Annotated in this window: 87 protein-coding genes and 1 pseudogene (1 of these 88 only partly in view); 46 read left to right on the top strand and 42 right to left on the bottom strand. The window is 70.1% G+C overall.

What is annotated here, in order from left to right; translation table 11 throughout:
• The 5 genes from ACX9TP_RS00670 to ACX9TP_RS00650 form a co-directional block, all read left to right on the top strand.
• A protein-coding gene (locus ACX9TP_RS00670) for a PAS domain S-box protein (RefSeq protein ID WP_482977742.1) crosses the window boundary here: on the top strand, positions 1 to 407 show its end. 1,507 nt of this gene lie to the left of the window's left edge; 407 of the gene's 1,914 nt are visible here — the last part of the coding sequence; its start codon lies beyond the left edge, outside the window; it ends in the stop codon at positions 405 to 407.
• A gap of 37 nt (positions 408 to 444) precedes the next feature.
• Positions 445 to 1,521 (top strand): amidohydrolase family protein, encoded by a 1,077-nt coding sequence (locus tag ACX9TP_RS00665; RefSeq protein ID WP_482977741.1) that lies wholly within the window; start codon positions 445 to 447, stop codon positions 1,519 to 1,521.
• On the top strand, positions 1,514 to 1,891 hold the full coding sequence (locus ACX9TP_RS00660; protein ID WP_482977740.1) for a metal-sulfur cluster assembly factor: 378 nt from the start codon (positions 1,514 to 1,516) through the stop codon (positions 1,889 to 1,891). The genes ACX9TP_RS00665 and ACX9TP_RS00660 overlap by 8 nt, the downstream gene beginning before the upstream one ends.
• Positions 1,892 to 2,012: 121 nt before the next feature.
• A complete protein-coding gene (locus tag ACX9TP_RS00655; protein ID WP_482977739.1) occupies positions 2,013 to 2,978 on the top strand; it encodes an alpha/beta hydrolase family protein in 966 nt (321 codons plus the stop codon).
• 3 nt (positions 2,979 to 2,981) lie between these two features.
• Entirely contained in the window at positions 2,982 to 3,518 is a 537-nt protein-coding gene (locus ACX9TP_RS00650; RefSeq protein WP_482977738.1) for a hypothetical protein, read from the top strand.
• Positions 3,519 to 3,637: 119 nt separating this feature from the next.
• Here the strand turns inward: ACX9TP_RS00650 and ACX9TP_RS00645 are convergent, their stop codons facing one another.
• Positions 3,638 to 4,660, bottom strand: coding sequence for an isopenicillin N synthase family dioxygenase (locus tag ACX9TP_RS00645; RefSeq protein ID WP_482977737.1), 1,023 nt, complete (start codon positions 4,658 to 4,660; stop codon positions 3,638 to 3,640).
• 126 nt (positions 4,661 to 4,786) lie between these two features.
• Between ACX9TP_RS00645 and ACX9TP_RS00640 the strand changes: the two genes are divergently transcribed.
• The gene (locus ACX9TP_RS00640; RefSeq protein WP_482977736.1) at positions 4,787 to 5,935 is read left to right on the top strand and encodes an MFS transporter; all 1,149 of its coding nucleotides are present in this window, start codon (positions 4,787 to 4,789) and stop codon (positions 5,933 to 5,935) included.
• On the opposite strand, the gene ACX9TP_RS00635 is transcribed toward ACX9TP_RS00640, so the two are convergent.
• From ACX9TP_RS00635 to ACX9TP_RS00615, 5 genes are all read right to left on the bottom strand, one after another.
• Positions 5,912 to 6,487, bottom strand: a complete 576-nt coding sequence (locus ACX9TP_RS00635; RefSeq protein WP_482977735.1) for a GNAT family N-acetyltransferase — start codon at positions 6,485 to 6,487, stop codon at positions 5,912 to 5,914. The genes ACX9TP_RS00640 and ACX9TP_RS00635 overlap by 24 nt on opposite strands.
• A gap of 53 nt (positions 6,488 to 6,540) precedes the next feature.
• Positions 6,541 to 7,494 (bottom strand): zinc-dependent alcohol dehydrogenase family protein, encoded by a 954-nt coding sequence (locus ACX9TP_RS00630; protein ID WP_482977734.1) that lies wholly within the window; start codon positions 7,492 to 7,494, stop codon positions 6,541 to 6,543.
• Between the two features lie 271 nt (positions 7,495 to 7,765).
• Positions 7,766 to 9,778 (bottom strand): acetyl/propionyl/methylcrotonyl-CoA carboxylase subunit alpha, encoded by a 2,013-nt coding sequence (locus ACX9TP_RS00625; protein WP_482977733.1) that lies wholly within the window; start codon positions 9,776 to 9,778, stop codon positions 7,766 to 7,768.
• 14 nt (positions 9,779 to 9,792) lie between these two features.
• Entirely contained in the window at positions 9,793 to 11,409 is a 1,617-nt protein-coding gene (locus ACX9TP_RS00620; RefSeq protein WP_482977732.1) for an acyl-CoA carboxylase subunit beta, read from the bottom strand.
• 5 nt (positions 11,410 to 11,414) lie between these two features.
• Positions 11,415 to 13,124: an acyclic terpene utilization AtuA family protein gene (locus tag ACX9TP_RS00615; protein WP_482977731.1), complete on the bottom strand. Its 1,710-nt coding sequence runs from the start codon at positions 13,122 to 13,124 to the stop codon at positions 11,415 to 11,417.
• A gap of 100 nt (positions 13,125 to 13,224) precedes the next feature.
• On the opposite strand from ACX9TP_RS00615, the gene ACX9TP_RS00610 reads away from it, so the two are divergent.
• Positions 13,225 to 13,854, top strand: coding sequence for a TetR/AcrR family transcriptional regulator (locus ACX9TP_RS00610; RefSeq protein ID WP_482977730.1), 630 nt, complete (start codon positions 13,225 to 13,227; stop codon positions 13,852 to 13,854).
• Between the two features lie 92 nt (positions 13,855 to 13,946).
• Positions 13,947 to 14,825, top strand: a complete 879-nt coding sequence (locus ACX9TP_RS00605; RefSeq protein ID WP_482977729.1) for an SDR family oxidoreductase — start codon at positions 13,947 to 13,949, stop codon at positions 14,823 to 14,825.
• Positions 14,826 to 14,831: 6 nt separating this feature from the next.
• Here ACX9TP_RS00605 and ACX9TP_RS00600 read toward each other — a convergent pair whose 3' ends face one another.
• From ACX9TP_RS00600 to ACX9TP_RS00575, 6 genes are all read right to left on the bottom strand, one after another.
• Positions 14,832 to 17,675 (bottom strand): DUF6851 domain-containing protein, encoded by a 2,844-nt coding sequence (locus ACX9TP_RS00600; protein ID WP_482977728.1) that lies wholly within the window; start codon positions 17,673 to 17,675, stop codon positions 14,832 to 14,834.
• A gap of 50 nt (positions 17,676 to 17,725) precedes the next feature.
• Entirely contained in the window at positions 17,726 to 18,259 is a 534-nt protein-coding gene (locus tag ACX9TP_RS00595) for a hypothetical protein (RefSeq protein WP_482977727.1), read from the bottom strand.
• 59 nt (positions 18,260 to 18,318) lie between these two features.
• Positions 18,319 to 18,810, bottom strand: coding sequence for a macro domain-containing protein (locus tag ACX9TP_RS00590; protein ID WP_482977726.1), 492 nt, complete (start codon positions 18,808 to 18,810; stop codon positions 18,319 to 18,321).
• Positions 18,811 to 18,905: 95 nt separating this feature from the next.
• Positions 18,906 to 19,454, bottom strand: coding sequence for a hypothetical protein (locus tag ACX9TP_RS00585; RefSeq protein WP_482977725.1), 549 nt, complete (start codon positions 19,452 to 19,454; stop codon positions 18,906 to 18,908).
• The gene (locus ACX9TP_RS00580) at positions 19,451 to 20,209 is read right to left on the bottom strand and encodes a hypothetical protein (protein ID WP_482977724.1); all 759 of its coding nucleotides are present in this window, start codon (positions 20,207 to 20,209) and stop codon (positions 19,451 to 19,453) included. Before ACX9TP_RS00580 ends, ACX9TP_RS00585 begins: the two co-directional genes overlap by 4 nt.
• Positions 20,210 to 20,284: 75 nt before the next feature.
• Positions 20,285 to 23,701, bottom strand: a complete 3,417-nt coding sequence (locus tag ACX9TP_RS00575) for an amidohydrolase family protein (protein WP_482977723.1) — start codon at positions 23,699 to 23,701, stop codon at positions 20,285 to 20,287.
• Between the two features lie 275 nt (positions 23,702 to 23,976).
• Here ACX9TP_RS00575 and ACX9TP_RS00570 point away from each other — a divergent pair, with 275 nt between their 5' ends.
• From ACX9TP_RS00570 to ACX9TP_RS00545, 6 genes are all read left to right on the top strand, one after another.
• Complete coding sequence (locus ACX9TP_RS00570) at positions 23,977 to 24,972, top strand: hypothetical protein (RefSeq protein ID WP_482977722.1); 996 nt, start codon at positions 23,977 to 23,979, stop codon at positions 24,970 to 24,972.
• 146 nt (positions 24,973 to 25,118) lie between these two features.
• Complete coding sequence (locus ACX9TP_RS00565; RefSeq protein ID WP_482977721.1) at positions 25,119 to 25,568, top strand: PaaI family thioesterase; 450 nt, start codon at positions 25,119 to 25,121, stop codon at positions 25,566 to 25,568.
• A gap of 7 nt (positions 25,569 to 25,575) precedes the next feature.
• On the top strand, positions 25,576 to 26,034 hold the full coding sequence (locus ACX9TP_RS00560) for a PaaI family thioesterase (protein WP_482977720.1): 459 nt from the start codon (positions 25,576 to 25,578) through the stop codon (positions 26,032 to 26,034).
• 8 nt (positions 26,035 to 26,042) lie between these two features.
• A complete protein-coding gene (locus ACX9TP_RS00555; protein WP_482977719.1) occupies positions 26,043 to 26,177 on the top strand; it encodes a hypothetical protein in 135 nt (44 codons plus the stop codon).
• A gap of 115 nt (positions 26,178 to 26,292) precedes the next feature.
• The gene (locus tag ACX9TP_RS00550; protein ID WP_482977718.1) at positions 26,293 to 27,099 is read left to right on the top strand and encodes a DUF4142 domain-containing protein; all 807 of its coding nucleotides are present in this window, start codon (positions 26,293 to 26,295) and stop codon (positions 27,097 to 27,099) included.
• A gap of 577 nt (positions 27,100 to 27,676) precedes the next feature.
• The gene (locus ACX9TP_RS00545) at positions 27,677 to 28,816 is read left to right on the top strand and encodes a tetratricopeptide repeat protein (protein ID WP_482977717.1); all 1,140 of its coding nucleotides are present in this window, start codon (positions 27,677 to 27,679) and stop codon (positions 28,814 to 28,816) included.
• A 153-nt stretch (positions 28,817 to 28,969) separates the two neighbouring features.
• Here ACX9TP_RS00545 and ACX9TP_RS00540 read toward each other — a convergent pair whose 3' ends face one another.
• Positions 28,970 to 30,523, bottom strand: a complete 1,554-nt coding sequence (locus ACX9TP_RS00540; protein ID WP_482977716.1) for a sensor histidine kinase — start codon at positions 30,521 to 30,523, stop codon at positions 28,970 to 28,972.
• Between the two features lie 546 nt (positions 30,524 to 31,069).
• Positions 31,070 to 31,369 (bottom strand): hypothetical protein, encoded by a 300-nt coding sequence (locus tag ACX9TP_RS00535; protein ID WP_482977715.1) that lies wholly within the window; start codon positions 31,367 to 31,369, stop codon positions 31,070 to 31,072.
• A gap of 352 nt (positions 31,370 to 31,721) precedes the next feature.
• Between ACX9TP_RS00535 and ACX9TP_RS00530 the strand changes: the two genes are divergently transcribed.
• The 4 genes from ACX9TP_RS00530 to ACX9TP_RS00515 all read left to right on the top strand — a co-directional run bounded on the left by ACX9TP_RS00530 (position 31,722) and on the right by ACX9TP_RS00515 (position 36,012).
• On the top strand, positions 31,722 to 33,074 hold the full coding sequence (locus ACX9TP_RS00530; RefSeq protein ID WP_482977714.1) for an RtcB family protein: 1,353 nt from the start codon (positions 31,722 to 31,724) through the stop codon (positions 33,072 to 33,074).
• A 251-nt stretch (positions 33,075 to 33,325) separates the two neighbouring features.
• On the top strand, positions 33,326 to 34,270 hold the full coding sequence (locus tag ACX9TP_RS00525; RefSeq protein WP_482977713.1) for a TIGR02266 family protein: 945 nt from the start codon (positions 33,326 to 33,328) through the stop codon (positions 34,268 to 34,270).
• Between the two features lie 188 nt (positions 34,271 to 34,458).
• A complete protein-coding gene (locus tag ACX9TP_RS00520) occupies positions 34,459 to 34,941 on the top strand; it encodes a cupin domain-containing protein (RefSeq protein WP_482977712.1) in 483 nt (160 codons plus the stop codon).
• 165 nt (positions 34,942 to 35,106) lie between these two features.
• Positions 35,107 to 36,012, top strand: coding sequence for an MBL fold metallo-hydrolase (locus ACX9TP_RS00515; RefSeq protein ID WP_482977711.1), 906 nt, complete (start codon positions 35,107 to 35,109; stop codon positions 36,010 to 36,012).
• Between the two features lie 9 nt (positions 36,013 to 36,021).
• On the opposite strand, the gene ACX9TP_RS00510 is transcribed toward ACX9TP_RS00515, so the two are convergent.
• On the bottom strand, positions 36,022 to 38,313 hold the full coding sequence (locus tag ACX9TP_RS00510) for an ATP-binding protein (RefSeq protein WP_482977710.1): 2,292 nt from the start codon (positions 38,311 to 38,313) through the stop codon (positions 36,022 to 36,024).
• A 280-nt stretch (positions 38,314 to 38,593) separates the two neighbouring features.
• Here ACX9TP_RS00510 and ACX9TP_RS00505 point away from each other — a divergent pair, with 280 nt between their 5' ends.
• Positions 38,594 to 40,807 carry a tryptophan synthase alpha chain gene (locus tag ACX9TP_RS00505; protein WP_482977709.1) on the top strand — a complete coding sequence of 738 codons (2,214 nt, stop codon included), beginning with the start codon at positions 38,594 to 38,596 and terminating at the stop codon, positions 40,805 to 40,807.
• A gap of 66 nt (positions 40,808 to 40,873) precedes the next feature.
• Here ACX9TP_RS00505 and ACX9TP_RS00500 read toward each other — a convergent pair whose 3' ends face one another.
• Complete coding sequence (locus ACX9TP_RS00500; protein WP_482977708.1) at positions 40,874 to 41,380, bottom strand: hypothetical protein; 507 nt, start codon at positions 41,378 to 41,380, stop codon at positions 40,874 to 40,876.
• Positions 41,381 to 41,563: 183 nt separating this feature from the next.
• Here ACX9TP_RS00500 and ppk1 point away from each other — a divergent pair, with 183 nt between their 5' ends.
• Positions 41,564 to 43,723: a polyphosphate kinase 1 gene (gene ppk1 / locus ACX9TP_RS00495; protein WP_482977707.1), complete on the top strand. Its 2,160-nt coding sequence runs from the start codon at positions 41,564 to 41,566 to the stop codon at positions 43,721 to 43,723.
• 373 nt (positions 43,724 to 44,096) lie between these two features.
• On the opposite strand, the gene ACX9TP_RS00490 is transcribed toward ppk1, so the two are convergent.
• Complete coding sequence (locus ACX9TP_RS00490) at positions 44,097 to 45,242, bottom strand: App1 family protein (protein WP_482977706.1); 1,146 nt, start codon at positions 45,240 to 45,242, stop codon at positions 44,097 to 44,099.
• Positions 45,243 to 45,396: 154 nt separating this feature from the next.
• On the opposite strand from ACX9TP_RS00490, the gene ACX9TP_RS00485 reads away from it, so the two are divergent.
• Positions 45,397 to 45,831, top strand: a complete 435-nt coding sequence (locus ACX9TP_RS00485) for a DUF6209 family protein (RefSeq protein WP_482977705.1) — start codon at positions 45,397 to 45,399, stop codon at positions 45,829 to 45,831.
• A gap of 48 nt (positions 45,832 to 45,879) precedes the next feature.
• On the opposite strand, the gene ACX9TP_RS00480 is transcribed toward ACX9TP_RS00485, so the two are convergent.
• From ACX9TP_RS00480 to ACX9TP_RS00470, 3 genes are all read right to left on the bottom strand, one after another.
• Positions 45,880 to 46,977, bottom strand: a complete 1,098-nt coding sequence (locus ACX9TP_RS00480) for an SMP-30/gluconolactonase/LRE family protein (protein WP_482982345.1) — start codon at positions 46,975 to 46,977, stop codon at positions 45,880 to 45,882.
• Positions 46,978 to 47,197: 220 nt separating this feature from the next.
• The gene (locus tag ACX9TP_RS00475) at positions 47,198 to 49,063 is read right to left on the bottom strand and encodes a glycoside hydrolase family 15 protein (RefSeq protein WP_482977704.1); all 1,866 of its coding nucleotides are present in this window, start codon (positions 49,061 to 49,063) and stop codon (positions 47,198 to 47,200) included.
• A gap of 27 nt (positions 49,064 to 49,090) precedes the next feature.
• Positions 49,091 to 50,182, bottom strand: coding sequence for a glucose 1-dehydrogenase (locus ACX9TP_RS00470; protein ID WP_482977703.1), 1,092 nt, complete (start codon positions 50,180 to 50,182; stop codon positions 49,091 to 49,093).
• Positions 50,183 to 50,367: 185 nt separating this feature from the next.
• Here ACX9TP_RS00470 and ACX9TP_RS00465 point away from each other — a divergent pair, with 185 nt between their 5' ends.
• Together ACX9TP_RS00465 and ACX9TP_RS00460 are read left to right on the top strand one after the other, a co-directional pair.
• Entirely contained in the window at positions 50,368 to 50,940 is a 573-nt protein-coding gene (locus tag ACX9TP_RS00465; RefSeq protein ID WP_482977702.1) for a hypothetical protein, read from the top strand.
• Between the two features lie 87 nt (positions 50,941 to 51,027).
• Positions 51,028 to 51,762 (top strand): hypothetical protein, encoded by a 735-nt coding sequence (locus ACX9TP_RS00460; protein WP_482977701.1) that lies wholly within the window; start codon positions 51,028 to 51,030, stop codon positions 51,760 to 51,762.
• 10 nt (positions 51,763 to 51,772) lie between these two features.
• Here the strand turns inward: ACX9TP_RS00460 and ACX9TP_RS00455 are convergent, their stop codons facing one another.
• Both ACX9TP_RS00455 and ACX9TP_RS00450 read right to left on the bottom strand, forming a co-directional pair.
• Positions 51,773 to 53,542: a protein kinase domain-containing protein gene (locus ACX9TP_RS00455; RefSeq protein WP_482977700.1), complete on the bottom strand. Its 1,770-nt coding sequence runs from the start codon at positions 53,540 to 53,542 to the stop codon at positions 51,773 to 51,775.
• 67 nt (positions 53,543 to 53,609) lie between these two features.
• The gene (locus ACX9TP_RS00450) at positions 53,610 to 53,969 is read right to left on the bottom strand and encodes a hypothetical protein (RefSeq protein ID WP_482977699.1); all 360 of its coding nucleotides are present in this window, start codon (positions 53,967 to 53,969) and stop codon (positions 53,610 to 53,612) included.
• Positions 53,970 to 54,191: 222 nt separating this feature from the next.
• On the opposite strand from ACX9TP_RS00450, the gene ACX9TP_RS00445 reads away from it, so the two are divergent.
• From ACX9TP_RS00445 to ACX9TP_RS00430, 4 genes are all read left to right on the top strand, one after another.
• Positions 54,192 to 55,100: an ABC transporter ATP-binding protein gene (locus tag ACX9TP_RS00445; protein WP_482977698.1), complete on the top strand. Its 909-nt coding sequence runs from the start codon at positions 54,192 to 54,194 to the stop codon at positions 55,098 to 55,100.
• Between the two features lie 7 nt (positions 55,101 to 55,107).
• Entirely contained in the window at positions 55,108 to 55,869 is a 762-nt protein-coding gene (locus tag ACX9TP_RS00440; RefSeq protein ID WP_482977697.1) for an ABC transporter permease, read from the top strand.
• Between the two features lie 79 nt (positions 55,870 to 55,948).
• Entirely contained in the window at positions 55,949 to 56,959 is a 1,011-nt protein-coding gene (locus ACX9TP_RS00435; protein WP_482977696.1) for an ABC transporter substrate-binding protein, read from the top strand.
• 50 nt (positions 56,960 to 57,009) lie between these two features.
• Entirely contained in the window at positions 57,010 to 57,780 is a 771-nt protein-coding gene (locus ACX9TP_RS00430) for an HAD family hydrolase (RefSeq protein ID WP_482977695.1), read from the top strand.
• Positions 57,781 to 57,788: 8 nt separating this feature from the next.
• Here the strand turns inward: ACX9TP_RS00430 and ACX9TP_RS00425 are convergent, their stop codons facing one another.
• Positions 57,789 to 58,268: a hypothetical protein gene (locus tag ACX9TP_RS00425; protein WP_482977694.1), complete on the bottom strand. Its 480-nt coding sequence runs from the start codon at positions 58,266 to 58,268 to the stop codon at positions 57,789 to 57,791.
• Positions 58,269 to 58,693: 425 nt separating this feature from the next.
• Between ACX9TP_RS00425 and ACX9TP_RS00420 the strand changes: the two genes are divergently transcribed.
• Positions 58,694 to 59,674 (top strand): NYN domain-containing protein, encoded by a 981-nt coding sequence (locus ACX9TP_RS00420; protein WP_482977693.1) that lies wholly within the window; start codon positions 58,694 to 58,696, stop codon positions 59,672 to 59,674.
• A gap of 76 nt (positions 59,675 to 59,750) precedes the next feature.
• Here the strand turns inward: ACX9TP_RS00420 and ACX9TP_RS00415 are convergent, their stop codons facing one another.
• Positions 59,751 to 62,459, bottom strand: a complete 2,709-nt coding sequence (locus ACX9TP_RS00415) for an ADOP family duplicated permease (RefSeq protein WP_482977692.1) — start codon at positions 62,457 to 62,459, stop codon at positions 59,751 to 59,753.
• Positions 62,460 to 62,474: 15 nt separating this feature from the next.
• Entirely contained in the window at positions 62,475 to 62,816 is a 342-nt protein-coding gene (locus tag ACX9TP_RS00410; protein ID WP_482977691.1) for a PadR family transcriptional regulator, read from the bottom strand.
• A 263-nt stretch (positions 62,817 to 63,079) separates the two neighbouring features.
• On the opposite strand from ACX9TP_RS00410, the gene ACX9TP_RS00405 reads away from it, so the two are divergent.
• Positions 63,080 to 66,052 (top strand): M36 family metallopeptidase, encoded by a 2,973-nt coding sequence (locus ACX9TP_RS00405; RefSeq protein WP_482977690.1) that lies wholly within the window; start codon positions 63,080 to 63,082, stop codon positions 66,050 to 66,052.
• Positions 66,053 to 66,126: 74 nt separating this feature from the next.
• Here ACX9TP_RS00405 and ACX9TP_RS00400 read toward each other — a convergent pair whose 3' ends face one another.
• The gene (locus ACX9TP_RS00400) at positions 66,127 to 68,163 is read right to left on the bottom strand and encodes a PilZ domain-containing protein (protein WP_482977689.1); all 2,037 of its coding nucleotides are present in this window, start codon (positions 68,161 to 68,163) and stop codon (positions 66,127 to 66,129) included.
• 215 nt (positions 68,164 to 68,378) lie between these two features.
• Entirely contained in the window at positions 68,379 to 69,947 is a 1,569-nt protein-coding gene (locus ACX9TP_RS00395; protein ID WP_482977688.1) for a Kelch repeat-containing protein, read from the bottom strand.
• A 126-nt stretch (positions 69,948 to 70,073) separates the two neighbouring features.
• Between ACX9TP_RS00395 and ACX9TP_RS00390 the strand changes: the two genes are divergently transcribed.
• Both ACX9TP_RS00390 and ACX9TP_RS00385 read left to right on the top strand, forming a co-directional pair.
• Positions 70,074 to 70,571 carry a YkgJ family cysteine cluster protein gene (locus tag ACX9TP_RS00390; RefSeq protein ID WP_482977687.1) on the top strand — a complete coding sequence of 166 codons (498 nt, stop codon included), beginning with the start codon at positions 70,074 to 70,076 and terminating at the stop codon, positions 70,569 to 70,571.
• A gap of 178 nt (positions 70,572 to 70,749) precedes the next feature.
• Positions 70,750 to 71,475 (top strand): hypothetical protein, encoded by a 726-nt coding sequence (locus tag ACX9TP_RS00385; protein ID WP_482977686.1) that lies wholly within the window; start codon positions 70,750 to 70,752, stop codon positions 71,473 to 71,475.
• Positions 71,476 to 71,529: 54 nt separating this feature from the next.
• On the opposite strand, the gene ACX9TP_RS00380 is transcribed toward ACX9TP_RS00385, so the two are convergent.
• Positions 71,530 to 73,422 (bottom strand): ribonuclease R family protein, encoded by a 1,893-nt coding sequence (locus ACX9TP_RS00380; RefSeq protein WP_482977685.1) that lies wholly within the window; start codon positions 73,420 to 73,422, stop codon positions 71,530 to 71,532.
• 1,621 nt (positions 73,423 to 75,043) lie between these two features.
• Between ACX9TP_RS00380 and ACX9TP_RS00375 the strand changes: the two genes are divergently transcribed.
• Together ACX9TP_RS00375 and ACX9TP_RS00370 are read left to right on the top strand one after the other, a co-directional pair.
• The gene (locus tag ACX9TP_RS00375; RefSeq protein WP_482977684.1) at positions 75,044 to 78,283 is read left to right on the top strand and encodes a serine/threonine-protein kinase; all 3,240 of its coding nucleotides are present in this window, start codon (positions 75,044 to 75,046) and stop codon (positions 78,281 to 78,283) included.
• An 86-nt stretch (positions 78,284 to 78,369) separates the two neighbouring features.
• Entirely contained in the window at positions 78,370 to 79,098 is a 729-nt protein-coding gene (locus tag ACX9TP_RS00370; protein ID WP_482977683.1) for a head GIN domain-containing protein, read from the top strand.
• A gap of 7 nt (positions 79,099 to 79,105) precedes the next feature.
• Here the strand turns inward: ACX9TP_RS00370 and ACX9TP_RS00365 are convergent, their stop codons facing one another.
• Entirely contained in the window at positions 79,106 to 80,551 is a 1,446-nt protein-coding gene (locus ACX9TP_RS00365) for an alkaline phosphatase D family protein (protein ID WP_482977682.1), read from the bottom strand.
• A 180-nt stretch (positions 80,552 to 80,731) separates the two neighbouring features.
• Between ACX9TP_RS00365 and ACX9TP_RS00360 the strand changes: the two genes are divergently transcribed.
• From ACX9TP_RS00360 to ACX9TP_RS00335, 6 genes and pseudogenes are all read left to right on the top strand, one after another.
• Positions 80,732 to 82,174 (top strand): hypothetical protein, encoded by a 1,443-nt coding sequence (locus tag ACX9TP_RS00360; RefSeq protein ID WP_482977681.1) that lies wholly within the window; start codon positions 80,732 to 80,734, stop codon positions 82,172 to 82,174.
• Positions 82,175 to 82,775: 601 nt separating this feature from the next.
• Positions 82,776 to 83,900: a hypothetical protein gene (locus ACX9TP_RS00355; protein WP_482977680.1), complete on the top strand. Its 1,125-nt coding sequence runs from the start codon at positions 82,776 to 82,778 to the stop codon at positions 83,898 to 83,900.
• Between the two features lie 80 nt (positions 83,901 to 83,980).
• Positions 83,981 to 84,265: a hypothetical protein gene (locus tag ACX9TP_RS00350; protein ID WP_482977679.1), complete on the top strand. Its 285-nt coding sequence runs from the start codon at positions 83,981 to 83,983 to the stop codon at positions 84,263 to 84,265.
• Between the two features lie 140 nt (positions 84,266 to 84,405).
• A pseudogene (locus ACX9TP_RS00345) lies at positions 84,406 to 85,014 on the top strand (FAD-dependent monooxygenase); the annotation flags it as partial.
• Positions 85,015 to 85,093: 79 nt separating this feature from the next.
• Positions 85,094 to 85,297 (top strand): aromatic-ring hydroxylase C-terminal domain-containing protein, encoded by a 204-nt coding sequence (locus ACX9TP_RS00340; RefSeq protein WP_482982344.1) that lies wholly within the window; start codon positions 85,094 to 85,096, stop codon positions 85,295 to 85,297.
• A 53-nt stretch (positions 85,298 to 85,350) separates the two neighbouring features.
• A complete protein-coding gene (locus ACX9TP_RS00335; RefSeq protein ID WP_482982372.1) occupies positions 85,351 to 86,652 on the top strand; it encodes a hypothetical protein in 1,302 nt (433 codons plus the stop codon).
• A gap of 80 nt (positions 86,653 to 86,732) precedes the next feature.
• On the opposite strand, the gene yjjJ is transcribed toward ACX9TP_RS00335, so the two are convergent.
• Entirely contained in the window at positions 86,733 to 88,049 is a 1,317-nt protein-coding gene (gene yjjJ, locus ACX9TP_RS00330) for a type II toxin-antitoxin system HipA family toxin YjjJ (RefSeq protein WP_482977678.1), read from the bottom strand.
• A 392-nt stretch (positions 88,050 to 88,441) separates the two neighbouring features.
• On the opposite strand from yjjJ, the gene ACX9TP_RS00325 reads away from it, so the two are divergent.
• Together ACX9TP_RS00325 and ACX9TP_RS00320 are read left to right on the top strand one after the other, a co-directional pair.
• Complete coding sequence (locus ACX9TP_RS00325; protein ID WP_482977677.1) at positions 88,442 to 89,215, top strand: NADase-type glycan-binding domain-containing protein; 774 nt, start codon at positions 88,442 to 88,444, stop codon at positions 89,213 to 89,215.
• A gap of 666 nt (positions 89,216 to 89,881) precedes the next feature.
• Positions 89,882 to 91,309, top strand: a complete 1,428-nt coding sequence (locus tag ACX9TP_RS00320; protein WP_482977676.1) for a hypothetical protein — start codon at positions 89,882 to 89,884, stop codon at positions 91,307 to 91,309.
• Positions 91,310 to 91,389: 80 nt separating this feature from the next.
• Here ACX9TP_RS00320 and ACX9TP_RS00315 read toward each other — a convergent pair whose 3' ends face one another.
• The 4 genes from ACX9TP_RS00315 to ACX9TP_RS00300 form a co-directional block, all read right to left on the bottom strand.
• Positions 91,390 to 92,574 carry an NAD(P)/FAD-dependent oxidoreductase gene (locus tag ACX9TP_RS00315; protein WP_482982343.1) on the bottom strand — a complete coding sequence of 395 codons (1,185 nt, stop codon included), beginning with the start codon at positions 92,572 to 92,574 and terminating at the stop codon, positions 91,390 to 91,392.
• Complete coding sequence (locus ACX9TP_RS00310) at positions 92,574 to 94,442, bottom strand: LodA/GoxA family CTQ-dependent oxidase (RefSeq protein ID WP_482977675.1); 1,869 nt, start codon at positions 94,440 to 94,442, stop codon at positions 92,574 to 92,576. The genes ACX9TP_RS00315 and ACX9TP_RS00310 overlap by 1 nt, the downstream gene beginning before the upstream one ends.
• 18 nt (positions 94,443 to 94,460) lie before the next feature.
• Positions 94,461 to 96,230: a fascin domain-containing protein gene (locus ACX9TP_RS00305; RefSeq protein WP_482977674.1), complete on the bottom strand. Its 1,770-nt coding sequence runs from the start codon at positions 96,228 to 96,230 to the stop codon at positions 94,461 to 94,463.
• A gap of 1,263 nt (positions 96,231 to 97,493) precedes the next feature.
• Positions 97,494 to 98,276: a hypothetical protein gene (locus tag ACX9TP_RS00300; protein WP_482977673.1), complete on the bottom strand. Its 783-nt coding sequence runs from the start codon at positions 98,274 to 98,276 to the stop codon at positions 97,494 to 97,496.
• A gap of 871 nt (positions 98,277 to 99,147) precedes the next feature.
• Between ACX9TP_RS00300 and ACX9TP_RS00295 the strand changes: the two genes are divergently transcribed.
• Genes ACX9TP_RS00295 through ACX9TP_RS00285 form a run of 3 tightly spaced genes read left to right on the top strand, consistent with a single transcriptional unit; the run spans position 99,148 to position 104,292 of the window.
• The gene (locus tag ACX9TP_RS00295; RefSeq protein ID WP_482977672.1) at positions 99,148 to 102,780 is read left to right on the top strand and encodes a metallophosphoesterase; all 3,633 of its coding nucleotides are present in this window, start codon (positions 99,148 to 99,150) and stop codon (positions 102,778 to 102,780) included.
• Positions 102,781 to 102,835: 55 nt separating this feature from the next.
• Complete coding sequence (locus ACX9TP_RS00290; protein WP_482977671.1) at positions 102,836 to 102,976, top strand: imm11 family protein; 141 nt, start codon at positions 102,836 to 102,838, stop codon at positions 102,974 to 102,976.
• Positions 102,977 to 103,014: 38 nt separating this feature from the next.
• Complete coding sequence (locus tag ACX9TP_RS00285; protein WP_482977670.1) at positions 103,015 to 104,292, top strand: dienelactone hydrolase family protein; 1,278 nt, start codon at positions 103,015 to 103,017, stop codon at positions 104,290 to 104,292.
• A gap of 128 nt (positions 104,293 to 104,420) precedes the next feature.
• On the opposite strand, the gene ACX9TP_RS00280 is transcribed toward ACX9TP_RS00285, so the two are convergent.
• The 4 genes from ACX9TP_RS00280 to ACX9TP_RS00265 form a co-directional block, all read right to left on the bottom strand.
• Complete coding sequence (locus ACX9TP_RS00280; protein WP_482977669.1) at positions 104,421 to 105,299, bottom strand: M23 family metallopeptidase; 879 nt, start codon at positions 105,297 to 105,299, stop codon at positions 104,421 to 104,423.
• 114 nt (positions 105,300 to 105,413) lie between these two features.
• On the bottom strand, positions 105,414 to 105,542 hold the full coding sequence (locus ACX9TP_RS00275) for a hypothetical protein (RefSeq protein ID WP_482977668.1): 129 nt from the start codon (positions 105,540 to 105,542) through the stop codon (positions 105,414 to 105,416).
• Positions 105,543 to 105,588: 46 nt separating this feature from the next.
• On the bottom strand, positions 105,589 to 107,766 hold the full coding sequence (locus tag ACX9TP_RS00270; RefSeq protein ID WP_482977667.1) for a 3-hydroxyacyl-CoA dehydrogenase NAD-binding domain-containing protein: 2,178 nt from the start codon (positions 107,764 to 107,766) through the stop codon (positions 105,589 to 105,591).
• A gap of 38 nt (positions 107,767 to 107,804) precedes the next feature.
• On the bottom strand, positions 107,805 to 109,016 hold the full coding sequence (locus ACX9TP_RS00265; RefSeq protein WP_482977666.1) for an acetyl-CoA C-acetyltransferase: 1,212 nt from the start codon (positions 109,014 to 109,016) through the stop codon (positions 107,805 to 107,807).
• 277 nt (positions 109,017 to 109,293) lie between these two features.
• On the opposite strand from ACX9TP_RS00265, the gene ACX9TP_RS00260 reads away from it, so the two are divergent.
• Positions 109,294 to 110,274: an aldo/keto reductase gene (locus ACX9TP_RS00260; RefSeq protein WP_482977665.1), complete on the top strand. Its 981-nt coding sequence runs from the start codon at positions 109,294 to 109,296 to the stop codon at positions 110,272 to 110,274.
• Positions 110,275 to 110,287: 13 nt separating this feature from the next.
• On the opposite strand, the gene ACX9TP_RS00255 is transcribed toward ACX9TP_RS00260, so the two are convergent.
• On the bottom strand, positions 110,288 to 111,409 hold the full coding sequence (locus ACX9TP_RS00255; RefSeq protein ID WP_482977664.1) for a hypothetical protein: 1,122 nt from the start codon (positions 111,407 to 111,409) through the stop codon (positions 110,288 to 110,290).
• Between the two features lie 88 nt (positions 111,410 to 111,497).
• Entirely contained in the window at positions 111,498 to 112,517 is a 1,020-nt protein-coding gene (locus tag ACX9TP_RS00250; RefSeq protein ID WP_482977663.1) for an aldo/keto reductase, read from the bottom strand.
• An 83-nt stretch (positions 112,518 to 112,600) separates the two neighbouring features.
• Between ACX9TP_RS00250 and ACX9TP_RS00245 the strand changes: the two genes are divergently transcribed.
• The gene (locus ACX9TP_RS00245) at positions 112,601 to 113,320 is read left to right on the top strand and encodes a DUF429 domain-containing protein (RefSeq protein ID WP_482977662.1); all 720 of its coding nucleotides are present in this window, start codon (positions 112,601 to 112,603) and stop codon (positions 113,318 to 113,320) included.
• Between the two features lie 123 nt (positions 113,321 to 113,443).
• On the opposite strand, the gene ACX9TP_RS00240 is transcribed toward ACX9TP_RS00245, so the two are convergent.
• Positions 113,444 to 113,638: a hypothetical protein gene (locus tag ACX9TP_RS00240; RefSeq protein ID WP_482977661.1), complete on the bottom strand. Its 195-nt coding sequence runs from the start codon at positions 113,636 to 113,638 to the stop codon at positions 113,444 to 113,446.
• Positions 113,639 to 115,192: an anti-phage dCTP deaminase gene (locus ACX9TP_RS00235; protein ID WP_482977660.1), complete on the bottom strand. Its 1,554-nt coding sequence runs from the start codon at positions 115,190 to 115,192 to the stop codon at positions 113,639 to 113,641.
• Positions 115,193 to 115,343 lie beyond the last annotated feature (151 nt).

The raw sequence follows: 115,343 nt of genomic DNA, 5'->3' as shown, positions 1-115,343 counted from the left end.
CGGTGGAAGCGCCCGCGCCCGCGCCCGCCGCCGAGCGCCGGGGGCAGGTGCTGGTGATTGACGACGAGCCCCCCGTGGGACGCTCGCTCGCGCGCATCCTCGGCGTCGCGCACAAGGTCACCGTGGTGGCCAGCGGCGAGGAGGCCCTCGCGGCGCTCAACTCCGGCACTCCCTTCGACGCCGTCTTCTGTGACTTGATGATGCCCGGCATCTCCGGCATGGACGTCTATGAGCGGGTGCGCGAGGCGTCTCCCGAGCTGTCCCGGCGCTTCATCTTCATCACCGGCGGCTCCTACACCGCCCGCGCCCGCCAGTTCCTCGAGCGGGTGCCCAACCGGCAAATCGAGAAGCCCTTCGACGTGGGCTTGATTCATCAGTTCCTGGGTGAAGTGCTCGGGGCGCGGTAGGCCCCGGGGTGGTCTGACCTCTGAAAGGAGCAGTCTTTTGATTGGCGGCGGCTTCGTCATCGATGCGGTAACGCACGCGTACAACCTCGACCCATCCAACTACCGGGCCGGCAAATATGCCGCGTCGCTCGCGCAGCTCATCTGGGGCCTGCACAGCGGCCTGTCCGGTGACACGCACCGCGTGCCCGAGGAGAAGCGCTTCCTCAAGAACTGGTCCGTCCAGGAGCTGGCCCGCATCCTCTTCGTGGAGAGCGGCGTGGACCTCGCCGTGCACCACGTGCTGCCGCTGCAGACGCTCTACAGCGACGGGCTGTGCTCGTACGAGAAGACGCTCGAAATCAAGAGGCGCTACCCGGACCGCTTCCTCGTCTATGCCGGCGTGGACCCGCTGCGCGGCACCGCGGCGTTGGAGGATTTGGAAAAGCAGGCCGAGGAGCTGAAGCCCAGCGGCCTGAAGCTCTACCCCGCCGCGTGGCTGGGGGACTCGTTCCGCCACACCGGCTGGCGCATGGACGACCCGAGCATCGCGTTCCCCCTCTTCGAGCGCGCGCGCAAGCTGGGCATCAAGAACATCGCCGTGCACAAGGGCCTGCCCATGGGCGCCGTGCCCATCGAGCCCTACAAGGTGGATGACATTGGCGGCGCGGCGGATGCCTTCCCGGACCTCAACTTCGAAATCGTCCACGGCGGCATGGCGTTCCTGGACGAGACGGGGATGCAGCTGTCGCTGTTCCCCAACGTGTACGTGAATCTGGAAGTCACGGGCGCGCTCATCGTGAAGCGCGAGCGCTGGTTCGCCGAGTCTCTCGCCGCGCTGCTGAAGTGGGCGGGCCCGGCGAAAATCATGTGGGGCTCCGGGACGGTGTTCTGCCACCCGCAGCCGGCGCTCCAGAAGTTCTGGCACGACTTCCAGCTGCCGGACGACCTGGTGAGCGTCGCAGGCATGCAGGTGACGCCCGAGGTGAAGCGCATGATTCTCTGCGACAACTACGCCCGCTACGCGGGAGTGGACGTCCAGGCCGTCCAGGCTCGCATCGCCAACGATGAGTTCTCCAAGGCGCGCGCGAAGGGCGACGTCGCGCCCTACAGCTACCAGGCGGGCCTCCATGACTGAGCACGAGCTGCGCGCACGCATCCAGGACATCCCGGACCCGTGCAGCCTCGCCACCGGCGTGCCGCTGGGCATCGGGGAGATGGGGCTCATCCAGTCCGTGGCGTGCACGGAGGGCAAGGTGACGGTGCGCCTGCACATCACCTCGCCCATGTGCATGATGGCCGCGTACTTCATGCGCGAAATCGAGCAGCGCCTCACCGGCCAGGAGGGCGTCGCGTCCGTCCACGTGGAGTTCGACCAGGAGCTCCAGTGGACCCCCGCGGACATCCACCCCGAGGCGCGCGAGCGGCTCGCGGCGAAGCGGATCACCATGCTGGGCGGCCGGCTGATTTCACGCGACGCGGCAAAGCCCGAGCGCGCAACCGGCTGATTTCAGGGATGTAGGGAACGTGGCGGCGGGAATCGCACAGGGATGACGCAACTCCCCGTGCGATCCTGCGACAATTCCTCCACAGGTACACTTCCAACATCTCCTGCCCCCCGGAGCCCTCATGAATCCCATCCAGCGCGGCCGTCAACTCATCTCCAACGTCGCCAGCGGCACCGGGAAGGTGCTGAACAAGGCGCAGGACGCCGTCAGCGACGCCGCCGGTGCGGTGAAGAACACGGTGGTCGCGGGTGGCCGTGCGGTCGGCAACGCGGTGGACGGCTTCGAGAACACCGTGGCGAAGGGCGCCCAGGCGGTGGGCGGGGTGTTCGGCTTCGGCAACCAGCCGGACCGCGTGCACGACGGCAAGTTCGTGGGCGCGGGCGGGCAGACCTTCTCGCCCGACACGCCGCTGAGCCAGATTCCGGCCGTCACGCCGCGCAACAACGCCAACCCGTCGCAGACCATCCTCTACGTCAACGGCATCAACACGACGAAGGACGCCCAGGCCAACAGCCTGCAGTCCATCGCGGACACGAGCGGGGCGCGCGTCATCGGCATCCACAACGCCACCGAGGGCATGGCCGCGGACCTGACCCAGTGCGTGAAGGACAAGCTGGACAAGGGCCACAACCCCGCCGTGGATACGCTGGCGGACACGCTCTACAACGAAATCAAGTCGGGCCGGGACGTGCACCTCATGGCGCACAGCCAGGGAGGCCTCATCTCCAGCCGCGCGCTGGGTGACGTCTACAAGCGGCTGCGCATTGAAGACGGGATGAGCCAGGCCGACGCCCAGAAGATGATGGGCAAGATCAACGTGGAGACGTTCGGCGCGGCGGCCATGAACTACCCGGACGGCCCCAAGTACGTGCACTACGTGAACCGCGCGGACCCGGTGCCCAGCATGTTCGGCCTCGGGCCCATCGCGGACAAGTGGAACCCCGCGGTGGACGGCGGCAAGGGCTCGAAGGTGCACCACTTCACCGAGGCGCACCTCAACCCCATCGCCGCGCACGGCTTCGAGTCCGTGTACCTGCAGCACCGCGTGCCGTTCGACCAGGCGCGCGCGGGCAACTTCGGCAACTAGGCCATGGCGACCGCACTGGGCAGTGGCCTCGCGGGCCTGTTGCGGTCCTGGGTCTCCGCCCTGGCCCCGGCCGCGCCGGAGAACACGCCGCTGACGCGCGAGTCCGCGCGTCGGCTGGTGCAGGGCTTCCTCGGCGAGGAGGGCACCCCGCCGAGCGCCGGCATCAACGAGAAGGGCTTCGGCGGCATGTCCGCCGGCGGCGCGAGCGTCTACTTCGAGTGGCACGAGGAGTCCCAGTCGCTGGAGTGCAGCGCGCTGGTGTACCGCTTCCGCGAGCCTCCGAAGCCGGGCGTCATCGACGGCTTCCACGCGGAGGAGCGCGAGGGCACCGACACCGGTGGCGGCACGGTGGACTACGAGCCGGAGAACCGTGGCCTGTTCCTCAGCCGCACGTACAAGCTGATGCCCACCGAGCGCGCGTTCGCGAAGGACATGCGCCGGCTGATGAAGACCAGCCTCAAGTGGGGCGACGAGGTGCTGGACCGCGTGGCTTCACGCGTGTTCCACCCCGAGGAGCTTCAGGAGCAGGGCAAGCCGTGAGCAGGGCGACGCGGTGATGAGCCGCGTCGCCTCACACGGGTCCCACCGAGCAGCTTCGGCCTCGCCGTGCGGGGCGACACGGTCCTGGACCGCGTCGCCCCACGCGCGTTTCCCCAGGGCTACAGCACGCGCCGCACGAGCTGCGGAAACACCTTGGACACCTTGCCGAGCAGGTAGTCGCCGTAGGTGCCCTGGAAGGCGTGGACACTGGCGCCGTCCCAGCGACGGGCGCGGTCCTCGTCCACGTCGGCGCTGGCGGCGCGCGGCAGGGGCTTCACCTCGGCGGCGAAGTCCGGGTCGAAGAACAGCGGGAAGGACAGCCGGTCCCTGCCGCTGACGTTCTTCACGCGGTGGGGCGTGGAGCGGTACCAGCCCCCCGTCATCCGGTCGAGCATGTCGCCGATGTTGCACACCAGCGTTCCGGGCAGCGGCGGCGCGGAAATCCACCCGCGCGGCGTCTTCACCTGCAAGCCCCCGTGGACGTCCTGCGCGAGCAGCGTGAGCAGTCCGTAGTCGGTGTGCTCGCCCACGCCCCAGCGCTCCTCGCCGTCGGCGGGCGCGGGCTCCGCGGGGTAGTGAAAGATGCGGAAGAGCACGGTGGGCTCGGCGGTGTAGTGGCGCCGGAAGTAGTCCGCCTCCAGCCCCAGGCTCAGTGCGATGCCCTCCATCAGCGCATGCGCCGCGCGGGTGACGCCGTCCATGTAGCCGAGCACGGCCTCGCGCAGCTCCGGCACCTCGGCGGGCCACAGGTTGGCGCCGTGCAGCGGCCAGCCGGCCTTCACCCTCGGGTGTTCCTGGCCCAGCTCGGTGCCCAGGTAGAGGCCCTCCTTCCGGTCCGGACGTCCGGACGTCAGCTCTCCGCCGAGCGGGAACCAGCCCCGCCACGCGGCCCCTCCGCGCTCCATGGAGAGCGCCTGCTTCGCCGCTTCCGGGAGGGCGAAGAAGCGGTGGCTCTCGCGCTCCAGCCGCGAGAGGACCTCGGCGGAGACACCGTGGCCGGTGACGTAGAAGAAGCCGCTGTCGCGACAGGCCAGCTCGATTTCGCGCGCCACGCTCGCACGCTCGGTGGTGCGGGTGGCGTCGAACAGGGACGCCATGTCGATGACGGGCAGGCCGCCGGGTGCGGACTCGTTTCCAACCATGACCCGAGCCTACACGGGCCTGGACCAGAGGGCAGGCCGACGCCAGAGTGCGCCGCGCCTTCCATGCGGACTCAATCACCTCCGGACTCCTCCCACGCCGCCCTCAGTCCCGGGCTGGTGTGGTTCATGGCCGCCGCGTCGGGCGCCACCGCCGCGAACCTCTATTACAACCAGCCGCTGCTCGGAGACATCGGCCGCGAGCTGGGTGCTTCGGGCGGTGCGCTGGGGCTGGTGCCCACGCTGACGCAGGTGGGCTACGCGGCGGGAATGCTGTTCATCGTGCCGCTCGGTGACAGCCTGGAGCGGCGGCGGGTCATCGTCACCATGTCCGTGCTGGTGACGCTCGCCCTGGTGGGCGCGGCGCTGGCGCCCACCCTGCCCCTGCTGGTGCTCGCGAGCTTCGCGGTGGGGGCCACGACTGTCATCCCGCAGCTGCTGGTCCCCTTCGCCGCGCACCTGGCACCGGCGGCACAGCGTGGGCGCGTGGTGGGGACGGTGATGAGCGGGTTGCTCATCGGCATCCTCCTGTCGCGCACGGCGGCGGGCTTCGTGGGCACGCACCTGGGGTGGCGGGCCATGTTCTGGATTGCGGCGGGGCTGATGCTCGCGCTGGGCGGGGTGCTGCGCTTCGTCCTGCCCTCGCAGCCGGCCATGGCGGAGATGCCGTACCTCGCGCTGCTGCGCTCGCTGGGACAGCTGACACGCACCGAGCCCGTGCTGCGGCTGCACTCGCTGCTGGGCGCGCTCACCTTCGGTGCGTTCAGCGTCTTCTGGTCCACGCTCGCGCTCTATCTCCAGAGTCTGCCGGAGCACTACGGGCCGCAGGTGGCGGGCCTCTTCGGCGCGGTGGGCGTGGCGGGCGCGCTGGCCGCGCCGCTGGTGGGGCGCTACGCGGACGAGCGGGGAGACCGGCGCATCAACGCGCTGGGCATCGCGGTGCTGCTAGGGTCCTTCGTGTTGATGTGGCCGCTGGGGCGGTGGCTGTCGGGGATGGCGCTGGGCGTGGTGCTGCTGGACCTGGGCACGCAGGCGAACCAGATCTCCAACCAGACGCGCGTGTACTCGCTGAAGCCCGAGGCGCGCAGCCGGCTCAACACCGTCTACATGGTGACGTACTTCGCGGGCGGCGCGGGCGGCTCGTGGCTGGGCACCACGGCGTGGACGCACTTCGGCTGGACGGGCGTGTGCGCCTCGGGCGCCGCGCTGTGTGTCATCGCGCTGCTGGCGCTGTGGCGCGGCTCGTCGCGCCTGTCACCGGACACGGCGCGGAGCTGAGCGCCAGTCCTCGCGGCAGATGGCCCAGCGCTCGTGGTCCCTCCAGCGGCCGGCGACCTTGAGGTAGCGGGGTGAGAACCCCTCCAGCCGGAACCCGGCCCGCTCGGCCAGCGCCTTCGACGCGACATTGTGGGGCTGGATGTTGGCCTCCACGCGGTGGAGCTTCAGCGTGCGGAAGGTGTACGCGAGGACGAGCTGCAGCGCCTCGGACATGAGCCCGCGTCCCTGGAAGCCGTGGACGGCCCAGTAGCCCAGGTAGGCGTTCTGGAAGCCGCCCCGGAATATCTGGCTCAGGTTGAAGGCGCCAATGAGGTCCCCGGACTCGCGCTCACAGGCGAGGAGGGCCTCGAAGTCGTCCCGCTCGTTGCGCTGGAGATACGCGTCGAACGCCTCGCGGGTGGTGGGCGGTGCCACCCAGGGCCGATGGAAGGCTCGGCTCGCCCGGGTCGCCGCGAGGAACGCCTCACGGTCTTCCGTGTGAGGCGTCCGCAGGACGACTCGAGGGCCCTGGATGAGGATGCGCCGCGCCGCCTTCTGACGCGCTGTTGCCATTCGGTGCTGCCTCCCGGAGGAGCAGCCTGCACGGCTCCTCCGGGAAAGTGGACCTACTTCTTCCCCACGGTCAGCACCACCTTTCCGCGCCCGTGCCCCGAGTCGAGGACGCGGTGCGCGTCACCGACCTTCTCCAGCGGTAGCACGCGCTCCACCAGCGGCTTCATCTGCTTGCGCTCGATGAGGACGGACATCTCCTCCAGGCGGCGCCGCTCGCGCGTGAGGAAGACACCGTGAATCGTCTGGTTGCGCGGGTAGAAGGCGGACACGTCCCCATCGAAGCCCAGGATGGTGGCGAGCCGTCCGAACGGCTTCGTCGCGGGCATGCTGGGAATGATGTTCTTGCCCGCCGTGTCGAACACCGCGTCCACGCCCTGCCCACCCGTTTCTCGCAGCGCCACCTCCGCCGCGTCCTCGGTCCGGTAGTTGATGGCCACGTCCGCACCGAGATTGCGCAGCGTCTCCAGGTTGTCCGGGCCGGAGGTGGCCAGCACGCGGGCCCCCAGCGCCTTCGCAATCTGCACCGCGAACGAGCCCACGCCGCCCGCGCCACCGTGGATGAGCACCGTCTCACCGACGCGGAGCTGGAGCCGCCGCACCAGGGCCTCCCAGGCAGTGCCTCCGGCCAGGGGAATGGCGGCGGCCTCCTCGTGCGAGAGATTCACCGGCTTCTTCGCGATGATGGCCGCGGGGACGACGTTGAACTCCGCGTAGGTGCCGTGCGGGTTGCCGAAGATTTCCGGCGTGTAGAAGACCTCGTCACCGGCCTTGAAGTCGGTGACGCCCGGGCCGACCTGCTCGACGATGCCGGATGCGTCGTAGCCGATGATGGCGGGAAGCTGGATGCCCGCCCATGTGCCGTCCTGGCGCAGCTTGGCGTCCACGGGGTTCGTGCCGGAAACGATGACCCGGACGAGCACCTGTCCGGGGCCAGGCGTGGGCGTCGGAACGTCTCGGACTTCGAACAGCTCGGGCCCGCCGAAGCGGGGAAGGACCATGGCTCGCATGGGCGCGGAATTAACCGGGCCCACCAGGGCGGGCAATGCCACGTCGGGCCAACCGTCCAGGGTCCGACGGCTGAACCGAGGAAGGAACACTCATTCCACCTCGGCCAGCCTCCGGGGCGGGCCGGGCACGGGAAGGAGCGCTCATTCCACCTCGGCCAGCCTCCGGGGCGAGCCGGGCACGGGAAGGAGCGCTCATTCCACCTCGGCCAGCCTCCGGGGGCAGAGAAGGGCGGCATGCTCCTTCCGCATGTCCCGGTGGGGAGGAATCGGCTCAGCTCGCTTCGGCCTGCTGTTTCCCCTGCGGCGTCAGCACCACCAGCACCTGCCGCGCGGCAACCTGGCTGCCCACGGTGACGTTGACCGCCTCCACCGTGCCCGCCACGTCCGCGATGACCTGGAACTCCATCTTCATCGCCTCCAGCACGGCGAGGACCTGGCCCGCCTTCACAGAGGCACCGGCCTGCGCGTCCACGCGCAGGATGCGCCCGTCCATCGGCGCCACGAGCCGGCCACTCCCCGCCCCCTCCGACTTCGACGGCGGGCGGAACGTCACATCCGACACGGCATGCGCACCGTGCCCCACGTCCAGCCAGAGCGTGTCCCCATCCCGCGTGTAGCGCGCACGTCCGCGTGCGCCAGAAATGGAGAAGTCCAGCACCCCGTCCGCCATCCCCAGGACCGCGAGGTCGAACGTGTCGCTCCCCACCGTGACCTCGTACCGCTCCGAGGCCACGGACCGCACCGTGACGTGCTCCTCACGCTCCCGGCTGGCGAGCTTCAGCCTCACCGGATGCGAGGTCTGCGTCGTGCTCCAGTTCACCAACGACGCGTCCAGGCCGGCATCACGCGCAAGGGTCAGCGCCTCGGCATGGAACAGCGCCGCGCCCGCCAGCGCCAGCTCCTTCGCATGCGTCCGGTACAGCGCCTCCAGCGTCACGGCCTCCGCATACTTCGGGATGAAGCCCGTGTCGTACTCGCCCGAGCTGAACGCCACGTGCCCGAGCACCCACAGCAGCAGGCTCTTGTTCGTGGTGACACCGAACACGGTCAGCTCATGCAGCGCCTCCACGAGCCGCCGTCGCGCCGTCTCGCGGTCCGGTCCGTGGGCAATCACCTTCGCCTGCATCGAGTCATAGAAGGGCGGGATGTCCTGCCCCTCGCGCACGCCGTAATCGATGCGCACGCCCTCGCGCGCCGGCAGCCTCCAGGCCAGCAGTCGCCCCGTCTGCGGCGCGTAGTTGTTCGACGGGTCCTCCGCGCAGAGGCGGACCTCAATCGCATGCCCCGACCACGACACCTGCTCCTGCGTCAGGGGCAGTCGCTCACCCGCGGCGACGCGAAGCTGCCACTCCACCAGGTCCAGCCCGGTAATCGCCTCCGTCACCGGGTGCTCCACCTGGAGGCGGGTGTTCATCTCCATGAAGTAGAACTCACCGCCCGGCGCGAGCAGGAACTCGATGGTCCCCGCCCCCCGGTAGCCGATGGCCCGCGCCGCCGCCACGGCGACCTCGCCCATGCGCGCGCGCAGCTCGGGGCTCACGGCAGGTGACGGGCTCTCCTCCACAATCTTCTGGTGCCGGCGCTGCACCGAGCAGTCGCGCTCGCCCAGGTGCACCACGTTGCCGTGCTCGTCCGCGAAGACCTGCAGCTCCACGTGGCGCGCGCCGATGACGGCCTTCTCCAGGATGAGCTCTCCGCTCCCGAAGGCATTCGTCGCCTCCGAGCGCGCCGAGCGCAGCGCATCCCGCAGCTTCGCCGCCTCATGCACGAGCCGCATGCCGCGCCCGCCGCCGCCGGCCGCCGCCTTGACCATCAGCGGGAAGCCGATGCGCTCGCCCTCCTTCGCCAGCGCCTCGTCATCCGCGTCCGTGGCCTCGTAGCCGGGGATGCAGGGCACACCCGCCGCGAGCATCCGCAGCTTCGCCTGCCGCTTGTTCCCCATCAGTGAGATGGCCTCGGCCCCCGGGCCGATGAACGTCACCGCCGCGTCCCGGCACGCGCGCGCGAACTCCGCGTTCTCCGAGAGGAAGCCATAGCCTGGATGAATCGCATCCGCGCCCGACGCCTTCGCCGCCGCGATGAGCTTCTCGATGACGAGGTATGACTCCTTCGCGGGCGACGGGCCGATGGGCACCGCCTCGTCCGCCGCGAGCACGTGCGGCGCCGCGCGGTCCGCCTCGGAGAACACCGCCACCGTGCGGTAGCCCAGCCGCTTGCACGTCCGAATCACCCGGACGGCAATCTCGCCCCGGTTGGCGACGAGGACCTTCTTGAATCGCTCCATGCGGTCCGTCCCTCTCACAGGCGCGCCACGCCGAAGGTGTTGGGCTTGAGCTCTCGCCGCTTCGCCTCGCGGCACACGGACAACGTGAAGCCGAGCACCCGCCGCGTGTCGCGCGGGTCGATGAGCCCGTCATCGAACAGCCGCGCGCTGCAGTTGAACGGGTGCGACTCCTTGTCGAACTGGTCGATGATGGGCTGGCAGAACGCGCGAATCCCCTCCTCGTCCACCGTCTCTCCCTGCCGCGCCAGCTTCTCGCCGAAGACAATCGACATCACCTTCGCCGCCTGCTCGCCGCCCATGACCGCGGTGCGCGCGTTGGGCCACGCGAAGATGAAGCGCGGGTGGAAGGGCCGGCCGCACATGCCGTAGTTGCCCGCGCCGAACCCTCCGCCGATGAGCAGCGTGAGCTGCGGCACCGTCGCGTTCGCCACCGCCTGAATCATCTTCGCGCCGTGCTTGACGATTCCGGCCTGCTCCGGCTGCGTGCCCACCATGTAGCCCGTCGTGTTCTGGAGATACAGGATGGGCGTGTCCGACTGGCAGCACAGCTGGATGAACTGCGCCGCCTTCGTGGCCCCCTTCGGCGTAATCGGACCGTTGTTGCCGATGATGCCAACAGGCATCCCGAAGATGCTCGCGCGCCCGCAGACGGTGTGCGGGTCGTACTCGTCCTTGAAGCCGGCGAACTCGGAGCCGTCCACGATGCGCGCGATGACCTCGCGGCAGTCGTAGGGCTTGCGGTAGTCCACCGGGACCGCCCCGCACAGCTCGTCGGGGGAGTAGACGGGCTCGGCGTACGGCGCCTGCGCGTCGCGCGCCAGCCGCGCGTTCCACCCGAGCTTCGCCACGATTTCCCGCGCCATGCGGATGGCGTCCGCGTCGTCTTCCGCGAGGTAGTCCGCCGTCCCCGCCACCGTGGCGTGCATCTCCGCGCCGCCCAGGTCTTCGTCGGTGGCAATCTCGCCCGTGGCGGCCTTGAGCAGCGGCGGGCCCGCGAGGAAGACCTTGGCCTTCTTCTTCACCATGACGACGTAGTCGGACAGGCCCGGCAGGTACGCGCCGCCCGCCGTGCTGGAGCCGTGCACCACCGTGACCTGGGGGATGCCTGCGGCGGACAGCTTCGCCTGGTTGTAGAAGGTCTCCCCGCCGGGGATGAAGATCTCCTGCTGGTACATGAGGTTGGCGCCGCCGCTCTCCACCAGCGACACCATGGGGAGCTTGTTCTCCAGCGCCATCTCCTGCGCGCGCAGCGCCTTCTGCACGCCCCACGGCGACGCGGTGCCGCCCTTGATGGCGGAGTTGTTCACGAACACCATGCACCGCACACCGGACACGTAGCCGATGCCGATGATGCTGTTGCCTCCGGCCAGCGAGCCGTCGCTGTCGTCGTGGTAGCCGTAGCCGCACAGCGTGGACAGCTCCAGGAACGGCGAGCCCCGGTCCAGGAGGAGCGTCAGCCGCTCACGAGGGAGGAGCTGGCCGCGCTTGTGGAACTTCTCGCGCGCCTTGTTCTCCGTGTTGCGGACCTTCGCCTCCACGGCGCGCAGCTCCGCGACGCGCGCGAGCATGTCCGCGCGGTGGGCCTTGAAGGCTTCGGAGCCCGGGTCGATTCGGGACGTGATTCTCGGCATTGGTCTCACCCCTGCCCTTCGCGCAGCAGCGACTCGGGAATGTCCATGTGGCGCGAGCGGAGCCACTCGCCCAGCGCCTTGCCCTGCGGGTCGAAGCGCGTGGAGGACGACACGCCTTCGCCCAGGATTCCGTCGATGACGAAGTTCAGCCCGCGGAGCTTCGGGAAGACGTGCCGCTCCATCGGGAAGGCGGCGGCCTCCGGGAGCAGCTCGCGGAGCTTCTCCGGTGTGAGCGTGTGCACCAACCAGCGCCAGGCCTCATCCGTCCTCGCCCAGACGCCGATGTTCGCGGTGCCACCCTTGTCTCCGCTCCGTGCGGCGACGATTCGCCCCAGCGGCACACGGCGCGTAGGGCCCGCCCCCAGCGGCGCGGGCAGCGCGGGCGACTCCACCGGCGCCAGGGCCAGGGTCTTCTCCGACGGCGGAACCACAGCGCGCGTTCCGTCGGGCAGCACGGCGACGTGCTCCACCTTGCCTGCCTCCACATAGGCCGGCGTGTAGACGCCATACGGTGCACCGTCCGACGGCGGCGCCGTCATGGTGAAGCCCGGGTAGCTGCCCAGCGCCAGCTCCACCGCGGCACCACTGAAGGCACGGCCGACCAGTTTCTGGTCCGCGTCCTTCACCACCACGCGGAGGAAGGCGGCGGCCTGCTCCTCCGTGGCCGCGTCCTCGCGGTCCGTGCGGACCAGCGTCCAGTGGACCTCCTTCGGCTTGCGGACCATGGCCGCGTCCAGCTGCTCGCGGACGAGGCGGGCCTTCTCCTCGATGTCGAGCCCCACGAGGACGAACGTCGCCTCGTTGCGGTAGCCGCCGAGGTTGTTGAGGCAGACCTTCACCGTGGGCGGCGGCGGCTCACCTCGCACCCCGGTGATGCGCACGCGGTCCTTGCCGTCGGAGGCCAGCGAGATGCTGTCGAAGCGCGCCGTCGCGTCCGGCCCCGCGTACCGGGCCCCGGTGATTTCGTAGACGAGCTGCGCGAGCACCGTGTCCACCGTCACCGCGCCACCCGTGCCCGGGTGCTTGGTGATGACCGAGCTTCCGTCCTCGTGCAGCTCCGCCAGCGGGAAGCCGGGACGGCGCGCGTCTACCTCCGTGAAGAAGGAGTAGTTGCCGCCCGTCGCCTGCGTGCCGCACTCCAGCACGTGGCCGGCCACCATGGCCCCGGCCAGCTTGTCCCAGTCGTCCTTCCTCCACCCGAAGTGCGCGGCGGCCGGGCCCACCACCAGCGAGGCGTCCGTCACGCGGCCGGTGACGACGAGGTCCGCGCCCGCGCGCAGGCACTCGGCGATGCCCCAGGCGCCCAGGTACGCGTTGGCCGTGAGCGGGCTGCCCAGCCCGAGCGCGTCGGCATTGCCGGAGAGGTCATCCCCCTCCACGTGCGCCACCTGCACCTTCACGCCCAGCCGGCCGGCCACCTCGCGCAGCGCCGAGGCGAGCCCCGCCGGGTTCAGCCCTCCCGCGTTGGTGACGACCTTGACCTTCTTCTCCACCACCAGCGCCAGGCACTGCTCCATCTGGCGGAGGAACGTCTTCGCGAAGCCCGTGGCCGGGTCCTTCATCCTGTCGCGGCCGAGAATCAACATCGTCAGCTCGGCGAGGTAGTCGCCGGTGAGGACGTCGAGCTGCCCGCCCTCCAGCATCTCCTTCACCGCCGAGAAGCGGTCTCCGTAGAAGCCCGAGGCATTGCCGATACGCAGGGGGGACGCGCTCATGCTCTCTCCATCCAGCCAGAGTCCAGGTCAGTGTGGGAGGCCGACCATAAAAAAGCAAGCGCGCTTGCTTTTTTCGTCCGCGACTTTCATCCTCGGAGGCGTGAGTGACTCATCCGGCGCGACGGGCAGGCAGGAACAGGAGCGCAGCCGCGTCACCCGCCAGCGGTTGATGCAGGCGGCGATTGGCGCCCTCTGCGAGCTGGGGTGGGCGGGCGCCACCATGACTGTCATCGCCGAGCGCGCGGGCGTGTCTCGCGGCGCGTGCCAGCACCACTTCCCCACCCGCGCGGACCTGGTGGCGGCGGCGGTGGAGTACGTCGGGCAGCAGCAGGTGGAAGAGGCCCTGCGCCGTTCGGCCGTGCTCCCGGCGGACGAGCGGCGCACGGAGGCCATCCTCCACATGCTCGCGGATATCTACACGAGCCCCCTCTTCATCGCCGCCGTGCAGCTCTGGGTCGCCGCCGCCGCGGACCCGGAGTTGCGCGCGCAGCTCACGCCCCTGGAGGCGCGCACCGGCCGCGAGGTGCACCGGCTCACGGTGAAGCTGCTCGACGTGGACGACAAGGACTCGGAGGTCCGCGAGCTGGTGCAGGCCACGCTGGACCTCATCCGCGGGCTCGCGCTGGCGAACCTCCTTCGCGACGACAGCGCCCGGCGCAAGAAGGTGCTGCACCGGTGGGCGCGCACGCTCGACGCCGCGCTCGGCGCCCGGCGCTCACACAGGGACTGACGCTTCTTCTTCGAGGCACACGCTCGGCGCCCGGCGCCCCCTCAGGAACCAACGCTTCTTCTTTCAGGCACACGCCAACATCTGGAGCTGACATGGGTTACCGCTCTCTCTTCGCGCCGGGCTGCTTCAAGGACCGCAACGTCATCGTGACGGGCGGCGGCAGTGGCATCGGCCGCTGCACCGCGCACGAGCTGGCGTCGCTGGGCGCTCACGTCGTCCTCGTGGGCCGCAAGCAGGACAAGCTGGAGGCCGTCGCGGCGGAGCTTCGCGAGGACGGCGGCGAGTGCTCGCTGGAGGTGGTCGACATCCGCAACGAGGACGGCGTGAAGGAGACCGTGGGCCGCATCGTCGCCGCGCGCGGGCGCATCCACGGGCTCGTCAACAACGCGGGCGGGCAGTTCCCCTCGCCGCTGGCGGCCATCTCCAAGAAGGGCTTCGACGCGGTGGTGTCCACCAACCTCACGGGCGGCTTCCTCATGGCGCGCGAGGTGTACCTCCAGTCGATGAGCAGCCACGGCGGCGCCATCGTCAACATGCTCGCGGACTTCTGGGGCGGCATGCCGGGCATGGGGCACTCGGGCGCGGCGCGCGCGGGCATGCTCAACCTCACGGAGACCGCCGCCGTCGAGTGGGCCGCTTCCGGCGTGCGCGTCAACGCCGTGGCCCCCGGGTGGGTGATGTCCAGCGGCATGGACAGCTATCAGGACGAGGGCGTCAAGGCGCTCATCCCCCTGCTCAAGAAGGAAGTCCCCCTGCAGCGGCTGGCCACCGAGTCCGAGGTGAGCGCCGCCATCGTCTTCCTGCTCACCGACGCCGCCGCGTTCATCACCGGCGACGTCATCAAGATTGACGGCGGCGCTTCGTGCAACACGAAGATTTTTCCCCTCGAGGAGACCTCCGCCTCCAAGCCCTACGAGGGCTTCCACCGCGCGCAGGCGCCGCGCATCCTCGGTGGAGAGCCCAAGAAGTAGCGCGCTTCAGGGGACCTCGGTGCCCTCGAAGAAGCGCCGCGCGCGGGCCACGGCGGACAGGCCCACCTTGCTGCCGAGCCTCCGGCCCACGAAGTCGTCCGGGGTGATGTGGATGCCGCCCCACAGCCGCGACTGTCCCGCCTGGTCCGCGGCGTCGTAGTAGGTGGCCCACTGCAGGCTCACATCCGTGGTGGGGCCACGCTCGAAGGTGAGGTAGCTGTTGGCGCCCGCGACGAACTCGCCGAGGCCGCCGGGGAAGTACTCGCTGCCGGTGAGCGCGGTGAGCACCTCGGCGGCGGAGCGACTGAAGGTGCTGTGCCCGGAGATGAAGCCCGGGAAGGCCGGCGTCACGAAGGTGCGCAGCTGGTAGGGCATCCACTCCACCGCGCGAATCCACGCCGAGCCGCCCACCTCGTTGCGGCGGTCTCCCGGCTCGCCCCGCCACCCGTGCACCGCCACCTGCCCCACGAAGCGCGCCAGGTGCGCGTGCCGCTGGCCCGGCGCGGAGCTCTCCGCGGTGATGACCTCGATGAGCCCCGGCACCAGCGGCAGGCCGTCCGGGTGGTACGCCGGGCCGCTCGGGTCCGTGGACTGGCCCAGCTTCCCCATGTACCGGATGAGCGAGAGCGGCCGCGCGCCGAGGAACTCGCGCTTCACCTCCCAGGCGACAATGGCCGCGTCGTGCACCGCGCCGTTGAGCGCGAGGTACACCTTCACGTCCCACTCCAGCGCGTCCAGCTCCGCGCCCATGCCGAACAGGCGCCGCGAGAAGCCGGGCGCGTCCGCCACGCTGTTGGCGAGCACGTTCCAGTGCCCCGGCGGCGTCTCGGACTTCGGGCCGTCCGCCCAGAACTCCGCCAGCACGCGGCCGAAGTCCCCGCGCCGCACCCGCCGCTGTGCATAGGGCTGGCCGGTGATGGGATTCACGGGGTGGCCGGTGCCGTCATTCGTGCCCAGGCTGTTGTTGCCGAGCGAGCCGGGCGACGTGTCCATCAGGTCGTCGCTGCCCAGCCAGCTCTCCTTGCGCAGCACGTCCACCACGTGCGCGCGCATCTCCGCGTCGAACCTCGGCGGACCGCCCGGGTCCAGGTACAGCCCGCCGCCTTCCGGCCGCGTCAGGGCGAAGGGCGTCACACTCCTCCAGTGCGCGCCGATGTACCCCTGCACCCCGGAGCCGGTGATGATGCCGTTCTGCGTGACGGACACCTCCAGGTTGAGCGGCTGCCACACGGACGGGTCCGCCAGCGTCACCAGCGGCGTGTCCACCACCAGCGGCGCGTTCACGAACTGGAAGCCCGTGGTGTCCTTGTAGTCGTTCTGCTCGTTGGCCCCGTCGTCCGCGCCCGCGTTGATGATGGCCTGGCCGATGCGGTTGCCCAGCGCGCGCGGGCTGTCGCCCGTCGCCACGGTGTCGTCCGGCGCGTAGCCGAGCTTCTCCATGAAGGCGCGGAAGCACGCCGCGGAGGTGGGCCCGCCGATGGCCTTCGTGTAGCGATGCGCGAGGACACGATACGCCGCGTAGCTGAGCGCCTCCGTGCGCGCGGCCGACACGTCGGCGGCGGTGTGCTTCTCGCGCAGGAAGACGCCGTCCGCCGTCGCGTCGTACGCGGCCCACGCGTCCCACATGGCCGCGGACACGTGGAACAGGTTGCGCGCATGCACCGTCGGACGCGGAATGTCGCGGCGGATGGCATTCAGCAGCTGCTCGTCCCAGCGGCGGGCGATGGTGCCCGTCGGACGCGGGTCCACCGCGGACTCGGGACACGTCACCGCGGGAGGCGTCGGCGTCACCACGTCGGGCGCGAACGCAATCTCCGCGCCGCCGTGCACCAACGCGCCGGCATCCAGCCCGCCCGACAGCACGTTGCCTCCGACGGCCCACACTCCGCCCTCCGGGTCCGTCCAGGCGGCGTGCAGGGACTCCACCGGCGCGGTGGCGTCGAGGTCCGCCTGCGCCCACTTCCCCGCCGCGCGTCGGTAGATTTCGCCACGGAAGCCCGTGGCCCAGCCGGTGCCGTCCTCGGAGAGCGTCACGCCCTGCATGAGCGGAGTGCCCTCGGGGGTGCGGCTCACGAAGCGGCCGGCGGCCTCGTCCAGCTCCAGGATTTCGCCCTGGTTCTCTCCGCCCACCGCCGCGATGACACCTCCCGCGCCGTGCACGGTGAAGAGGCGGCTGGTGGTGCCGGTGGGAAGCACCGCGAAGGCGCCGCCTCCGCGCGAGCGCATCGCCACGCCCTGCGCTCCCACCACGTACACGTCACCGCCGGTGCCCCACACCTTGAAGAAGCCGGGGATGTCTCCGTCGGCGGTGCGCGGCAGGTCCGCGAGCGGCAGCGGCAGCTCGCTCCACTGCGTGCCGTCGTAGTGCCAGATGAAGCCGCTGCGGTCGGACACGGCGCCCACCGCGTAGAGGTTGTCCGGGGTGGAGCCCCAGATGCCGTACACGGTGTGGCGCGCGAGGCCCGGCGTGCGCATGCGGGTGAAGGCGCCATTCTCATAGCGGAGGACGGTGCCACTGCCTCCGGACATCAGCACCGGGCCGTCCTTGAAGGCGTGCACCCACCACAGGTCTCCGCGCAGGCCGGTGGGCACTTCCGTCCATGAGGTGCCGTCGAAGTGGAGCACCTCGGGCCCGCGGCCCCGGTCCGCGCCCACCGCCCACACGTCGGTGGCCGAGCGGCCGGAGATGCCGAGCAGTGCCTCCGGGCGGACCTGCGTCACGGTGGCCCAGGCGAGCGGCTCCGGTGTGGGAATGGGGTCGGGCTCGTCGGGACAGCCGGTGAGCAGCGCGCCCAGCGCGAGGGACAGGAGCCAGCGTGGCACTGCAGGGGTGTGGGGATGCAGCGGCATGGTGCGCCTCCGGGTGTCGCGAAGGTGGGGAGGAAGGGGTGCGCCGCGGGTTACGGGAACGGCGTCTCCGCCCACTGGAGCGTGCCGGTGCGCGAGTCGGAGCCGTGCTCGCCTTCTTCGCTCTCGAAGGACGCGTTCAGGCGGACCTCGCGGTCCATGGCCTCGAACGGGTCATCGACGACGAGCAGCAGACCTTCGAGCTTCGCCGGCTCGCCTTCCCGCAGGCCCCGGTCGAAGCGCAGGTTGACGGAGTAGGGAGCGGAGATCTGCTCTCCGTCGGAGACGCGCTCCAGGGACAGCTTCACCTTCGCCTTCACGACGGTGAGCTCCCAGGCGCGCAGGGAGACGAAGACGTGCTGGCTGCCCTGGCCGCCTTCGTGCAACTCCAGCGTGCTGCCTTCCTCGATGGGGGTGAAGGAGAGGCCCGTGCCCACCTCGAATTCACGCAGAGGGCCGTCGGGCCCACCGGGACAGCCCGCGAGCCCGAGGCTCAACGCGAGCCAGCCGAGGCACACCGTGAGGGCACGGCGGAGGGAACCCGAGTTCACCTTCCGTGACACGGGGGTGGAGAGGGGGTTCAACACGAAGGACTCCGGGGCTGCCGGCCGCTTCGGAGAGCATACGTGATTTCACGGAGAGCGAATCAGGCGGGGCGGAAGCGAACCACGCGCACGTCCAGGTCGCCGGCCTCGGCGTCCAGAACGTGACGCATCAATTCCAGGGCACGCTCCTCATTGAAGCCGCCGGAGCCGGCGCCGATGAGGGGAAAGGCCAGGGAGCGCAGGTTGTGCTCACGGGCTCGGGTCAGGGCGTTGCGCACGGAGTCCTGGATGGAACGTTGCGATGCCCTCCAGAGCATGTTGATTCCGGCGACGTGGATGATGGCCTTGTAGGGAAGCCGGCCGGCGGAGGTCACCACCGCCGTGCCGAGCGGCATCGGCCCCACGCGCCCGAGCTCACGGAACGGGCCGAGCCCCGCCTTGCGCTTGATGGCTCCGGAGACTCCCTGCGGCAGCAGCAGCCACCAGGGGATGATGTTCCGGTTCCAGGCGTTGACGATGGCCTCCACCGGCTGGTCGAGCAGGTCTCCTTCGACGACGTGGATGGGCATGGACGCGAGTCTACTGCGCCACACGCCACGGGACCTCCTGACACCATCGCCAGGAGGCCCCTCGCTTCACACGGTGCTCAGTCGCACTCGTGCGTCACGGTGTGTGCCGTGGCCTTCCCTCATGTGCCACCATCCAGCCACTGCGAGGGAAGAGGCTGCGGCTCGCCCCACGTGGTGTCACCTACGGGAATGGCCGGGTCGGTCGAAGTCTCCGGTAGCCCAGCATCCGTGACTTCTGGAGTGGAGAGCGTTTCAGGCTCGCCATCGAAGAGACGCCGAAGGATGCGACCGTCGGAACCGATGGCGTATTTCACTCCGCCATCCAGCATCCGGGGCCCGGGCTTGCAGGCTTCGGTGTCGGCACTGATCTCCACGAAGATGATGTCGCCCTGCTTGATGAACCGGTAGCGATACGACTCCTGACGGTTCCAGCACGACCGGCCCCTGGAGTCAGGGGGCAGGAAGTCATCGGCCGCAATCGAGAGGGCCCGGAGCAACGCACCGTCCAGCTCGTATGGCTGGCCCTCCGCGCCGGCCTGCATGGCCTCGCGCTCGGAGAAGTTGGGGAAGACGATGGACGTATCTTCCTCGATGGGGGCCGTGCGCCAACCCTGGCCGCGCATGCAACTGGCGAGCACCACTGTCGCCGCGAGGAGCAGGCCTCTCATGGGGAGCTCCTCCTCGTGCAAGGCTGACTCATCTTCCGGATGGAGAAGGCCCTCCCGGCATCAGCGCCCCACATGACAGAGCCTGTCTGCTCGCAGTTCCATCCACCCTCTGCTTGGGTCCACTTCAGCAACTGACCCGTCATGGGAATGTACTGGTGGAAACCGTCACACGTGGGCTCCGTGACGCGACTGGAAAAGAACGCCACCACCGAGAGCCGGAGACGCCCATCCTTCGTTTCGGCCTCGAAGCCATGTGCCGCGCCCTCCGAGAGAATGAAGCGGATGTCGTTGTCCGTGAGCTCGCTTCCGTAAGGGTGGTTGTGGAGAGCGTAGACATACTTGATGCTCTCCGGTGGATACCGCGCATCCTCGACCATCGACGGGAGGAGACAACTCTTGCTGCGTTGCAATGGGTCGACCCTGGACTGGTCCGTCAGCTTGCTGACGACGTATTGCTGATCCGGGGTGTAATACATCCAGGCGCAGTACTCGCTCGAGACTCTCCAGCGCATCTGGAAGTCCTGGTGGTCCCTGCGCCCGGCGCTCGCGTTGGGCTTCGCGAGAATCCTCTTGCAGGCCGCGAGGAGCGCATCGGAGTACGAATCGAAGGGCCCCAGCATCGGTCCCGGAATCTTCTCCAGGAAGGGTGCACCAGGAGCCGGCCGCACGATGTCGGGGTCAGCGACCTGGGCCGAGGAGCAGCTCACGGCCATCAGCACGAAGAGACTGGGTTGCAGGAGGGTTCCAGGGCGCATCGTGAGGGCTCCGCGCCAGGATGCTACGGGACCTCCTGACACCCACGCCAGGAGGCCCCTTGCTTCACACGGTGCTCAGTCGCACTCGTGCGTCACGGTGTGTGCCGTGGCCTTCGGGCTCCAGCCTTCGTTCCCGTCTTTCTCGAAGAAGAACTTCGCGCGCTGGCGCTGACGCGTCCCCACCTCGTTGAGCGTGGCCGCGTCGTACAGGTGCCCGTTCACCATCGTGTAGCGCACCGTGCGGCTGTTCTGCAGCGCCTCCAGCGGGTTCTTGTCCAGGACGATGAGGTCCGCCAGCTTCCCCTCCTCCAGCGAGCCAATCTCCTTGTCCAGCCCCAGGTACCGCGCGCCATTCAGCGTCCCCACGCGCAGCGCCTGCAGCGGCTTCATCCCGCCCTGGCCCATCATCCACACCTCCCAGTGCGCCGCCAGGCCCTCGCGCTGGCCGTGCGCTCCGAGCTGCACGCTCACGCCCGAGTCATTCAGCTCCCGCGCCACCTTCGCCGCGTTGAAGTGGTTCAGCTCGTCCTCCGGCACCTCCATGCGCCGACGACTCCGGCTGTCCACCACGCGCCGGGGCACGAACGACAGCAGCCGCTCGTCCTCCCAGACGTTCGTCGTCTGGTACCAGTAGTTCTCACCCCAGTTGCCGCCGTACGCCACGCCCAGCGTCGGCGTGTAGCCCGTGCCGCTCTTGCCCCACAGCTGCTTCACGTCCGCGTAGATGCGCGCCACCGGAATCGCGTGCTCCACACCCGTGTGGCCGTCCACCACCATCGTCAGGTTGTGCTCCAGCAGCGAGCCACCCTCCGGCACCACCAGCATCCCCAGCTCCCGCGCCGCCTGGAGCACCTTCTGCCGCTGGTCCCGACGCGGCTGGTTGTAGCTCTTCACGCTGAACGCCCCCATGGCCTTCATCCGCCGCATGTGCGAGCGAGCGTCATCCAGCGTCTCAATCGGCGCGCGGTAGCCCGCCCCCGCCGCGCCATACAGAATCGTCCCCGTGGAGAAGATGCGCGGCGCCAGGAGCGCCCCCGTCTTCCCCAGCTCGCTCGCCGCGAACACCTGCTCCGACGAGTTCGACGGGTCGTGCAGCGTCGTCACACCGAACGCCAGCGACGCCGCATGCACCCAGCTCTGCTCCGGCATCAGCCCGTCCACGCCCATGGCCCCGTGCCAGTGCACGTCGATGAGCCCCGGCATCAGCGTCTTGCCCTTCACGTCCATCACCTTCGCCCCGGACGGCACCTGCACCTTGCCCGCCGGCCCCACCGCGACGATGCGGTTGCCCCGCACCACCACCACGCCGTTCTCGAGGACTTCGTCCCCCTTCATCGTGATGACCCGCCCACCGACGAAGGCCAGCGTGCCCTCCGGCACGTCCGTCTTCGCCACGAAGGAGATGTCCACGCCCTTCTCCGGCGCCGCGGGCAGCTTCTCCGGCGCGCCGTCCATGAAGCGGAAGCTGTCCTTCAGCTCGCGCGTGAAGAGCTCCGGCCCCAGCGCCCAGTGCAGGCGCTTGCCGTCGCCACTCCAGTGCAGGTACTCGCCCGCGTCCTTCGTCGCCCGCGCCACCGGCAACGCCTTCGCCTCCGGCCCCACCGACGCCGTCTTCGCTCCACGCGGGAACGGCGTGATGAACGCGTTGAAGTTCTCCCGGAACGCCACCCACTGCTCGTCCGGAGACACCCGGTACTCCGTCGCCTCCGCGCTCGTCAGGTGCGTGCGCTCCTCCCCACCCACCAGGCTGATGCTCTTCAGCGAGCGCACGTCCTCCTTCTCCTTCGACTCCACGTGCAGGAAGTACACGCGGTCCGAGCGCGTGCCGAAGTGCGGCTGCTCACCGTCGCGCACCAGCCGCTTCGCCTCGCCACCCGCCGCCGGCATCACGAACAGGCCCGTCTCGCGGCTCCACTGTCCGGGCATCAGGTAGCCGTCACCCGACGCGCGGTACACGAGCGACTTCCCGTCCGGGCTGAAGGTGGGCTCCACGTAGTAGCCCGGCTTCTTCGTCAGCACCTTCCCCTCGCCGCCCGTCGCCGACACCACGCGGATGCTGCCCAGCTTCTCGTCGTCCCACGTCGTGTAGACGAGGGACTTCCCGTCGCGGGAGAACGACGGATAGAACTCCAGGTGGTCCTCCTGCTTCGTCACCCGCTTCGGCGTGCCGTTGGGCAGCTCGCGCACGTAGAGCTTCCCGAGCGCCTGGTACACCACGCGGTCCCCGCGCGGCGACACCTGCACCCAGCGCAGCATCTTCGCCCCGAACTTCTCAGGGGCCACCGCCTGCGGCGTGCGCACCGCCTGGAAAATCGTGCGCGTGTCCTTCACGTGGAAGGGAATGGTCGTCACCTTCTTCGACGTCACGTCGATGCGCTGCAGCTTGCCGCCCGCCCAGAAGACAATCGACGCGTTGTCCCGCGTCCACGCCATCGTCGGGTAGACGCCGTGGATGGCCCACGTCTCCTGCATGTCGCGGTCGAGCCCGTAGAACAGCGGGCGCTCGGCCCCCGACGCCACGTCGGTGACGTAGAGGACGCTCTGGTTGCGCACGCGGCGGATGAACGCCAGCTGCTTGCCGTCCCGCGACGGCGTGGGCCGAATCGAGCCGCCCGGGCCCGAGACGAAGGGGTCGATTTCCTTCGTCTCCAGGTCCAACCGCTGGATGGCGTAGATTTCGCCGTTCGGGTCCTTGTTGTACTCGAACATCTTCCCCGGCGTGACGTCCTGGCTGAAGTAGACGTAGCGGCCGTCGGGGGAGAACGCGGGCTCGCCCAAATCCTTCTGGTCGTTGGTGCGCTCGGTGAGCTGCACGCCCTCGCCGCCGGAGCGGTGGTACATCCACACCTCGCCCGCGCCCAGCGAGCGGCGCGCCGTGAAGTGCTTGCGCGCGACGATGAACTGGCCGTCCGGGCTCCACGCGGGGCTGTTGAGCAGGCGGAACTTCTCCTGCGTCACCGCCTGCGCATTCGAGCCGTCCCGCTTCATCACCCAGATGTTGTCGCCGCCGCCGCGGTCGCTCGTGAAGGCGATGGACCTGCCGTCCGGGCTGTAGCGCGGCTGCATGTCCCAGGCGACGCCGGACGTCAGCGCCTTCGCCTCGCCGCCGCCGATGGGCAACTCGTAGATGTCGCCCAGCAGGTCGAAGACGAGCGCGTCCCCGGCCGGGCTGATGTCCACGTTCATCCACGTGCCCTCGGTGACGTCGATGCTCACCTGGGTGGCGGGGAAGCCCGGCGCGTCCACCTTCCACGCGTCCTTGTCCCCGCCCTCCTTCGCCGCGTCCTTCGCGGCGTCGGCGGTGGTGGCGGCGGGCGTGCCCCCGTCCACCTCGGCGGCGCGGGCGGCCTCACGCGCGGCGTCATCCTTCTGCTTCTGCTCCGGCGGCGGGGGTTGGTCCTGCTTCGCCTGGGGCGTCGTCGTGGGCTGCGCGGCCAGCAGCGCGCCGGGAAGCAGCAGCGCGGCGCAGAGGGCGGAGGTCAGTCGTTTCACCGGGAGTCCTCGTGAAAGGGCGGGGTGTGTCGGGTGGGGGAGACTACCCGGCCCCGTGGGGCTAGAGGTTGCGGGCCGTGAACAGGCTGGCAGGCGGGCGTGTTCCTGGCGGTGTAAAGTGCGCCGAGGGTGAAGCGACGGACGGCCCGGCTGTCACAGGGCCACGCCCGCCACTTCCGCCCGCCTGGCACCACCGCACCGAGGGGGGAACACACCATGCCGCCGTGCAGCACCGTCCGGGCCACCGGCCCGCGCCCTGGCCGGAAGGATTGGCCATGAAGAAGCTCGCCGTCCTCGTCATCCACGGCATCGAGGTGGATGACCCGGGTCTCTTCGACACCGCCCTGCGCCTGCTGCGCGAGCAGTTTTCCGCGCAGGCCGGTACCGCCGCCGCGGACGCACTCGAGGTGGAGACCGTGAACTGGGCCTCCGTGCTGGAGGGCGCGGAGAAGGACTTCCTCGCCCGGCATGCCCCGCCCGACGCGGACGACTACTGGAAGTCCCTCTACGACGGCGTGCGCGGCGTCAACCAGGGCCGCGAGTCCGCGCTGGTGCCGCTGATGCTGCGCATGATGAAGCCGTCCCTGCGTGGCATGGACCTGCGCTACCCCGGCCTGCGCTGGCTCATCGTCCACTTCGTGGGCGACATCATCGCCTACCAGAGCAACCCCGCGGACCCGGACGTGTACACCGGCATCCACCGCAAGGTGGCCGAGGCGCTCGGCCGGCTGCGCGCGCGGGCCGGCGACACCGCGCCCCTGTGCGTCATCTCGCACAGCCTGGGCAGCGTCATCGCGAGCAACTACTTCTACGACTTGCAGACGCACCGGCAGACAGGGCGCGACATCATCGAGACGTCCATCCGCGCGGCGCAGGGCGACTCACCGCTGGAGCGCGGCGAGACGCTCAGCCGCTTCTACACGCTGGGCACGCCCATGGCGCTGTGGAGCCTGCGCTACCGGAACACGGAGCTGGACCGCCCCGTCCAGGTGCCCGCGCCGGAGCTGGCGCGCTACCACCCGGGCCTCGGCGGCGAGTGGCTCAACTTCCATGACGACGATGACGTCTTCGCGTGGCCGCTGCAGCCGCTGAGTGACGCGTACCGCGAGGCCGTGGAGGACCGGCCCGTGCGCCTCGCCGGGCCGCTGTTCTCGTGGACGCCGCTGGTGCACCCCTTCTACTGGTCGGATGAGACGGTGATGAGCGCCATCGGCGAGTCGCTCGCGGAGGCCTGGCGGGAGCTGGGGGCTTCACCGCCCGTCGCGGCGTAGGAGCCCGCTCGCGGTATTCGCGGAATCAAGGAGAGAGGCCACGACCCGGAGAGAACCCGGGTCCACCGGCCTTCCGAGCGTCCACCGACAGCCGTCCGCCTCAAACGCCGCGCGCCATGCGCCGGTGATTCTGCTATCCGCGAGGCATGTCGGACTTCACGCTTCCCGAGGACAAGGCCGCGCGGATGGAGCGCTGCTCGGTGTTCTACACCGACGTCGTTCCACACAACCACGCGCTCGGCCTGAAGCTGGTGGACATCGGCCCCGCCGAGGCCACCGTCGAGCTGCCCTACGCGGACTTCCTCGTCGGCAACCCGGAGACGGGCGTGCTCGCCGGCGGCGCGGTGACGACGCTCATCGACGCGACCTGCGGCTCGGCCGTGTTCCTGAAGCTCGGACGCTTCGCGCCGCTCGTCACGCTGGATTTGCGCATCGACTACCTGCGCCCCGCCCGCCCGGGCATCACCCTCACCTGCGTGGCCGAGTGCTACCGCATGACGCGGCAGGTGGCCTTCGTCCGCGCGCTCGTGCACCAGGGTGACAAGAGCAATCCGGTGGCCTCTTCACAGGGCACCTTCATGAAGCTGGAGGAGTGAGAGCCCCATGAGCGACACGACGCCCACTCCTCCCCTCGCGGACCTCGTGCGACAGGTGCGCAGCACGCGCGAGTACCGGAAGCTCACCGACGCGATTCCGTACACGCGGTACATGGGCATCGGCGTGGAGAACCTCGCCGGAGAGATGCTCTGCCGCATGGCCTACACGCCGAAGCTCATCGGCAACAGCCTGCTGCCCGCCCTGCACGGCGGCTCGCTGGGCGCGCTGCTGGAGTCCGCCGCCGTCTTCGAGTTGCTCCTCCAGACGGACACCGAGCGCGTGCCCAAGGTCATCTCCCTCACCGTGGACTTCCTGCGCTCGGGCAAGCCGCAGGACACCTTCGCCAAGGCGCTGATTACGCGCCAGGGCCGGCGCGTCGCCAACGTGCGCGTCGAGGCCTGGCAGGATGACCGCACCCGCCCCATCGCCAGCGCCCACGCGCTGTTCCTGCTCGCCGAACCCTGAGGTTTCCCATGGGCCAGCTGATTGAGTCACTGTTCAGGGCGTTCGAGGCGTTCGGCGCGGTGGGCGTCTGCGGGACGCTGGGCTTCTTCATCGCCGTGGCGGTCATCCACTCCGCCATGAAGAAGAAGGATTCAGGTGACTGAAACGCCCGGCGCTCCTGCGTCGGGCCGCTCGCTCCGCTGGCCGCCCTCCCCTGGTCTCTCGTGTGCCGCCGCCTCCAACTTCCAGCCAGGACTTCCATGCTGGAGGAGGCAGGCAATGAAGCGATGGATGGGTTGGATGTTGGTGGGCTCGCTGGCGATGGGCGGAGCGGCCGTCGCGCAGGACCAGTCGGGGGAGAAGCAGCCCTCGGAGGACCGCAGCGGCCAGAAGGAGAGCGGGACGCAGAACGGGACGGATGACACCCAGGGCATGTTCCGCATGGGCGAGGCCGAGGCCATCGACCAGGGCGAGGGTGTGAAGGACGCGACCGGCGGCATGCAGGGCACGGGCGGCTCCGGCCAGCAGGCCCAGCCCGCGAAGCCGGATGCGGCCGGCGCGAAGCTGATGGACGAGGGCCTGCTGCCCATCCCCACCGAGGAGCAGGCCTACCTGGAGATGCTGCACCACGGAAACCAGAAGGAGGTGCAGCTCGGCCAGCTCGCGCAGCAGAAGGGCACGTCGCAGGGCGTGAAGGACTACGGCGCGCGGCTCGTGAAGGACCACCAGGCCTCGGACCAGAAGCTGATGACGTACGCGCAGAAGAAGAACCTCCAGCTCGGTGAGCCGAAGGTGGATGACGACTTCAAGAAGACGATGAAGAACGCCAGTGAGGCCTCGATGGCGAAGCTCCAGTCGCTCCAGGGCCCCGCCTTCGACCGCGCCTTCCTCGCGCACATGGTGGGCGACCACGACGCGACCACCGCCAAGGTGATGGCCGGCCAGAAGCAGTTCGCCAGCAACGCCGAGCTGAAGGGAATGCTCGACGGGATGCTGCCCACGCTGAAGCAGCACCGTGACCAGGCGTACCGCCTGCTCGGCCAGGAGAAGCCGCGCCAGGCCCGCTCGGCTCCGCAGACCCGCTGACGCGGCTCGCGAACGCGCGACACGGTGGAGCATGAGAGCGCGCCGTCCCGGGTCCACGCCATGACGTGCGTGGACCCGGCGCCGTCACCCGGCTCCATGCCATGGCTTGCGCGGACCCGGCGCCGCTACCTGGCGCAACGGCGCCCGGGGACACGCGCAGCGGCGGCTGGAAGCACCGTGGGCCGAGGCTGCTGTCCCGTGGCGCACAGCGACGCCAGCTCGTCCTGCGGGATGGGCACGTCCGCATACGTACGGACCTTCGGAACGCAGGTGTGGGTTGAAGAGGCGCGACCGGAGCCACGGTACTCGCATGCACACCCCGGCCGGGGTCCGCGACCGGCTTCGAAGACTTTCCTTGTTACAGGGCCTTTTGCCATTTCTACAGGGTCCGACGCCGCGTGCGTCCCGACTGTGCGTGCGCGGCCTCGCACCGGGGGCGTGGACGCTGCGCGCCCGGTGACAGGCGGGTCCGGCGCCGGGTGGAGATTCCGCCAGACATCGGACCCTTCAACGACGCTGCACCGTCCGGCACGCCCCCTGCTTCCGAACCTCCGCATCGGCAAGGGGGGCCAGGGAGATGGGTGAGCGCGAGTTGATGAAGTTGAGGGAGCTCAAGGAGGCCGCGCACGCCCTGTTCGCGAGGGGGCGGTATGCCCAGTGCGCGGAGACCTACGAGCGCATCCTCCGGCTGGCTCCGAAGGACCCGAACGTGCGCGTGCGCCACGCGGAGTCCTGCCGCCGTGCGGGGGACCGCCAGTCGGCCATCTCCTCGTATCGCGCGGCATCGGTCCTGCTGATGGAGCAGGGGTGCGAGTCGCGGGCCCGGGGCGCGCTGCGCGCCGCGCTCGAGCTGGACCCGAAGGACCCGATGATTCTCAGCGACCTGGCGCGGCTGGGGCAGCAGGCGTCGCCCGTCAACGCGCCGGAGACCGAGCGGCTCCCGCCGTTCGGTGCCACCGGCGTCTTCGAGCGACAGGGCACCGCCTCCGCGAAGGGCTGCGCGACGCCGCGAGCGCCTCAAGGCCAGGTGTCGCCGCCCCCTCCGCCCCCTCCGTCGTATGTCCTCCGCGCGGCCGAGGAGACTCCCGCGCCGGCACCGCTTCCCGCCGCGCCCCGCATCGCCCCGGTGAGCGCGAAAGCGCTGCCCGCGGCCAGTCAGAAGATGGCTCCGATTCAGGTGGGGAATCCGGTGCGCGCGAGCGGTGTCGTGCCGAGCATCACGCCCATCATCCAGGGACGGCTCGTCACCCAGGCACCCGTGCCTCCGCCGACTCCGTCCACACGGGCGACGGGCCCTGGTGAGGCCGCGGCGGTGAGGCCGTCCGGCGTGCATCCGGCGCTGCGTCCCTCGCGCCCCAGTGGCGCCACGATGGCGCCGCTGCCTCGCGTGGAGGCCTCGCCGGGACAGGCTGCAATCTCGGGTTCAGCCTCACTGACCATGCTGCCGATTCCCCGGGCCGGTGTGAGCTCCGGAGCCGGCGGTGACGCTCGCGTCGCAGCACCGGCCGCGATGCCGTACCGTCCCGAACTGCGCCGTCTGGGGCCGAATGCCGTGGCGCTCCGGGTGTCGCCGCAGGCGCGCTGGGTCATCATCCGCTCGGACAGCCCGCTGGAGGTGAGCCGCGCGGAGTCGCTCCCCGCCGCCAGCGAGCAGCAGGCCGGGGCGGCGTATGCCTCCGAGCCGCGCCCCGAGAGTCCCGCGTCCGCCAATCACTGAGCAACCCTCGCGGGCACGGCACCGTGCGTACTCGCGGTGCGACGGCGGCTTCGCGTCCATCACCGCCTCCAGGTCCTGTCCCGTCAGAGTCGTAGGCTCATCCAGGTGCCAGCGCCCGCGACGTACATCTTCGCGGCTGCCTGCCACCCTTCCCTACCGGCGCTCCGCCGCGTCCCGGCCCCGCGGCAGCCGCACCACGAAGGTCGTCCCCTCCTCCTGCGAGGAGCGCACCATGACCTGGCCCTCGTGGGCTCGGGCGATCTGCTGGACGATGTAGAGCCCCAACCCCACGTTGCGCCCGCTGCGGTCCTGCTCCGCGCCGGCCCGCTGGAAGGGCTCGAAGAGCCTCGTGAGCACCTCCGCCGGAATCGGCGCTCCCTCGTTGTGCACCGCGAGCACCACCGCCTCTGGCCCCCCCTCCAGCCGCACCCGCACCTCCGACGCCGCCGGGCTGTATTGCAGGGCGTTGGCGACCAGGTTGGTCGCGAGCTGGGCCATGCGCGCACTGTCCGCCACGAGCGTGGTCTCCCCCTCCACCTCCCAGCGCAACCGGCGGTCGGGACGCGCGCTGCGCGACTCCTCCACCACCTGCGCCAACACGTCGCGCAGGTCCTGGTGACGCGTGGTGAGCGGCAGTCCTCCCCCCATTCGCGTCCGCGCGAAGTCCAGCAGGTCGCCCACCAGCCCGGTGGCCCGGGTCGCCGTCTTGTGGATGCGCTCCAGGATGTCGCGGGCGCCCGCCTCCCCGCGTACGCGCCGGAGCCCCACCTGCACCTGCATCAGGATGGCCGCCAGCGGGTTCTTCAGGTCATGGCTGACAATGCCAATCAGGTGCCGCTCGTACTCGGCCCGCATCCGCTCCTCGGTGACGTCCCGGGCAATGGACAACACCGACAGGACCTCGCCCCGCGCATCGCGCTCCGGGAGCAGGCGGGACTCCATCACCCGCCGCCCCTCCAGGCCGGGAAACTCGAACTCCAGCGACACCTCACGGCCGGTGAAGGCCTCGTCGATGGCGGCGTCCCATTGTTGGACCCGCTCCGCGGGCATCCCCAGCTCCGCGTTGGTCTTCCCCAGGAAATGCTCCACCGGCAGCGTCGTGAACCGGTGGATGCTGGGACTCACGAAGGTGTGGCGGTGCTGCCGGTCGAACCGGGCCACCACGTCCGGAAGGTTCGCCGCCAGCCGGCGAAACCCCTCCTCCGCGTGCTGGAGCCGCTGGTGGAGCTGCTGGGTGCGCAGCTGCGAGGTGACGCGGGCGAGCAGCTCCGCCGGATCATACGGCTTCGTCACGTAGTCGTTCGCCCCCGCCTGGAGGCCCTCCACCACGTCCGCCTTGCTCCCCGCCACCGTGAGCATCAACACCGGCAGCTCCGCCGCGTCCAGTTGGGCGCGAAGGAAGCGCAGCAGCTCGATGCCCGGAATCCCCGGAAGGTGCAGGTCGAGCACCATCAGCATGGGACGCGCCCCTAACGCCAGCCGCTCCAACATCGTCGGGCCCTCGGCGAAGGTCTCCAGCACGCAGTGCCCTTCCAGCGCCCTCCGGGCACGCTCTCGCTCGAGCGCGCTGTCCTCCACCAGCCACACCACCGGCAGCGCGCCCTCGCCCCCTTCGCGGGAACGTCGCCCCTCCTCCGATAGCGACGACGCAGGTGGTGATGCTGACGGGGATGGCTCCACGGGACTGCCTCCATGACGGCATGACATCCTGCGTCCGGGTGCCTTACCCTCCGCGCCGAGTCTGGGTCAATGCGCCTCCAAGTATAGGACGGAACGGATAGGAGCCCTGTTGAGGGCGGCGGGAGGGTGAAGAGGGGCCAGGAAGGGTCTGGAGGGTGACCGCGCGGGCTGCGCCGGGCCAGGGGAGAAGCCGTGCAGCCCCTCCGGGCACAGGTCGGCGCAAGGGGCCCCAGGCAGCAGGCCGCAGGGAATGCGCCTGGTACGCCTGCAGCGCGTCCTCGGGCCCTAACGCGTGCAGGGCCCCTCTTTTCGCCAGCAGGCGCAGCACCCGGTGACGCACCACCCTCAGCAGCCGGTCCACCTCACCTTGCGCAGGCGGAGGCAACGCCTCGAAGCGCATGCCGTCCTCCCACGGCACGTGCGGACGCAGCCTGCTCCGGCACACGGGACAGCGCGGCATGGAGCCCGGGCTCGCGCTCGTGTGCAGCGGGCAAGAGCCCCTCGAAAAGGCGCCCCTCGGAAGTCCATCCCACGCCCTGGACGCGCGCCGGTGCCCAGCGCGCGTCCGAGAGCCTACATGGACACCGACTTCTTCGGGTCGATCTGCTTCTTCGGCGCGGGAGCCGGAGCCTTCGCGGGCGTCTGCTGGGCCGCGGTGCTCTCGGCGGGCAGCTGCGCCTTCACCGGCGCCTCGCAGTGGTCACCCTTCCGGTTCGGGTGGCAGTGCCGGATGCCGTACACGTGGTGGCAACCACAGGGGTCCACCCGCTTCTTCGCGCAGATGGAGGGATTGAACACCGGCGCGGCTACCAGCTCCGGCGTCTCCTTCGTCTGCGACTGATTCTGTTCCACCGGCGCAGTGTTCAGCGCCACCGCCAGGAAAATCCCACCTAGAAAACCCATCGCCCCACCCCCTACCTGGATGCTGAGCAATGGATGGGAATGGGCGCGGAACACCGCAAGCCCCGGGGCGATCGGATTCGTGCCGTTCGCATGCGAGCCGACTGTCGCTCGGCCCTCTTCGTGCGCGGACACGCCACCCGCCTCATCCCAAGGTGGGAGTCTGACGTCGTCGCGGCAACACGGAGCCCCAGGAAATCCCTCGCCTTCCCGCCTGCCCTCCCAGCATCCTCGCGCGCGGCCGGTTTTCGGGCGCCGCCGGTCAGCCTCCAGCGGACGCTTCCGTCCCTGCCGCCTGTTCAGCCCTCTCCGGGGGAGTCACGCCATGAGCTGGAAGCAGCATCTGGAAAAGGCCGCCGAGGGCCACTACGTCCTGCCGAAGACCAAGAGCATGAAGGTCGACGCGGACCTGTTCCTGTCCGACAAGCTGCTCTGGGGCGAGGGCCCCGAGCTGCCCGGCCTGGAGGACGCCGTCTTCGACCAGGTGGTCAACGCCGCGTCCTTCCCGGGCGTCACCCGCGTCGCCGTCACGCCCGACTGTCACGTGGGCTACGGCGTGCCCATTGGCACCGTCGTGGAGACGGACGGCGTCCTGCTGCCCACCGCCGCCGGCTACGACATCGGCTGCGGCATGGTGCAACTGCAGACGTCCCTCATGGCCGAGGACGTCGCCGACCCCGTCAAGCGCCGCCGGTGGATTGACGAGGTGACCAAGCGCATCGCCGTGGGCGTGGGCGCCAGCCGCGTGCAGAAGCAGCGCAAGGTGACGGACCGCACCTTCGCCGAGGTGGTGCGTCACGGCGCCAAGGCCCTGGGCCGCGGCTCGTCGATTACCGAGCGCGACTTCATCCCCGTCGAGGACGACCGGGTGGACATCCCCGACCGCGCCTTCGGCAAGCGAGACCAGCTGGGCAGCCTGGGCGGCGGCAACCACTTCACCGAGATGCAGGTGGACCAGGACGGGCGCGTCTGGGTGATGCTCCACACCGGCAGCCGCGGCTTCGGGTGGAACATCGCCAAGCACTTCTTCGTGGCGGGCGCCGCGCACCTGGGCCTCAAGAGCCGCAGTGAGGACCTCATCTGGCTGGACGCGGAGAGCGCCCTGGGCCGCGAGTACTGGAACCTCCACAACATGGCCGCCAACTTCGCCGTGGCCAACCGGCTCATCATCGGCGAGGCCGTGTGCGCCGCGCTCGAGGACGTCTTCGGCGGTACCGCCAGCGTGTATTACGAAATCTCCCACAACCTCATCCAGAAGGAGGCCGGGAAGTTCGTCGCGCGCAAGGGCGCCACGCGCGCCTTCCCCGGCAAGCACCCCGCGCTCAAGGGCACGCCGTGGGAGAAGACGGGCCACCCCATCCTCATCCCCGGCTCCATGGAGACGGGCAGCGCCATCCTCTTCGCGGAAGCCGGCGCGGAGAAGTCCATCTACTCCGTCAACCACGGCTCCGGCCGCCGGCTGTCTCGCGGCGAGGCGCGGCGCGTGCTCAAGCAGGACGTCACCGACAAGCGCATGGCCGAGGCGGGCATCCTCCTCAACACGCGCACCACGCCGCTCGACGAGTCCGGCCCCTGCTACAAGAACCTGGACGACGTGCTGGAGACGGTGGAGCTGGCCGGGCTCGCCAGGGTCGCCCACCGCCTCAAGCCCGTGGCCTGCATCAAGGGCGCGGACTGAAGCCACGCCGGGGCCCGGCCGCCAGGCCGGGTGGAAGGAGCGTTCCTTCCAGGGGAGGCCCGTCCGGGGGCCCCCCGTGTCTGGAATGAGACGCGCCGTAAGCCCCTGGAATCCGGGCGCGGGCTGCCCGTCTGCCCGCTCCTCGCGGGTGGGTGGGGCCCCACTCCCCGAGTCTCGCGGAGGAGACGGGACGTGGGGCTCGTGGGGGCGGGCCGGGGACGCTACAGTGGGCCGCCTTGGAGTCTCCGAGAATGACCTCGCCGTCCCCTGCTGCCCGCCCGCCTTCGGCTCCCGCCCGCGAGGCGGAGCTGACCCGCGCCGAGACCGAGCTGTCCTCCCATGAGGCCCGGCTCGCCGAGCAACTCGCCCGTGCCGCCGCCGAGGCGTCCGCGCTCACCCAGCGGCTGAGCCAGACGCTCGCGGCGCTGGAGCGCGTGCAGGCGCAGCCCGACGCGGACCCGACCCTGGAGGAGCAGACCGCGCGACTGCGGGAGGCCGCGGTGCCCGGACTGGACGTGGAGGCACCGCGCGAGAGGGCGCTGGCGGCCCGCCAGGCGGCGCTGGAGGCCCGGCGCAAGGCGGGGCAGGAGATGCAGGCCGCGCTCAAGGCGCACCAGGAGCAGGCGGCGCAGGTGGCGCGCGCGGTGGCCGACGCGGAGACGGTGGTGAAGCTCCAGGTCGAGGCGGTGGCCGCGCGCACCCGCGCGAAGCAGGAGGCGGCGGCGCGGGCCCAGCAGGAGGCCGCGCGGGCGCGTCAGGCCGAGCAGGCCCGGGGGCCAGGGGCTGGGGCTCCGGCGGTTCCTCCGGCCATGGTGCCGAAGAGCAAGCGGCCCTCGGGGGCGACCGAGGCGCTGGACGCGCGGCGCAACGGGCGGGTGCGGATGCACACGTCCATTGACATGCGCAGCGACTCCAACTTCTTCACCGGCTTCTCGATGGACATCAGCGAGGGCGGTGTCTTCATCGCCACGGTGGACCCGGTGGCGCGCGGCACGCAGGTGGAGCTGGACTTCACGCTGCCGGGCGGCCGGCCCATGAAGGTGACGGGCGTGGTGCGCTGGGTGCGTGAGTCCAATCCCCGCACCCCGGAGCTGATGCCCGGCGTGGGCGTGCAGTTCACGGGGCTGGCGCCCGAGGTGGCCCACGCCATCACCTCGTTCGTCACCACGAGAGACCCGATGTTCTTCCCGGACTGAAGAACGGGGCCGGCGCGCGTTCAATCCTGTGCGGCGCGGGGTGCGTCCCTCGCATCCGTCCGCTATTCGACCGGTTCCCGCTGCACGGCGCCAACCTTCGGGATTATCCTTCGCGAAAGACAGACAATGCGAGGGGACGTCATGGCGCGAGCCATTGCAGCGACGCCGCTCAAGGAGTCGATACCGGCATGAGTACGCCCACCCGGAGCTCCACCGTCACCGTCGCCCGGCCGCCACGCTGGGACAACCGCCGCCGCTCCGAGGCCGCGGTCCCCACCTCCACCGAGCCCGTGCAGGCCGCCGCGCCCGTCGTGGACAAGGTGAACCTCGCGGAGAAGCTCGCCCTCTTCTCCGAGCACTGGTCTCCCAGGGTCGTCGGTGACCTGAACGGCCAGCAGGTGAAGCTGGTGAAGCTCCAGGGCCCCTTCGTCTGGCACCACCATGAGAGCGAGGACGAGCTGTTCCTCGTCCTCCAGGGCCACCTGCGCATGGAGTTCCGCGAGCGCACCGTGGACGTGAAGCCGGGCGAGTTCATCATCGTCCCCCGCGGCGTCGAGCACCGGCCCGTGGCCGAGGAGGAGGTCCACGTGCTCCTGTTCGAGCCCGCCTCCACCCTCAACACCGGCAACGTGCGCGGCGAGCGCACCGTCGAGCAGCTCCAGCGCCTCTAGAGAGGGGCGCGCCCCCGGGAGGGCTTCAGCCGCCCGGGCAGCATCCGAGCAGGCGAGCCTCCCGGCTCCCGCATGTCGGTGGATTCCTCACCGGCACCCCACAGCGCACCTTTGCTCCGGACCCGAGCGGCCCCACCCGGGGGCCCGACGTCAGGAGCCCGAGCGATGCGCATCCACCATCTGAACTGCACCACCATGTGCCCGCCTGGACGCCGGCTGATGGACGGGCGGAAGGGTTTCGCCGGGCCGGCGGCGCTGACGTGCCACTGCCTGCTGGTGGAGGGGGCGCGCGGCCTCATCCTCGTGGACACCGGGTTCGGCCTGCAGGACGTGCTGCACCCGCGCCCGCGCCTGGCGCCCCTGTTCCTCGACGTGTTGTGCCGGCCCCGCCTCATCGAGGAGTCCACGGCCATCCGCCAAATCGAGCGGCTCGGCTTCAAGGCCGAGGACGTGCGCGACATCGTCCTCACCCACCTGGACTTCGACCATGCCGGCGGCCTGGACGACTTCCCGAACGCGCGGGTGCACCTGCTCGCGGACGAGTACCTCCAGGCCTCCGCGCAGGCCACGCCGCTGGACAGGGGCCGCTTCCGCCCGCTCCAGTGGATTCACGAGGAGAACTGGGTGACGTACCCCACGGGTGGCCCCGCGGAGCGCTGGTTCGGCTTCGAGTGCGTGCGGGACTTGAAGGGCCTGCCGCCGGAAATCCTGCTGGTGCCGCTGGTGGGGCACACGCTGGGGCACGCGGGCGTGGCCATCCAGTCCGACGACGGCTGGCTGCTGCACGCCGGGGACGCGTACTTCTACCACGGGGAGATGGACCCGGACCGCTACCGCTGCACGCCGGGCCTGCGCTTCTACCAGAAGCTCATGCAGAAGGACGGGTACCTGCGCTGGTACAACCTGCGCCGCCTGCGCGAGTTGGTGCAGCGGCACGGCCGCGAAGTCACGGTGTTCTGCGCGCACGACTCGCTGGAGTTCGAGCTGCTCGAGGAGCGCGAGAAGGCCCCCGGCGAGTCTCCGCTGCGCAGCTTCCTGGCGCCCGCGACGGAGCCCACGCTGCACGCGTGAGCCAGGGGCTCATGAAGGATTTGGCGGCGGGCCCGGAGCTTCCGTCTCCAGGCCCGCTTCCGCGCCCGGCTGGGACAGCGGCAGCTCCACCGTGAAGAGCGCGCCCTCGCCGGGCGTGCTCTCCACGCGGATGACGCCGCCGTGCGCATCCACCAGTTGCTGGACGATGTAGAGCCCCAGGCCGAAGCCCGCGTGCTGGCTGGCGGACGGCTCGCGCTCGAAGCGGTTGAAGATGCGCCGCTGGGACTCGGGGGCGATGCCCTGGCCCAGGTCCTTCACCCGCAGCCGGGCCCGCGCCCCCGTCCCGCGCTCCACGCGCACCTCTATCGGACGTCCCCTGCCGAACTTCAGCGCGTTGGACAGCAGGTTCGTCACCACGCGGTCCAACCGAAGCCGGTCCCACCGCCCCACCAGCCCCAGCTCCGCGTCGAACACCAGCTTGCAGCCCGCCTCCTCCGCCTGCTCGGCGAAGCGCTCCACCACCTCGTGCGCCAGGTCCGCCAGGTCCACCGGCGCCACGTCCAGCACCAGCTTCCCCGACGACAGCCGCGACAAGTCCAGCAGGTTGAGCAGCAGCTGCCCCAGCCGCTGCGTCTGCTTCAGCGCCGCGCCCAGGCCCTCGCGCATCTTCTCGCCGCCCGGGGGCAGCTCCATCCGGTGCAGCCGGCGCAGCAGCAGCTGCAGCGTGTTCAGCGGGTTGCCCAAATCATGCGCCGCCACGCCGATGAGCTCCACCGCTTCCTGCGCCTCGCGGAACAGCCGCGCGTTGTCCAGCGCGAGCGCCGCCCGTCCCGCCAGCTCCTCCACGAAGAGCTGGTCCGTCGGCGTCAGCTGCCGCTCCGGCGTGGACGTGGACAGGACGAAGACGCCCCGCGTCTGCTCCCCCACTCGCAGCGGCACCGCGAGGTACGAGTGGACTCCCACCCTCTCCATCAGCGCCAGGTGCGCTGCGTCCTGCGCGGCCTGGGCCAGCGCCTCGGGCGAGACGTGGCCGACCAGCTCCGAGCGCCCCGACTTCAGCACATGCCAGAGGCCCTCCGGCGCATCGGGAGGGGGCATGTAGCGCCGCACCGACTCCCAAATCCACTGCTCCTTCTCCGGCACCACGTGCTTCACGGCGCGGGGCTTGAGCTCGCCCGAGGGCGTCAACAGGAACAGCACGCACACGTCCGCCACCTCGGGCACCATCAGCCGCGCCAGCTCCGCCACCGTCAGGTCCGGGTCCAGGAACTGGTGGAACAGACGCCCGGCCTCCGCGAGCAGCCGCTGCGTGTGCTCCGTCCTCCGGCGCTCGGTGATGTCGCGTGACACGTGGGCGTAGCCCTGGTGCGCGCCGTGCGCGTCGCGCAGCGAGGTGATGATGACCTCGGCGAGGAAGCGGGTGCCGTCCTTGCGCACGCGCCACCCCTCCATGCGCAGCCGCCCATCCCTCCGGGCCCGCGCCAGGTCCGTCTCCGGCTGCCCCAGCCGTGCCTCCTCCGGCGGGTAGAAGATGGACGCCGGGGTGCCGAGGATTTCTCTCTCGGAATAGCCCTTCATGCGCTGCGCGCCCGGGTTCCAGCTGGCCACGCGGCCCTGGGTGTCCAGCAGGTAGATGGCGTAGTCCTGCACGCCCTCGACGAGCGACTGGAAGCGGTGGGCGCTGACCTCCGCCTCGTGCTGGAGCGGCCGCAGCCGCCGGGTCAGCACCCAGGCCAGCACCGCGGCCACCGTCAGCCCGAGTCCCGCCGCCAGCAGGATGAGCAGCAGCACCCGCCGGTCCGCCTCCACCGCGTCCTGGATGCCCAGGGACAGCCGCTCCTCGCCGCGCTCCGCGAGGACCCGCAGGGCATCGAAGGCCTGCCGGCGCGCCACTCCCACGCGCGCCTCGAAGATGTCCTCCAGTTGCTGGCGGCTGAAGTCCAGGTCCTCGGCCGTGAGCAGCGTCCTCACGGCCTCCTCGTGCTGCAGCTCCGCGTGGGCAGCGGACTCCAGCAGCCCGGACATGGGCTCGCCGTCGAGCCGGGGCCTGAGCCGCTCGTAGGTGGCGATGAAGCGCTGGCGCGACACCGCCATGTCCTGCGCGAAGAGCGGGTCCCCCGACAGCGCATACCCGCGCCCGCTGGACACCTTGTCGCTGAAGGCCCGGCGCAGCCGCTCCACCTCCAGCAGGTCCATGGAGAGGTCGAGGATGCGCGCCTTGTTGCCCGTCCGCACCGACAGCAGCGCCACCACCGAGGTGCCCGCGAGCACGAGCGCCACCAGCAACGAGGCGAGGACGCCCGCGCCAATGCGCTGCGTGAACGTCCACGGACGCCCCACTCCGTCCCCCCTCCGGCCGGCAACGTCCGGCTGCCGCGAGCAAGGTGGAAGGCCCGCTCCGCCGCTACCAGCCGTGCCGGCGGGTGGCGCACTGTCCGGAACCGGGTGCTCCCCCGCGCTCCGCCTCCGTCCACCGGGCGAGCGAGGGCCCCTGACGCGGAGAGACACCCGGACTCACGTCTGTCCACATATCGCCAGATGGAGCAGGCGGGCGCTGGGCAGGGGTCTCGTGCGGCACCACGTTGTGACGCGGGCGGCGACACGGGTGCGGTGGGCGGACATGCGGGGCGAAGGGCTGTGGCGGGCGGGGTTCTGGGCGTGTCTCCTGGTGCTGGGGGCGGCGTGTACCGACACGCGGCCCCCTTCCGACACCCATGACGCACGGCAGCCCTCCCACTGCGAGCCCATGACGTGTGCCTCGCAGGGCATGGACTGCGGCATCGCCATCGACGGCTGCGGCGGCACGCTGGAGTGCGGCACCTGCCCCTCCGGCGAGACGTGCGGCGGCGGCGGCAAGCACAACGTGTGCGGCGTCGGCTTTTGCGTGCCCCTCACCTGTGAGGCCCTCGGAAGCAACTGCGGCCAGGTGCCGGACGGGTGCGGCGGGACGCTGGAGTGCGGGACGTGCGCCGCGCCACAGACGTGTGGCGGAGGCGGCACGGCCAACACCTGCGGCAGGCCGTCCTGTGTCCCCGACACCTGCGCGGGGCTGGGCAAGGACTGCGGCACCGTGCCGGACGGGTGCGGCGGGACGCTGGAGTGCGGGGCCTGCGGCCCGGGGCAGACGTGCGGTGGAGGCGGCGCGCCCAACCTGTGCGGCGACGACACCTGCGTCGCGGCGACGTGCGCGTCGCTGGGGAAGAACTGCGGGCCGGTGTCGGACGGGTGCGGCGGCATGCTCGAGTGCGGCGCCTGCCCGGAAGGACAGACGTGCGGTGGCGACTCGGTGCCGAACGTGTGCGGAGGCGAGGCCTGTGTGCCGGCCACGTGCGAGTCCCTGGGCAAGAGCTGCGGCAGCCTGCCGGATGGCTGTGGTGGGCTGCTGTCGTGCGGCACCTGCGCGGAGGGACAGACGTGCGGCGGAGGCGGCGAGCCCAACGTCTGCGGCGGCGGCGCGTGTACGCCGACCACGTGCGAGGTGCTGGGGAAGAACTGCGGCCCGGTGCCCGACGGGTGCGGCGGCGTGCTCGAGTGCGGCGCCTGCACCGCGCCGGAGACGTGCGGCGGCGGTGGCACGCCCAACGTGTGCGCCCCGCCGCCCTGCACTCCGACGACGTGCGAGGCGCTGGGGAAGAACTGCGGCCCGGTGCCCGACGGGTGCGGCGGCACGCTGGACTGCGGCACGTGCGCGGTGGGACAGACGTGCGGCGGCGGCAGTGCGCCCAACGTCTGCGGGCCGCCCGCGTGCCGGCCGTATTCCTGTGGCCTGCTGGGGAAGAACTGTGGCGCCGTGCCGGACGGGTGCGGCGGCACGCTGGACTGCGGCACGTGCACGGCGCCCGAGTCCTGCGGCGCGGCCGACGTGCCCAACGTCTGTGCCTCCACGCAGCCGGTGTGCACGGACAGGGACCTGGGCAGCGCGCTGCCGGTGACGCTGAAGGGCTCCACGGCCCACGCGGGGGATGACCACGTGGCCTCGTGCGGAGGCCGGCCGGGGCCGGACCGGGGCTTCCGCTGGACGGCGCCGAGGAGCGGCACCTTCACCTTCGACACGGCGCGCTCGGCGCTGCGCTCGCTGATTTCGGTGCGGCGCGACGGGTGCGAGGGCGCGGAGCTGGCGTGCGCCACGGACGGCATCAGCTACGGCGGCGGCGCGCGGGTGACGGTGCCGCTGGTGCAGGGGGCGTCGGTGCTGGTGGTGGTGGACTCGGCGAGCAGGGACCGGTTCAGCGCGGGCCACTTCGAGCTGCACATCGACGAGCTGCGCGCGAGCGAGGCGAACGCGTGCTTCGACAACATGGACAACGACGGGGACCGCTGGGTGGACTGCGCGGACACGGACTGCCACGGCACCCCGGGCTGCGACGGGCGGGGCTGCGCGAACCACGACCTGGGCAGCGCGCTACCCGTCACCTTCCAAGGGGAGACGGCGGGCTCGGGAGACAGCTTCCAGGGCACCTGCGGCGCGCTGTTGCAGCAGGACCGCGCGCACCTGTGGACGGCGCCTCGCGCGGGGACGTTCGTCTTCGACACCTCACCGGGCGGCTGGGGCAACGCGCTCTACGTGCTCACCGGCTGCCGGGGCGCGGAGCTGGGCTGCGCGGCCAACGCGAATGCCGGCGCCCTGGGCTCGCCCGCGGTGAAGGTGACGCTGGAGCAGGGACAGACGGTGCTGGTGGTGGTGGACGGCATGGCCAATCCCGACCAGGACACGCCCATCCGCTACACGCTCCACGTCAGCGAGTACGCCCCCACGGAGGCGGAGCACTGCCTGGACGGCGCGGACAACGACGCGGACGGGAAGGCGGACGCGGCGGATTCGGACTGCCGGTAGCGCGGGCCCCAGCGCGTCCAGGGTGTCCTTCCTGAAGCGCCAGGGACGTCGAAGCGAGGAGGGAGGCTACCCGTCCTTGGACGGCGAGGCGTCCGGGACGCCGCCCTCGGGCGCCGCGAAGGTGCCGGTCTCCGGGTCCACGGACCAGGCGGAGAACTTGTGCTGCGTCACGTCCCGCAGCTTCCCGTCCTCGTAGCAGACCTTGTAGATGAGGAACTGTGGGTTGATGAAGTTGGGCTGGCCGTAGCGGTAGCACTCCGCCCCGGTGGCGTCCTGCTCCAGCGTAATCGGACGGCCGAGCAGGGCCACCACCTGGTCCGCCGTCATCCCACCCCGCACGGACTTGATGCCCTGCGCGGTGACGAGCCGGAAGGTCTGCTCTTCGTTCTTCGCCAGGGCCCAGAAGCCCACCCCCAGCACCACCGGAACCAGGGCCGCCAGCAGCGCCAGGGCCCAGCGGCCGCGCTGCACGGGCCGGTCGTCGTTCTGGAAGGCGGTGAACAGGCCTGACGAATCAGACGCCGGGGCTCCGGCGCTCAAGGAGGGTTCTGTCGTGCTCACGTCGACGGACATGCCGACCTCACATACCGGATGCAAGAAAGTCCACGCCATCCCACCTTTGTCACTGCTCCCCCTCCATCCGAGGACTAGATGGCCTGGGAGCTTGCTCCCCCAGGTCACGGGGAAGTTTACAAAAGCCGGGACACCCAACTGCTACATCGTACCTACATGGGGTTCAAGAGGAGTCACGGAACCATGGCGAAGCGTGGTGGCGGGCGCGGTGTCACCCAGAAGCCGGTGGAACGGGATGCCATTCCCGCGGGCACGGAGCCGACGGACACGGAGCTCTTCTTCAACCGGGAGCTGTCCTGGCTGGCGTTCAACGACCGGGTGCTCCAGCTCGCCGAGTCACCGGACATCCCGCTGCTGGAGCGCCTGAAGTTCATCTCCATCTACGCGCGCAACCTGGACGAGTTCTTCATGATTCGCGTGGCCCGCCTGCACGAGCAGGTGCGCGGCAACGTGGCCCGGCTCGTGCCGGACGGCGCGTCCCCGAGCGCCACGCTCGACAAGCTGCACCAGGGCATCTTCGAGCAGGGCCGCCGCCACGCGGACTGCTTCGAGAAGACGCTGCGCCCCGCGCTGGCGGAGAAGGGCCTGCGCATCCTCTCCGCGAGGGACTTGGACACCGAGCAGCGCAACCAGGTGGATCAGCGCTTCCGCGAGCAGATATTCCCCGTGCTCACCCCGCTGGCCATCGGCCTGGGGCGGCACTTCCCGTACATCTCCAACCTGTCGCTCAGCCTCGCGGTGCTGCTGAGAGACTCGGAGGCGGACGAGGAGAGCGTAGCGCGGGTGAAGGTGCCCAAGGAGCTGATTCCCCGCTTCCTGCCGCTGAAGGGCAACGTCTTCGTACCGCTGGAGGAGGTCATCGCGCAGCACCTGGCGGACCTGTTCCCCGGCATGCAGGTGCTGCACTGGGGCGTCTTCCGCGTCACCCGCGACGCGGACTTCACCGTGTCCGAGGACGCGGAGGATTTGCTCAAGGCGGTGGAGACGGAGTTGCGCCAGCGCCGCTTCGGCGACGTCATCCGCCTGGAGGTGGGGGCGGGCATGAGCCCCAAGCTGCTGGAGCCGCTGGTGGAGGCGCTGGGGCTGGAGGAGCGGCAGGTGTACGAGGAGCACGGCCTCGTGGGCCTGTCCGATTTGGCGGCCATCGCCTTCGGGCCCGGCTTCCCGGAGCTGAAGGACGCGCCGTGGACGCCCGTCACCCAGCCGCGCCTGCGCCCGGACGCGGACGCGCAGGACGGCGGCACCGTGATGTCCGCGATGCGGCGGGGAGATTTGCTCGTCCACCACCCCTACGAGTCCTTCGGCTCCTCCGTGGAGCGCTTCGTCAGCGAGGCGGTGGCGGACCCGGACGTGCTGGCCATCAAGCAGACGGTGTACCGGACGTCGGACAGCTCACCGCTGGTGCCCGCGCTGATTACGGCGACGGAGAACGGCAAGCAGGCCGTGTGCATGGTGGAGCTGAAGGCGCGCTTCGACGAGCGCACCAACATCAAGTGGGCCAACGCGCTGGAAGAGGCGGGCGTCCACGTGGTGTATGGGATTCCGTCGCTGAAGACGCACGCGAAGGCCATCCTCATCGTCCGGCGCGAGGGCGAGCGGGTGCGGCACTACGTGCACATCGGCACGGGCAACTACAACCCGAAGACGGCGCGCCTCTACACGGACCTGGGCCTGTTCACCAGGGACCCGGACATCGGCGCGGACGTGGCGGACCTGTTCAACTACCTCACCGGCTTCGGCCGGCCGAAGTCCTTCCGCAAGCTGCTGGTGGCGCCGCTCACCATGCGCGAGGGGCTGATGGAGGAAATCAAGCGCACCATCATGGCGCACACGCTGGAGCGCCCCTCGCGCATCCAGATGAAGATGAACGCGCTGGTGGACCCCACCATCATCCGCGCGCTCTACGACGCGTCCAGGGCCGGGGTGAAGGTGGAGCTCAACGTGCGCGGCATCTGCTGCCTGCGCCCAGGCGTGCCCGGCGTGTCGGAGAACATCCGCGTGGTGTCCGTGCTCGGCCGCTTCCTGGAGCACTCGCGCGTCTACATCTTCGACCGCGGCACGGAGCTGCGCTGCTACATCGGCTCCGCGGACCTGATGCCCCGCAACCTGGACCACCGGGTGGAAGTGCTGGCGCCGGTGGAGGACCCCGCGCTGTCAGCCCAGGTGCGCGACATGCTGGACCGCTGCATGGCCGACACCACCGCCGCGTGGGAGCTGACGGCGGATGGCTCGTGGAAGCGCCGCACCCCGCCCTCCCCCACGGAGAAGCGCTCCGCCCAGGCGGAGCTGATGGAGCGCGCCGTGCGCATGGCGCAGTTCCAGGGTGGCCGGCCGCTGCCCTGAGACGACGAAGCAGCAGTCCTACGGGTGAGGGGTGGGCCGCGCCTGCCCGGCGCCGCCCTGCGTCACCGGGCCGAGGAAGGCCGTACCGTCCACGAGGTGACCGCTCGGGGACGCCGGCGGCGGATGGCGGACCGCCTGCGAGCTCTCACCAGGCTCTGGCACTTCGACGACTTCTGTTTGACCACACGCGCCCAACACCAGCGCGGAGAGCGCCCAGCAAAACGTACGCACCAGGTAGCCACGCACAGACTCACTTCCCAGGGGAGGAGGGGGGACAGGGGGATGTCCCGAAAACGTGGCGCGCCTTTGCCACACTTGAAGACCGGAATTCAAGTGAGGGCGCCGTTTTTCCACAGCCCTGGAAATTTGGGACTCAGGGTTCGCGCTCACCCAGGAGCCCGCGGGCGGCATCCTCGCGGCGGTGGGCTTCCACCTCCTGGACCTCGCGCCAGTCAATCCACCCTGAGCGCGCCGCATGCCGCGCCGCGGCGGTGGTGTCGTCCACCACGAGCAGCTGGCTGCCGGCCTCGCGGATGTCCGCGCCAATCCGCTCCAGCTCGTGCGCCCGGCGCGGGTGGCCGGGCACGTTGCGGATGTAGACGCAGAGGATGCGGCCCGGGTACTCGCGGCAGATGGTGCGGTAGTGCTCCGCGTCCTCCTGGCCGCTGTCGCCGATGAGGATGAAGGGCAGGCGCTCCATCGTGTCCATGAGCCCGCGAATCTTCTCCAGCTTGTGCCCGTGCCCGCCCCCGGGCGCGAAGCCGTGGCGGGACAGGCCCCAGTCACGCAGGAGCAGCGGCCCCGGGGGGATGTGGTGCAGCCCGAGGAACTCGTCCAGGTGCTCGTACAGGTTCCACGGGCTGCTGGAGACGTAGAAGATGGGGTTGTCCGCCGCCTGTCCCCGCCCGCCCTGGAGCGCCGCGTAGAAGGCGTCCACGCCGGGGAAGGGCAGCCGCACCCGGTGCTCGGTGAGGAAGAGCGCCCACGCGCGCTTGAGCGGATTGGTGACGCCCGTGACGATGACGGTGTCGTCGATGTCGCTGATGACCCCGTACTCGGCGCTCCGGCCGGCCACGCGCACCGGCGCGGCCACGCGGGGCACGCCGTGCGCCTCCGGGGAGAGCAGCTCCAGCTCCACCATGTGCCAGCCCGAGCGCACGCCTTCCGGCGGCGGCACCCACAGCTCGAGGAAGCCCTCCTCGTCGGTGGTGCCCTCCCAGCGCTTGTCCCCCCAGCGCACCGCCACGTGCGCGCCGGCGACCTCGCGCGTCATGTAGCGCTTGTAGGAAGCAATCGCGCTGCCCACCAGCGTGTGCCGCTGCTGGGGTGGGCGGATGTGCCTGTCCTCCAGGACGCGCGCCTTGATGACGGCGCGCTCGGCGGTGCCATACCCCCGGTAGGGGAGGATTCGCAGCGGAGGGGCGATGCCCAGCTTCTGGCGCAGGCTTCGGCTCAGTGCGTCGTAGTGCGCGTCCACTCGGACGGCGAGGCGATAGAAGGCGGGGATGAGGTCGGCCATGGCGCAGGGCGTAAAGAGAGTCGGTACGGGACTGTAGAAGACTCAGGGGCCCGCGCGGGGCAATCCCGCACGGAGCGCCCTTCGGCCGACACAGCCCGCGACGGCCTTCGCATCCGTATCGACACTGTAGTTCCCCTCCACCAGGAGCATCCCCTTGCTGCGTCAGTCCACCCGCTGGTTCCTCGCCGCCGCCGTGCTGTTCGTCGGCACCGTCGCCGTGTCTCAGACGTCGCCGAGCATCACCTTCCAGTCGCCGTCGCAGGGCTGGAACGTCTTCGCGTCATCCAACCCGCTGCCCTTCGGGAAGACGGCCGCCATCCACTACAGCGTCGACCGGCTGACGCAGTGCCGCGGCAACATCAACGCCACCACGCCGGGGTGGACCATCACCGGCCACTACAAGTTCAACAACGGCCCGGTGCAGAGCTTCTGGGTGGCCGGCTTCTCGTCCATCCCCAACCCGCCCCCGCCGTCGATTCCGCTCAACACGAAGGGCGACCTGTCCGTCTGGTTCGAGAACACCAGCCGCTGGGGCTGCCAGGCGTGGGACTCGAACTTCGGCAACAACTACCACTTCAACGTGCAGTGACGTGAAGGCCGCTGGAGCGCGGACGGTGTGGTCCGCGCTCCGTCGGTGTCACATGCCGGCGACGCCCGCGATGCCGGGCCTGAAGCGGTAGATGGAATAGGGCGCGTTCGCGGCGATGTGCTCCTTCGACTGGAGCATCTGGTGTGGAATGGCGCTGTCCGCCACGTAGAGCCAGCCGTCCGGCCCGTGGCTGAGCGCGTCCGCCCAGCGGATGCGCGGCGACTTCACCAGCGTCTCCAGCCGGCCCTGCGGGCTCATGCGCAGCACCGCGCCGTGCTCCACGTCGGTGATGAGCACGTTGCCCTCCACGTCCGCGCTCAGCCCGTCGTTCAGCGGCTTGCGGCCCACCGCGTGGAGCCGCTTCTCCAGCTCCTCCTCGGGAAGCGACGCGTCCCGCAGGTCCGCCGCGCGCACGCGATACATGGTGTCGTGGTTCATCGCCGCGAACCACACCCACTCGCCCGACGGGTCCATGGCGATGCCGTCCACGCCCGCCTTCAGCGCGGCGAGCCCGCCGAAGAACACCATCTCCTTGATGGGGTTGCGGATGATGAAGTCCTGGGGGAACACGGAGGCGTGCCCGTCCAGCACGCGGCGCGCCTGCTTCGCCGCCACGTCGTAGACGACCAGCCCCGGCTTGCGCCGCCAGAAGGCCACGTCCGCGATGAACACCGTCTCCCCCTTCGCGTCCACGCGCAAATCCTGGAGGAACGAGCCCGGCGGCGCGACGTTGGGCGGGAAGACGAACTCGTGCGCGAGGTGGCCCGTGGCCAGTTCGAAGGCCAGCAGCCGCGGCGTGCCCATGGCGTGGTTGCCGTGGTCGATGACCCAGAGCCAGTCGCGCCGGTCGATGGTGACGCCCAGCGGCGTCTCGAACAGCTTCGCCTGCACCTCCGCGTTGGGGTACGGCACCGCCTTGCCGTCCACCCACTCGCGCAGCTTCGCGCCCTCCGGGCGGCTCTCCGGGTGGATGGTGAAGAACAGCCGGCCCGTGGAGGACACCGCCACGTTGCCGATGGGCTCCGGGCTCTGCGCCACCACCTCCAGCGCGCTGTCCGGCAGCAGTGGCATGCCCGTCACGTCCGGGTACGGCTCACCCCCGCCGTAGCGCAGGCGCACCCCCCCGGCCGCGAGCGCCAGCAGCATGGCCACGCCCCACACTCCTTTGAGCCAGGTCGCACCCCGACGGGGCGCGGAGGAGGAGGACGGACCACCAGGAAGGGGAGTCGGAGCGGCCACGGGAGCCTCGCTGGAAATGACCTGGAGTCATGTATAGGTGACTGGGGGTCATCTGTCGAGCCGGCGAGACGCCGGTGTGCCGTGGGTACGGAGGCCGGGGCTTCGTGGTTCTGGCCGCCCGGCCCTTTCAGTCCCGCCCGCCCAGCGTCCGGTCCAGGTTGTACGCGGCGCTGATGAGGGACAGGTGGGTGAGTGCCTGCGGGAAGTTGCCGAGCGCCTCGCCGGACATGCCCGTCTGTTCCGCGTACAGCCCCACGTGGTTGGCGTAGCCCAGCATCCGCTCGAAGGTCAGCCGCGCCTCCTCCAGCAGGTCCGGCCTCGCCACACTGGCCCGCGTCATCGCCTCCACCAGCCAGAAGCTGCACAGGTTGAAGGTGCCCTCGCGGCCGGCGATTCCGTCCAGCGTCGCGTCCACGTCGTAGCGGAACACCAGCCCGTCCGACACCAGGCCGCCTTGAGAGGGCGGGCGCCGAATCCTGTCCAGCGTGGACAGCATCCGCGGGTCCACCGGCGACAGGAAGAAGACCAGCGGCATCAGGAGGTTCGCCGCGTCCAGCGCCTCGTGGTCATACGCCTGGATGAAGGCCTCGCGCTCCTGGCTCCAGCCCTGCGTCATGATTTCCTCGAAGATGGTGTCGCGCACCGCGAGCCACCGGGGCCGGTCCGCCGGCAGGCTGCGCTTGTCCGCGAGCCGAATCGCCCGGTCCACCGCCACCCAGCACATCAGCTTCGAGTACACGAAGTTGCGCCGCCCGCCGCGCACCTCCCAGATGCCCTCGTCCGGCTGGTTCCAGTGGTTGCACACCCAGTCCACCATCCGCCGCAGGTGCCGCCAGAAGTCATACGAGATGGGCGCCGCGTACTTGTTGGACAGGTACACCGAGTCCATCAGCTCGCCGTAGATGTCGAGCTGCAGCTGGTCCGCCGCCGCGTTGCCGATGCGCACCGGCTGTGCCCCGCCGTAGCCGCTCAGGTGTGACAGCTCCACCTCCTCCGGCACGCGGCTGCCGTCCACCGAGAACATCAGCGGCAGCGGCCCGTCCCCCTGCTCCGCGCAGCGCGCCTCCACCCAGCGCATGAAGGCCGCCGCCTCCTGCTTGAAGCCGATGCGCAGGAACGCGTAGACGGTGAAGGCCGCGTCCCGCAGCCAGCAGTAGCGGTAGTCCCAGTTGCGCGTGCCACCCGGGGACTCGGGCAGGCTGCACGTGGGCGCGGCGACAATCGCCCCCGTCGGCTCGTACGTCAGCAGCTTCAGCGCCAGCGCCGAGCGCTGCACCGTCTCGCGCCAGCGGCCCCGGTAGTTGCAGCCCGACAACCAGTGGCGCCAGTAGTCCACCGTGTCGCGGAAGAGCACCTCCGCGGACTCGTGGCTGTGCACCAGCTCCTGGCAGGACAGGCGCGCGCCCTGCCGCAGCGAGAAGACGGCGGACTGGTTCTCATGCAGCGTGAAGCGCGCGCTGACGCCCCGGCCCTCCTTGCGCAGCGGCACGGACGAGGCCAGGGTCATCTCCAGCGTCTTCGACGAGAAGCCGGCTCCGCCCTGGATGAGGCGCGTCTCGTGCGTGTCCCGCGCGTAGTTGAAGGCCGGGAAGCACTCCATCTCGAAGCGCATCTCCCCGCGCACCACGCGCACGCGCCGCAGCACCTCGCGCTCGTACTTCCGCCCGTGGCGCGACATGGGCATGAAGTCCACCAGCTCGCCCACGCCGTCCGGTGTGTAGAAGCGCGTCACCAGCACGTTGGTGTCGGGCCAGTAGAACTGTTTCTTCATCACCCCGTCCGGCTCGGGGCAGATGCGCCAGTGGCCGCCCTTCTCCGCGTCCAGCAGCGCGGCGAAGATGCTCGGGCTGTCGAAGTGGGGGAAACACAGCCAGTCGAGCGTGCCCTCGCTCCCAATCAGGGCCACCGTCCTCAGGTCGCCAATGATGCCGTGGTCCTCGATGGGGACCGAGCCGCCCGCCACCTTGCCCTGCTGCTGGGGTGCCGCTTCCATTCGAAGTCTCCTCCCCCCGCGTTTCGCCTACCCGAAAGTGATGACGTGCTTGATGCCGTCGCCACCCTTTTTGCCCCTCACCACGTCGGCGAAGTCCTCCGGCGGGTGGCGCGCGGTGATGAGCCGCTCCAGCCCGCCCGGCCAGCGGGCACGGAAGCGGCCGAGGTCCTCCAGCGCCGCCTCGAAGTCCGAGCCGGCCGCGTTCACCGTGCCCAGCACCACCTGGTTCTGCAGCACCAGCTGCTTCAAGAGCTCCGCCCCGTCGAGCGACAGCGACTCCGGATGCGAGGGCACCCCCGTGAAGACGAAGACGCCGTTGGGGGCCAGCACCTTCAGCGTCTCGAAGGCGGCCTTCGCCACGCCCGTCGCCTCGTAGACGAGGTCCGGCGCGCCGGCCTCGCGGACCAGCTCCCCCGGCGACACCTGCTTGGAGGACAGGTAGGGCGCGCCCAGGGCCTCGGTGGAGTCCGCCTTGACGTTGGGCTTGGGGCTGCGCGAGTACACGGTGGTGGCGAAGCCCCGGCGCAACAGCGCCATGACGCCGAGCTGCCCCACGGGGCCCGCGCCCAGCACCACCGCGCGGCCCGGCTCGGGACGCCAGGGCAGCCGCTCCTGGATGCGCTTCACCTCGCGCAGGGCCTTCTCCGCAATCGTCAGCGGCTCGGTGAGCACCGCCACCTCGCGCAGCTCCACGGGGACGCGATGCAGGTACGCCACGTCCTCCGTGAAGAGCTCCGAGCAGAAGCCGTGGGCCTCCTTGATGCCGCGCTCGGTGTAGTCGCCGGTGATGCAGAAGTCCGGGTGTCCGTGCCGGCACGCGGGGCAGGTGGCGTGCGGGCAGGGACGGCGCACGCGCGGCACGACCAGGTCCCCGCGCTGGAGGCCCCGCACGGCGTCGCCCACCTCCACCACCTCGCCCAGGCACTCGTGGCCGAGGATGAGGTACTCGGAGCCGGGCGGCGGCGTGCCGTAGGTGAACTGGAGGATGTCCTCGTCCGTGCCGCACACGCCCACCTCGCGCGTGCGCACCTTCACCTGCGTGGGGGACTGGAGCCCCGGCTCGGGGGCGTCGATGACGCGCACCTCGCGTTGCTTCGGAAAGACGGCGACGGCCTTCATGCGCGGGCTCCTTCGCGTTGCGGGCACCTGTCCCTTGCGGCAGGCGTGGCACGCCCGCACCGTAAGGTGGGGCGAAGGGTCCACCGGTGCACAGCGCCCGCCTGGCCGCTCCCCAGGAGTCAACGCTCCGGGACGCGCACGAAACCGCTGCCCCCCGGGGCGGCACGGGTCTATGAGGGGAGGCCGTGAGCGAGCCCTCCTCCCCCGCCCTCCCGGCTGACGCCGAGCCGCGCCGCAGCCGCTCCACCGCCATTGGCGCGGCGGCCTGCGTGCTGCTGGCGCTGCCCTTCCTCGTGCTCGGCCCGTACCTGCTGGACGCGAAGGCCCGCGTGGAGCTGCGCTGCGAGCCGGGCGGCCCGTGCACCCTCTCCCGCGCGGGCTGGCTCACCCGGGAAGAGGTGGGCCGCTTCACGCTGGACGAAGTCCAGGGCGTCCGGGTGGAGCGCACCCGCAGCGCCCGCCGCACCAGCGTCCCCATCTACCGGCCGGAGTTGGAGACGACGCGGGGCCGCTTCCCCCTCTTCCACCAGTGGGCCACCGAGGAAGCCGTGGCCACCGGAGTCGAGGCGCAGGTGAAGCGCTACCTCGCGTCTCCCCGCGAAGGGCCGCTGGAATTGGTGCACGACGACCGCCGCGCGTCGCTGCGCGTGGGGGGTGCCTTCACCGGCGTGGGGCTGCTGCTGCTCGCCTTCAGCGGCTGGCTGCTGGCGAGGACGCGGGCGCACCGGCGCGCGGAGCGGGCTGTCGCGTCCTCCTGACCCGCCCCCGCACGTGCAATCGCGTTTCAGACACCCTCCCCCCCGGGGGTGGGAGTCTGGCGTCTGTCCATGGTAGACCCGCAAGGCATGAAAGCCTTTGCTGCCTTCCGAAGCCCGGTGCTGCTGCTGGCGCTGCTGTATGTCCTGCCGGGCGTGGCCCTGGGAAGCGACGTGGAGGCGACAGGCTCCGGAGGCGCCGGGAGCACGTTCCAGCGGCGCATCGAGCGGGCCGAGCACCTGTACGAGTCGCTCGAGTACGAGAAGGCGCTCAACTGGCTGTCCCAGGCGAAGCAGGTGGCGTCCACCATCGAGGAGCAGGTGAAGGTGGCGCTCTACCGCGGCATCGTCCTGGCCGACCTGGGCCGGAGGAAGCAGGCCCTGGAGTCCTTCCGCGCCGGGCTGTCGCTCCATCCGGAGAGCGTCCTGCCCCTGCAGGTGGCGCCCAAGGTCCAGCGGGACTTCGAGTCCGTGCGCAAGCAGGTGCAGCGCAAGCTGGGCGCCACGGGCAGGCCTTCCCAGGTCGCCGACGCGGAGAAGCCCGCCGAGGAGGAGCTCGCGGCCCCGGCGCCCCTGGCCGAGAAGCCCGCGGCTCCGGCTCCGGCCACGCCTCCTCCCGCGACGGCCACGTCGTCCATGAAGTCCCAATTCTCGAACCTGCGCTCACGGCTGGGCGTCACGGGCGCGGAAGTGGGAAAGAATGTCGGGTCGGCCCTGGGCTCGGCCCTGGACGCGGTCGTGGGCACGGACAACAGGCCCGCGCCGCCGGCCCCGGAGGCGAAGCCCGCCGCGAAGGAGGAGGCCACCGCGAAGGACGAGCCGTAGCCCGCCGTCCTCACTCCTCCTGCAGGTTGAGCCGGAAGACGTTGGCCTCGCCGGCCTTCACCTCGATGCTCCGCGTCACCTTCTTGCCGAGCTTCGAGTTGACGGCCGTCACGGCGTAGAGCCCCTCGGGCACGTCGATGGCGGCGAAAGGCGTCTCCCCGAGCTTCTTCCCATCCAGGTACACGGTGGCGTACGGGCGGATGCGGAACTCGAGCGTGCCCAGGTTCCCCTTCACCGCTCGCGACGCGCCGGACTTCCGCTGCGGAGTGGACCCGGCCTTCGCCTGGGCCGCCTCGGGCGTCGCCTCCATTCCAGGCGCCACCGCCACGTCCTCCGCCGGAGCCTCCGACTCGCCCTGCGCCGGGCCCGCGCCTGCCGCGGCCGCCTGGGCCGCTGGGGGCTCGCTGGCCCCGGGAAGCCCCTGCTCCAAGGCCACCTCGCCGGACTTCCCGGCCGGCTGCGCCTCGCCGGCCCCGGCCTGCCCCTGCCCCGCGGGCGCCTCGCCAGACTTCGGGGCCATCCGCTCGGTGCCAGCGACGGCCTCCGCCGGAAGGGGCGCCGGAAGCACCGGCCCTGGCGTCCTCCCGAACAGCAGATAGCCGCCGCCTCCGACGAGCAGCACCGCGCCCGCCACCGCCGCCGGCAGCAGCTTCCTCAAGCCTCCCGGACGCTCCACGGTGGCGTCGTGGGCCCCTTGCGGTCGCTTCACCGTCGAGACCGAGGAGATGGACTCCGCGGGCTCCGCCGTCCCCGGCCCGCTGGCCCTGCGTCGCGCGCCGCGTGGCATGTCTCGCGTCCGCTCCGCGTCGTCCCCGCCCTCCGGACGGCGCGGCGACGTCGCGGGCGTGGGCACCGGCTGCGCACTGGCACCGTCCACGACCTGCTCGACGAGCTGCGCAAGCTGGTACGCGCCCACCGGGACACCCGTGGACATCACGAAGCGGTCCAGGTCCGCCTGGAGCGCGCGACAGTCGGGGTAGCGGGCCTCGCGGTCCTTCGCCAGCGCGGTGGCGAGGATGGACTGGAGCACGCGCGGCAGGTCCGGCCGGTAGCGCGTCGCGGGCACGGGCGCGTCGGAGACGATGGCCCGCATCATCACCAGCTCATTGGCGGCTTCAAACGGGAGGCGTCCGGTGAGCAGCTCGTACAAGACGACGCCCAGCGCGTACACGTCCACCCGCCGGTCCAGCGGCTCCGCCGTGACCTGCTCCGGGGGCATGTACGCGACCTTGCCCTTCACGATGCCCGTCTGCGTGCGGTGCTTCTGCCCCGCCGCCTTGGCGATGCCGAAGTCCACCACCTTCACCGCGCCCTGCCGCGACACCAGGATGTTGTCGGGGCTGACGTCCCGGTGAATCAACCCCAGCGGCGTCCCGCTGGCCGGGTCCTTGAAGTCATGGGCGAAGGCCAGGCCCTCGGCGGCGGCGGAGACCACCCGGGCGCAGATGGCGGGAGGCAGGCTCATCCCCCGCGACGCGGCCTGCCGCTGCCACCGGCGCAGGTTGGGCCCGTCGATGTACTCCATGGCGAGGAAGTAGGTGCCGTCGGCCTCGCCGAAGTCGAAAATCTGCACGATGTTGGGATGGTTCAGCCCGGCGACCAGCCGCGCCTCGCCGAGGAACATCTCCACGAAGGACGGGTCCTCCACCAGGTGCGGGAGGATGCGCTTGAGCACGAGCGTCTTCTCGAAGCCCCCGGGCCCCTCGGCCTTCGCCAGGAAGACCTCCGCCATGCCCCCGGCCGCCAGCTTGCGGATGAGCTGATATCTGCCCACTTGCATTTGCCTGGGTTCTCCCAGGTTTGCCGCCAAAGGGAAATCCCTCCCCCGGCCGCGCTGGCGCCCGCGTCTAGCTGAACAACTGCACCGCGAACCAGACGCCGCGGGTGACGCACAGCGCGAGCGTCACGCAGAAGGCGGCCCCGAAGCGCTCCAGGTCGAACTTGAACTCCCAGTCCAGGAGCTTCACCCGGCCGAAGCCGGCCACCACCATGCCCGCGAGCACGGGCGCCACGAACCCCGTCAGCAGCGACAGCCTGAAGGAGCGGATGACGGGCTCCGGGAACAGCCACAGGGAGAGGCCCCCGGCCAGTACGCCCAGCCCCAGGAACAGCACCAGCCCGGCCTGGCCGAAGCGGCTGTCCCTCCCGAAGATGTCCAGGACGTCCGTGGCCACGTCGCCCAGAAAGTCGGTGAGGAAGCTGAACATGCCCTCCTGTCTAGGACAGCCGGGCGGCCGGCGAAAGCACCCTTCGCCCGCGTCCCCACATTGGGAGTGGGAGGGAGCGGGTCCCGGGCACAAGTGACCAGGGCCGTGACGCAATTCACGGGGCCTGAAGGAGAAGGTGGGGCGGGCGGGCAGGCGGGCCGATGCCTCGTCGGTCGCTCATGCCCCCTTCCCACCTGTACCTACGTGCCTAGCTTCTGGCTGATGCTACGTGCGCTCCTCGGCCGATGGCGAAGCTCGCTGCGCCTGCTCCGGCCGGCACACGTGGAGCCGGAGCGCGCGAAGATTTCCGTCGCCCAGCTCGGCCACCAGTACGCCAACAAGGTGGTGGCGCTCCAGAACGTGGACCTCAACGTCCGCTCCGGAGAGTTCGTCTGTCTGCTGGGCCCCTCCGGCTGCGGCAAGTCCACGCTGCTCTACGCGCTGGCGGGCCAGGTGACGCCCACCGGCGGCACCGTGCGCATCGACGGGAAGGCCATCCACGGGCCCGGCCCGGAGCGGCTCCTGATGTTCCAGGAGGCGGCGCTGTTCCCGTGGCTCACCGTGCGCGGCAACATCACCTTCGCCCTGGGCGCCAAGGGCGTGCCGCGCTCCGAGCGCCGCGAGCGGGCGGACATGTACATCCGCCGCGTGCAGCTCACCGGCTTCGAGGAAACCCTGCCCCACCAGCTGTCCGGCGGCATGAAGATGCGCGCCTCGCTGGCCCGCGCGCTCGCCATGGACCCGGCCGTGCTCCTGATGGACGAGCCCTTCGGCTCGCTGGACGCGCAGACGCGCATCCACATGCAGGAGCTGCTCCAGTCCATCTGGCTGCGCACCGGCAAGACGGTGGTGTTCGTCACCCACGACGTGCACGAGGCGCTGATGCTCGGCACCCGCGTGGTGCTGATGGCGCCCCGGCCGGGCCGCGTCGTGCGGGATTTGGAGGTCCACCTGCCCATGCCGCGCCAGCCGGAGGACGCCGGGCTGAACGAGATGGTGCGGCACCTTCGGGGCCTGCTGCGCGACGTGGAGGAGCCCGCGCGCGCGGAGGCCACCCCCCGGCAGGTGCCCGAGCGCACCGCCGCGCGCCACGCGCTTCCCGCTGACGGAGTGCCCCGCCCCGCGAGGTAGGTGAGCCATGAAGCGCTACGTCCAGAAGCTGGGCATGTTCGTGCTGCTGCTCGGCACCTGGGAGCTGCTGACGCGGGTGGGCGTCTGGTCGCCCCACCTCTTCCCGGGGCCGCTGACGGTGGCGAAGAGCCTGGTCGCCATGGTCGCCGACGGCCGCATGGCCGAGGCCACGCTGCGCTCCCTGGGCCGGCTGGGTCGCGCGTATTTCATGTCGGTGGCCATCGGCGTGCCCCTGGGGCTGCTGATGGCGCGCCTGGCCTTCTTCCGCAACGCGGTGAAGCCCGTCGTCAGCGGCCTGCAGGCGCTGCCCTCCATCTGCTGGCTGCCGCTGGCGCTGCTGTGGTTCGGGCTGACGGACGGCGCCATCCTCTTCGTCGTCGTCATGGGCAGCGTGCTGTCCATCGCCATCGCCACCGAGGACAGCGTCAACGGGGTGGACCCGCAGCTGGTGCGCGTGGCCAGCACCCTGGGCGTGAAGGGCCTGCGCTTCCAGCTCGGCGTCATGCTGCCCGCGGCCCTGCCCGGCATCGTCACCGGCCTCAAGCTGGGGTGGAGCTTCGCGTGGCGCGCGCTGCTGGCCGGCGAGCTGCTCTTCGTCTCCGGCGGCCTGGGCCAATTGCTCACCGTGGGACGCGAGCTGATGGACGTGGCCCAGGTCATGGCCGTCATGGTGGCCATCATCCTGATTGGGATGACGGTGGACCGTGTCCTGTTCCAGACGGTGGAGGGCAGGCTGCGCCGCCGCTGGGGCCTGACGGGCGCGGTGTGACGCACTGGACGTAAGCCGCCCGACGCTTCGTCCCGGCGTACGTTGAAATCCCGCCCGCCCGTCCCTTTCCTGGCGACGTATGCGCTCGACCCGCTCTCTGCTTCTCTTCGCGCTCGCCGGCCTGGCGGTGCTCGGCGCCGGTTGCAAGCGCGACTCCGCCGCTGGGGGCGCCAACGCTCCGCTGCGGCTGGGCTTCTTCCCCAACATCACCCACGCCCAGGCGCTGGTGGGCAACGCCGAGGACACCTTCAGCTCGCAGCCCGGCGTGGGACGGCTGGAGGTGAAGCAGTTCAACGCCGGCCCCGCCGCCATGGAGGCGCTGGTGGCCGGCTCGCTGGACGTGTCCTACGTGGGCAGCGGCCCCGCCATCAACACGTTCCTCAAGGCCGGGCGCGAGCTGCGCATCATCTCCGGCGCGGTGAATGGCGGCGCGGTGCTGGTGGTGAAGAGCGTGAAGTCCGCCGGGGAGCTGAAGGGCAAGAAGCTGGCCACGCCTCAGCTGGGCAACACGCAGGACATCGCCCTGCGCTACTGGCTGAAGCAGCAGGGGCTGGTCACCAACCTCCAGGGCACCGGCGACGTGCAGATTGTCCCGCTGAGCAACCCGGACATCCTCGGCCAGTTCCTCAACGGCGGCATCGAGGGCGCGTGGGTGCCCGAGCCGTGGGGCGCGCGCATGGTGAACGAGGGCGGCGGCCACATCCTCGTGGACGAGCGGGACCTGTGGCCCGAGCGGCGCTTCCCCACCACGGTGATTGTCACGACGCGCAAGGTGCTGGAGACGCAGCGCCCCCGCGTGGCCGCGCTGCTGCGCGCGCACGTGCAGCTCACCGAGCGGTGGAAGGGTGACAAGGCCGGCTTCACCACCGCCGTCAACGCCGCCTTCGGCCGGCTCACGCACAAGCCCATGCCCGCGCCCCTCATCCAGGACGCCTTCTCGCGGCTGGAGCCCAGCCTGGACCCGGTGCCCTCCGCGCTCGCCGCCGCCGCGCGGCATGCGAAGGAGCTGGGCTTCACCACCGACGCCGACATCCAGGGCCTGGTGGACCTGAGCGTCCTCGACGAGGTGCGGGGCACGGCGACGAAGTGAGGGGCCCGGCAGGTGACTCCGTCCCTGAAGCCGGGGGAGGATGCGCGCCCATGAAGATGGAGCGCGTGGAGGAGACGCTGGAGCGCATCGGCCAGGAGGCCGCGCGGGCGCCCGGCGGGGTGCTGGCGTTCGACGGGGACGGCACGCTGTGGAGCGGGGACGTGGGGGACGACCTCTTCCTCGCCCTGCTGGAGCACGGTGACATCCGCCCGCAGGCGCACGCGGCGCTCCAGCGGCTGGGCGCGGCGCACGGTCTGGCCCCGGGCCTGGAGGCGCGCGAGCTGGCGCACCGGCTCTTCGCCGGGTTCGAGGCGGGGCGCATCCCGGAGAAGGAAATCTACGAGATGGTGGCGTGGCTGTTCGCCGGCTGGCGCGTGGACGCCGTGCGAGCGTTCGCTCGCGACGTGGTGGCCCGCCGGGAGGTGAAGCGGCGCCTGCACCCGGAGGCACGCCGCGTGGTGGAGTGGGCGCTGGGCCGGGGCATCACCTGCTACGTGGTCAGCGCCTCACCGCTCGCGGTGGTGGAGGCCGCGGTGGTGGAGGTGGGCATCGACCCCGCCAACGTGCTCGCGTGCACGCCGCGCGAGGAGGACGGCACGGTGCTGGCCTCCATCGTCGAGCCCATCCCCTACGCGGCCGGGAAGGTGCACTGTCTGCGCACCCGCACGCCCCGGCCGCTGTACGCGGCGTTCGGCGACAACGTGTTCGACTTCGAGCTGCTCGCGGCCTCACGTGTCCCGGTGGCCATCCGCCCCAAGCCCCGCCTGCGCGCGCGGGCGGCGGAGCTGCCCTCGCTGGTCCAGCTCCACCCGGAGGAGTGACGTCCGGCTCAGCCCTCCTTCGGGACCTCACCCGCGAGCGCCAGCACCACGTTCTCCGTCTTGTTCTCCACCTGGTAGGTGGCCACCACTAGCTGGCCCTTCTCCGGCGCCTTGCGAATCTGGAGGGCGCTCAGGTCCAGCGGCACCACGGCGCCAATCTCGGTCTCCACGTAGAGGACCTGGCCGTTGAGCTTCACCACCTCTCCGGACAGCTGACGCATCCGGTCCTGGTCCGGCGTCACGCGCCGCACCGGCATGCCGGTGATGCCATTGAGGCTCACCGACAGGCCCTGGCTCTGGTGGGCGGAGTCGGTGAAGGGGTCCTGGAGGCCCGCGCGGCCGCCGTTGACGGTCTGGTCCCCGATGCTTTCGCGCTCGACCTCCTGTGTCGGCTGTTCAGGCTCCCGGGCCTGGGTGGCCACGGGTATCAACAGCGCCGTCAGCGCTGGCGCCGCCAGTGCGAGCGCGCGCCAGTTCCTGGGAATCATCCACGTCATCGTCCTGCTCCGGGCTCGGGGGTCCTTCGACCCGTTCCCCTGAAACTAGGCCCTGCGGCCCCGCGCGGACGCTGTGTCCCAGCAGCGGACGTACCGAAGGCCGTGCCACGTTCCGCGCACCGGGCCTCCGCTCACGTCGCGTGGCCGCCGTCGTGACGGCGCATCGGACCACCGCGCTCACGGGCTTCACGCGACCGGGGGAGGACATGCGGCGGAGGCACGCCCCACGTGTCCTCCCACACCGCTCGATTGCACGCTTGCGGTGCGAACTCAGCGTTCGAGTGTTCACCCCACGAAGGCCAACACCCCTTGTCGCCGGGAAAGGGCTAGGGTGGGCTGTCCGGCACGGCTCCACCGCGAGCGCCCGGACTCATCCACCGCCTCCTGCTGGGGGCGGCAACCCGCAGGGGCCGCACGTGAACGGTCGCACCGAAGAACACCGCATCGCCCTCTTCATCGATTTCGAGAACCTGGTCACCAACACCGGCATCAACTCCGCGAGCTTCGACCTGCAGCCGTCGCTCGACCGCCTGCTGGAGAAGGGCAAGGTCGTCTACCGCCGCGCGTACTGCGACTGGTCCCGCTTCGCCGAGGCCAAGATTCGCCTGCACGAGTTCGGCGTGGAGCTGCTGGACGTGCCGCCCTCCACGCGCGCCGGGAAGAACGGCGCGGACATGCGCCTGGTCATCGACGCGCTGGAGCTGTGCTACGCGCGCGAGAGCATCGACACCTTCGTCATCGGCTCCGGGGACAGCGACTTCTGCCCGCTGGCCTACAAGCTGCGTGAGAATGGCCGCACCGTGATTGGCCTCGCGGTGAAGGAGTCCACGTCGCCCCTCTTCGTGAAGGCGTGTGACGAGTTCATCTACCTGCGCCCGCGCCAGTCGCGCTCGGAGAAGGGCGACAAGGGCGGCCGGCAGAGCGTGGTGGCCGAGGAGCCGGGGCACGGCAAGCGCGGCGGCCGCCATGGCCGCGCAGAGCGCGGGGGCAAGGCCGAGGCGGCGCAGCCCGCGCAGGCCGCGAAGGGCCAGGCCCGCACGGAGGTGCCGGACATCGCCCGCGAGGTGGTGCAGAGCATGCTCGCGCGCGCGACGGGGGCGGTGAACCCGTCGCTCATCAAGGAAGCCATCGTCCGCAAGGAGCCGGACTTCGACGAGCGCGAGCACGGCTTCTCCACCTTCGCCCGGCTGCTGGCCGCGCTGGAGCAGGAAGGGCTGTTGCGCCGCATCCAGCAGGGCCGCCAGTGGTACGTGGTGGCCGCGGACTCGGACCTCGCCGCGGCCCCCAGCGGCGGGCACGGCGAGGGCAAGGGCAAGAAGCGCCAGGCCCACGCCCACGTCGAGGAGGACGAGGAGCTCGAGTCCTACCCGGACCCGGACGAGGACGAGGGCGTCTGAGGCGCACGGGCCGCGCCGCTCCTGAGCGCGGCCTTCACACCGTCACCGGAATGCCGAGCGGGATGGCCACGGGCGGCTACTCCGAGCGGAGCACCTCGGCCGGGTCCACGCGCGCGGCGCGGCGCGCGGGGCCGTAGCTGGCCAGCACGGCCAGGGTGACGAGCAGCGCGCAGACCGCGGTCAGGACGACGGGGTCCGTCGCGCTCACCTCGAAGAGGAGCGCCGCGAGCACCCGGCTCATCGCCAGCGCCCCCAGGAGGCCGAGCGCGATTCCGAGCGTGGTGAACCGGAGCGACTGGAACACCACCAGACCGGCGACCTGCGCCGCCCGCGCCCCCAGCGCCAGTCGGATGCCCATCTCCCCGCGCCGCTGGCCGACGATGAAGGCGATGACGCCGTAGAGCCCCACCGCGCTCAACAGCAGCGCCATGCCCCCGGCGATGCCGAGCAGGAACAGCGTGAAGGACGCACGCGCCACCGACGGGGACTTCGCCACCACGCGCTCCAGCGTCTCCACGTTCGCCAGCGGCACCGCCGGGTCCAGCTCCCTCACGATGCGCCGGATTTCGGGCGTGAGCGACTCCGGGCGCGTGGTGGCCGTGCGCACGACCACGCTCACCGAGCGGGTGGGCCCCCACAGCGGCCGGCCCTCCGCGGGCGCGAGCGGAAAGAAGACGGCCTCCGCCGGAGGCTTGTCCAGCCCGTGCGCCCGCAGCGCTCCCGTCACTCCGATGACGCGGTAGTACGGCGGCCCATACCCGTTGCCCCGCAGGCCCTTGCCGAGCGGGTCCTCGCCCGGCCACAGCCGGTCGGCCAGCGCCTTCGTCACCACCACGCCGTCCGCCTTCCCCTCCAGGTCGCTCCAGGTGGGCTCGCGGCCCTGGAGCAGCGGAATGCCCAGGGCCTGGAGGTAGCCCGGGGCCATGCGCGGTGCCGGCAGGCAGGGCGGCTGCTCGCCGGGCCGGGCCGCGCCGCCCTCGGCGATGATGGCCCAGCACCCGGTGAAGCTCCGCAGCGGCAGCATCGAGGACGCGCTGGCGCGCTGGACTCCCGGGAGCGCCTCCAGCCGCGTGAGGAGCTCACGGTGGAAGCGATTCGCCTCGTCGTAGGTCGGGTAGCGTGTCCGGGGCAGCACGAGGTCGAACGTGAGCGCGTTGCCGGGCTCGAACCCCGGGTCCACGCGGTGCAGCGTCCAGTAGCTGCGGAGCATGAGCCCGGCGGCGGCCAGCAACACCACCGCCAGCCCCACCTGCCCCACCACCATGCCCCCGCGCACGAGGTTGCGCCGGCGCGAGGACGTCAGCCCCCGCCCCGCGTCGCGAAGCGTCGCCAGCTCCCGCCCGCCCCGCGCCAGCGGGAAGAGGCCGAAGACGAGCCCCGACACGACGGACAGCACGGCCGCGAAGGCCACGCCATGCCCGCCCAGGCCCACCTCCGCGAGCCGTGGGAGCCCGGACGGCTCCAGCGTCAGCAGCAGCCGCAGCGCCCCCCAGGCCAGGAACAGGCCGAGCGCGCCCGACAGCAGACACAGCAGCAGGCTCTCCGTGAGCGCATGCCAGGCCAGGTCGCCCCGCGCGGCGCCCAGCGCGGAGCGCACCGCCAGCTCGCGGCGCCGCGCCTCCGCGCGCACGAGGAAGAGGTTGGCCACGTTGGCGCACGCGATGAGCAGCACCAGCGCCACCGAGCCCAGCAGAATCCACAGCACCCGGTCCACGTCACCCACCACGTGCCGGGCCAGCGGCGTCACCTGCGTGGAGAAGCCCGACTCGCGCATGAAGGCCTCGCTGTACGCGGCGGGAAACTGCTCCGGCAGGCGGGCGTTCAGCGCGGTGAGCCCGGCCTGGAGCTGCTCCACGGTGACGCCGTCCCGCAGCCGCCCGACGGCCTGCAGCCAGTGCGAGTTCTCCGGGGGCCGCGACGGGTCCAACGGCAGCGGCGCCCAGATGTCCACGGTGTCATCCGGCAGGTGGAGCCCCGGCGCCATGACGCCCACCACCTCCGTGGGCTGGTCGTCCAGCCGGAGCGTCATGCCCAGCACGCGCGGGTCCGCGCCGTAGTGCCGGACCCAGAAGTCGTACCCCAGCACCGCGATGCGCGGCGCACCGGGCTGGTTGCCGTCCGCCGTGATGAGGCGGCCGAGCGCCGGCCGGGCGCGCAGCACGTCCAAGAGGCTCGCGCTCACCCACGCGGCGTCCACCCGCACCGCACCCTCGTCGGTGCTGACGCTCCCGGTGTCCAGGGAGAACACCCCCAGCCCGGCGAGGCCCGCGCCCTCCCGCGCGAAGTGGAAGTAGCCCGCCTCCGACAGGCCCCACCGGGCCTCGGGCCCCACCCCGGGCACGCGGCTGTCGAGCCAGACGAGCTGCTCCGGCGCCACATAGGGCAGCGGGCGCAGCACCACCGCGTCCACCACCGAGTAGAGAGCCGTCGTCGCGCCGATGCCGAGCGCCAGCGTGAGCACCGCCATCACCGCGAAGGCCGGGCTGCGCGCCAGCGAGCGCAGCGCCTGCCGCGTCTCCCGCCGCACCATGTCCCAGAGCTCCGTGCGACGCCGCTCCCGCGCCATGCTCTCGTCAATCATGTGCGTCTCCTTCCGGTAGGCGTCCACGCTGCCGAAGCGCCGCAGCGCCTCCGCACGCGCCTGCTCGGGCGTCATCCCCTCGGCGACGTACTCCTCGGTGCGCATGGCGAGGTGGAACTCCAGCTCCTCGGCCACGTCGTCTTCCAGGCGCTCGCGCCACAACACGGAGCGCAGCGCGCGGTAGCGGTCAATCATCCAGCTCATGCGGCCGTCCCTCCTTCAGGTGCCCTGCGTCGCCGGCTGCGCCTGGAGCACTTTGGCCACCGCCTGCGTCAGGAGTGCCCAGGAGGAGGACTCCTCCTTGAGCTGCCTGCGCCCCTCCGCCGTCAGGGTGTAGAACCGGGCGCGCCGGTTGTTCTCCGACACGCCCCAGTCCGACTTCACCCAGCCCCGCCGCGTCATGCGGTGCAGCGCTGGATAGAGCGAGCCCTCCTCCACCCGCAGCGCGTCGTCCGTCGTCCGCTGCAGCCAGCTCGCCACTGCGTAGCCGTGCAGGGGCCCGCCGGTGAGGGCCTTGAGGATGAGCATGTCCAGCGTGCCCTGAAGCAGGTCGATTCGCATTCCACGCGTCCCGTCGTCGGTGCTTCCCCTAGAATGTCTTGGGGAGAGTAGGAGCCTTCCCCTAGAACGTCAAGGGGAGCGTGGCGACGGGGCCCGGTGACATTCCACGCCACACCGGGACGCGGAACCGTAACGTCCAGAGTTACAAGCCTGTCTCGTTTCCCCAGGAAATATGGTCTGGCACGACTTCTGCTCACAGAGGGGTGCCGGCTTCTCCCCATGGGCCGGCACACACCCCCGCAGAGCCGTTGGAAGGAGACACCATGTCGTTGGGTCTTTGTCGCAAGCGCCTGTTGCAGGCGCTGGTCGTCACGGGTGCCCTGTCGGCGCCCCTGGCGTTGGGCGCCTCGCAGGAGCAGGACGGCACCCGCCACTTCGATGCTCGCGTCACCTACAACACCGGCGGCAAGCGCGCCCTCTCCGCGGCCCAGCAGGCGAAGGCCGCCGAGCTGCGCAAGAGCGTGCCGGAGCTCCGCGTGGAGCACGACGCGGCCCTGGGCCTGGTGCGCTCCATCACCAACCCCGTGGGCGCCCTCTCCGCTCCGCGCAGCGGCGACCCGCTGGCCATCGGCCTGGCCTTCGTCCAGTCCCAGCTCGAGCTGCTCGGGCTGGAGCTGACGGACCTGGCCCACCTGGAGGTCGTCGACCGCGTCTACTCGCGCGTCAGCGGCGTCACCAACCTCTACCTGCGCCAGACGTACCAGGGCGTGCCCGTCTACAACGGGCAGCTGCAAATCAACGTGGACGCCGAGGGCCGCGTGCTCGGCGTGCACAGCGACTTCCTGCCCTCGCTGTCCCGGACGCTCACCAGCGCGCAGCCGCGCCTGGGCGCCGGTGAGGCCGTGGCCGGCGCCGCGCGCCACCTGGGCCTGAAGCTGGCCGCCGCGCCCCGCGAGCTGCGCACGGAGCTGGGTCCCCGCCAGCGCACGCAGGTGGACAACGCCGGCATCTCCACCGAGCCCATCAGCGCGCAGCTCGCCGTGCTGCCGGTGCGCGCCGGCGAGGCCCGCCTCGTCTGGAACTTCCAGGTCCACACCGCGGACCAGCAGCACGCCTACGACATGACGGTGGACGCCGCCACCGGCGAGGTCTGGACGCGCGTGGACTGGGTGGCCTCGGACGCGTACAGCGTCTACCCGCGCCCGGTGGAGAGCCCCAACCACACCGCGCCGCTGCCGCCCATGGACGGGCGCCTCAGCCTGCTCAACCCCGCCAACGCCATCGCCTCGCCCTTCGGCTGGCATGACACCAACGGCGTCGCCGGGGCCGAGTACACCATCCACCGCGGCAACAACGTCCACGCGTACGAGGACTCCAACGCCGACAACCTGCCCCCCACGACGGAGCCGAGCTGCGGGACGGGCCTCACCTGCAGCTTCACCCTCAACCTCGCGGGCGCCCCGTCGACGTACACCTCGGCGGCCGTCACCAACCTGTTCTACTGGAACAACATCATCCACGACGTCCAGTACCAGTACGGGTTCGACGAGCTGTCCGGCAACTTCCAGGTCAACAACTACGGCAACGGTGGCCTGGGCAACGACGACGTGCGCGCGGAGGCCCAGGACGGCGCGGGGATGAACAACGCCAACTTCCTCACCCCCGCCGACGGCTCGCGGCCGCGCATGCAGATGTACCTGTGGAACTACAGCGTGCCGAACCGGGACGGCGACCTGGACTCGGGCATCATCGTCCACGAGTACGGCCACGGCATCTCCAACCGCCTCGTCGGCGGCCCCAGCAACGTGTCGTGCCTCGGCAACACGCAGCAGCCGGGCGAGGGCATCAGCGACTTCCTGGCGCTCATGTACACCGCGAAGGCCACGGACACCGGCCCGCAGAAGCGCGGCATCGGCACCTACGCGCTGAACCAGCCCACCACGGGCAACGGCATCCGCGCGCAGGCGTACAGCACCAACCCGCTCATCAACACGTGGACGTACCAGAGCATCACGTCCATGTCCGGCCCGCACGCGGTGGGCTCGGTCTTCGCGCAGGGCATGTGGGAGGCGTACTGGGCGCTGGTGGACCGGTGGGGCTTCAGCTCCAACCTGTACAACGCCACGGGCAGCGCCGGTAACCAGCGCATGATGCTGTACTTCACGCAGGGCCTGAAGAACACGCCGTGCAGCCCCACCTTCACGCAGGTGCGTGACGGCATCATCCAGGCGGCCACCACCCTGCACGGCGGCGTGGACGTCTGCCGGCTGTGGACAGCCTTCGCCGCCTACGGCCTGGGCGTGGACGCCGTCGCCGGTGGCCCCAACACCACCGCCGTCACCAACGGCTTCAACGTGCCCACCGCCTGCCGCACCGACGTGTGGGGCAAGGACAAGCCGTGGGACACCGGCCTGCAGCCGGACCCCGCCACCGCGAGCAACGTGATGTTCGAGAGCGAGGACATCTGGGTCCGCACCACCACGACCAACGGCCCGCACGAGAACCCGGAGTTCGGCCAGACGAACTACGTGCACGTGCGCGTGCGCAACCGCAGCACCACCGTCGCGGCCCACAACGTCGTCGTGAAGGCGTACGGCACCAACGCCGCCACCAGCACCTCGTGGCAGAGCCTGTGGACGGAAATCGGCCAGGCCACGGCGGTGTACATCGCGCCGGGCGGCTTCACCGATGTCGTCATCCCCTGGAACCCGCCCGCCGCCGGCCACTACTGCCTGCTGTCGCGCCTGGTGACTCCGCAGGACCCGATGACCTTCGTCGAGACGTCGGACCCCCACTACAACACGCGCTACAACAACAACATCATCTGGCGGAACACCAACGTGGTGAACCTGCTGCCGTTCGGCTTCGTGGACGTGCGCTTCATCCTGCGCAACGTGCTGCGCGATTCGCGCATGTTCACCGTGCGCTTCCGCGAGCTGACCGACGCGGCGGGTGGCCAGGCGCCGTTCCTCACCCGTGGCCGCGTGACGGTGGACCTGGGCGCGCAGCTGACGCAGGTGTGGAGGGCGGCCGGCGGCCGCGCCGAGGGCGTCCAGCAGGTGGGCGAGACGCAGTTCCTCGTCGTGGACCCGACGAACGCCTACTTCGCCATCCCCCTGCAGCCGCAGCAGGAGTTCGAGGTGAAGATGAACTTCACCGACCTCAAGCCCGCGAAGGACCCCCAGGGCGCGTACGTCGAGTACAACTTCAGCGTCCTCCAGGACGACCCGCAGGCGGGGGACGCCAACCCGAACGTGGGCGGCGTGAGCTACTACCTGCGCGCCGGCCCGCTGTAGTCGCGCGCGGCCTTCGCAGGTGATTCACCCCGGGCCGGGTGGTGCCTTTCGAGGCCACCCGGCCCTTCGTGTCTTCAGGCCCCGCGAGGCGTGGTGGACTCGTGCAGGTGCTCGAGGAACTCGGGCAGCAGGCTGGCGGAGATGACCCACAGCTTGCCGTCGCCCAGGTCCGCCAGGGCGGCGCGCTCGACGTACTCCACGCACTCCGACTCCACGTAGTGCACGAAGACCTTGCGGCCCCGCGCGCGGTACCAGTCCGCCGCGCGCGACAGCAGCGCCAGCAGCGCGTCCTGCGCCTCGGGCAGCGTGTCGTCGATGAGCGGCACCAGCCGCACGCCGTCCAGCACGTTGAAGAGGTTGAGCCCCGGCTCGGCGGACTCCACCACCGCCAGCGCCACCGGCTTGCCCGCGTGCCGCGCCACGAACAGCTCGCGCTCGCGGCCCAGGCCCGCCTCGCCCCACTTCTCGCGCGGGCCCGCCAGGTCGAAGCGCTCGGGGACCAGGTCCAGCGCCTCGCGGTAGGCCACCGGGCGCGTGCTGGCCACCTGCGCGAAGAAGCGCGCGCGCTCGTCGGCGGTGGGCGTGCCCACGTCGATGCCCACGGGGACTTCCCAGGGCCGCTCCACCTCGCCCTCCATGAGACGGAAGGGCACGAGGCACGTCTGGCCGGTGTGCTCGTACCAGGTGGCGAAGTCGAACTTGGTGAAGCGCACCCAGCGCACGTTCGCCTCGCAGAAGGCGAAGAACCACTTCACGTCCGGGTCCACCTGCGTGGGCTCGTAGCCGCGCAGGTAGATGTCGCGCAGCGCCTCGCGCGCGGACGCGCGGGTGCCCGGCACCTGCTGCCGCGCGAGCTGGTGCGCCATCCAGCTGCCCTCATACGGCTTGGACACCGACACCGAGGCCTCCAGCGCGTCGCCCGCGGGGCGCACCACGCGGTAGCCCAGGTGCGTGCGGCCCTCCAGCCGGGCCTGCGTCGCGTCGAACGTGGGGCGCAGGTCCTCGAAGTCCTCGGGGGACTTGCCCGGCAGCCGGAAGTAGCCGGAGCGCTCGAAGAGGCTCCACGTGGCGTCGCTCCAGTCACCCTCCACCTTGGTGGTGGGGTGCATCTGCGCCTCCACCAGCGCGCGCCACGCGCGGGCGCCCGCCGCGTCCAGCGGCCGCACGGACATGCCGCAGCGGCGGCCGGTGGACGTGCTGGAGATGTTGCGCACCTCGGCGCGCAGCCGCACCGGCGGCAGGCCCTCCATGGCCACCTCCATCACCGACTGGCGCAGGCCCGGGTACAGCAGGTCCTCGCCCGGCTCGGTGATGAAGGCCAGCCCCTCATAGGAGAGGTCCAGCACCGGGCGGCGCACGTGCACCTGCGGCCACAGCGAGTGGTCGAACGACAGCGTGCACGGGCTGCTCGGCGTGGCGCGGCGCAGCCAGCGGTGGCGGTAGCGCACCAATTCCTTCGGCGCCGGCACCACCACCAGGCCCGACGTCTCGCGCACCTCGCGCACCTCCACGTGCACCACGCTGCTGTAGCCGAAGGCCTCCAGCACGAAGGGCGCGGCGGGGGCCGGGCCGTCGAAGCGCCAGCCCATCTGGCCCTCGTGCACGTCGAAGAACACGGCCGTCACCGTCTGCTGGCGCCCGTCCGGCAGCCGCGCCACGCCGCGCGCCTGCCGCGCCGCGAGCGCTTCGCAGATGCGCGCCACGCGGTCCGGATGGTCGATGCTCTCGCGCCACACCGGCCGCGTCTCCGGCGGCAGCAGCAGCCCGTTGTCACGCAGCGCCTCCAGCACGGAGACGATGCGGCGGCCCGCGGCCAGCGGCGGCGCGACGAAGCGCAGGCTCACCTCGGGCGTGCCGCGCACGTCCATGACCTCGGCGTCCAGCGCCGTGGCCCAGCGCTCGCCGTGCCCGAGCACCACCGACGCGGCCTGCCCCGGCTCCAGCGCCGTCTGCGAAGCGAGCTGCAATGTCAGGTGCTCCAGGGAGAGCTGCACCAGCCGGCCCGGCGCGTGACGGTTGCCGAACGACGCGACCGCCGTCAGCTCCGTCCCCATCCGGTAGCCGAGCACCGACCCCCGGCCGCCCATCTCATCCAGCGTGTCCGCCTGCATGACAGCTCCGTTGTTGAATGACGTCGACGATACAGCTTCACGCAAAAAGAGTCAGTCCCACTGAAAGTGCGAGCCCTGAAGTACGAGAGCGTGGGGGCGTGTTTGTGGGGAGCCTGCACACGGATGAACCGCGAAGAACTCGCTCTCCGGGACAGTCGTCGTCAAGTGACGTTGGGAGTGTCTCACAGCGGCCGCTCACGGCGCGGCGGTTTGCCTCATGGACATCGCACCTGCACTTCGAGCGCCGTGTCGGACAATGCCCCATCGGGTCCGGAGCCACCCACGGCGAACACGCGTGCGCCGGTGCCGCCCACCAGCGTGTGTCCCGTACGGGGCGTCGGAGCGGGCGTGGCGGGCGTGAAGCGCTCGGAGGCGGGGTCGAACCACGCGGGGGCGGCGCCGGCGCGGTCCTCGACGTAGACCCAGCCGTTGCCGGCGCGGGCCGCGCGAGGCGAGGCCCGGGGCGCGTCCATGGCGGCGAGCTCGCGCACGCGCACCACGGTGCCGGCGCGCTCGAGGAGGAAGACGCGCGCGGACGGAGCAAGGCCGCCGCCGGGCAGGGCCTCGCGGCCGCCGACGACGAGCGCGCGGCCCGAGGACACCTCGACGACGGCGGGGGACTCCAGCGCGGCGGGGAGCGAGGGCCCGACGCCGATGAGGCCCGAGGGCTCCACCACGTCCGTGCGCGCGGAGGCGCCCTGGCCCGCGCAGCCGCCCGCGAGGATGAAGGCGTCCGCGAGCGCGGCGCCGCCAGCGGGGCAGGACAGCGCGAGGCGGCCGAGGAGGGACTGGTCTCCCGAGCCGGGGCTCTCGAGCTTCACGCGCACGGCCGTGTCGCTCGCGGGAGGCAGGGGCCGCTGGGCGAGCTGGCCTCCGGCGAGCACGGCGTCCGGGCCGAGCCTTCCGGCGAGCACGCCGCTCGCGGTGAGCGGTGGGGAGAAGAACCTCACGGTGGTGCCGCCGTCGGGCTCCAGCCGCTCGAGCGTTTCTTCGGGCTGGCCGTCCGCGCGGAGGCCGCCGAGCACCACCACGCCGCCGTCCGCCAGCGCCAGCGCCGCGGCCTCGGCGCGCGCGACGGAGAGCGCGCCGCGCACGGTGGGGGCGGCGCCGGGAGAGAAGGTCTCCACCGTGGCGAGCGGACGGCCGGCGCCGTCGCGGCCTCCGGTGACGAGGAGCAGGCCCGCGTACGGGCCCACGGCGGGGGCGAGCGCGAGGGGCGCGGTGCGGCGGAGGAAGCCGGGGTGCTCGGTGACGGTGCCGGTGGGGCGTCCGGCGCAGCCGCAGACGCCGGAGGTGCAGGTGAGGCCGCCGGGCTGGCAGCCCTGGCCGTTGCAGTCCGGGTCCGCGCAGTCGCGCAGGTCGTCGCCGTCGTCGTCCACGCCGTTGTCGCACGCCTCGGTGGGCATGCCCGCGTCGGGGGGCGCGGGGATGGGCGGGAGGGTGAGCTCCAGGGTGGAGCCGGCGCCGGGGCTGAGCGTGGCCTCGCCGGAGGTGGTGGAGCGCACGATGCCGGCGAGCTCCGCGGTGGCGCGCACGGACACGCGGGTGCCCTCGGGGGTGGTGGGGCCGGACTCGAAGTTGAAGGTGGCGGGGAGCTTCAGCGCGTCGCCCTCCAGCGTGGACAGGGCGAGGGGCGTGCCGTCCGGGAGGGAGGCGACGACGGAGAGCCGGTCGAAGTGCACACGGGGCGTCAGCGGCCCGGACACCACCACGTGGAGGCCCTCGGGCGTCTTCTCACAGGCGACGAGCAGGGCGAGTAGCAGGACGGGAAGCGCGGCGCGCATGAGGCGCACTGTAGTGCAGCGGGCAGGCAGGCACCTCCATGCCCGGTCGGATTGATGGGGCGCCTGCATGGGAGCGTTGATAGGGAGTCCGCTGCTCCGTCACGTCTTCCGCACCCGAGGCCCTGCTTGCCCCTCTCCACCCTCTGCTTGCGCTGCGGCATGTGCTGTGACGGCACGCTCTTCACGCATGTCTCGCTGCAGCCGGCGGAAGTCACCGCCCTCCAGCAGCGCGGGCTCTCGCTGACCCGGCGCGCGGACGGGTCCCCGGCGCTCGCGCAGCACTGCGCGGCGCTGGATGGACGCACCTGCACCGTCTACTCGGACCGCCCGGCGAGCTGCCGCCGCTACCAGTGCCAACTCTACGGCGCGCTCGCGGAGAAGGAGGTCTCCCTCGACGAGGCCCTCGCCGTGGTGGACGAGGCGCGAGCGCTGGTGGCCGCCGTGGGCCAGGAGTTGCCACCCGCTTCCACTGGCGAGCCCCGCTCGGTGATGCAGCGCGCCCGCCGCGCGGAGCAGCCGGAGCACGGTGGCCCACTGCCGCCGCAGGCCCACGCCGCCCGTGAGCACGCGGAGGCCTTCCTCGACAAGCACTTCCGTGGACGCTTCGGCCGGCGCGAGGGATGACCTCCATATGATGAGCCCGCGTGCCGCGTGCACACCGCGACACGCCTCATGACGGCCGCCGTGAATCCACGTGCCTCAGGCTCCCGCCCGACTACGATGCGCGGGCACCGTTCTTCCCGCCCGGATCGCCGCGCGCCCCAACCGCTCGCGAGCCCCGGCCCCATCCGAGGTCTCCGCCATGAAGACGAAGGCATCCGTCCTGTCCGTGATGACGTTCACCCTGCTCACCGCGCCGCTCGCGCACGCGCAGGACGCACAGGAGCCGAAGAGCTCCGCCTCGGTGGACCTGAATGGTGACGGCAAGCCGGAGGCCATCTCCCTGACGTGGGACGAGAAGAAGGACGAGTTCGTCCTCAAGGCCGGAAGCGCCACCATCCGCGGCGGGACGGATGGCAACGCGCCCCCCGGGTTCGTCGTGGTCGACATCGACAGCGGCGACAAGCGCAAGGAGCTCGTCGTCACCACCGGCCAGACGGACTACGACAAGCAGCAGCACCTCTACGCCTTCGACGGCAAGGCGCTGAAGGCCGTGGGCAACGTCCCCGCGCTCACCGAGGCCAAGGGCAACGGCATCATCCTGTCCGACTCGTGGCAGGGCTTCTGGAACCGGCGGGACAAGTACGCCCTCGACAAGGCGGGCAAGGTCATCGAGGTGCCCCAGGAGCTGTACGCCGTCGGCGTCGAGGCCACCGTGAAGCAGTCCTTCCCGCTCGCGCGCAGCCGCACCGACAAGACCGCCGTCGCCACGCTGGCGCAGGGCTCCAGGATTCAGGTGCTGGCCGCGGCGCCCATGGGTCCGCCGGGTGAATACCTGTACCTCGTGAAGTCCTCCACCGGGCTGCTCGGCTGGGCCACCTCGAAGGACCTCACGGGGAAGACCGAGGGCCTGCCCGTCGCGGGCTGAGCCCGCGCCTCTTCCCGAGACGAGGGCTCGACGCGGCCCCCTCCCCGTCCGGAGCTACTGCACCAGCGCCAGCTCCACGCGCCCGAGCTGCTCGTCCGTGGACGCCACCTTCACCGTCACCGGCATGCCCACGGTGAAGGTCCGCTCCTTGCCCACCAGGGACAGCTCGCGCGCATCGGGACGGAAGGGGCCTCCGGGCAGCCCATCCGAGGGCACCACGCCCTCCACCAGCATCCCGTCGAGCTGCGCCACCAGGCCGAACGGCTTCACCCGCGTCACGCGCGCGGGGAACTGCTGGCCCACGCGCGCCGCCATCCACCGCGCCTCCAGCTCGCGGTGCCGGTCCGTCTCCGCACGGGCGGCCGCGCGCGCCTTCGCGTTGATGTGCGCCGCGAGCGCCTCCACCGCCGGGTCCATGTCCACGAAGTCGCGCCGGCCCCGCAGGTATGCCTTCAGCGTGCGGTGCACCGCGAGGTCCGCGTACCGGCGAATCGGTGACGTGAAGTGCAGGTACAGCGGCGCCGCGAGCCCGAAGTGCGGCAGCGGCTTCACCGTGTAGCGCGACGGGCCCAGCGAGCGCCGCAGCACCGAGCGCAGCGCCGCCTCCGCCGCCGCGCCGGCAATCTGCCGGTCGAACGCGGCCAGCGCCAGCGGCGTCAGCTCGCGCCCGAAGCCCGCCGCGAAGCCCGACGTCTCCGCGAAGGCGTTCAGGTCCGCCACCCGCAGCGGGTCCGGCTGCTCGTGCACGCGGAACACGCCCGGCACGCCGCGCGCGAGCAGCCACATGGCGATGGCCTCGTTCGCCGACACCATGAAGCGCTCAATCATCCCGTGCGCCGACGTGAGCCGCTCGCTCACCAGGCCGGACAACTCGCCCTGCTCGTCGAAGGTGAAGCGCGCCTCCTCGCGGGCGAACTCCATGCCGCCGCGCGCCGCGCGCGCCACCGCCAGCCGCGCCGCCGCGAGGCGGAACCACGGCATCACGTCCTTCACCGGCTCCATGGCCGGGGACACCTCGCCCCTGTCCAGGAAGGCGGCCGTCTCGTCGTAGTTCAGCCGCGCCCACGAGCGGATGATGCTCTCGTACACGTCCGCCGCCGTCACCCGCCCCTGCGGGTCGATGCGCAGCTCCACCGTGAGGCACAGCCGCTCCTCGCCCGGCACCAGGCTGAGCCAGTGCGAGGACAGCTCCTCCGGCAGCATCGGCAGCACGCGCCCGGCCAGGTACACGCTGGTGGCCCGCTCGCGCGCTTCCGCGTCCAGCGGCGTGCCCTCCGTCACGTACTCGCCCACGTCCGCGATGGAGACCAGCAGCCGCAGCGCGCCGTCCGGCCCCGCGGGCAGCACGGAGATGGCGTCGTCGATGTCCCGCGTGGACGGCGCATCCACCGTCACCGTGGGAATGGAGCGCAAGTCGCGCCGGGCCCCGAGCGCATGCGGCACCGTGCGGGCACGGCGGGCCTCGTCCAGCGCCTCGGCGGGGAAGGACTTGCGCAGGCCGTGCCGCGCGATGACACGCTCCAGCGAGCGGTCCTCACCGGGCTCCACGCGGTACAGGAGGACGAGCTTCCCCTCGGCGATGCGCGCCACCACCGCGTCGCCGAACGCCAGTTGCGTGCCGCCGGTGTCGAGCGCCCAGTCCGCGTTGGCCACCTCTCGGTCCACGCGCAGCAAGGGCGTGCCCTTGCGCAGCACCACCTCGCCGTAGACCACGGTGCGCGGACGCTCCACGAGCGACAGGCCGCTCGCCGTCCAGCGCCCGTCCGCCGCCGCCGTCACGGTGGCGGTGACGATGTCTCCGGCGAAGTAGGGGTTGAGGTCCGGGGGAGGGATGAAGGCGGACAGGACCTCGGCCGAGCCGGGGGACTGCACGGTGAGGAAGCCGAAGCCGCGAGGGTGGACGTCGATGCGACCGGTGACGGTGCGAGGGGAAGCAGAGGTTTCCATGAGTGAGCCTTGAGGCGCGTCTTAGCCCACTTCGTGCCCGGTGGAGCGTGTCCACGGGAGAACGAGGGGCGGATGTGCGCGGAAAGTGTCGGTCCCGGGGGCCTGCTACTTTCGAGCGGCCTGCTTTTCGCCGGGGGGACCGCGAATGCGTTGGCGAACCGTGTGCGTGGACGTGTCGCTGCTGGCGGTCCTGACGGGCTGCCCTCGGAATCACATGCCTGGAGGGGCGCTCGACAGGGCTGCCCACAAGGACGTGAAGACGTGGCTCGAAGAGCACGGCTGCGAGAAGGGAGAGTACGAGAAGCATTGCGTGGGCAAAGAGGACAGCGATGAATGCCTCGAGGTTTGCGACCCATGAGATGGCAGAAGCCCCTCGGGGTCATTGCAAGCGGGTTGATTCCCATACCGTTGCTCATGGTGCTGGGCGTCCTTCGCTTCGGAGTCCAGGGACCTGCTTCTGAAGGCACTCGGGTCAGCCCGGTGCTCTCCTTCGAGGAGCGCATGCAACGGGTGACGTATCACCGGTACTGTCAGAGAGACTCGGACTGCGAGCAGCCCATGGGGTGCGTGATAGACGCTCGCATCTACACCCATTACTGCGCCGACAGCCAATGCATGACGGACGCCCAATGCGCTGATGGCCTGGTATGCCGCGAGGTGGGGTCCGTGGATGGGAAACGACTCGTGCGCTTCTGCGTCCCGTTGGGCGTACGCAAGGAAGGAGAGGAGTGCCTCCCGCTTCCGCCGAACCAGGCGCATGCGTGTGAGCCGGGGCTGCTGTGCGCGGACTCCGGGGCGGGATGGTGTGGCCGTCCCTGCCGCCCGAATGAACCCGCAAGCTGCCCGGACGGCTTCTTCTGCGCGAAGGACGTTCCGCCCGAGCCCATCTGCCTGCCGACCTGCGAGGCACGAGGGTGCCCCGAAGGCCAGCAATGCATCCGCCACAAAGACGGAGTCTCACAGTGCGCGGTGGTCTACGGGCCCAACTGCCAGCAGTCCCCTTGTCCCGATGGGCGCAAGTGCCGGGACAGGAGCTCGGTGGAAAAGCCCGGCAAGGTCTGGACCGAATGCGTCGAGGAATGCGGCCCGGGCAAGCCCGCCTGTCCCGACGGCTTCACGTGCAACCGCTGGCACTGCCTCCCCAGCTGTGAGCCTCACGGCCCCAACACCTGCGCCGAGGGCTACCGCTGCCAGCAGGGAAAGAAGCCGGACCGGCCCTGGGTGTGCCAGCCGGACACGTAGCCCTCGCGACTGAAACCGCATGCACTGGCGGACCCGCCACGAGACGACCGGGAACAGCGCCACCGTGGCCCTCCAGGCCGGCCGCGCCCATGCCCTCCGGAAGGCGGTTCCACGAGCCGTCCGGCGTCGCCACCGCCCGCCTTTTCGGGCCCAGCGCCCACGGGACCCGACAGGTCGTCCCCTCCGAGCGGCTGAGGCCTTCCCTCCCCGGCAGCCCTCCCTGAGGCCTCCCCGATTCGTGCCTGTTCCGCGCACGATTCCCTACCTGAATGGGGCTTCAATTCAGACCATCCCGGGAAGTCGGGGAGTCTTGTATCAGACCGGTGCGGGCCGGGCTTTCGCGTCCGTCCGGCTGAGCGTGTAGATTCGGCGGATTCCGATGAGTGGGAACACGCTGCCGCTCGCGCCGGATGCGCGCTCGCTGGGCAAGTACGAGGTGCTCTGCCGCCTGTCCACGGGCGGGATGGCGGAGATCTTCCTCGCGTCCCAGCGGGGACTCGCGGGTTTCCGCAAGCTGGTGGTGCTGAAGCAGATCCTCCCCGACATCCGCGGCGAGGAGGAGTTCGTGCGGATGTTCCTGGACGAGGCCAAGGTGACGGCCGCGTTCAACCACCCGCACATCGCCCAGGTGTACGACCTGGACATCGCCGACGGCGAGCTGTTCCTGTCCATGGAGTTCGTGCCCGGCGCCACGCTGGTGGAGGTGGCCCGGGCGTGCCGGCAGGCCAACCATCCCATCCCCCTGGGCTACAGCCTGATGGCGGTGCGCGACACCGCCGTGGCGCTCCACTACGCGCACACCTTCACGGACCCCATGGGTCACCCCTCGCCCGTCATCCACCGCGACGTGGCCGAGAAGAACATCATGGTGACGTACGAGGGCGTCACCAAGCTGCTCGACTTCGGCATCGCCAAGAGCCTGGCCCGCGCCAGCCGCACCGCGGTGGGCATGGTGAAGGGCACCAGCGGCTACATGTCCCCGGAGCAGATCCTGGGCGAGCCGCTGGATGCTCGCAGTGACCTGTTCAGCCTGGGCGTGGTGCTGCACGAGTGCCTCACCGGCATGCGGTTGTTCTACGCGAAGCAGGCCGAGGCGATGATGAACGCGGTGCTGAAGTGCGAGGTGACGCCGCCGTCTCGCACCAACAAGCAGGTGCCGCCGGAGCTGGACGCCATCGTCATGCGCGCGCTGTCGCGCAAGCGCCAGGACCGCTACGCCACCACGCTGGAGTTCGCCCGCGCCCTGGAGCGCGCGGTGGGCCCGCTCATCTGGCACCCCGAGCAGAGCAGCGAGCTGATGCTCCGCCTCTTCTCCGACCGGCGCGAGCAGACGCGGCAGTTGCTCATGAGCGGGCAGGCCACCACGGGTGACACGACGAGCGAGCTGAGCCTCGCGCGGGTGCTGGCCATGGGCTCGGAGTCCGAGCTGCCCACCGGTGCCGCCAACCTGCAGGCGCCGGTGCCCCAGCGGCCGTCGGTGGCGGTGCCCTCGGTGAAGGGCTCTTCGACGGCGAAGGCCGTCACGCCGGCGCAGGGCGCGCCCGTGGTGCGGCGGCCCACGCTGCCTCCGCCTCCCGCCGAGGTGGGCACGGTGCGCAAGGCCTCGTCCTCGGCGGCGCAGAAGCGCGGGGCCGCGCGCACCATGTCCGGGGAAGTGGCCCGCCCGACACCGCCTCCCTCCGAGTCGGTGTCGCCGCCCGTGCACGAGCAGTCGGGCGCCCGCACCCAGCCGGGACGGCCCGCGCTGATGCCGGAGCCCACCGTCCGCGCGCAGCAGCTCACCGCGCCGCACTCCGGGGCCGAGGACCACGGTTCAAGACCGGCCCAGCGCGGCGGCGTGTCGCCGGAGCCGTCGACGCTCCAGGACGAGCCGGTGCGTGCGCCCCGCAGCCCTCGCGGCACCGTGGACGGGATTCGCGCGGTGGCGCCGCCGGAGGCACCTGCTCGCGCCGCGGAGGAGCCGTCGCGGGCCCGCTCCGGGCGCGGCACGCTGGACAACCTGCGCATCACCCCGGCCCTCACCCCGCCGAGTCCCGAGCGCGACGCGCAGACGGCGATGGTGCGCCCGAATGCGGCGGGGTCCGAGCGCGACCAGCAGACGGCGATGGTCCGGCCTCCCGCCGCGCCCATGGAGCGGGACCAGCAGACGGCGATGGTCCGGCCTCCCGCCGCACCCGTGGAGCGCGACCTCCAGACGGCGATGGTCCGGCCACCCGCGCCGCCTTCGGAGCGCGAGGCTTCAGCGACGGCTCGCCCGCCCCCGCCTCCGTCGGAGCGCGAAGTGCAGACGTCGTCCCGCCCGCCCTCGGAGCGTGAGGGACAGGCGCCGTCCCGCCAGACGCCGTCGGAGCGCGAAGCGCAGGCAGCCTCGCGCCCGCCCCCGCCTCCTTCGGAGCGTGAAGTACAGACGTCATCGCGCCCGCCTCCGCCCCCTTCGGAGCGTGAAGCCCCGGCGGCCTCGCGCCCGCCTCCGCCTCCCTCGGAGCGCGAAGTGCAGACGTCGTCCCGTCCTCCCCCGGCTCACGCCGAGCGCGAAGCCCAGGCCGCGATGGCGCGTGCGGGACACCAGGCCGAGCACGAGGTGCCGCCCGCGATGTCCCGTCCGCAGCCCTCCGCCGAGCGCGAAGGGCCACGGGCCCGCGTGCTCCCGGAGCGCCGGGAAGAAACCGTCTCCATCACGCCCACGCACACCCCGCGACGAATCAAGCCGAGCCGGCGCCGCCAGCCGCCTCCCCCTTCGTTCCCGGAGCCGGAGCTCCGCACGGAAGCGGTCCGCGCGCTCAACTCCAACGAGGACGTCTTCCCCGGGGACCTCGAGGGCGCGGCGCTCGGTGACGAGGACGCGCACGAGAACACCCAGCGCGGCCTGCGCGCTCGCCGCGAGCGACGTGGCGGCGCGGTGGTCGCCCTCATCGCGGTGCTGCTGCTGCTCGGCGGCGGCGCGGTGGTGGTGATTCTGGGCCTGGACGGGGGACGGGTCTCCGCCTGGGTGAAGCCCATGCTCGGCCTGGAAGAGAAGGTCTCCCAGGTCACCCCTCCCGCGAAGCCGCCCGTGGCCACTGGCACGGACGCTCCCGCCCCGACGCCGGGCTCCGGCCCCACTCCCGCGCCGGGCTCCGGCCCGGCCCCGGTCGCCAACGCCGGCACCAGCCCGGTGGACACCGTCACCGCGGTGGACACCGTCGACTCGAACCCGAACGCCGAGACGAAGCCCGCGGAACCGCAGGGGGTGGCGCAGGACGAAGGCTCCCGGCCCGAGGACTCCTCCGCGCCCCGGAAGCCCACCCGGAGCCCCAAGCGCACCCGGGACACCTCCCCCCGGAAGCCCGAGCCCCGGGAAGCGGCGGGCCCGACTGCGCCGGAGCCAGCCGCCGACCCGGACAGCGCCCAGGCAGCCGAGCCCGGCTTCCTCACCCTGGTCACCGAGCCCTACGCCAAGGTCTTCCTCGGCAGCCGTGAGCTGGGGGACACCCCGCTCTTCAAGGTGAAGCTCCCCTCCGGCAAGCAGGTCCTGAAGCTGGTGGACGGCAATGGGAAGGCGCTCAAGCTCCCGGTGGACATCAAGCCCGGGGAGACCACCGCCGTCCGCATCCCCCTGGAGATGCTGTCCCGCCAGTAGTCGGATGCAATCGGGCTCACGGGTCGTCCGTACCCCGGGCATGACGGGGTCCACGCCGGGCCCCCGCTTCCTTTGGAGCGTGCCCCATGAAGACCGCCCGCATCTCCTTCCTCGTCTCCTTCCTCGCGCTCGCCGCCTGTGCGAATGCCCAGGAAGCGCAGAAGAACGACGCCTCCGCCCAGAAGGGTGAGCCCCGCGACGTGGGCGACTTCGACGGCGTGGCCGTGAGCCATGGCATCCAGGCCGAGGTGAAGGTCGGTCCCAGGTCCGTCCGTCTCGAGGGCCCGTCGGACCTGCTGGCCCGCGTGAAGCTCAAGGTGAAGGACGGCGTGCTCACCACCGAGGTCGACCGCGATGGCCTCTTCAGCAGCTTCCGCGGCGGCAAGGTGCGCCTCTACGTCACCAACCCCAAGGTGCACAGCGTCAGCGCCAGCGGCGGCAGCCACGTCGAAGCCGAGGCCACCGACACCGACGAGTTCGACGCCGAGGCCAGCGGCGGCGCCGTCCTCACCGTGCGCGGCGTGGACGCGCGCAAGGTGGACGCCGAGGCCAGCGGCGGCTCGCGCGTGAAGCTGTCCGGCCGCGCCCAGCAGATGGACGCCGAGGCCAGCGGCGGCGCCGAAGTCCTCGCCTTCGACGTGAAGGGCGTGAAGTCGCTGGAGGCCGAGGCCAGCGGCGGCTCGCGCGTGGAGGCGGACGTCTCCGAGCGCGTCTCCGGTGACGCCTCCGGCGGCAGCACCATCCGCCTCGTGTCCCGCCCGGGCCAGAGCGACGTGGACACCAGCGGCGGCTCGCGCGTCACCTACAAGGACTGACCCCGGCTCATGCGTCCAGCCGCAATTCAGCGTCCTGGACGCGCGCGCCCTTGCGCTCGAACACCTCCACGCGCAGCACCGGCTCCTTCCACGTGACGCGCGTGAAGTTGCTCAGCTGCACGTAGCCGCCGTGCCGGGTGACGGCGTAGTCCGACTGCCCGTCGAGGACACCGGTCTGCTCGTACATGAAATCCGGCGGCACGAAGGCCGGCGCGGCGAAGGCGGACGAGATGATGGAGTAGAGGCGGAAGTCGGGCCGCGACGTGCTGCGCAGCTCGCTCCACATCGACGCGTGGATGTCCCCGGAGAGGAACACCACGCGCCGCACGCCGTTGTCGCGGATGAAGTCCAGCAGGTGCTGGCGCTGGTGCAGGAAGCCGGCCCACTTGTCGTGGCGCTCCACCGCCGCCAGGCCCGCCAGCTTCACGTCCGGGAACAGCGGCACCGACGACACCACGAACTTCAGCCCGCCCACGTCCCGCGTCAGCCAGTGCTTCAGCGCGTCCAGCTGCGACGGGCCGATGAGTTGCGGCGGCCGGGCCCGGTGGTAGCGCTCCGTGCGCGTGTCGAGCACGAAGAAGCGCGCGGGCCCCGCCTGGAAGTCGTACCAGTAGCGCGTCAGCGTGTTGGTGAGCCCCGGCACGTCGCGCCGCTCCAGCGCCGGCCCGTGCACCACCTGGTAGGCGCGGTACGCCTCCATCGCCGCGAGGAAGCGCACCCGGTTCGCCCAGCGCGTCTCGTTGCTCAGCCCCGGGTCCACCAGCTTGTCCATGGACCAGTTGTCGGCGACCTCGTGGTCGTCCAGCGTCATGTACGTGGGGATTCGTGCCATCACCCTGCGCAGGCCCGGCTGGGTGAAGGCATCCCGGTACGTGGCGCAGTACTCCTCGAAGGTGCGCGCGTCGCGGCGCACGTCCGCGTAGATCTGGTCCCCCACCATGAGGAGCAAATCCGTGGGCGTGCTGTCCGCCTGCGCGTAGAGCGTGTCGAAGATGCGGTCGCCGCGGTTGCCCAGGCCGACGATTTCCTCCTCGGACGGGCCCGGGCTGCGGCACGAGCCGAAGACGAAGGACAGCTCCGGGCTGCCCGGCGGCCGGGCGCTGCGGAAGGCCCCGGCCGTGGCTCCTCGCAGCTCCAGCCCCACCGGCGGCACCAGCAGGTGCTCCTCCACGTCGGAGAAGAAGTAGCCCATGCGGTACGCGTACGCGTGCGCGGGCTGGAGGCCGCCGAAGTCGACACTGCCGGTGAAGTCGTCCTCGGCGCGCAGCTTGAAGTAGGCCCCCTGGGCGGGCGTGGTGGAGCCGGCCGTGAGGATTTGGGCGATGCCGTAGCAGTAGCGACCGCCCGGCGGGCGCGGGGGCTCGCCCCGCCCCCACAGGCGCACGGACGTGTCGGTGGTGGACCCGACGATGGGGCCCACCGTCACCGGGTGGACGGGGAACGCGAGCGCCATGGGGAGGGGGCCTCCTGTCCCCCACCTGCCAGCGGGATTCCGAAGCAGCGCGCACTCCCCGTCAATCGCTCGGGGAGGCTGGGGTACGTCCGACAACGTCTCCACGACGCGACCCGGCTTGCCCTGCTTCCCCCGGAAGGCTGGAATGCGCGTCCCCCACCCTCCGGAGATGAACGCCCGATGACGGACCCGACGCCCACCTCCCCCGCTGGCGCCTCCCACCGCCGCAAGCCGCTGCTCTTCGGCCTGGGTGGCATGGTGGTGGCACTCGCGGCCGCGGCCTTCGTCCTCTGGGGGGGCCGTCCCGGCGCGCACTCGAAGGCGGAGGATGGGCACGACCACGAGCACGAGGCGAAGGGCTCCCGCCCAGAGGCCCCGACGGCCCCCGTGGAGGTGCTGCGCCACACGGACCGCGCGGCGCGGGCCGCCGCCACCGGAGACGCGGCCAGGGCGCGCGCGTCCCTGGCCGAGGCGCTGAAGCTGGCGCCGGACCACGCGCCGGCCCTCTTCGTCCAGGCCTGCCTGGCGCTGGAGACGGGCAACGACGCAGAGACAGCCACCGCGCTGGAGGCGCTGCAGGACGCCGTGCCGAACAGCAAGGAGGCGAAGCTGCTCCAGCGGATGCGCGAGCTGCGGCGCACCCCGGGCACCTCCTGGCAGCAGGCCTTCCGCGAGGCGTGGGTGGCCCTGGGCCGGCCCGACTTCCAGAAGAGCCGGCTGCTGCCGGGCGCCACGCCCCTGCCCCCCGACCCGGCCGACGCCGAGGCGGAGACGGCCGCGTGGACGCGCGCCACCTCGGACGAGGTGAAGCTGCTGCTGGCGCTGGGCGCGCGGAAGCTGGACGCGGAGAAGGCCCTGTTCCTGCTGGCGCAGGTGCCGAAGCTGGAGGACCCGGCCCTCTACATCGCGGTGAGGGACGCGCTGCGCGGGGACGCGCTGCCCGAGTCCTCGTACGAGGAGGCCCGGAAGGTCTTCCGCGACACGCTGGTGAAGCTGGCCGCGGCGCACCCGCGCTCCATGCAGCTCCAGTTGCTGTTGCTGCTGGGTGACACGGAGCAGGGCTCGGCGATGAGCGCCGCGGAGCTGGACGCGCTGGAGAAGGTGGCCGCGCTGCCGGTGTGGCGGGAGGGCTCCTTCGCGGACCTGTACCAGCACGCGCGCAAGGTGCTGAAGGACGCGGGCGTGCCGGACGCCAGCGCCATGGCCATGAGCGCGGTGTCGCGCAGCGTGATGGAGCGCGGCTCGTGGGTGCTGCGCACGCGCAACGTGGGCACCCGGGGCGGGCTGCCCCCCGAGGGCTTGAAGCGGCTGGGCCGCATGAACCGGGACATCGGCTCGCGCATGATTGAACAGCCGACGATGGCGGAGCGCATGTCGGGCCTGCAGCTCATCCGCGCCGGCACGCAGGACATGGAGGAGGACATCGGCCGGAAGCTGGCGCTGGCGCAGATTGAGTCGCTGGAGGCGGCCATCAAGGACTTCCAGAAGGCCGAGCTGTCGCGGTGGCCGCTGCACTCGCTGACGGAGGAGCTGCTGGAGCTGAGCACGCGTGACGAGCCGGCGTACCTGCTGTCCTTCGCCGCGGGCGCGCAGGGGGCGAGGGCCTCCGGAGAGCAGCCGTAGTGAGAGGAAGACGAGGACTCTCGGGCCCCGGGATACATGCCCCCCGGGGCCCGAGCAGGCCCCCCACGATGCAACGGAGCCGCCGCACGCCGGACCTCCAAGGTCGTCCGGGCAACCGCACTCCTTCCACGCGAGCGCCGGGACCAAGGGGGTGCATCCCGGGCGGCCTCCGCGTGGGCACCGTGGAATACCTCCACAGCGTTCAACGCTACATGGGCCGAAGAATATCGGCTGCGCCGGCACTGTCCACCCGCAGGGTCGTTCCTCCGGGGGGTGTCGTGACAGGCTGGATGCCTGGACCGACCCGCAGCCGCTGCGGGTTCACCCCTGGTGCGGGCAGGCACTTTGCATGGGGCCCCTGGCACCCACGTTCCGCCGCGCAAGGCCGGGTTGACGCGCTGCATGCGGTGGGCGGGCCCCTCGGCCGCCAAGCCCGCGCCTCACCATTGAGGACGCCGAGCGAGCTGCGCCGAAGCGATTTGAATGAGCCACCGTGGGGAAAAACGATGCAGAAAAACCCGCGCGCAGCCGGAACAGGAGCGTCAGGCCCGCTCGTCCCGGGCTCATCGCCGCTCTAGGCTGCTCCCATCCCGGAGGCTCGATGCACCCGAAGAGACATCACTGCTGGCCCTCGCCCAGGGTCCTCTCGCTGGCGGCGGGGTTCGCGCTCGCCTTCGCGGCGGGCTGCTCGGACGAAGTGGACGTGCCCAATCCGCTGACCAATCCCAAGGACGGCCCGCCGGCCGGCAATCCGAATGCGGAGGCCACGTGCGGCGTCCCGGCCGAGGCGGGCCTCGCGGACGTCTCCAAGCCCACCACCGTCGTCGGTACCGGGACTCCGGCCAGCTGCACCAGCGCCGCCTTCATCGCGGCCGTGGCCCGAGGCGGGGTCATCACCTTCGACTGCGGGCCGGAACCCGTCACCATCACCCTCGACAAGACGGCGAAGGTCTTCAACGACAAGGGGCCGGAGGTCGTCATCGACGGCAAGGGCCTGGTGACGCTCAGCGGCGTGGGCAAGCACCGCATCCTCTACATGAACACCTGCGACAAGGCGCAGGTGTGGACGACCGCGCACTGCGACAACCAGGACCATCCCCGGCTGACGCTCCAGAACCTGACGTTCGTGGACGCCAGCTCCAAGAGCGAGACGGAGTTCGACGGAGGCGGGGCGGTCTGGGTGCGCGGTGGCCGCGTGAAGGTCATCAACTCGCGCTTCTTCAACAACGCCTGCGCCGACGTCGGGCCTGACGTCGGAGGCGGCGCCCTTCGGGTGTTCAGCCAGTACGAGGGGCGGCCCGTCTACGTGGTGAACACGACCTTCGGCGGCAAGCAGGGCTATGGCGGGGTCTGCTCCAACGGCGGCGGCATCAGCAGCATCGGCGTGTCGTGGACCGTCATCAACAGCCTCTTCTCCTACAACCGGGCCATCGGCAACGGCGCGAACCCCGCCAGGGAAGGCACGCCGGGTGGGGGCAGCGGCGGGGCCATCTACAACGACGGCAACAAGATGACGCTGTCCCTCTGCGGCACGCGCATCGAGCACAACGAGGTCAACGCCCACGGCAGCGCCATCTTCTTCGTGAGCAATGACCACTCGGGCGACATCCGCATCGACCGCTCGGTCATCCAGAACAACACGGGCGGCTCGTGGTACGCGACGTATCCGCAGATCTCGAATCACTCGGATACGCCCATCGTGGTCACCCACTCCACGATTGAGTGACGTCAGCCGCGGCTCACGGGTGCGCGCCAGCTTCCATGGGCTGAGCGCGCCCCCCTGACTTCGCGAAGCTCGGCTGGAAGGTGACGCCCCTGGCCTGCGGTGATGTCCCGGCCAATGACCCGTTCCTCCCCTGCAGCCAGGAGATGGCGACGCCCGACATCCTCTTCGCGAACATCGCCAACCTCGCCGCCAACTACAACTCGCTGGCGTACCAGTCACCGCCGCCCATCACCGCGAAGCAGATTCGCTCGCGGATGATCTTCAACTCGCACCTGTACGGGATGGGCAACGGCGGACATGACTTCACCCAGTCGCTCACCGACAACGAGCGTTGGGCGCTCATCGAATACATGAAGACGCTCTGAGCCACCGTCCGGGGAAGGGCAAGGAGCGCACCCACTCCCTGCCCTTCCCGAGGTCCAGCACACCGGAGGAAGCTTGCTGCCAGACCCGGGTCGTGCGGTTCCTCTCGCAGGGACAGGTGGCCCAAATCGTGGGCTTCCACATGGTCCCCCTGGACATCAGCGACTTTCCCACCCGGCCCAACCAGGGGCTCGGGCTGCGGCAGAACCACATCGAGCGCATCCTGGCCGGCTGGGTCGGCGAGCTGGCGGTGCCCATCTATCGCTCACTCGAAGTAACGGGTTTCGCGCAGGACGACACCGGCGTCGACGTCGCGCTGTCCGACGGTCAATCGCTGCGGGCGGAATATCTCGTCGGGTGCGACGGAGGACGCAGCCTGATTCGCAAAGCAGCCGGCATCGAGTTCCCCGGGTGGGAGCCGACGACGAGCTGGATGATTGCCGAGGTCGAGATGACCGAGGAGCCAGCATGGGGGTTTCGCAGCGACGCCCTCGGCCCCCATGGCCTCGGCAAGGAGGAGGGAGGGCGGGTGCGGGTGGTGTTGACCAAGAAGCACATCGGCTCCACGCGCGAACCCACCCTGCGCGAGCTCAGTGAGGCGCTCATCGCCGTGTATGGAACTGACTTCGGGGTCCGCAATCCCACCTGGCTCTCCAGGTTCACCGACATGACGCGGCAGGCGGCGGCCTATCGCGACCGCCGCGTCCTGCTGGCCGGCGACGCCGCGCACGTGCATCCGCCGGTGGGTGGACAGGGCCTCAACATCGGCGTGCAGGATGCGGTGAATCTGGGATGGAAGCTGGCCCAGGTGGGTTTCCGAGCTCCTCCGCATGGACGAGCCTCGCAGACGACTCGCCGCGGAGCTGTCCGGTCTGGGCATTCATTACGACCTCGGCAAGGGGCACCCGCTGCTCGGACGCCGCATGCCCGACCTGGACGTGGTCACCGCCAACGGCCCGCTGCGGGTCTTCACCCTGCTGCACGCTGCCCGGCCGGTGCTGCTCAACCTCGGAGAGCCTGGCGGACTGGCGTGAGGAGCGGGCGTGTTTCGTTTACCTCCCACGACTCCCGTGCGACGAAGCCCTCCATGCCCAACTGGAAGCACCTGCAGGAGCTCAATGGCGGCGAGGACATCGGGTACTCCGATCCCCAGCTCTCGCTGAAGAACGAGGTATGGCTCTACTCGGCGGGTGGCGAGCTCCGGGTCTGGAGCGATGGAACCCTCCACAAGCAGGAGCCCAGGGCGCTGAAGCTCACCACGCCCGTGAAGGAGCGCTTCACGCTCTTCAAGCCGCTGTCGCTCCTCTTCGTGGACGTGGAAGTCCGAGGGACCCAGGCGGTGGTCCGCCGCGGCACCATGAACGGCGCCTACCTCCTCTCGCTCGTGGAGTCGAAGGAGGTCGAAGCGCTGGTGGCGCGCTACCGGACGCTCGGCTTCCGAGACGGCAACCCCTGGAACGCGACGAAGAAGCGCGTGACGCTCCGTGAGTACGTGAAGGGCACATCGACCGGTTGGGCCATCTCCGTCGATGGGAACCGGACCATCGAGGAGTATCGCAACGAGACAGTCACCGCGAGCCACGAGGACGCCATCGCGCGGGCGGAGAAGCTCATTCGCGCCAGGGAGAAGAAGGGATTCGTCCTGCGCTCGGTCGATCTCCGGGATGCGAAGTATCCCAATCCCGAACCGAAGGCTCCGAAGGGTTCCCCGAAGAAGTCCCCCGTGCCCAGGGGCCCCTCCTTCGCGAAGCCCCAGGACGCCTACGCGGCCGTCGACGCGGCCATCGCGATGCTGAAGGACCTCCACGAGCGCTTCCCCCGGGCGCACTTCGTCGCGGAGCAGCTGGACTTGAAGAAGGAGCCCGAGCGCATGGACTCCCTCGACCAGCAACTGTCCATCTTCAAGCGCAAATACAAGCACCGCATCGGGAGCTGGAAGGGGGCCAAGGCGCTCGAGCCCAGGAAGAGTGAGTCGAGCTGGGACTACTTCCTGCGCGTGTACGGCTCCATCACCTGGATTGTGGACAACGTCGTCGACAACGGCCTGCCCACCTTCCCCTGCGGCAACGTCACGGGCGGCGGCTGGAGCTGCCTGGAGATCGCCGACGACATCTACGAAATCGACGGGCTCGTCGAAGCCACCGGGAACGCGGACCTGGAGAACCTCTTCGTGTTCCACGGGGGGTGGCACATCGGCCGGTCCTTCGCCTTCGACCACCGCACGAAGTCCCCGACAGGGGAGCACGCCGTCGTTCCGTTCGACGAGAGCCTGCAAGCGCTCCCGAAGAAGACGGCTCCCGCGCGCATCCAGCCGTTCGGCGTGTGGCTCCACAAGCACGTGTCACGACTCGCGAGCATCGCGGAGGAGAACCTGCGCGAAGGACTCTGAGCCAGCCAACCGGAGCAGCAGCTCCATCGTCGGTATGGGCATGGACATCTGGGATATCTTCACCTTCTGGAACTAGCGACTCACACCCGCGGCAGGCGCTCCATCAGCGAGGCAAGGGACTCGCGGCTGGTGACACAGCGCCGGCGGAAGTCCTCGCTCAGGGCCGTGCAGGCAACAAGCCTGTCCCAGTACGCCAGGGCGTGGCGGGCGGCGTCTGCCCAGACGTCCAGGTTGTGCGCGTTCGGTAGCGCGGGCGTGAAGTCGCGCTCGACGAGGTGCGCGCCATCGGGCGCGAAGACCATGGGCAGCATGTCGTAGATGGGCGCGAGCTGGAACCGCCCCGGGGACGCTTCGAAGCAGGAGACATTGCCCAGGTGACGGTCGCTGTTCCCGATGAGCTGGCCGAAGGTGTCGAGCCAGCGGATGCGTCGGACATCGTCCTTGGTCAGGCGCCGCTCCTCGAGCAGACGCAGCGCGACCTGCGTCCAGTTCGCTCCCGAGCCGATGTACTCATTGTCGATGGCGCGCAGCGACAGCAGGGCACGCCGTCCAAAGCGGCCGAGCCGGTCGAACCGGGCAACCTCCAGGAAGCGGTAGTCGCCCTGATCAAACCACTCGGCGTCCGCAGCCTCGAACCCCTCCGAGCGAACGCAGTCCAGGGCCATCTGCTCGCACGCGAGCAGATCTCGCCAGCGCTGTCCCGCGCTGCCCGTGCTCGCATCCGCGAACTTCACGAGGACATACCGGTCCCCCGTGTAGACGACGAACTTCGGCTGCTCGCCTCCCGCCGATGAGCCCGCGCCTTGCGCGAGGTAGCCCCGAGCCCGCTCGGGATAGCTGGCGCGCTCCACCTCTCGCGCTTGCGTGTACAGCTCCAGATAGCGGGTCAGGGACTCGTCGCCCAGGATGACATTCCCCGTGCAGTCCTCGCCGCGACGGCACAGGGCGACGAGTACCTGGTCGTCGCTCCAGCTCTCCGTGCGTGATGGCAGCGTGAGGTCCAGGTTGCGCAGGAGGAAACCCCGCCCCATGTACCCCTGCGGGCGCATCTCCTCCGCGAAGGGCGGCAGTCCCTCGAAGTACTGCCCGGGTCCTGTCGCGGACTCCAGCCAGCAGCCTCCATTGGCCAGGAAGTGGAGCGTGCCAGACCGGAGGATCTGACCCGCCTCGTCCACCCGGTGCACCGGAACTTGAGTGCCCAGCCCGGGCACGGAGCGCGTGCGGGCGTACTTCGCCCCTCGGGTCTTTCCCATCCGGCAGACCGCGTCCCCCGCGGCATTGAGCCACCGGGAGAGGGTCTGCTGTGAGACGCCAAAGTGCTGTTGGAGCGTCTCCGCCCGCACCGGCTGCAGGCGCTGAATGATTTCAAGGAGTTCGGCGGTAGAGGGGGCAGTCATGGGTACATCGGTGAGTAGATAACGAGCGAAACTCCCGACGCAACCAGCTGATTTAACTGAAAAGCGACCAGGGGCATCCCTGTGTACGAGCAGATATCGTGGGTAGATACAGGGGTAGATACTGTTCGAACACGGTCGCCTGGGAACCTCCGAACGTGAGGCCGCTCGCCTGTGGAGCCCCCATCCGGACGGGCGGTGTGTGGCAAGTCCCCACGTCCACGAGCGATGCCCTGAACTCCGCGAACCTCGAGTGGCTCGTCGAAGCCGAGGCACCGCCACAACAGAAGCGGTCGAAAGATGCCTTCCCCTTCGACAAGCTCCTCCGCTCCCTCGTCGTCGCTGAGAAGGTATGCCCTTCGCGTCCCCGCTCGGACGCACGAAGGGAGCTGACGATGCAGGGGGACTCTGACGAGCACACCCAGGGACGCGTGTCGTCCCGGTGGGTGGCGTTCCTCATCACCGGATTCGTTCTCACGCTGCCCGGCATCGCCGCCGCCCAGGCCTACGAGGGCAGGGCCTGTACGGCGAAGGGAAGCCACTCGCTGAAAGGGCTCCAGGTGGGCGCGAGCCTCGCGGGCGGAATCTCCCAGGGCCTCACGGGGGACTTCTCGGACTGGGCGTCATCGACGCTGCTGCCGAAGGGCAAACCTCCCGCCTGCGAGGACTGTCCGCCCGAGGCCGAGGACGACCTCCGCGAGCGGGAGATGACCGCGCACGAGTGGACGTGTGGCTACTCGGCGGAGAAGGCGATGGACGGCAAGCCGGACACGGCCTGGTGCGAAGGCGCGAAGGGAACAGGCGTGGGAGAGGTGCTGCTGGCGAAGGTGGAGCCGGGCAGGCCGGTGAGCATCTGGGCGGGCTTCGGCAAGTCGGCCCAGCTCCATGCGGCGAATGCGAGGCCACGCAAGGTCCGGCTCGTCATGCTCCAGGCGCGGAGCGCGGCGGCAAGTCAGTCGAGCATCGACTACGGAGGGCTCACCGTGGCCGCCATGGGAGAAGTCGAGCTGAAGGACGTCAACGACTACCAGGAACTGAAGCTCCCCGCGTTCAAGCCCGACTCGAACGCCGCGGGCACCTTCGTCGCCATCGAGGTGCTGTCCGTCTACCCGGGCAAGAAGTTCACGGACCTGTGCATCAGCGAGGTGCGTGCTTCGGACAAACCCTGAGGTGTGACGTCGGATTCATCGCGCCGGCCCTGGAGCAGGAGTCCAAGGTGAGCGCCGCCACCAGTGCCTGCTGCACCGCCCTGCCGAGGACGTCCCAGGGCTTCCGTGACGGCCTTCCGCGGTCCCAGGCCGGGTGCAACTCGGCCAACGGTGGCGGCTCCAGCAACTGGACCTGCGCGGGTCCTCGCGGGTAGCGGCTGGACCTCTCCCACACTTCTCCTCCAGCTCCTCGGTGGCGAAGAAGCGCAGCCGGCCGGGCTTCCTTCGTGCCGGAGCTGTTGCGGCCGTGGGACGCGGACCGACAGGGCACCCACCCAAGGGCCCCGTCTCCTTGTTGCGCGAGGACGGCGGAGGACGTCGGTGTCAGCCGTGGGGAGCGTCGAGGGCGAGGCTACATCGCGGGCCGTCACGCGTGGGCGGGTGCGGTGACCTGAAGAGTAGCGTCCCGCGCTACAGCCGGGCGGAGTTCCGTGACTGAAACGGACACACCCCGAGCCCCCATCCATTCCCTGCCATGGAACCGCAAAGCCCGTTTTCCAGGGTGGTTGTCATTATCTTCATTGTTTCACATGAATGATAAATGGCACGGCGCCTGCTTCAGGTGAGCGTGCGTCCTGCCGCGCCCGGTCAGGTCGCGCAGCTCAACCCCGCACAAGGACTCACCCCATGACCCGTCGTTCCTCACGAGGTCTTCGTGACTTCGTTGCGTTTCCGTTGCGTTCGCCGTTCCTGCGCTCGCTCGTGCTCGGTGGCCTGGTGGTGGCCTCCCCCGCCTGGGCAGGCGACCCGGAGGAAGGCGAGCGTGGCGGCGTCGCCAGCGTCGTCGGCATGGCCCTGGAAGATGGTGCGCTCACGGTGCGCATCCTGTGGGAGGACCGGGAGGAGATGCCGCCCGAGTCAGCGAAGCTGCTCTCCTACGACGGCAGGGAGAATGTCCTGGCCGCGCAGGAGGTGACGCTGAAGCCTGGCGAGGTGTCGGAGGTGAAGTTGTTTGGCGCGCTGGCGAAGCCCTGGGAGACGGGCTGGGCCCAGAAACTCGTCCTGAAGAGCTCGATGGATGAGGCGATGGTCGTCCAGCCCTACGACGTCAACCTGGACTGCCCGACTGAAGATGAATGTGGGTTCGTGGTGTCGCCCGGCATCAGCTCCAGTCCGGAAGTCGTGCATGTGAGCACCGCGCTGAACGAGGCCCTCGACTCCATCAAGGCGAAATACGGGGGAGAGAACATCGACCTGGTGAAGTCGGTGAGCGAGCTCTTCCCCCACCTGCGCGGCGAAGTGCTGGTCTACAGCGAGCAGATGGCACAGCGGGTTGCCGACCAGATTCAATGCTATTGCACGTGGACGACCACGACCAGCCGCACCCCGAGCGGTCTGGGCCAGAGCCTGAACAACCGGAACCCCGCGGGCTATCTCTCGGGCTGGACCGGCCCGGGCGCGAAGCAACAGATGACCATCGGCATCATGCCCGCGGGCAGCACGCAGCAGGGCATCTATGGCCAGGCTTCGGGCAGCAGCATGGTGGGGCTCAGCGAGACATGCTCACAGAATGTCCCTCGCTATACGCGGGATATCAACGTTCGCTACCCCGACAACCGCGAAGGGGTCTTCCGCGTCAGGGCTCTCGTTTCCACCTACTGCAGCGGGTGCCCGGCGAGCTTCACCCATTATGGCCGTATCAGCGCTCGCACGGCTGTCAGCGCGGTGGCGCCCAACAGTATCGCCTTTGCGCAGGAGCACGGGAGTTGGCGTGTGGATACCAACGCCCCTACGCTCGACCTGTACGCCAACCAGACCGACAGCTTCGACAAGGCGGACACTGAAGGCGTGGGCTTCGTCACCACGAGCACGAACCGCGTCGACTTCTCCGGCATGGTGTCGGCGCAGGGAAGCAACTCCGCGCCGGCGACCAGCGAGGCGAGGATGGGTTATGCAGTGGCCATCTACGGCGAGGTTTATGACTGCCCGGTCAGCTCCCACGGGTATGTCTGGGATTATGGCACCACGCAGGGTGGGGCTCAGCTCACCAGCCTGAGGAAGTCGCTCCGAGACGACTTCTTCCTCCCGTATTTCAACATCCCGGTCAATCCGTAGTCTCGCGGCCTTGTCCGCATCCGCCGTCCCGACGGAGGAACTGCACGAGAGCCACCTCGATACCTACCGGACTTCACCGTCTACTCCTGGGACGGACCCTCGAAGACTGAGGTGGTGGGCTGGGGCATCTGCTGCGACGGCACACTGACGGAGATTGGCGTCACATTCAGCGCGGGCGCGTGCCGCCGCTGCCAGAAGTCCTCGTCCATCCAGCGCCGCTCCCGCGCGTAGTGGGCCTGGCGCGCCTCCAGGTAGCCGGAGAACTCCTCCTCCCGCTCCCGTGCGTAGTCCTCCAGCGCCTCCCGGTCCCCTCGCAGGGAGGCCACCAGCGCGCGTGCCGCCGCCTGTCCCGTGCGCAGCCCCTTGACGATGCCGCTCGAGGACAGTGGATCCCACATGGCCGCCGCGTCCCCCACGGCGGCCCAGCCTTCTCCGGCCGCGCGCTCCAGGCGGCTCGTCTCGCAGGGGCGGACATGCAGCCGCCGCACCGTCGGCGGTCCTCCCAGCCCCCGCGTCAGGTGACGGGTCCGGGCCAGCAGCGCGCTCCACCCGGCGGGGCGCAACGCGTTGTGGCGCTCCAGCACATCCACGTCGCTCATCAGGGTGAAGATGAGGCGCCCCTGCGGCAGGGGCGCCGCGTACCACCAGCCCGAGGGGGTGGCCTCCACCCGGAGCAGGTGCTCCTCGTGGCCCGGCGGCCTGTCCACGACGGCTGACACGCTGCAAAGCCTGTCATGGTTCCGCCGCCGCACGCCGCGGTATCGCGCCACCTGCGCCGAGCGTCCCGTTGCGTCCACCAACACCGTGCAGTGCAACGTCCTCGGGCCCTCGGGCGTGCCGATTCGGAGCCGCCACCCGCGCTCCTCACGCTCCAGGTGGGTGACGCAGGCGCTCCTCCACAGCTCCACGCCCTGAGACTGCGCGTGGCGCGCCAGCAGGCCGTCCAACTGCCGGCGCTCCACGTGCCAGCCCTGGCCGTAGGGGTTGGTGAGGAAGGAGTGGTGGTGGGGCTCCTCCGAGCCCCAGGTGGCTTCCAGGCCGTACGAGGCCAGGAAGCCCTCCGTCTCCAACGGTTCAGGGGCGAGCCACCGCCGCAACTCGGCGAACGCCACCGGGGAGAGTGTCTCCCCAGGGCGCCAGGGCGAGTAGTCCGTGCGCTCCAGCACGCAGGTGGACACCCCCGCTCTCACCAGGGTCAGCGCGGCGCTCAGCCCCGCAACCCCGCCGCCCACCACCACGGCTGTGCAGGTGGCTCGCCCGTCCATCACGTGCTCCGCTCCTGCGACTCGAAGAAGTGCTCGCCCTCCTGGAGGACGAAGCCCAGGCTCGACCACCTCTGCTGCATCTGGATGTACATGGCCAGGTCCCTGGCGGGGATGTCCTCCGTTGCCTGGGATTGGAGCTCCGGCTTCCGCGCCTCGACTTCGGCCACCTTCTCCAGCTCGCGCGTCCAGGACACCATGGCGAGGTCCCCCTTGTTGGCGAACACGTCATCCGGCCGGTGGGCGCACCACCACATGTGATACATGCGCTCGCCGTCGTACGGGATGTGCGCCGCGGGGTAGAGCTGCTTCTTGCACTGGTAGAAGTCCGCCTGCCAGGGCAGCGCCATCTGCTGGGAGAAGAAGCCTGGGCGGATGGGCAGCGTGTCCGGGGCACCGGGGAAGACATTCCCCGAGTGCCTGACGCGGAAGGGCGCTGCGTACAGCTCGGGCCTGCGCACCATCCAGCTGCAGTCGATGCCGGGGAAGAAGGGGCCTCCCACCGAGCTCTCCATCGCGGCCCGGTCCAGCCCCTCGGCGGTGATGGCCTGGGGAATGGCCTGGGCCGCCGCCGGGTCCCAGTCCTCCACGAACTCACCCGCGGCCCAGCGCTCGAGCACCGCGTACTGCACGCGCGTGAGGCTCATGAAGTAGTCCGGCCCGGGCTGCTTCTCCAGGTCCGAGTACTGGTCTCCCAGCCCCTTGGGCATGAGCAGGGGCTCGTTGCCGGTGTTGTTGGAGGGGTTGCGCATGTAGCCGAAAATCGTCCTGCGCATGCGCCTGCCCCGGCTGGAGGACAGCGAGCCCAGGTCCTGCTCCACGCCCGCGAGGCTCCCATGGAAGGACTTGGAGGCTTCGGGGTTGTGCACCTGGCGCTGCTGCAGGGCACGCTCGAGCAGCGGGTAGACCTCGTGGAGGAAGGAGGGCTTGTAGCTCTTGAACGTGTTCCCCTGGGCGTCCCAGTCCGCCCGCTGCGCCGCGAGCCGCGCGAAGAGCCCCTGGGAGAAGAGGCCATCCGTGTCGACGAGCTTCACCTCCTGGGGGAAGCGCACGGCCACGTCCCACAGGGTGTCCAGCAGGCGGACGGTGATGCCCACCGAGGGCGCGAAGTCGGGCGGCCCCACCAGGACCCAGGCCCCGGTGTCACCCTCCAGCTTCGCCACCTGCGTCTTGCCGTCCACCACGTAGGTGACCTCGGCCGACACCGGCCCGTCCGCCATGTCGTCGAACCAGTGGTCGTTGTTCACGTAGTTGTTGATGAGCGTGCCGGGCTTCGTCGTCTGGGCCTCGCCGGGCCCGCCGAGCACGAGCAGGTGGCCATTCTCATCCGTGCGCAGCTCCCCCAGGGACTTGATGGGGATGTGGCTCTTGGTGTTGGTGAAGGGGACCGGCGGGCTGTTGCGGCCCGAGATGGACTTCGGGCCCGGGTCGATGACGAGCAGCCGCTCCCGGTCCGCCGCGGGCACGTGGCTGTTGCGCAGCCGGTTCTGCGTGTCATGCACGCCCGGCTCGGTCTCCGGCCCCTTCCATTGGCCGTTCGCGCCGTCCTGCCCGTCGAACTTGAAGAAAGCGGCCTTGCGGTTGGCCAGGTGGGCCTTCCAGGTGATGTGGGTGATGCCCTGGCTGCCAGCGGTCACCTCGCGCACCGGGACCATCTGGCTGCCCTGGAGCTCGTACTCGAAGATGCGGAAGCGGGCCGCCTGGCGCTTGACGCGGCCCTGGCTGTCCTTGAAGGGGCGGAACTTCTTCTGGGCTTCGTCGTAGTTGGGCCGCTCGTTGGGCCGCTCGGGGCCGATGAAGAACCCGGTTGGGGAGTCGCCCACGCGGGCGACACCGATGGCGGGGTGGATGCGGAAGAATCTCTGGCTCATTGTGAGGTTTCCGTTCTCTCAGTGGGTTTCCTGGTCGAGCTGGTCGAGGAGGTCCAACAGGCGCTGCTTGTCCTTCGCGGGCATGTCGCGGTCGGGCGGCATCTTGAAGCCTGTGATTCGGGTCTGGGCGGGGTTCGGGTCGACGCGGTCGAGCATGGGACTGGTCTGGTCTGCAATCAGGTCCTTGCTGAAGACATCGAAGCGAATGGCGCCGTGACAGCGGTAGCAGTACTTGTTCAGCAGCCCCAGCAGCTCCTTGTCCTGAGGCTTGGAGCTCCACGTCAGGGGAGTGGGCGTCGGCTTGCGCGTCCTGTGGAGCGGGTGGCTGAGATTGGCGAACTCGAAGCCGCGCGTGATGAGGTCCGGCTCCGGCTGGACCGAGTTCTGGTGCAATTGCAGCCACTTGTCGGTGGCCGCGAGTTGGAAGCTCTGGTTGTTGACGCGCCGCTGCTGGTCGGCGATTTCCCGGTTGATGGTGCGAAGGATGTCGAAGGCCGCGGCGTACTGGGGCGACTTCGTATCCTTGCCAGCATCGAACAGAGGGGCCGGGGCGTCGGGTCTGGTCAGGGCTGGGAAGTCGCCATCCTTGAGGCGGTCCATCCAGTGGTCGGTGTCCAGGAGGTTGAGGATGGCCTGACCCTTGAGCGAGCCGTGGCAGGTGTCGCATCCATTGGGCACGAAGTAGGGCGCCGCGCCGGCCGTGTCACCGGCGGCCACCAGGTTGCCTGCGTCGAAGAAGGCGTCGAGCTGGTAGGAGAGCTTGTAGCCGTTCGCCGAGGGGCCGAAGTCCACCCAGTAGATGCTGTCGACCTCCGCGCACTCCTCCCGGGTGCCGGTGCAGTGGGTGACGAGGGAGACCTGGGTGTTGACGGAGCTGTTCTTCAGGTTGCTGGGTGGGGTGCCGCCGAAGGGGCTATGGGCGGGTGGGCTGGTGAAGTGGTTGAAGAGAATCCAGGCGCTCTCCACGTGGTGCCTGGCCGCCTCGGAGCTGGGGCGGGATTTGATGCGCACCAGCCGGCGCCAGCCGATGTCGCGCTTCTCGGGAGCCACGGCGAAGTTGACAATCTTGGGCGCGAAGAAGCGGGAGACGAGGATGTCCCCCTTCTGGCGGGGAGGTGGCGTGGTGCCGCCGGAGGTGCGCTCGACGACGGTCCACTGATTGCCGATGCCCGTGTGCCAGGTGGTGACGCTCCGGGCGCTGTCGGGGCGGTGCAGGTAGTCACCCTTCCACGACTTGAGCAGGAGCTTGCCGTTGGTGAACTCGGCCGTCCAATCGTTGCCAATGCCCGTGTGCCAGGTGGTGATGCCCTGGTTGCTGTCAGGGCGGTGCAGATAGTCCCCCTTCGAGGACTTGAGCCGGACCTTGTCCCCCACGCACTCGACAGCCCAGATGTTGCTGGCCCCCGTGGATGCGGAGGTGACACCCTGGGCGGTGTCGGAACGGCTCAGCGAGTCGCCCTTCCACGACTTGAGCTCGATGGACTTGCCACAGTAGGGAAAGGCCGACGCAGGGGGCCCGCCCATCAACTTCTCAGGGGCCTCGAACTCCACGACCTCGGGAGAGAGCTCCGAGTAGCCGAGGTAGTTGAGCAGCTCCTGCATGCTTGCCTTCGACTCGATGGTCTCCGGCGTGAGGAAGTTCAGCGTCCTGGCGAGTTTCTTGTAGTAGGCCGAGGCCTCCGCCGCGCTGCCGTTGTTGAGAGCGCTGGGCTTGGCCCCGGGGGCGGAGGGCTGGGCGGAGGCTGTCGAGCCCAGCAGCAGGAGCGCGGAGCAGAGGCCCGCCCACACGCGGCTACCTCGGTGGCGAGGGCGGTTGGGGAATGCGACATGGCGGGGAGGTCTATGTAAAGGCATACATTTCTCCGGCTCAGGTTCGCTGCGGAGCCGGCGTTGTGCAGGGTTTGCGCCAGGGCGACGCGCTACTGCGAAAAGGGCTCTCACGAGGGAGCGCGGCGTGATGCCCTGAAGAGGGGCACGTGTCAGGAGGAAGGGCTGACACGCCAGCGCGACGAGCAACGCGTTAGCGGCTGCGATTGACACGTCAGCGCGGCGGGTGGCACATCAGCTGCCCCAAAGGGCATGGAGATGTGGGAAATCGTTACAAAGCCACAGCTCCACGGGCCTTCGCTGGTGTCTGAACCCAAAGACCGGCGCCAACGGGTTCGAATGTCGCCCGGGTCAGCCGTTCAGAGAATCGGCTTCAGGACCCTCCGGCCGTACGCGATGAACGCCATGACGAGCACGAGGCTCTCGAGCGCCAGGACCGTGGCGGCCACCACCGTGAGCGCCGGCTGCCAGTGGAAGGCAGCGGCAACGCATCAAGGGACGGCCCCCTCGCTGACCTTGTCGAACATGAAGACCTTCATGACGCCCGACGCTCCGTACACGAGCGCGGCGAGGACCTGCGGGAACCACAACAGGATGTTCATCGTGTGCCTGCTCCCGGTTTCCGCATCGGCGTGCGCAGCGCGGTGTCTCCCTGCGCGCTCCTCGTTCTGAGCCCAGCGACCTTCTTCGTGGACGGGCCCGTGACAGACAAGCAATGGAGGCCCATTGGTGGGCGCGGCCCAGGGTCCAGCCAGCTTCGAGGTCGTGGACCGATGCGTGCGTAACCACAAGGCGCTCCGCTGAGCGGGGCGTTACCGAGCCTCTCGGGTCGTCATCGACGTAGGCTCGCGAACGCCTCCGCAATCCACCATGGGGGCGTTCGGGCGCTTACATCCGCATCTCCGCCGCGAGCCGCTTCACGTCGGGTGGGTAGAGCGAAGTGTGTCGCGTGATTGGCCAGAGCGGCTGTTCCAACTCGGTCGCGGAGAAGAGGAGCCATCGGTAGACCTCCGCCCGTGCTTGAGAACGGCGCGAAGAGGCGGACCGCCGAAGCCCGCCCCGAGCAACGCGTACAGGACCCCGCCGAACACGTAGCCTGGCGGCGCCCTCACCGCCTCCGTGCCAAGGTCATCGGCGATGCGCATCGGCTCTGCAGGCCCGTCGAGAACCTCTGGCCGGAGTGGGAGCGGCCAACAGGCCCGGGCGCTGGGCCTTGAACGCGCGTCAGAAGCAACGCGCGCGGGCGGCGACGCCATACGTCGACGAGCTGCCGCGGAGGTAATAGGAGCCCGAGGAGGGGAGGATGTCGATGTACTCGCTGAAGCTGGCGAACTCACCCGCCATGTACACCAGGGCGCAGACCCGGTTGGTGGTGGTTCCCATGTGCTCACCGTAGGACTGGCTCTGGGTCCAGACGTACTCGCCGCTGTAGGAGGGCACGGTGATGCAGCGGGCCCGTGCGCGTCCGTAGACCTTGCTGGAGGAGCCGAACAGGAACCACGAGCCGCCGCTCACGTAGGCACGGATCCAGTGGCCTCCGCTGTTGAACTCCCCGTCCACGCGCGTGAGGAAGCACACCCGACCGGACGCAGTGCCCATGTTCGTCGGCAGGTTCTGGCCCGGCGTCCACTCATACTCGCCGGAGAGCACGCCGCCGTTCCGGTATGCGCACCGGACGCCAGCCTGCAGCGGGCCGCCGCTGCCAGCGTTGCCGTGGAGGTACCAGCTCCCATCCGCGGCGAAGATGCGCACATAATCTGAAGGTCCATCGAGGCGGCCCCGGACCTTCTCCAGGAAGCAGAACCGGTCCGTGGTAGTGCCCATGGGCGTCGCGGCGCTGGAAGACGTCCATACGTACGACCCGCTGCCGACCAGCTCCTGCTCGGCAGTAGCCAGCACGGCCTCGGTCTCCGTGCCCGTCTCCTCCTCCATCATCTCCTCTGGGCCGCAGCCTCCCAGGGTGACGGCCAGCATGAGCACAGCGAAGTGTGGGTTCAGTCGAAACAAGGCATTCTCCTTGGAAACTCCGGTTGGGGAACCGGAGGAGGCCAAGGTGGACCGCGGTGCCGGAAATGTCAGCCGTGAATGAGCACGTCTGCCGTCCGGTGGATGTGATTCATATCCCCGGGGCGGTAGGCGTGTTGTCTTATGTCATTGTTTGATGGAGCGTGCTCGACAATCCTAGACACTGAGAAATTCCGAGCACGAGGGCCGTGGAGACCCACCGCGCGGTGGGCCCCAGTCCGCCCTGAATTCTCAAGGCACGTACGCGACGCAGTCGATTTCCACCCGCAGACCCGCGTCAGGGACGCCATGCGGAATCATCGCGCCACGCTCCGGCTCGCCACTCCGAGCGCCTCCAGCACCACCCCCACCGTCGCGACCTCCGCCGCGTCCAGCGCTGTTCCGGTGGACCTCAAGACTCGAGCTCGGCGAGCCAGCGCAGCGCACGGAGCCCCGGGCATGAAGCAATACTTGCCACCGCGCGTCACGACGAACTGGGGGAGGCCACGAAGGCGCTTGGGAATCGGACGCCTGGGAACGGAGAACGCGCCCGTTCCCGCGTTGGGCCCGGTAACCGGGCATCATTCTCCAGGACGCCCTCTGGAAGCGCGGGGCCATACTCGGTGCCCCGGCGAATCATCCGGTGCAGCCTCACGACTCCGGCCACCGGCGTGTCGCGTGGATTCATGCGCCGGATGTGAGGTGATTCTCTCCGCAGGCGCCATCGACCCACCGCGCATCCTCCTGCTGTCCGGCATCGGCCCGGCACCTGGTTACACGTGGACCTCTGTCCTGTTTTGTGGGGAGTCGCCCACGGGTGAGGTCGAACCTCCTTCTCCAGCCGTCATTCTGGAGGAGAATCGGCGCCCGACCCATGGCCCAGCTCCATCGCCTGCGAATCCTCCATATCTCCGACCTGCACGAGAACGGCACGCGTGAAACAGCGGCCTGGCGGCGGCGCGAAGTGCTGGGAACCGAATGGGAAAGGAACCTGGATGCGCTCCGGGGCGAGGGGCCCATTGACCTGGTCTGCTTCACGGGGGACCTGGCGCAATCGGGAGTCGCGGGGGAGTACGAGCCGCTGACGGACTTCCTCGACGCGCTGCTCGGGCGCCTGGGGCTGACTCGCGAGCGGCTCTTCCTCGTCCCTGGCAATCACGACGTCCACCGAAAGACGGCTGAGCGCGCGTGGAAGGCGCTGCGCGAGAAGATGGGTCCGCACGAGAGCGAGGCCTTCTCACGGTGGATGGCCGGCGGTAGGGCACCGCGCGGCATGAAGAAGGCGCTGCCCGACGAGGTCCTGCAGCGCCAGTCCGCCTATCGCGAATGGCTCCGCGACACGCTGAAGCGCGCGGACCTGCTGCCGGAGAACTCGCCTCACAAGCGGCTGGGCTACCGGGCCAGGGCGCCGCTGGGGCTTCCCTTCGATGTACACATCATCGGCCTGGACTCCGCGTGGCTCGCGGGAGACGACAGCGACAGCCGCAAGCTATGGCTGACGGAGGACCAGGTGATGCGGCTGGTGACGGACGCGCAGGGGAACCCACTGCCGGGCTTCCGGCTGGCGCTGATGCACCATCCCCTGACGGACCTGGGGGACGGTGAGGACTGCCGGCGACGGCTCGCGGACCATGTGGACCTGCTGCTGCGCGGACATCTCCACGAGTCGGAACCCGAAACCTGGGCAGACCCGTCACGAAAGCTGCGAGGGCTGGCGGCGGGGTGCCTCTACCAGTCCAACCGCTACCCCAACGCGTGTCATGTCCTCACCGTCACGCTGGACGAGCAGGGTCGGCCGCAGCGCTACGACGTGCACTTCCGTGCATGGTCTCCGCGCGGGCGCATCTGGCATGACGACACCAGCCTGTACCGAGAAGCGCCGCACGGGAAGCTGACGTGGTGGGTGCAGACACCTCCCGCCGAGAGCACGATTCATCCCCGCGTGGGAGACGTCTTCGTCGGGCGGAAGGAGGAGCTCGCGCGGATTGCGCAGGCGGTGCTCCCCGCGAGCGGCGCCCCGCGTCCGGTGGCCGTCTGCTCGCTGCTGGGCATGCCGGGAGTGGGAAAGAGCTACCTGGCCGACCGCTTCGCCCACGAGCACCGGGAGCGCTTCCCTGGCGGCTACGTGCGGCTGACGCTGGAGCCGAAGGAGACGCGGACGCTGGAAGGGCTGCGCGACGTGCTGCTGGATGCGCTGAAGCTGCCCGCCGGGCCCGAGGCGTGGGTGAACCTGCAGGCGCGGCTCCAGCGGCCGATGACGCTGCTGCACGTGGAGAACGTCGACAGCGAGCCACTGGCGGAGGTCGCGGTGGAGCTGGTGAAACACCTCCAGGCGTGCCCCATCGTGGTGACGGGGCGGCATCGCGCGCTTGGAGCGGATGCGGGGTGGGCTCGCATCGAAGTGGCTCCGCTGGACGAGACCACGGCCCTTCGGCAGTTGGCGGCGGAGTACCGCGAGGCGCGGACTCCCGAGGAGTCCGCGGACTTCGCAAGACTGGTGAGGGAGCTCGGGTACCTTCCCCTCGCCGTTCACCTCGCGGCGGGCTACCTGCGCGCGCGCCGCCCGGTGAAGTCGTTCTTCGACTACCTGCGCAGCCAGGGCTTCCAGGTAGGGCCCGTCGACAAGGCGGACCCGCTGCTGACGGCGCAGCGCTCGCGAGCCCTCTTGCGCAGCACCTTCGAACTCTCCCTGTCGGTCTTGCGCGAGGAGCTGGAGACCTCGCTCGGACAGGCGAAGGCGGACGGGGCGATGTCCGGCCTCGCGGGCCTGGCACATGCTCCCGCCTCGGGAGTGGGCGCCAGCCTGGGGACGGCCATGGCCGGGCTGCCCCCAGAGGAGTTCGAGGAGCTGACGGTGCGGGCCTTCGGGCTGTGCTTATTGGAAGAAGCAACGGAGGGGAGGAAGGAGCCCGGTTGGCGTCTTCACCCGCTACTGGCGGAGCTGCTGAGGGGCGAGGCGAGGGACAGCGCAGTCATCGGGCGGATGACTGAATGGTTCGTGACGCGACTGCCACAGCGTGACCCGGGTCACGAGACCGAGCAGGGCCAGAACTGGCAAGCGGTGCATGAAGAAGCAGCCTCGCTGGTGAGCTGGCTTCCGGAAGTACCGGATGCGGAGTGCGCACGTGTTGAACGCGCGGGTTCCGTCTATGCGCAGCGCTGCGGGCCCTTCATGTCCTGGATGACCTTCGCCAGGCGTTGTGTGACGGTGGCGGTTTCATCGAAGCATCGCTCTGGCGCACTATGGACACTCGGCAATGTGGCACTTCGCGCTGGCGAGCTGGGTGAGGCTCTCGAAGCCGCACAGGCCAAGGCCCGACTGGACCATGCTGACGGAAACGAGCGCGAATCCGCTCTCGCTCGCGGGCTGGAGGCTGACATCCTCCAAGCATGGGGGCAGTTGGACGAGGCCCTTCGCATCCGCCGCGAGGAGGAACTCCCCGTCTACGAGCGGCTGGGCGACGTGCGCTCTCGCGCCGTGACGCTGGGGAGAGTGGCCGACATCCTCCAAGACCGGGGGCAGTTGGATGAGGCCCTTCGCATCCGCCGCGAGGAGGAACTCTCCGTCTACGAGCGGCTGGGCGACGTGCGCTCTCGCGCCGTGACGCTGGGGCAGGTGGCCGACATCCTCCAAGACCGGGGGCAGTTGGACGAGGCCCTTCGGATCCGCCGCGAGGAGGAACTCCCCGTCTACGAGCGGCTGGGCGACGTGCGCTCTCGCGCCGTGACGCTGGGGAGAGTGGCCGACATCCTCCAAGACCGGGGGCAGTTGGACGAGGCCCTTCGCATCCGCCGCGAGGAGGAACTCTCCGTCTACGAGCGACTGGGCGACGTGCGCTCTCGCGCCGTGACGCTGGGGAAAGTGGCCGACATCCTCCAAGCCCGGGGGCAGTTGGACGAGGCCCTTCGCATCCGCCGCGAGGAGCAACTCCCCGTCTTCGAGCGGCTGGGCGACGTGCGCTCTCGCGCCGTGACGCTGGGGAGAGTGGCCGACATCCTCCAAGCCCGGGGGCAGTTGGACGAGGCCCTTCGCATCCGCCGCGAGGAGCAACTCCCCGTCTACGAGCGGCTGGGCGACGTGCGCTCTCGCGCCGTGACGCTCGGACGAGTGGCCGACATCCTCCAAGTCCGGGGTCAGCTGGACGAGGCCCTTCGCATCCGCCACGAGGAAGAACTCCCCGTCTACGAGCGGCTGGGCGACGTGCGCTCTCGCGCCGTGACGCTGGGACAGGTGGCCGACATCCTCCAAGACCGGGGGCAGTTGGACGAGGCCCTTCGCATCCGCCGCGAGGAGGAACTCCCCGTCTACGAGCGGCTGGGGCTACGCCACGACCTGATTATCGGGCGGGCAAACCTAGCGACCATCTACCTCGCCCGGAATCAACCTGGAGACAAACAACTTGCCGTCGAACTACTGAGAGCCGCACTCCGCGAAGCGCGAGCCATGCGCTTGCCTGAAGCCGACCAAGTCATCGCAGTCATGAAACAGCTGGGGGTTGATGAATAGAGGAAGTGGTTTCCAGCCTGTCCGGTGACTCAGAACCCGTGCCAGCGTCCCCGTCATGGCATCTACCCGCGCCCTCATCCAGTTGCTGCCGGTGGACGTCGAGGAATGGAGACCGCCCCACTTCCTGGTCTCCGAGGACATCAAGGACGCCTTGGAGCGTACGGAGGCCACGGGCATGAAGTTCACCGAGGTGTAGACCGCACGGAAGAACCGCTTCCGGAGGGTAGAACGGCGATGCGGGAGACTCCTATGCTCCGCGCCGTGCGCCCTGCTCCCTTTGCCGCCGTGCTGCTGAGTTCTCTCGGACACGGCGCACTCCGGTCCTCGCTGCTGGCGCTGGCCCTCCTCGCCGGCTGTGGCACGAGTCGGCCCGCGCCCTCCGCGCCGTCCCGGGTGAGCCGGGCGCCCGCGCGCACCGCGCCCGCAATCTGGGGGTCTCTCGCGCCGGGCAAGCATGACGTGGGCCTGCGCGTCATGGCGGTTCCCGCCGGCACGTACGCCGCGGACGCCCGCCCGCTCCAGCTCACCGTCTGGTATCCCGCGCGCGACGCGGCCTCCACCGCGCGCCTGCACTACCGCGACTACGTGGGCCTCACCGGCTCCGAGCAACGACCGGAGTCCTCCGAGGACGCTGACGTCTCCAGGGCCGCGGTGACGCGCTACCAGCAGCTCGTGACGGGGATGGGGCTGCCAGCGTCCGCCGTGTCGGCGTGGTTGAACGCGGACGTCCTCGCGGTGCGCGGAGCCGCTCCGGCGCCGGGCCGCTTCCCGCTGGTACTCGTGGCGCAGGGGCGCTTCCACTCCGCCCACCATCAAGCGGTGCTGGCCGAGTACCTCGCGAGCCACGGCTACATCGTGGCCACCACGCCTTTCCCCGCGCACCTCGCGCCGCCGTCAGTGAACGAGGACATCCTCGCCATCGCGCGGGGCCAGGCCCGGGAACTGGTGCGTGCGCTCGACGCCCTCAAGGCCGACACGCATGTGGACACCTCGCGCGTCGCGCTCGTGGGACACAGCTTCGGAGCCCGCGCGGCCTTCCTCTTCGCGCGCGAGCACCCCGAGACGTCCGCCCTGGTCAGCCTCGACGGTGGCATCGCCAGCCGCCAGGGCAAGGAGTGGCTCGCCCGCCTCACCGACTTCCGCCCGGAGGACTTCCGCGTGCCGCTGCTCCACCTCTACCAACAGGGCGACGCGGCGGTGGTACCCGACTTCGACCTCGTGCGCTCCCTGCGCGGCGCGGACCGGTGGCTCGTGCGAATCACGGGGCTCAGGCACCTCGACTTCACCAGCGTCGGCGCCGCCACGGCCGTGGCTCCCACGCTCGCGCCCGGGGGACGGGCCACGAGCACAGCGCGAGGCTGGGCCGCCAGTGCCAACGACACGCTCCGGTTCCTGGACGCGCAGCTCCGCCAGCAGACGCAGGAGCTCGACTCGCTCTCCACGCCGGCGGACACCTCGAGCAGCACCTCGCCCGTCGTCACCGTGACGCACTGGCGCCCGGGCCAGCCCTGAGCGTGGCCCGATTCTCGCCCAGCTCGCTGCGCACCCAGCCCATCTGCTCCCACTTCGCCCGGATGCCCCCGTGGACTTCCCAGGCCCCGCGCCGCCAGACTGCGAGCGCCTCACGGAGGCCGGCACGCTCAGCGCGAGGCGGAGTAGGACTTGTCCTGCTCCAGCGTGAGGCCTCGGCCCTGCTGGGTGGTGAAGCGGACGGGGAATGTCTGCCATTGCGTGCCGTCCACCGCCGTGCGCACCTCGAAGTGCAGGTGCGGGCCGTGCGAGTAGCCGGTGTTGCCGGAGATGCCCAGCGGCTGCCCGGCGGTGACGGACTGGCCCTCCCGCACGAAGACTCCGCCCGGCTTGAGGTGCCCGTAGTAGCCGAACGTCCCGTCGGCGTGGCGCACCAACACCCGGTTCGCCTTGTCCTGCTCGCGGTAGCTCTTGTCGGTGCCGCCCGTCTTGAAGGTGTGGATGGCATCCGCCACGACGCCGTCGCGGGCGGCGCGCACCAGCGAGCCCTCCAGCAGGGCGAAGTCCAGCGCGTAGCGCATGAAGCCGGTGTGGCTGATGCCGCCGTCGTAGCCCTGAATCACGCGGACGGAGTGGTTGGGCTCGAAGGGCAGCAGGTAGAGGACGGAGTCGTCATGCCGCGCCCGGGCGGTGCCCCAGTTCCACTTGTAGTGGACGTTCTTGTACCGCCAGGCCAGCCCCCGCTTCGCGCGCCGCAGCTGCACCAGCGTCTTCGTCTGCGAGCCCTCGAACACGGCGGTGACCGGCAGCGGCGTCGAGAGCTCCACGTTCTCCACCTCCGCGTCGAGCGTCACCGTGAGCTCGGAGGTCGCCGTGGTGCGCAGGGTGAGCGTCGCGCTCTCGCTGTCCGGCTGCTCGATGATGAGACAGACCCGTCCGTTCTCGGAGCACGACTCGTGGCGGTAGGGAAGGGACGGCGAGGGCTGCGCCCCCGCGGAGCCCCACGCCCAGAGCAGCAGCAGTCCCACGGCACAGCGAGTCGCTGACAAGGAATCCCCTCCCGCCGGCGCGTGCGGTGTGCGCCGTCCGGAAGACTCTAAACCATCCGATGCAGGTCCTTGCAGGGGGGCGGTACCAGGGGCCGCAAGGACACGATGATGGCTTCACGGGAAGCGCTTGAAGAGGCCGAGCTTCCCGGCGTACGGCAGGAGCATGACGCGCGTCTCGAAGGACGCGCGCTGTCTCTCGACGAGGGACTTCGCGTCGCGCAAAAACGACGGCTCGGCGGCCATGTGAATGGCACGCCGAGCCGGGACCTGCGCCTTCCGTGGGAGCGGGCTACTTCAGCAGCTCGCCCTTCTCCGCCTTCTCCACCAGCGACGCGGGCGGCAGGAAGTGCTTGCCGTAGCGCTCCGCCAGCTCACGCGCGCGGATGACGAAGCCGCGAGGCCCCGTACCGGTACGCCCCTCATACCCGTTGATGTACTGCACCACGCCGCCCGTCCACGGCGGGAAGCCGATGCCGAGGATGGAGCCGATGTTCGCGTCCTCCACCGAGCGCAGCACGCCCTCGTCGAGGCAGCGCACCGTGTCGATGGCCTCCGCGAACAGCATCCGCTCCTTCATGTCCTCGAAGGGAATGGTGTGGCCCGGCTTCGTGAAGTGCTGCGCGAGCCCCGGCCACAGGTTCGTGCGCTTGCCATCCACGTAGTCGTAGAAGCCACCCCCGGTGGAGCGGCCCTTGCGCTGGTGCTGGTCGATGAGCGCGTCCACGACGGCGTAGCTGCCGTGCTCCACCCACTTCTGACCCGAGGCCTCGACGGCGGCCTTCGTCTCCTGCCGAATCTTGCGCGGCAGCGTCAGCGTGAGCTCGTCCATCAGCTGGAGCGGCGCCGCGGGGTAGCCCGCCTGCTGACCCGCCTGCTCGATGGACGCGGGAGAGATGCCCTCGCCCACCATGGCGATGGCCTCGTTGAGGAAGGTGCCGATGACGCGGCTGGTGAAGAAACCCCGGCTGTCATTGACGACGATGGGCGTCTTCCCAATCTGCACCGCGATGTCGATGGCCTTCGCCAGCGTCGCATCGCTCGTCTTCTTCCCGGCGATGAGCTCCAGCAGCGGCATCTTGTCCACCGGCGAGAAGAAGTGCATGCCGACGAAGTCCTCCGTCCGCTTCACGCCCTCCGCCAGCAGGGTGATGGGCAGCGTGGACGTGTTGGAGCCGAGCACCGCGTCCGGGGCGACGACGTCCTGAATCTCCGCGAACACCTTGTGCTTCAGCTCCACGCTCTCGAACACGGCCTCGATGACCAGGTCGCAGCCCGCGAGCGCCTTCGCGTCCGCGGTGGGGACGATGCGCGCCAGCAGCGCGTCACCCTTCTCCTTCGTGACCTTGCCCTTCTCGACGCCCTTCTGCACCAGCTTGACCGAGTACTGCTTGCCCTTCTCGGCCGCCTCCAGGCTCACGTCCTTGAGCACCACGTCGATGCCGGCCTTCGCGCAGACGTACGCGATGCCCGCGCCCATCATTCCGGCACCCAGCACGCCGACCTTCTTCGCCGTGTGCTGCGGGAAGCCCTTGGGACGGCCGCCGCCCGAGTTGATGTGCTGCATGTCGAAGAAGAACGCCTGAATCATGTTCTTCGCGACCTGGCCGGTGGCCAGCTCGGTGAAGTAGCGCGACTCGATGGTGAACGCGGTGTCCACGTCCACCTGCGTGCTCTCCACGGCCACGGCCATGATGGCGCGCGGCGCGGGCATGTTCGCGCCCTTGAGCTGCTTGCGCAGGTTGGCGGGGAACGCCGGCAGGTTCGCCGCGAGGCCCGGGTGCGACGGAGTGCCACCCGGAATCTTGTAGCCCTTCACGTCCCACGGCTGCTGCGCGCTCGGGTTCGCCTTCACCCACGCCTTCGCCGCGGGCAGCAGCGCGTCCACCGACTCCACCACCTCGTGCACGAGGCCCACTTCCTTCGCCTCCTGCGGGCGCATGCGCTGGCCCTGGATCAGGACCTTCATCAGCGCGTCCACGATGCCGAGCATCCGCACCGTGCGCACCACGCCGCCGCCGCCGGGCAGCAGGCCGAGCGTCACCTCCGGCAGGCCCAGCTGCGCGCCCTTCACGTCCGCGACGATGCGCCGGTGACACGCGAGCGCGATTTCGAGCCCGCCTCCGAGCGCCGCGCCGTTGATGGCCGCGACAACGGGCTTGCCCAGCGTCTCCAGCGTCCGCAGCTGCGCCTTGATTTCCTGCCCCAGCTCGAAGACCTGCTGCGCGTTCTCCTTTTTCACGCTGCGCAGGTCGTTCAGGTCGCCACCGGCGAAGAACGTCTTCTTCGCGGAAGTGATGACCACGCCGGTGATGCTGCTCTTCTCCTGGACCAGACGGTCCACCACCGCACGCATGGACTTCACGTAGGCGGCGTTCATGGTGTTCGCGGACTGGCTCGGGTCATCCAACGTCAAGATGACGATGCCGTCGGCGTCTCGTTCCCAGCGGATGGTGTTCTGCTCGCTCATGGGTTCGCTCGAAAGGGTGTCGAAAGAGGAGGAAGGAATCAGACGCGCTCGACGAGGGTGGCCACGCCCATGCCGCCGCCGACGCAGAGGGTGACGACCGCGCGGCGCGCCTTGCGGCGCTCCAGCTCGTCCACCACCGTGCCCAGAATCATCGCGCCCGTGGCGCCCAGCGGGTGGCCCATGGCGATGGCGCCGCCGTTGACGTTGAGCTTCTCGTCCGGGATGCCCAGGTCCTTCTGGTACTTGAGGACCACGGAGGCGAAGGCCTCGTTGAGCTCGAAGAGGTCGATGTCCTTCGGCGTGAGGCCGGCGATATCGAGCAGCTTCTTCGTGGCCGGCAGCGGGCCGGTGAGCATGATGGTCGGCTCCGCGCCGGACGTGGCGGTGGCGGCGATGCGCGCCCGCGGCGTCAGGCCGAGCGACTTGCCCACCTGCTCCGAGCCCACCAGCACCAGCGCCGCGCCGTCGACGATGCCGGACGAGTTGCCCGGCGTGTGCACGTGGTGGATGCGCTCCACGGAGTGGTACTTCTGCAGCGCCACCGCGTTGAAGCCGCCCATCTCACCCATGCCCTCGAAGGACGGATTGAGCTTGCCGAGCGAGGCCACCGTGGTGTCCGCGCGCATGTGCTCGTCGCGGTCCAGGATGGTGAGGCCGTTCTGGTCCACCACCGGGACGATGGACTTCTGGAAGTACCCGCCGGCCCAGGCCTTCGCGGCCAGCTCCTGCGAGCGCGCGGCGTAGCGGTCCACGTCCTCGCGGGTGAAGCCCTCGATGGTGGCAATGAGGTCCGCGGAGATGCCCTGCGGCACGAAGTAGGTGTCGTAGTTGGTGGCGGGGTCCATGGCCCACGCGCCACCGTCCGAGCCCATGGGCACGCGCGACATGCTCTCCACTCCGCCCGCGATGACCAGGTGCTCCCAGCCCGAGCGCACCTGCTGCGCGGCCATGTTCACCGCCGTCAGGCCGGAGGCGCAGAAGCGGTTGAGCTGCACGCCGCCCACCGTCTCCGGAAGGCCCGCCGCGAGCACCAGCGTCCGCGCGATGTCCGCGCCCTGGTCTCCCACGGGCGAGACGATGCCGAGCACCACGTCATCGATGCGCTTCGGGTCCAGGCCCGGGTTGCGCTTCTTGAGCGCATCCACCAGCCCGACGAGCAGCGAGATGGGCTTGGTCCCATGCAGCGCGCCCTTCTTGCCCTTGCCGCGAGGGGTGCGTACCGCGTCGAAGATGAAGGCTTCTTGGCTCACCAGGAGTCTCCTTGGGAGAGGGGTGAAGGGGTCTGCCTGGAGGTATAATTGATTTGCGAATCAACAGCACGCCCGCGACGCGGTCAGAGAGGGTGGCCGTGCTCGGTTGCCCCCGGAGCTGTTGCCTCATCCACTGAACGCCTGCCCCCGCTCAGCCGGTGGAAGGTGGCTTCACCCTCCGCGCGGGTGGACTCCGCGCGGCCGGGGGTGTGCCGGGGTCGACTTCCGCCGGTGCCTCTGACACCTGGGACCCGCCGGATGCGCTACGGAGGGAGGCATGACTCGAACCCTGGGGGCCCATGGGCCCGCCGTCTCTTCGCTGGGCCTCGGTCTCGCCGCGCTTGGCCGGCCGGGCTACATCTCGCTCGGCCATGGCTCGGACTTCGGTGAGGACCGCTCCGTCCCCGCCATGGAGCGGCAGGCCCATGCCGTGCTGGATGCCGCGTACGACTTGGGCCTCCGTTACTTCGACGCCGCCCGCTCGTACGGCCGTGCGGAGGCGTTCCTCGCCTCGTGGCTCTCCGCGCGGAACCTGCGCCCCGGGGACGTCACCGTGGGCTCCAAGTGGGGCTACACGTACACCGCCGACTGGCAGGTCCGCGCCGAGCACCACGAGGTGAAGGACCACACCCTGCCCACGCTCCAGCGGCAGCTCGGGGAGAGCCGCGCGCTGCTCGGTGCCCACCTGGCGCTGTATCAAATCCACTCCGCGACCTTCGAGAGCGGCGTGCTGAAGGACAGCGCCGTCCTCTCCGCGCTGGCCCGGATGCGGGAGCAGGGGCTCGCCGTGGGACTGTCGCTCAGCGGTGCCTCGCAGGCGGAGGTGCTGCGGCGCGCGCTGGAGGTCCGCGTGGACGGGGCGCCGGTGTTCTCCTGTGTGCAGGCCACGTGGAACCTGCTGGAGCGCTCCGCCGGGCCCGCGCTCGCGGAGGCGCATGCGGCCGGCTGGGGCGTCATCGTCAAGGAGGCTGTGGCCAATGGCCGGCTCACCTCGCGCGACTCCAGCCCGGAGCTGCGTCCTCTGCGCGCGCTGGCTTCCGAGCGCGGTGTGACTCCGGATGCGCTCGCGCTCGCCGCGGTGCTCGCACAGCCGTGGGTCTCCGTGGTGCTCAGCGGCGCTTCCACCGTGGAGCAGCTCCGGGACAACCTGGCCGCGCGCTCCGTGCCGTGGAGCGCGGAGCTGGAGTCACGACTGGACGGCCTGGTGGAGGCGCCTCGCGACTACTGGGCGAAGCGCTCCGCCCTGCCGTGGAACTGAGCTTCCCTTCCGCTCACGGCGTCTCGTTGACGCTGGCGAAGTCCACGTCGAAGTCGGCGCCGGCGGTGTTCGTCGAGTAGAGGATGAGCTCGTTCGCCGGCGACACGCCGTTGGGCGCCTTCAGCCACTCCCACTGGTTCAGCAGGGTGCTCTCCACGTCGATGTGCGTGTTGCCGCCGTTGCCCGTGCCCAGGCCCACCTTGCCGCTGCGCACGAAGACCCATGCGCCCGACACCACGTGGTCCGGCCCGTCCACGTCACACGGGTTGTCGGACGGGAAGACCTGCACCAGCCCGTTGCGCTCGCCCGAGGTCATCACTCGCATCATCCGCGTCCCCGGCACGCGCGTGGACGGCTTCACCTCCGTGTAGAAGTGCGCCGGCGCCGTGTTCGCGAACAGCGTCCAGTTCGCCGCCGCCGAGGTGCCCGCGCCACCCGGCACATTCACGCTGCTCGTCGCGAAGACGCTGCCTCCGCTCAGCAGGTCGAAGTCCGCGTTCTTCAGGAGGTTGGGCGCCTCCACCACGCTCGCGGCGTCGACGAAGAACTCCGCGCCGCCCACGTCCGCCGCGTAGATGATGAACTCGTTGGCCGGAGAGACACCGTTGGACGCGGCCAGCCACTCCCACTGGCCCGTCGTCTGGCTGAAGGTGTCCAGGCCCGTGTTGCCGCCGTTGCCCGTGCCCATGCCCACCTTGCCGCGCAGTACGAAGACCCACGCGCCCGAGATGACCTTCCGCGGCCCCGTGCCATAGGGCTTGAACACCTGCACCAGGCCGTTGCCCCAGCCCAGCGTGTTCACCTGAATCATGTTCGAGCTGCCCGCGTTGGGCCGCGCCGACGGCAGCACGCGCGAGTAGATGTAGCCCGCGGTGTTGGTGAACATCGTCCAGTCCGCCGCCGCGGACCACCCCGCGCCTCCGGGGACGGAGGTGATGAGGGAGACGGGGTTCCCGAAGGAGCCCACCGTGTCGTAGCTCGCGTTGGACAGCAGGTTCAGCTTGCGCGGGGTGACGCAGAGGTCCTGCTCCGCGCTCGCGAGCGAAGACGTGTCACCGGGAGTTGCGTCCTCGGGGACGGGACCACAGGCGGAGGCGAACAGCAGGGCGGCGGACAGCAGGGCACGGTGTTGCATGAGAGGCTCCTTGGGGCTTCGTGTTTGAAGCGATGCCCCTGGAACGCGCCCTCTTTCGAATCTTCCCGTGCCCTGCTTTTCGACGGGACTACTTCGCCGGGGGCACGCGGTCCCCGCCCTGCCGCTCGAGCATCCACTGCGGGTACTCGTCCGGGAGCTTCGAGACGGCGTCGAGCTTCTTGAGCTGCTCGGGCGTCAGCTTCAGCGTGGTGGCCGCGAGGTTGTCCTCCAGCTGCTGCTCGTTCTTCGCGCCGATGATGATGGTGGTGACGTGCTGCTGGTGCAGCAGCCACGCGAGCGCCACGCGCGCCACGGAGACGCTGTGCTCCTTCGCCACGCCGTCCATCACGTCGATGACGTCATAGGCGCGGTCCTTGTTGATGGGCGGGAAGTCGAAGTCGACGCGGCGGCTGCCCTGCGGACCCTGCTGCTCGCGGCGGTACTTGCCACTGAGGAAGCCACCGGCCAGCGGGCTCCACACCATGAGGCCCAGGTGCTGGTCCTTCATCAGCGGCACCAGCTCGCGCTCCAAATCACGCCCGGCGATGGTGTAGTAGGCCTGCAGCGACTCGAAGCGGGCCAGACCCTTGTTCTCGCTGATGCCCAGCGCCTTCATGAGCTGCCACGCGGCCAGGTTGGAGGCGCCGAGGTAGCGCACCTTGCCCTGGTGGACGAGGTCGTCCATCGCGCGCAGCGTCTCGTCCAGCGGCGTGACGGCGTCGTAGCCGTGAATCTGGTACAGGTCGATGTAGTCGGTACCCAGGCGCTTCAGGCTCGCGTGGACCGAGTCCATGATGTGGCCGCGCGACAGGCCCAGGTCGTTGGGGCCCGGGCCCATGCGCCCGCGGACCTTGGTGGCCAGCACGACGTTGGAGCGCTTCGCGCCCAGGGCCTTGCCGAGGAGCTCCTCGGAGACGCCGTTGGAGTAGACGTTGGCGGTGTCGAAGAAGTTGATGCCTGCGTCCAGGGAGCGGCCCACGAGCTTGTCCGCCTCCGACTGGCCCTGCGTGCCGACGACCTTCCAGAAGCCCTCGCCACCGAAGGTCATGGCTCCGAAGCACAGCTCCGAGACATAGAGGCCAGTGCGGCCCAGCTGCCGGTAATTCATGTGCGTGCCACCTCGTGTGTCCTGCTTGGGGGGAGTGAGGGCGGGAGATGTAACGGGTGGAGGTGGACGGCGCAGCACTCCCGGTGCATGAGGAGGAAGTGCGCTTCGTGGGCTGGGATTTGACGGACCCGTACTCGCGCGCGTGTCGCCCGGTGGACATCGCGGAGGTCGACACGCGCGGACGCGTGCGCTTCTCCGAGGCCCGGTGGCCCGCGCCTCCGTCACGGGGCGGTGACTTCGACCCCGTGGCCCTGGCGGCGGCGTTCCCCGTGGGCGCGGAGGATGTGCTCGTCGTGGATGGGCCCCAGGCGCTGGCACGGCCGGGGGCACAGGTGCGGGAGGCGGAGCGGTTGCTGCGCGCCCCTGGGAGGACGCCGGACGTACTGCCCGTGCCGGGGCGTCCGTTCTGTGGGTTCGTGCGCGGGAGCGTGCTGCTGTTCGCTGGACTGCGGGCCCGGGGTGGGTTGCCCATGCTGGACCTGGACACGGCGTCCGTGAGTGAGGCGCGGTTGTTCGAGGCCTTTCCTGGAGCGACGTGGCGGGCGCTGGCTGTGGAGAAGTTGGGGGCAAAGGCGTCACGCGACGGGCGTGAGCGGCGGCGCGCGGTGCTGGAGGTCAACGGGCTGCGCTTTCCGGAGGGGGAATTGCCCACGCATGACCAGCTCGATGCGGCGCTGTGTGCCTGGCTCGGGTGGCTGACACGGAAGGCGCCGGAGCGGGTGGTGGCCGTGGGCGCGCCGCTCACGGTGGATGCGCGGGGTTGGCTGCGCGAGGGGCGCATCCTGGACCTGCGAAAACCATGAGCGAACCGCGGGACGACCGTGGCGCAGGGAGTGCCCATGCGCCATCGCAACTCCCATCACGCGCGGCCTTCAGCTCATCGATGCCGTTCGAACTCGAAGGACGACGGAACGACTCCGCTCACGTCACTCACGATGGGCGTCGTGCTCCGAAGGGTTGGGCAGGGTCTCCTCGGGCTCGTCCCACTCGCGAACCAGGGCCTCTCCCACCGAGCCACGCCGCATCCAGTCGGGCCATGTCGCGACAACACGCCGATTGCTTTCCAGTGACTCCCAGAACTGGCGGCTCGCTTCGGTGTCCATCTTCTTGAAGGATGACATTCAGTTCTCCCCTCCCTTCGACTTCCGTCCCTGCTCCATGGGTTCGAGCGCCTGCCGCAGTTCGTCCATCGCCAGTCGCTCGCGCCGCACATAAGAATAAGGGAGTAACGGGATGCGGGGAGTGCTCTTTGTCGTCGTCCACTCCACCTTCCGGCCCTCCCGATTCTTCCGAGAGACAGGCCGGCCCGAGCTCAGTTGCATCGAGAACAGGTCAAAGAACCTACGAGGCCCTACGCCCATGAAGGGGATGAAGGCCACCCGCCCCTTGACATCCTGACCATCCATCTGAGCGATGGAATCATCGTGGAGCCTCAAGGCATGGCTCTTCGGATAGGGCTCAACGAAGTAGACCCGTTCAATCCCGGCCGCCACGATGTGCTTGGCGCAGTTGTGGCAGGGGAATGTGGTGGCGTACAGGTGCGCTCCACGTGTCGAAGCACCCATGCGTGCGGAGGCCGACAAGGCCGCCATCTCCGCGTGGACCTCCCGGCTGTACTCGGTGATGTCCAGCAATCCCGTTTCGGAGAAGAACTTGCGTCCTTCTTCGTAGAGGTCGTCATCGCTGGTGCACTTTTCACCCGACTCGTAGCGGGCCTTCACCTTGCGCATGATTTCCACGACGAGGCGTCGCTTGAGGACGTCGTTGTAATCGACACCTCTCGCACTGTCGCGCTGGTCATGAAGCCCGGGCCAGTATTGCCCACCCCCATACTGGGGCGTGTCGTTGGCCCCCGTGGAAATCACGTCACCGGTGGAACTGGTGATGACAGCTCCGACCTGCCGGGCCAGGCTGCCTGAGCGCATCGAAGCCGCGAAGGCCATGAACATGGCGTGCTCTTCCTGGGTCGGAGTCGTCCAGGGTGCGCCGAAGACGAGGTCCAGGAAACGGAAGAGCTGACTCCTGGATTCGTCCTCATTCCCGGTCATGGATATGAAGACATCGGAAAGCTCGAAGGTGTCGCGGGCGTGCTGACCGTGTCCCTCCTTCTCGTTCTCGTCCTGTCGGATGAGCCCTCGCGCTTTCTCCTCGGTGATGAGATAGCGGTCCACCAGGTTGCGGAGTCTCGACGACTCGGGTGAGTACACGCCCAACAGGAAGAAGCCCGGTCCATAGATGCGCCTGAGGGTCCTCACCTCCTCCGGATGCTTCAGTGAGTGGACGATGTGCGCGGTTCGCCAGCGAGGCTTGAGGTCGGGACTTCTGGCGGTGCTCGTACCGGGGCGGCGAGCGGAGATTTGCTGAGCCGCGTACAGCGCAAAGATGTCGTTTCGTCCCGACAGGCGACGAAGCTCATTGCCTCCCTTGATGCGAGTGAGGATACGTCTGTCCTCGGGTGCGTTCTCCAAGGTGATGTCGAAGCGGGAGACATCGAAGGTGTCCAGCAGGCTCGTAACCCGAACGACTTCAGGTTCGTAGTTGAACCGCTGAAGCCCTTCCTTCAGGAACTTCTCCAATCGACCGAGGTCGGTTCCCACGGCCCCTACCAATCCGAACACCACCTCGGTCTGCTGCTGCTCCAGCGAAGCCAACGCCAGCGATTCCGTATCAGACACCCGCCCCCCCTTGAATGGCTGCGTGGGGTCGATAGCACGCACGACTGACAGGGACGTCCCGCCAGGTAGGTTCGGTAACCGAGTCCGGCACCCGCGTTGTCGCCGCTGTCCACGGCGTTGACAGTGACGGGCCCGTGGACCCCGTGACGCC

It is taken from the genome of Pyxidicoccus sp. M15 (genome assembly GCF_056858435.1).
This window is presented reverse-complemented; position numbering and strand designations above follow the sequence as displayed.

Coding starts and splice junctions, on each gene's coding strand:
- ACX9TP_RS00660 (WP_482977740.1), top strand. CDS start 1,514: ATGACTGAGCACGAGCTGCGCGCACGCATCCAGGACATCCCGGACCCG.
- ACX9TP_RS00655 (WP_482977739.1), top strand. CDS start 2,013: ATGAATCCCATCCAGCGCGGCCGTCAACTCATCTCCAACGTCGCCAGC.
- ACX9TP_RS00650 (WP_482977738.1), top strand. CDS start 2,982: ATGGCGACCGCACTGGGCAGTGGCCTCGCGGGCCTGTTGCGGTCCTGG.
- ACX9TP_RS00645 (WP_482977737.1), bottom strand. CDS start 4,660: ATGGTTGGAAACGAGTCCGCACCCGGCGGCCTGCCCGTCATCGACATG.
- ACX9TP_RS00640 (WP_482977736.1), top strand. CDS start 4,787: ATGGCCGCCGCGTCGGGCGCCACCGCCGCGAACCTCTATTACAACCAG.
- ACX9TP_RS00635 (WP_482977735.1), bottom strand. CDS start 6,487: ATGGCAACAGCGCGTCAGAAGGCGGCGCGGCGCATCCTCATCCAGGGC.
- ACX9TP_RS00630 (WP_482977734.1), bottom strand. CDS start 7,494: ATGCGAGCCATGGTCCTTCCCCGCTTCGGCGGGCCCGAGCTGTTCGAA.
- ACX9TP_RS00625 (WP_482977733.1), bottom strand. CDS start 9,778: ATGGAGCGATTCAAGAAGGTCCTCGTCGCCAACCGGGGCGAGATTGCC.
- ACX9TP_RS00620 (WP_482977732.1), bottom strand. CDS start 11,409: ATGCCGAGAATCACGTCCCGAATCGACCCGGGCTCCGAAGCCTTCAAG.
- ACX9TP_RS00615 (WP_482977731.1), bottom strand. CDS start 13,124: ATGAGCGCGTCCCCCCTGCGTATCGGCAATGCCTCGGGCTTCTACGGA.
- ACX9TP_RS00605 (WP_482977729.1), top strand. CDS start 13,947: ATGGGTTACCGCTCTCTCTTCGCGCCGGGCTGCTTCAAGGACCGCAAC.
- ACX9TP_RS00600 (WP_482977728.1), bottom strand. CDS start 17,675: ATGCCGCTGCATCCCCACACCCCTGCAGTGCCACGCTGGCTCCTGTCC.
- ACX9TP_RS00585 (WP_482977725.1), bottom strand. CDS start 19,454: ATGAGAGGCCTGCTCCTCGCGGCGACAGTGGTGCTCGCCAGTTGCATG.
- ACX9TP_RS00580 (WP_482977724.1), bottom strand. CDS start 20,209: ATGCGCCCTGGAACCCTCCTGCAACCCAGTCTCTTCGTGCTGATGGCC.
- ACX9TP_RS00570 (WP_482977722.1), top strand. CDS start 23,977: ATGAAGAAGCTCGCCGTCCTCGTCATCCACGGCATCGAGGTGGATGAC.
- ACX9TP_RS00565 (WP_482977721.1), top strand. CDS start 25,119: ATGTCGGACTTCACGCTTCCCGAGGACAAGGCCGCGCGGATGGAGCGC.
- ACX9TP_RS00560 (WP_482977720.1), top strand. CDS start 25,576: ATGAGCGACACGACGCCCACTCCTCCCCTCGCGGACCTCGTGCGACAG.
- ACX9TP_RS00555 (WP_482977719.1), top strand. CDS start 26,043: ATGGGCCAGCTGATTGAGTCACTGTTCAGGGCGTTCGAGGCGTTCGGC.
- ACX9TP_RS00550 (WP_482977718.1), top strand. CDS start 26,293: ATGAAGCGATGGATGGGTTGGATGTTGGTGGGCTCGCTGGCGATGGGC.
- ACX9TP_RS00545 (WP_482977717.1), top strand. CDS start 27,677: ATGGGTGAGCGCGAGTTGATGAAGTTGAGGGAGCTCAAGGAGGCCGCG.
- ACX9TP_RS00540 (WP_482977716.1), bottom strand. CDS start 30,523: ATGTCATGCCGTCATGGAGGCAGTCCCGTGGAGCCATCCCCGTCAGCA.
- ACX9TP_RS00530 (WP_482977714.1), top strand. CDS start 31,722: ATGAGCTGGAAGCAGCATCTGGAAAAGGCCGCCGAGGGCCACTACGTC.
- ACX9TP_RS00525 (WP_482977713.1), top strand. CDS start 33,326: ATGACCTCGCCGTCCCCTGCTGCCCGCCCGCCTTCGGCTCCCGCCCGC.
- ACX9TP_RS00520 (WP_482977712.1), top strand. CDS start 34,459: ATGAGTACGCCCACCCGGAGCTCCACCGTCACCGTCGCCCGGCCGCCA.
- ACX9TP_RS00515 (WP_482977711.1), top strand. CDS start 35,107: ATGCGCATCCACCATCTGAACTGCACCACCATGTGCCCGCCTGGACGC.
- ACX9TP_RS00505 (WP_482977709.1), top strand. CDS start 38,594: ATGCGGGGCGAAGGGCTGTGGCGGGCGGGGTTCTGGGCGTGTCTCCTG.
- ACX9TP_RS00500 (WP_482977708.1), bottom strand. CDS start 41,380: ATGTCCGTCGACGTGAGCACGACAGAACCCTCCTTGAGCGCCGGAGCC.
- ppk1 (WP_482977707.1), top strand. CDS start 41,564: ATGGCGAAGCGTGGTGGCGGGCGCGGTGTCACCCAGAAGCCGGTGGAA.
- ACX9TP_RS00490 (WP_482977706.1), bottom strand. CDS start 45,242: ATGGCCGACCTCATCCCCGCCTTCTATCGCCTCGCCGTCCGAGTGGAC.
- ACX9TP_RS00480 (WP_482982345.1), bottom strand. CDS start 46,977: ATGCTGCTGGCGCTCGCGGCCGGGGGGGTGCGCCTGCGCTACGGCGGG.
- ACX9TP_RS00475 (WP_482977704.1), bottom strand. CDS start 49,063: ATGGAAGCGGCACCCCAGCAGCAGGGCAAGGTGGCGGGCGGCTCGGTC.
- ACX9TP_RS00470 (WP_482977703.1), bottom strand. CDS start 50,182: ATGAAGGCCGTCGCCGTCTTTCCGAAGCAACGCGAGGTGCGCGTCATC.
- ACX9TP_RS00460 (WP_482977701.1), top strand. CDS start 51,028: ATGAAAGCCTTTGCTGCCTTCCGAAGCCCGGTGCTGCTGCTGGCGCTG.
- ACX9TP_RS00455 (WP_482977700.1), bottom strand. CDS start 53,542: ATGCAAGTGGGCAGATATCAGCTCATCCGCAAGCTGGCGGCCGGGGGC.
- ACX9TP_RS00450 (WP_482977699.1), bottom strand. CDS start 53,969: ATGTTCAGCTTCCTCACCGACTTTCTGGGCGACGTGGCCACGGACGTC.
- ACX9TP_RS00445 (WP_482977698.1), top strand. CDS start 54,192: ATGCTACGTGCGCTCCTCGGCCGATGGCGAAGCTCGCTGCGCCTGCTC.
- ACX9TP_RS00440 (WP_482977697.1), top strand. CDS start 55,108: ATGAAGCGCTACGTCCAGAAGCTGGGCATGTTCGTGCTGCTGCTCGGC.
- ACX9TP_RS00435 (WP_482977696.1), top strand. CDS start 55,949: ATGCGCTCGACCCGCTCTCTGCTTCTCTTCGCGCTCGCCGGCCTGGCG.
- ACX9TP_RS00430 (WP_482977695.1), top strand. CDS start 57,010: ATGAAGATGGAGCGCGTGGAGGAGACGCTGGAGCGCATCGGCCAGGAG.
- ACX9TP_RS00425 (WP_482977694.1), bottom strand. CDS start 58,268: ATGATTCCCAGGAACTGGCGCGCGCTCGCACTGGCGGCGCCAGCGCTG.
- ACX9TP_RS00415 (WP_482977692.1), bottom strand. CDS start 62,459: ATGAGCTGGATGATTGACCGCTACCGCGCGCTGCGCTCCGTGTTGTGG.
- ACX9TP_RS00410 (WP_482977691.1), bottom strand. CDS start 62,816: ATGCGAATCGACCTGCTTCAGGGCACGCTGGACATGCTCATCCTCAAG.
- ACX9TP_RS00405 (WP_482977690.1), top strand. CDS start 63,080: ATGTCGTTGGGTCTTTGTCGCAAGCGCCTGTTGCAGGCGCTGGTCGTC.
- ACX9TP_RS00400 (WP_482977689.1), bottom strand. CDS start 68,163: ATGCAGGCGGACACGCTGGATGAGATGGGCGGCCGGGGGTCGGTGCTC.
- ACX9TP_RS00395 (WP_482977688.1), bottom strand. CDS start 69,947: ATGCGCGCCGCGCTTCCCGTCCTGCTACTCGCCCTGCTCGTCGCCTGT.
- ACX9TP_RS00385 (WP_482977686.1), top strand. CDS start 70,750: ATGAAGACGAAGGCATCCGTCCTGTCCGTGATGACGTTCACCCTGCTC.
- ACX9TP_RS00380 (WP_482977685.1), bottom strand. CDS start 73,422: ATGGAAACCTCTGCTTCCCCTCGCACCGTCACCGGTCGCATCGACGTC.
- ACX9TP_RS00375 (WP_482977684.1), top strand. CDS start 75,044: ATGAGTGGGAACACGCTGCCGCTCGCGCCGGATGCGCGCTCGCTGGGC.
- ACX9TP_RS00370 (WP_482977683.1), top strand. CDS start 78,370: ATGAAGACCGCCCGCATCTCCTTCCTCGTCTCCTTCCTCGCGCTCGCC.
- ACX9TP_RS00365 (WP_482977682.1), bottom strand. CDS start 80,551: ATGGCGCTCGCGTTCCCCGTCCACCCGGTGACGGTGGGCCCCATCGTC.
- ACX9TP_RS00360 (WP_482977681.1), top strand. CDS start 80,732: ATGACGGACCCGACGCCCACCTCCCCCGCTGGCGCCTCCCACCGCCGC.
- ACX9TP_RS00355 (WP_482977680.1), top strand. CDS start 82,776: ATGCACCCGAAGAGACATCACTGCTGGCCCTCGCCCAGGGTCCTCTCG.
- ACX9TP_RS00340 (WP_482982344.1), top strand. CDS start 85,094: ATGGACGAGCCTCGCAGACGACTCGCCGCGGAGCTGTCCGGTCTGGGC.
- ACX9TP_RS00335 (WP_482982372.1), top strand. CDS start 85,351: ATGCCCAACTGGAAGCACCTGCAGGAGCTCAATGGCGGCGAGGACATC.
- yjjJ (WP_482977678.1), bottom strand. CDS start 88,049: ATGACTGCCCCCTCTACCGCCGAACTCCTTGAAATCATTCAGCGCCTG.
- ACX9TP_RS00325 (WP_482977677.1), top strand. CDS start 88,442: ATGCAGGGGGACTCTGACGAGCACACCCAGGGACGCGTGTCGTCCCGG.
- ACX9TP_RS00320 (WP_482977676.1), top strand. CDS start 89,882: ATGACCCGTCGTTCCTCACGAGGTCTTCGTGACTTCGTTGCGTTTCCG.
- ACX9TP_RS00315 (WP_482982343.1), bottom strand. CDS start 92,574: ATGGACGGGCGAGCCACCTGCACAGCCGTGGTGGTGGGCGGCGGGGTT.
- ACX9TP_RS00310 (WP_482977675.1), bottom strand. CDS start 94,442: ATGAGCCAGAGATTCTTCCGCATCCACCCCGCCATCGGTGTCGCCCGC.
- ACX9TP_RS00295 (WP_482977672.1), top strand. CDS start 99,148: ATGGCCCAGCTCCATCGCCTGCGAATCCTCCATATCTCCGACCTGCAC.
- ACX9TP_RS00290 (WP_482977671.1), top strand. CDS start 102,836: ATGGCATCTACCCGCGCCCTCATCCAGTTGCTGCCGGTGGACGTCGAG.
- ACX9TP_RS00285 (WP_482977670.1), top strand. CDS start 103,015: ATGCGGGAGACTCCTATGCTCCGCGCCGTGCGCCCTGCTCCCTTTGCC.
- ACX9TP_RS00275 (WP_482977668.1), bottom strand. CDS start 105,542: ATGGCCGCCGAGCCGTCGTTTTTGCGCGACGCGAAGTCCCTCGTCGAG.
- ACX9TP_RS00270 (WP_482977667.1), bottom strand. CDS start 107,766: ATGAGCGAGCAGAACACCATCCGCTGGGAACGAGACGCCGACGGCATC.
- ACX9TP_RS00260 (WP_482977665.1), top strand. CDS start 109,294: ATGACTCGAACCCTGGGGGCCCATGGGCCCGCCGTCTCTTCGCTGGGC.
- ACX9TP_RS00255 (WP_482977664.1), bottom strand. CDS start 111,409: ATGCAACACCGTGCCCTGCTGTCCGCCGCCCTGCTGTTCGCCTCCGCC.
- ACX9TP_RS00250 (WP_482977663.1), bottom strand. CDS start 112,517: ATGAATTACCGGCAGCTGGGCCGCACTGGCCTCTATGTCTCGGAGCTG.
- ACX9TP_RS00240 (WP_482977661.1), bottom strand. CDS start 113,638: ATGTCATCCTTCAAGAAGATGGACACCGAAGCGAGCCGCCAGTTCTGG.